Raw genomic sequence first — 115,343 nt, 5'->3', positions numbered from 1 at the left:
ACGCCGGCCAGGGACACCGCCTTGATCACCTTTGTGTCTTTCTGCCCGGCGACGTAGGCCGCGAGCTGCCCGCCGGCGGAGTGGCCGATCACCTGCACACGGCCGAGGTCGAGCCGGTCGTCCAGGCCGTCGAGCTTGTCCACGGCCGCGACGACATCGTCGAAGGTGCCGGGCCAGCCGCCGCCTTCCTCGCCGAGCCGCCGGTACTCCACGTTCCACACCGCGTAGCGGTCCGCGACCAGCGCGTCGGCCAGGGGCGTCAGCTGCCGGCGGTCGAACATCGCCGTCCAGAAGCCGCCGTGGATGAGCACCACCACCGGGAACGGGCCGTCGCCGTCGGGCACGTACAGCTCGCCGACCTGCGACGGGTGCGGGCCGTAGGCCACGGTCCGCACAGCGCCGCGCTCGTCGTCGTAGCGGACGCCGCGGTTGGAGCTCACCAGTGTGCTGATGGTGGCGAAGAAGGCCGCGATCTCCGGCTGGTTCGCCCCCTTGGCCCTGGACTCGTCCCAGGCCGTGTCGTCGGTCCACTCCACGAAGTCCAGCCAGGTGTGGTCGTCGACGCGGACCAGCCGGGCCGAGACGAAGCCCCGTCGGTCACGGCGGAACGCCGCCAGCATGCCCGGACGCGCCGCCAGCATCTCGGCCGTCCGGTCCGACTCGACGGTGAACGTGGTCAGTTCGACGACTGACATCGGGCGCCTCCTCGACTCATGTAGTCAAGATTAGTGACTATCATCCTGCTTGACCAACCCGAGGTGGCTAGGATCACCCGCATGGCACTTCCCGAGGCGCTGCTCGACCTGCTGCGCAAGCCCAGCCCGTGCTTCGTGGCCACCGTCAACCCCGACGGCTCGCCGCAGCTCACCCAGACCTGGGTCGACACCGACGGCGAGCACGTGCTCGTGAACACCGTCGAGGGCCACCAGAAGGTGCGGAACCTGCGGCGGGACCCCCGGGTCACGCTCAACATCGCCGACCCCGACGAGGTGAGCCGCTACTACCGGGTCCGCGGCCGGGTCGTCTCCATCAGCGCCGACGGCGGCGTCGAGCACATCGACGTGCTGGCCAAGCGCTACACCGGCGCTCCCTACGCCTGGTACGGCGGCCGCGACCAGGTGCGGCTCATCGTCACCATCGAGGCCGACCACGTCAGCGCCATGGGCTGAGCTCTGGTAGGCAGGACGGCGTGGATCCGGTTCGGGCGTTGGAGCAGGTCGCGTTCCAACTGGAGCGCGCCGGCGAGCCGGGCTACCGGGTACGCGCGTTCCGCAAGGCCGCGCAGGTCGTCGCCGAGGTGCCGGCCGACAAGCTCGCCCACATGGTCCGGATGGGCACGCTGACCAAGCTGCCCGGCGTCGGCAAGTCGACCGCCGCCGTCGTCGAGGACGCTGTGCACGGACGGCCCATCGCGTACCTGGAGAAGGTCCACCAGCCCGACCTCTCCGGCGGGACCGGGCTTCGGGCGCTGCTGCGCGGCGACTGCCACACCCATTCCGACTGGTCCGACGGCGGCAGCCCCATTGACGTCATGGCCCGCGCCGCCCGCGACCTCGGTCACGACTGGATCGCCCTCACCGACCACTCGCCCCGCCTGACCGTCGCCAACGGCCTCTCCGCCGACCGTCTGCGCCGGCAGCTCGACGTCGTCGTGGAGTTGAACGCCGAGCTGGCACCGTTCCGGATTCTCACCGGCATCGAGGTCGACATCCTGCTCGACGGCGGCCTCGACCAGGAGGACGAGCTGCTGGACCGGCTCGACGTCGTCGTCGCCAGCGTGCATTCCAAGCTGCGGATGCCGTCCGACGAGATGACTCCTCGCATGCTCGCCGCCATCGCCAACCCCCACGTCACCGTCCTCGGCCACTGCACCGGCCGCCTCGTCACCGGCCGCGGCCGCCCCGAGTCCGAGTTCGACGCAGAAGCCGTCTTCACCGCGTGCCGGGAGCACGGCGTCGCCGTCGAGATCAATTCACGGCCTGAGCGCCTCGACCCGCCCCGCAGGTTGCTGCGGATGGCCGTCGAGCTGGGCTGTGTGTTCGCCATCGACACGGACGCCCACGCCCCCGGCCAGCTCACCTGGCAGCCGCTCGGCTGCGCCCGGGCCGAGGAGTGCGGCATCGGCGCCGACCGCGTGATCAACTGCTGGGCCGCCGACGAGCTCCTGTCCTGGTCGCGGGACCGTCATGCGGAATGACCTCGCCGAGCCAACTGGCACGCCACGGCCGGGACCACCTGGATCAGGTGGTCCCGGCCGCCTTCAGCACACCCGGTACCGCTCCGGCCTACTCCAGGGGTTCCCGGCCGCGGCGGACTCGTGCCTGATCGCTATCGGCATGGGAACAGGTCGGGATACACCCTGCTCGTGCGCGTGCCCACGCCGGCAAGCTGGCCATCAGTGACCAGGCAGAAGTAGTAGATGGGCTCGCTCCGCGGCACGAGTGGCTGCGAGAGATACAGTTGATCAAACTTCCCCCGGTATCCAGCCTCGGACAGCACACCAGCAGCATCCTTCTGCGACATGGAAAACGGTTCCACCGGCTGAATGCCGAGCCCGCGAGTCCAGGGTTCGGTCCTCACATACTCCCCGTCCGGCGAATACACGTACTGGAAATCAAATTCATTCTCCGCTTCACGGGAGACGAACCTCATTGCCCATTCGCGCACATCGTCGGGGTCGACGGTCGGCCCTACCAGGGAGCCATTGGCGCCATAAAAGACGGCACCAGGATATTCCCGCTCAGCCCTCTCCATGGCTTTCCGCACGAGCTGGGGAAGCTCGGACACCTGAGTGGAGCCGGCCACCCGACCCGAGGCGGACGCGACTGGCACGCCGATGACGCCGGCAAGCAGTGCACACATCACAACGACAGTCAGAAAACGCGTACGGATCGTGACACACCTCCTTCGACCATGAGCACGGGCTGTGAAATCTCGAATATCTGTGTCTCTGTCAAGTCGTCCAACCCACACCGGCACAGCAAGGGCCTGGTCTCAGGATCGGGCTCGTAAGGCGCCCGACGCAAGGAGGCCATTCACATGGCCCCGCCTACCTAGACCGGGATCAGCCTCGAAACCAGGGCCCCCAACTGCCGGGCATTGCGGCATTCGTGCATCTCGATGACGGTGGCGTAGTCGTGGGCGGCGGAGTCGCCGGTGTTCCAGAGGTCGCGGCGTTCGGGGTTGAGCCAGAAGGCGCGGCGGGCGGGGCGCAGGATGTGGGCGAGGACGGCGAGGCGGGGGTCGCCGTTGTTGTTGCGGGCGTCGCCGAGGATGAGGACGGAAGTCTTGGGGCCGATGACGTCGGGGTAGCGGTCGGCGAACTCGTCAATGGAGCGGCCGTAGTCGGAGTGGCCGTCCCACCGAATGACGGAAGCCTCGCTGAGGATGCGGGCGCCGAGGGCGGCGGGGTCGGCGACGCCGGCGGTGACGAGGTGGGTGACCTCGTCCATGCCGTCGACGAAGGCGAACACGCGGACCTTGGAGAACTGGTCGCGCAGGGCCTGCACGAGAAGCATGGTGAAGTTGGCGAAGGACGCCACGGAGCCGGACATGTCGCACAGCAGCACGATCTCGGGCCGGCCGGGGCGGTGCCGGCGGAAGACGGGGGTCATCGGCACGCCGCCGGTGGACAGGGAGCGGCGCAGGGTGCGGCGAAGGTCGATCTGACCCCGGGCGGCGCGACGGCGGCGGGCGGCCAGGCGAGTGGCGAGCTTGCGGGCCAACGGTTGGACCATGCGCCGCATCTCGGCGACCTGGGTACGGCCGGCCTGAAGGAAGTCCAGCTGGTCGGGGGTGGGCGGAACGGCGGTGCGGGCCAGGCGTTCCCGGCCCCGGAGCTCGGCGACGCGGCGCAGGGCTTCGCCCCGGACGAGTTCACGGAAGCGTTCGATCCGACGACGGACCTCGTCACGGTCCAAGCGCTCGGTGAAACCGGCCTGGGCCTGCATGGCGGCCAGGATCCGAACGAGCAGGGTCTGCGGCTGCACCCGGTCCAGGGTCTGATGCGCGGAATAGCCGCTGGTGCCGGAACCGCCCTGCCCGTACTGCCCGAACGCGTCGACGGCGAGCCCGGCCAGTTGCAGCAGCTGTTCCTCGTCGTCGACGGCCAGAGCGGCGACGAGACGGTCGTTCAGCTCGTCGAGGGTGAGCTGTTCGTGGCGGGCCTGCTCGGGAATCCCCACACCCAAAGGGAAAAACAGGTCGAAGGTGGAGTCGAAGACGGCTCGCTGACCGTCCCGCCGGATCAGGCAGGCGGCCAGGCCCTCACGGGTCTGCTCGCGGTCGTCGAAACCGAGGATCTCCAAAGCGGCGGCGGCGTCCACGGTCTCCCCCGGCCCGGCCTGGATTCCCTTGGCCCGCAAGGCCTGCACGAACTCGGTGAGACGGTCGGAAACACTCACAGTTTGTCCAGCTCCAGCCGCTGCCCGGCCTTGACCATGTCCTCCTGGTGCTTGAGGATCACGCCGAGGCTGTCCCGCACCAGCTCCTCGTTCAGCGACTCGGCCCCGAGCTCCAGCAGCGTCCGGGCCCAGTCGATGGTCTCGGCCACCGACGGCGACTTGCGCAGTTCCATGGCCCGCAGGGCATTGATGACCCGAACGACCGAGGTGGCCAGCGTGGAGTCGATGCCGGGCACCCGGGCCAGCACGATCCGCTTCTCCAGGTCCTCGTCGGGGAAGTCGATGTGCAGGAACAGGCACCGCCGCCGCAATGCCTCGGACAGCTCGCGGGTGGCGTTGGAGGTGAGCACGGCGAAGGGCCGCTGGGTGGCGGTGATGGTGCCGAGTTCGGGCACGGTGACCTGGAAGTCGCCGAGCACCTCCAGCAGCAGCCCCTCCACCTCGACGTCGGCCTTGTCGGTCTCGTCGATCAGCAGCACGGTCGGCTCGTCGCCGCGGATGGCGGTGAGCAGCGGCCGGGGCAGCAGGAACTCCTCGCTGAAGATGTCGTTGCGGGTCTGGTCCCACGTCTCGTCGCGGCCGGCGGTGATGCGCAGCAACTGCTTGGCGTGGTTCCACTCGTACAGGGCCCGCGACTCGTCCACGCCCTCGTAACACTGCAACCGCACCAGCCGCGAGCCGGTGACCTGGGCGACGGCCTTGGCCAGCTCGGTCTTGCCGACGCCGGCCGGCCCCTCGACCAGCAGCGGCTTGCCGAGCCGGTCGGCCAGGAACACGGTCGTGGCGACCGCGTTCGAGGCCAGGTAGCCGGCCTCGGCCAGCCGCGCGGCCACCTCGTCGACGGACGTGAAGAACCCGGTCACGCGTGCCCTCTTCTCAGCCTTGAACAGTCCCTCCGGTAGATGAACTTAGCTGCTCCAGCTCCTCGTCGACACGGGCCTGGTGCTCGACGAGGTCGGCCCGGGCCCGGCTGGGCCGCCACCGGCCGACCATCACGAAGATCAACGGCAGGAACACGGCCTCGCCGCCGACGCACACCCACCACCAGTTCTGCCACTGGCCGGGCGTGGCCGCGGCGGCGTTCTGCACCTCGGTGGCGTGCTCCTGCAGGAACGCAAGGTCCGCCTTGGGCACGGCCGCGGCGGCCCGCAGCCGTTGCAGCGCGGTCGTCTGGTCCACGTTCTGGGCCTGCATGATCTCGGCGACGGCCTTGGTGCCGGCCTCGGGATCGGACGGGTTTCGGCCCAGCGCGGCCAGCGTCGCCGGGTCGACGACGCCGATGGTCTTGATCTCGGCGTCGTACTTGGCGGCGAGGGTGGCGACCTGCGTGCCGTACTGCACCAGCGGCGTCATCGACGTGACGACGAACGGCAGCGCGAAGACCGACAGGGCCACGCAGGCCCGCACGATCCAGCCCCACACGGCCAGGCCGGTGGCGGTCAGGGCCGGGTTGATGCGTTCGACGGTCTCGGTGAAGCTGGCCATCCACGGCGCGTAGGCCACGGCCATGAACATGGCCAGCGCGCTGATGATCCAGACGAAGGTGTAGTAGCCGGTGTCGGGGGCGGTGGCGCGGCTGAGGAACACGATGGTCATCACGATCGCGCCGAGCGCCCCGACCAGCATGAACGGCTTGCGCACGCGCAGCCGGTCGGAGACCACGCCGACCACGATCAGGGCCAGCGCGTCCACGCCCCAGAACCAGTTCCCGATGCCGTTGGCGTCGGCCAGGCTGAAGCCGTAGATGGTGGTGAAGTAGATGGTGAAGAAGCCGACCGCGGTGTAGTAGAGGATCAGGAACACCGAGATGGCGAAGGCGGAGCCGATCACCGGCAGCGTCATCATCTGCCGCCACGGGCGCTCGATCGCCTTGTCGACGTCGATGCCGGCGGCCCGGGCCTCGATCAGTTCCCGGTCGCGCATGCTGACCATCAGCTGGTCGCGGAGGTTCGGCGACAGCTCCCGCAGGCCGAACAGGGCGATCACGAAGACCACCAGGCCGACGATGCCGCAGATGACGAACTGGGACTGCCAGGCCGGCAGCGCCTCGATGGTGTTGCTGGACACCTCGGACAGCACCAGGCTGCCGACCACCGGGCCGAGCGTCCAGAAGCCCATCGCCGAGGCCCGGCCCAGCTGCGGCGAGAAGTCCCGCACCAGCGCCGGCGTGGCCACCAGGATGATGCCCTCGACGAAGCTGATCACCGCGAACAGGATGGCGAAGGTGAGCTGGTCGGGGGCGTTGGGCACGCCGAACAGGGTGAGCACGCCGGTCAGGCCCAGGCCGTAGGCGACCAGGTTGGCCCGGCCCCAGCGGTCGGCCAGGCCGGCCAGCAGCGAGGAGAAGGCGCCGACGGCGTTGCCCACCACGGAGATATAGACGTAGTAGGTGAACGACATGTGGTACTGGGCGATGATCTCGGTGGCCACCGCGCCCGGCACGTACAGCTCGTAGTAGAGCACGACGGTCGCGACGACCACGATCGCCAGGTACCAGAGGCGTTGGCGGGTCTCGGGATAGTGGTCCAGCCGGCGTTGCCACAGCACGCTCATGCCGCCTCCTTCGGACTACGGTGTCCGGGTAGCCTGTGTCACAGGTCACAGGTACGCGGCCGTACTTTAGGGGGCGCCGGGCGGTGCGACAAGAGGGATCCCTGGCCGGGCGGCATGATGACGCCCCGGGTCTGCCCCGGGGGCGGTCCAGCCTGCCGGCCGACGAGGTGCGGGCGGCGCAGCGGCAGCGGCTGATGTCGGCCACCGTCGCCGCGGTGGCGGCCGAGGGCTACCACGCCATCACCGTGGCCGACATCGTGCGTGGCGCACGGGTGTCCAAGGCCGCCTTCTACGTTCACTTCCGGGACAAGGAAGACTGCTTCCTGGCCACCACCGCCTACGGCGGCAACCTGTTGGTGGACGCCGTCATCGGCGCCACGCGGTCGCTGCCGCCGGACGCCGAGCCGGCCGAGATCCTGCGCGCGGCCTGCCGGGCATTCCTGCGGTTCCTGGCCGACGAGCCGGCCTTCGCCCGCGTCTTCTACGTCGACATGCCGGCGGCCGGATCCGGTGCGGTGAACCGGATGGACGCCGCCCAGCACCGGTTCGCGGAGCTCAACCGCAGCTGGCACCGGCATGCCCTGAGCCGCCACCCCGACTGGCCGTCCGTGCCGTACGACGCCTACCTGGCCCTGGCCGGCGCGACCACCGAGCTGGTGAGCGTCCGCGTCCGCCACAACCACGCGGCGGAGCTGCCGGAACTGGAGGACACCCTCGTGGCGCTGCACATGGCCGTGCTCGCCGCCCAACGCTGGCCCGAAATGCCCTAATTTCACACAAGCAAACGCCACATGTGCGCCACAGTCGCGCCCACACGCCACATGTGGACCACATGTGGCAGAAAAGCTCGGGTGGGAAGACGCGACGGCCGGCACGGTGATACTGGGCGGGTGACGGAAGACCACTGGCACGCGCCGCTGCGGCACATCAAGGGCGGCGGCCTGACCGGGGACACCGGCCAGACCAGCGGCATGACCCGGCTGGAGGCGATCTCCGGCAAGACGGTCGGCTCCAGCAAGGTGTGGATGGGCGAGACCCACGTCGCGCCGGCGACGAACTCGGGCGACCACCACCACGGCGAGGCGGAGACCGCCATCTACGTGAAGTCGGGCCACCCGGTGTTCGTCTTCGCCGACGGCGACGAGGAGATCCGGCTGGAGACCGGGCCCGGCGACTACGTGTTCGTGCCGCCCTACGTGCCGCACCGCGAGGAGAACCCCGGCGACGAGCCGGCGGTGGTGATCATCGCGCGCAGCAGCCAGGAGGGCGTCGTGGTCAACCTGCCCAGCCTGTGGCCGGACCGGGATCAGGAGCGCTCGTAGGGGATCTTCTCCCCCGCCTCGACGGCGAAGGCCAGGCTGTTGCCGGCCGGCGGCAGCGGGCAGGTGGCGAAGTCGGTGAAGGCGCACGGCAGGTTGACGGCCCGGTTGAAGTCGAGCGTCACGGCCCCGGCCGCCGGCTTGGCCACCGCCAGCGACCGGTTGGCCGCGTAGGTGGTGACGCCACTGGTGGCGTCGGTGAACAGGATGCTGAGCCCGCCGTCCTTGCCGTTGAAGGCGGTCAGCGTGTGCTGCACGCCGTCGCGCTGGAACTTCACGACGCCCGGCGCGGTGTAGACGTGGCTAAGGCCCTCGACGACGGCGCCGACGGTGGTCGGCCGGGGCTCGTCGAACGGCTCGTACACGCCGTCGAAGACGAACGACTCGTCCGGCTCGTAGGCCGGCACGCCGTGGAACTCACGCAGCACCGAAGCCTTGGGGTCGTGCACGCGGATGAGGTATCCGGATCGCCGCGCGACCTCGACCTCCAGGTCACCGGCCACCACCCGCACGCCAGGGCCGCTGTTGACCAACTCCAGGCGCAACAACGCGGTCACCGGCTGGCCGTCGTAGGTCGCCGACTCGCCCTGCGGGTCGAAGTAGGCGGCCTCGGAGTCCTGCCACCACAGGCCGGGCAGCCCGGGATAGGTCCGCGGGCTGTCCTCCAGCCAGTCCAGGGAGACCAGTGCCAGCCACCCGTACGGGTCGGCCAGCCCCTGCTCACGGTCGGTGTGCCATGCCTGCCACTCGCCAGCGAAAGTCATGCCGTCTTCAACGCCCGACCGGCCAGCGCCATTTCCGGTCTCACCAGGTGGACACCGGTGTCAGGTCGGGCTCGGGCATGTCCGGGTCGAACGGGAACATCGGGCGCTCGATGCCCCGGTGGCCCAGCCGCGGCAGGTCCTGGTCGACGCCGCCGGGCGTGAGGGCCAGCAGCCAGTCGGCGGCCATCGCGTACAGCTCCGGCTCCAGGTAGCCGATCTTCACGATGACCAGGTCGGCGGTCCTCGGCGACAGCCCGAGGGCCAGGAAGTCCGATTCCAGGTGGTACGGCTTGCGCCGCTCGGTGACGATCACCTTCAGACCCTGGACCCCCAGCACCACGGCCGTCCCGGCCACCGGGTCGTCTTGGTCGATGGCCTCCACCACGGCGTCCAGGGGCACCGGCCCGCACGGCCCGGAGTCGACGTGCCCGCCAACGGACACCGTCACCTTCTGTCCCACACCGGCCCGCACCGCGGCGGCGGTGGCGGCGGGGTCGACGATCTGGGCGTAGATCGTGGTGCGCTCCAGGACTTCCGGCATCTGGAGGAGCGCCTGAAGGCTCCACGAGGTGTCGCCCGCGCCACCGGCGGTCGGGTTGTCGCCGGAGTCGCTGATGAAAAACGGCCGGGCTGGGCTCGCAATCGCTTGCGCGACGCACTCGTGCAGACTTCCCGTCGGCGCGACGAAAGCGAAGTCGCGGCGGGCGTCCCAGTAGGCGCGGGCCAGCCGCTCGGCCTGGGCGGTGATCACGTCGCGGTCGTCGCCGGTGACCACAACCGCGGCCTGGCAACGGGGTTCGTCGGCCCAGGCGTAGCCGACCCAGATGGCCGCGTCGAGAACCCCGGGCAGGGCCTCGACTTCGTCGACTAGGGCGTAGACGCCATGGGCCGGCTCGATGCGGGTGCTGGTCTTCTCACCGGGCAGCAGCACCGGCACCTGCGCCCAGGCCTTCAACGGCTTCCCCCCGTGTCGCAAACGTTTCACCAGGTTGCGAACGGCCCGCTCCCGGGTGTCCCAGGCGTCGGTGTGCGGGGCCTTGCGGTAGCAGGTGATCAGGTCCAGCGCGCGGGCCAGGCGGTGGGAAACGTTGCCGTGCAGGTCCATCGACGCCGACACCAGCACGTCCGGGCCGATGATCGCGCGAATGCCCTCGATCAGGTCGGCCTCCACGTCCACCCGGCCCAGCACGCTCATCGCGCCGTGGATGTCGAAGAACAGCCCGTCCAACGGCCCGCAGGAGCGCAGCCGGGCGTAGATTTCCTCGGACAGAGCCGCATAGGTTTCCTCGGTGACCGCACCGCCGGGCAGCGACACCGCGTGCAGCAGCGGCACCCACTCGACATCGGGAATGTCCAAAAAGGAATAACGTGCCAGCAGGGAGTCGCCGCGGGTGATGCGGAAATCGTCCACAGTGGTCCGATGCGGCGAGAAGGTGCTGGACTCGATGGCGATGCCGGCGATTCCGATGCGCATTACCGCGATTCCCCTCTGATTGCCTCGTCCAGGACGGATTCCAGGGCCAGCGAGCCGGCCCCCAGCAGCCCGGCGTCGGCCCCGCCGAGCACGGTGTCGATCCGCAGCCGGCGGGTGGCCAGCGGCAGACAGCGTTCGTACAGGGCACCACGTGCGGCGGCGACGAAAGCCTCAGAACCGGCCAGTGCGCCGCCGAGCAACACTGCGTCGGGGTTGGCGAAGTTGACCACAGTGGCCAGCACCTCCCCCAGCAAGCCGCCGGCCCGCCGCACAGCAGTGATCACGGTGGCGTTCGCGTCCTCGGTGGCGGCCAGGACATCGGCGGTGCTGGCCACGCCCAACTGAGCCACCAACGCCGCGCCGCTGGCCACGGTCTCCAGGCAACCGTGATTGCCACAGCTGCACGGCCGGTCGCCGCCGGCCGGGATGCGCACATGGCTGATGTCGCCCGAAGCCCCGTCGCGGCCGCGGTGCAGGCGGCCCTCGACCACCAGCCCGGAGCCGATGCCGGTGCCGGCCTTGACCACCACCAGAGTTTCGCCGGGCGCGCCGCGGCGGGCTTGGCCCAGGGCCATCAGGTTGGCGTCGTTGTCGATGACCACCGGCACCGAGAACAGGCCGGTCAGTGCCTCAAAAGCCGGAAATCCGCGCCAGCCGGGCATTCTGGACGGCAGCGTCACCGTGCCGGCGACCACGTCGACCGGCCCGGGCAGCCCGACGCCGACGCCCAGCCACCGCCCCGGCGGCTTCTCCGCAGCGGCGAGGTCGTGCACGGCGGCGGAGATTTCACCCAGCAGCAAAGCGGGATCGGTGTCGATGCTGATCGGTAGCTCGTGGGTGCCGATCAGCGCGCCGGTCATGTCCATCGGGGCCAGGCGCACGTGCCGGGAGCCGATGTCGATGGTCCAGACGTGCCCGAAGTCCGGGTTCACGGTGAGCAGCCGCGGCCGGCGGCCGCCGTGCGATCGGCCTTCCCCCTGCTCCACCAGGACTCCGGCGGCGAGCAGGGCCTGCACGCGAAGGTTCACTGTGGACGGTGGCAGGCCGAGCCCGGCCGCCAGCTCGTTGCGGGCGGTGGCGCGGCCGGCGGCGACCAGCTCCACCACGCGGGCGGCGCTGGCCTCAAGCCCGTGCATCGTTGACACATTTCTGGCGCAAGTGTCGAGAAACCTCGATCTCCGATGGTTCACCTGATGGCCAACGTGAGTATAGTCAGCCGAAAAATCCCAGCAAGTGGACTTACAACAGTTTTGTTGGAAGTGAGGCAGGATGCGACGAAGGCTCGGCCGGCTGGCCGCCGTGCTGTGTTGTCTTGTGCTCACGGCCTGCGCCGGCGGCCAGGTGCGCCATGGAGGCGGCGCGCCGAACACGGTGAGTTTCGCGCTGCCGCCGTCGGCCACGCCGAACTGGATCCTGCCGTTGGCCATTCCCGGCTACACCGCCAGTTACAACGGCGTCATCCAGTCGGCACTTTTCCTGCCGCTCTACGCCTACGACGGTTCCTCCGGCGAGGTCGGCATGGACCAGCAGGCCAGCGCCGCCGAGCCCCCGGTCTACGCCCCGGACGGCAAGTCGGTCACCATCATGCTCAAGTCGCTGACCTGGTCCGACGGCGTGCCGGTGACCACCAAGGATGTCCAGTTCTGGCTGGACATGGTGCGCGCGGCCAAGGACGAGTGGGGCGTCTACTCCAAGGGCCTGATGCCGGACAACGTCACCGGCTTCCACATCGTCGACGAGCACACCTTCACGCTGACGCTGGACAAGACGTACAACCCGGGCTGGTTCACGGCCAACCAGCTCACGCTGATCACGCCGCTGCCGCAGCACGCGTGGGCCAAGGATCCCGATCCCCGCAAGGCGTTCGACTACCTGGTCGCGCAGTCCAAGCAGCTCGGCGCGTACAACACCAATCCACTGTGGAAGGTCGTGGACGGCCCGTTCGCGCTGGAGTCGTTCTCCAGCAGCCAGATCACGCTGGCCAAGAACCCGCGTTACACCGGGCCGGACGCCTCGCACCTGGACAAGATCACGTTCCTCACCTTCACGAGTTCCGCCGCCGAGTACAACGTGCTGCTGGCCGGCGGCGTCGACTACGGCTACGTGCCGACGACGAACCTGGGCCAGAAGTCGAAACTGGAGTCGCTGGGCTACCGGATCGAGCCGTGGAACGGCTGGTCCATCACCTACATCCCGTACAACTTCAACAATCCCGCGCTGGGCAGGGCGTTCCAGCAACTCTACCTGCGGCAGGCCATCCAACACGCGGTGGACCAGAAGGCGATCTCGCAGGTGATCTGGCGCGGCACCGCCACTCCCGGCTACGGCCCGGTGCCGCAGGACAACGACCCGACCTTCCTGTCCCAGCAGCAGAAGGACAACCCGTACCCGTTCGACCTGACCGCCTCGAAGAAGCTGCTCGCCGACCACGGCTGGCGGCCGGGCCCGGACGGCGTGCTGGAGTGCCAGGACGCGAACGCTTGCGGTCCCGGCGTGGCCAAGGGCACCCGGCTGTCGATGACGCTGCTGACCGAGTCCGGCTCCGACGAGACCGACGGCACCATGCAGGAGCTCAAGTCCGAGCTGTCCAAGGTCGGCATCGAGCTGCGGATCAACGCCCAGCCGCTGAACACCGTGCTGGCCAACGGAACCACCTGCGAGCCGAGCAGCCCGGCCTGCGCCTGGCAGCTGTCCTACTTCGGCACCCAGGGCAGCTGGTACTTCCCGGCCTATCCCAGCGGCGAGCAGCTGTTCGCCACCGACGCCGGGGTGAACTTCGGCAACTACCGGGACCAGCCGACCGACGACCTGATCAACGCCTCCACGCTGTCCACCTCGCCGCAGTCCATGGTGGACTACAGCGCGCGGCTGACCGAGCAGCTGCCGGTGATCTGGATGCCGAACCCGCCGTACCAGGTGTCGGCGATCGACAGCGCGCTGGGCGGCGTGGTCCAGGATCCCCTGGCCGGCCTGCAACCCCAGCGCTGGTACCGGACGAGGTGACCGCGATGACCCGATTCCTGGCCCGCCGCCTGCTGTTGGCGCTGATCGTCGTCTTCCTGGTCACGGTGGTGACCTTCGTGATCCTGCACCTGCTGCCGGGCGGCCCCGCGCGGGGCGTGCTCGGCGTGAAGGCGACCCAGGCGCAGATCGACGCGTTCAACCAGTCGCAGGGCTTCGACCAGCCGATTCCCGTGCAGTACTGGGACTACCTGCTCCGACTGCTGCACGGCGACCTCGGCGCCTCCTACACCCAGAACACCGATGTCAGCACACTGCTGGCCGAGCGGCTGCCGAAAACCCTGGTGCTGACGGCGACATCGACCATCCTGGGCATCATCGTGGCGCTGCCGCTGGGAGTGTGGCAGGCGACCCGGCGCGGCCGGGCGTTCGACGTGGTCACCACCGGCCTGGCCTTCGTGCTGTACGCGACGCCGGTGTTCTTCCTGTCGCTGGTGCTGATCATCCTGTTCGCCCAGGTGCTGCCCATCTTCCCGGCTCAGGCCGCACAGGGCGACACCGTGGCCGCCCTGCTGTCCCAGCCGGCCTCGCTGGTGCTGCCGGTGCTGGCCGGCACCGGCGTCACGGCGGTGGCCTACAGCCGGTACATGCGATCGTCCACAGTGGACAACCTGGCCGAGGACTACGTGCGCACCGCCCGGGCCAAGGGCACGCCGGAGCGCACCATCCTGTGGCGGCACGTCTGGCCGAACTCGCTCACCTCGGTGGTCTCGATGATCGGCTACTCGGTGCCGGTGGTGTTCAGCGGCTCGCTGGTGGTGGAGACGATGTTCAACTATCCCGGCGTCGGCCTGCTGTTCTGGTCCGCCGCCCGCGACGCCGACTTCCCGGTGCTGCTGGGCGTGGTGCTGGTCATCGCGGTGACCACCGTGCTCGGCTCGCTGCTGGCCGACGTCGTCCAACTCTTGATCGACCCGCGGGTCCGGGTGTCGGGAGCGAAGTCATGACCACGATCGCACTGCCCGCCCGCTCACGGCTGCACGGTAACGGCCTGGCCTTGGCCGGCGCGGTGATCCTCGTGCTGGTGCTGGCCTTCTGCCTGGTCGGTCCGCTGCTGTACCCGACCGACCAGGTGCACACCGCGCTGGACGCTTCCCGGCTTTCCCCGGGCCAGCAAGGACATCCGCTCGGCACCGACGACCTCGGCTACGACGTGCTGGGCCGGCTCATGGTCGCCGGCCGGACCTCGCTGACCATCGGCGTGCTGGCCGGCCTGCTGGCCACGGCCATCGGGGCGATCTGGGGCGCGCTGGCCGGATACGCCGGCGGCTGGCTGGACGCGGTGCTGATGCGCGTCGTCGACACCGGTGTGGCCATTCCGGCGCTGTTCCTGCTGTTGGTGGCGGCCACCCTGGTCACCCCGTCGGCCCTGGTGCTGTCGCTGGTGATCGGCTGCGTGTCGTGGCTGGTGCCGGCCCGGCTGATGCGCGCCGAGGCAGCGACACTGCGGGAGCGGGACTTCGTCAAGGCGATCACCGTGATGGGCGCCGGCCGGTGGCGGGTGGTGTTCCGGCACCTGCTGCCCAACGCGGTCGGCACGCTGGTGGTGGCCGGCACCTTCCAGATCGCCGACGCGATCCTGCTGGTGGCGTACGTGAGCTTTCTCGGGCTCGGCGTGCCGCCGCCGGACACCGACTGGGGCGCGATGCTGAACAAGGGCATCACGTACACCTATGACGGCGCGTGGTGGCTGATCCTGCCGCCCGGCATCGCGATCGTGCTGGTGGTGTGCGCGATCAACTTCGTCGGGGACGGGCTGCGCGACGCGCTGGCGGCGAGGGGGCGGGCATGAGCGAGCTTGCGAGCGAATCATTCAACGCAGAGCGTCCGCGAACGCGGACACCGAGCGCTAGCGAGGTGCCGCAGTGAGCGTGCTGGAGATCACCGACTTGCGGGTCAGCTACGGCTCCGCCGTCGCCGTGGACGGCCTGTCGGTTGCGGTGGACAGGGGCGAGATCGTCGCCCTGGTCGGCGAATCGGGCTCCGGCAAGAGCACGGTGGCGCTGGCGGCGCTCGGCCTGCTCCCCCGCTCCGCCCGCGTCGAGGGCGCGATCACGTTGGCCGGCCAGGACGTTCTCGGCGCGACGCCCGAGCAGCTGCGGCAGCTGCGGGGCCGGGGCGCGGGCATGGTGTTCCAGGAGCCGATGACGGCGCTGAACCCGGTGCGCACCATCGGCTTCCAGGTCGCGGAGGCGATCCGCAACCACGATCCCGAACCCCAGCGGCACAAGCGCTACCACGACCGCTGCGTGCGGCTTTTGGAGCGGGTCGGCGTGCCGGACGCACGCAGCCGGCTCGGCCAGTACCCGCACCAGCTTTCCGGCGGCCTGCGGCAGCGGGTGCTGATCGCCATCGCCATCGCCGCCGGCCCGGGGCTGATCCTGGCCGACGAGCCGACCACCGCGCTGGACGTCACCGTGCAGCAGCAGATTCTGGACCTGCTCCGGGACATCCGCGACACCGAGGGCGCCGGCACGCTGCTGATCACCCACAACCTCGGCGTGGTCGCCGACATCGCCGACCGGGTGTTGGTGCTGCGCAACGGAAAAGTGGTCGAGGAAGCGGACACCGAGACGCTGTTCGCAAGCCCCCGAGCGGCCTACACCCGGCAGCTGCTTGCCGCTGTGCCGCGGCTGGGCGACACCGCGCACGAGGAACAGCCCGAGCCCGAGCGACCGGTCCTCAAGCTTGAGGACATCGTTGTCGAGTACCACGGCCGCCGAGTTGTGGACACCGTCTCGCTGCACGTCGGTCCGGGCGAGTTCGTCGGCCTGGTCGGCGAATCCGGTTCCGGCAAGACCACGTTGGCCCAGTGCGTGCTCGGCCTCGTCACGCCGAAGTCTGGCGCCATGACAGTTTTCGGCGGCAAGCTGGACCAGAAGTCCCGCCGGCGACTCGGCGCGGTGTTCCAGGATCCGGCGTCCTCCCTGGATCCGACCATGACCGTCGAGCAGACGATCGCCGAGCCGTTGGTGATCCACACCAAGGCCGGCCGGGCCGAACGGCGGCGCAAGGTGTTGGACCTGATGGACGCCGTCGAACTGCCGCAGGCCCTGCTCGACCGCCGCGGCCACGAGCTGTCCGGCGGCCAGCGGCAGCGAGTCAGCCTGGCCCGAGCCGTGGTGCTGGGCCCGGACCTGCTCATCGCCGACGAGCCGACCAGCGCTTTGGACGTGTCCGTGCAGGCCGCGGTACTGGACGTGTTGGCCCGGTTGCACACCGAATTCGGCTTCGGCTGCCTGTTCATCAGCCACGATCTCGCGGTGGTGGACCGGGTCTGCGAACGGGTCGCGGTGCTGCGGGCCGGTCAACTGGTCGAACAAGGGCCGTGCGCGACCGTGCTGCACACGCCCTCGCATCCCTACACCCAGGCGCTGTTGCTGGCCTCACCGGTTCCGGATCCGGTGGTGCAGCGGGATCGCCGTCGATTGACTAGCGCCTGACGGGACTGTAGCCGCTAACCGTTGACCCGGCCGCGGGCCGCCCTGCATGCTCGAACGTGGGGGGTGCCGAGAGGGGAGACACGGGTGTGAGGCGGCCGTCCCCGCGCCTGGGCGCGACCTGGCTCGGCGTGAACTTCTGGTCGCGCACGGGCGGTCCGCTGATGTGGCGGAACTACGACCCGGCGGTGGTGCGCGCGGAGCTGGCCACGCTGGCCCGCCACGGGCTCACCGTGACGCGGTCGTTCTGCTACTGGCCGGACTTCCACCCGGAGCCAGACCGGATCGACGAGCGGCTGGTCGACCGGTTGGCCGACTTCCTCGACGCGCACTCGGAACTGGGGCTGCGCACGGTGCCGACCTTCCTGGTCGGCCACATGTCCGGGGAGAACTGGGATCCGCCCTGGCGGCACGGCCGAGACCTTTATGCGGACGTGGAAATGGTGAGCCGGCAGGCGTGGTTCATCGAGCGGATCAGCCGCCGCTTCCAGGACCATCCGGCCGTCGCCGCCTGGCTGGTCAGCAACGAGATGCCCATCTACGGCCGACGGCGCGGCGAGCCGCCGGCGCCGCGCGAGCACGTGACGGCGTGGGCCCGGCTGATGGTGCACGCGGTGCGGGCCGGCGGCGCGACCCAGCCGGTGTCGATCGGCGACGGCGCCTGGGGCATCGAGGTGACCGGCGTGGAGAACGGCTTCTCGGTGCGGGAACTGGCCGAGTTCACCGACTTCACCGGCCCGCACGTCTACCCCACCGACAACGACCCGGTGCGGCAGAACCTGAACGCCGCGTTCCTGTGCGAGCTGGCCGCGGTCGGCGGGAGACCGGTGGTGCTGGAGGAGTTCGGGCTGTCCGGGGACTGGGCCTCGGAGGAGAACACCGCGCTGTACTACCGGCAGGTGCTGCACACCACGCTGCTGGCCGGCGCCACCGGCTGGCTGGCCTGGAACAACACCGACTTCGACGACCTGGCCGACCAGGACCCGTACCGGCACCACCCGTTCGAGATGCACTTCGGCGTGACCGACTCGGCCGGCCGCCCCAAGGCCGCGCTGCGGGAGCTGGAAAGCTTCGCCCGGACACTGTCCGAAATGGACTTCGACCGGGTGCGCCGGGCCGACACCGAGGTGGCGCTGGTGGTGTCGTCCTATTTGGAGCGTGGCTATCCGCTCACCGTGGTCGAGGACGACCGCCGGCTGGTGTTCCAGTCGCTCAGGCAGGCCTACGTCGCCGCCCGCGAAGCCGATCTGGCCCCGGGTTTCACCCGCGAGCAGGACGGTCTCGCCGACGACGCGCGGCTGTATCTGCTGCCCTCCACTCGGCAGCTGATGGCCCCGACGTTCCGGCGGCTCGCGGAGTTCGCGCGCGCCGGGGCGACGGTGTACCTGTCGTACTGCTCGGGCACCCACGGCGGCAACCGCGGGCCGTGGTTCCCCGGGCTCGGCGATTTCTTCGGCGTGCGAACAGAACTCCGCTACGGCCTGGTCGCGCCGATCCTCGAGGACATCGTGTCCATGCGCTTCGTGCAGGACTACGGCTGCCTGCGGGCCGACCAGGTGCTCGGCTTCCAGGCCGGCGGCAACGAGCACGGCCGGGCGTTCCTCCCGGTCACGCCGACCACCGCCGAGGTGCTGGCCGTCGACGACTACGGCCGGCCGTTCCTGCTGCGCAACCGGATCGGTGCCGGCTGGGCCGTGCTGTGCACGTATCCGCTGGAGTACATGGCCTCCACCCAGCCCGACGTCAACCCGGAGGCCACCTACCGGCTGTACCAGACGCTGGCGGTGGCCGCCGGCGTGCGACGCGAGGCCACTGTGGACGATCCGATGGTGTTCGCCGACGTGCTCGTGCACGAGGACGGTCGCCGGTTCCAGGTGCTGGTCAGCCAGCACGACGGCACCGTCGAGGTGTCCCCGCTAGTTTGAGCGTCTCCAAGACCTACAAACCCCGGTCGGCGGGGTCGCTAACCGCTACAAACCCTCGGATGTTTGTAGCGGTTAGCGACCCGAATCCACAGGGTTTGGGGGTCTTGGAGACACCCAAACCTGCGGGGCGTGGTTGACCGGCTACAGTCTGGCGGCATGAACACGCTGGTGTGGCTGGCCTTCGGTCTCTTCTGGACCGCGGTGTTCGTGGTCAGCTTCCTGATCGACCGGCGGCGCCTGCGCAACGGCGTGTTCCTGGTGATGGCCCTGTTCTTCCTCGGCTTCGGCGCGCTGGGGGCGATCGGCACGCAGGCCCCGCTGGCCGCCGCCATCCCGCTGATCCTGATCGTGCTGGCCGCGCCGCTGGCCATGGTGGCGCTGACCGTGTTCCTGTTCGTCAACGGCTTCACCATGATCCGGCGCGAGGGACTGAAGCTGTCCTCGGTGCTGACCACGCTGGCCGGCCTGGTGATCGTCGGCTTCCTGGCGCTGGCGCTGCTGGCCCTGGGCACCAAGAACCGGTTCCTGCTCTCCGCGATGCTCAGCATCGGCGGCATCCTGTTCTACATCTCCTTCGTGTTCTGCTGTTTCCTGGTCTACTCGGTGTTCTACGGCCGGGTGCGGCAGCGCCGGGAGGTGGACTTCGTGGTGGTGCTGGGGGCCGGCCTCATCGACGGCAAGGTGACCCGGCTGCTCGGCGGCCGCCTGGACCGCGGCCGGCAGGTGTGGGAGCGGCTGCGCGGCGAGGCGCCGATGATGATCACCTCCGGCGGGCAGGGCGCGGACGAGCCGGTGTCCGAGGCGCGGGCGATGGCCGACTACCTCATCGACGCCGGCGTGCCCGCGGGGGCCATCCTGCTGGAGGACAAGTCCACCACCACGCTGGAGAACCTGACCTTCAGCCGGCAGATCATGCTGTCCCGCAAGCCCGACTACCGCTGCACCGTCGTCACGAGCAACTATCACGTGCTGCGGGCCGCCCTGTTCGCCCGCCGGGCCAAGGTGAACGGCCAGGTGCTGGGCGCGCCGACCGCCCGCTACTTCTGGCCCAACGCCTTCCTGCGCGAGTTCGTGGCCATCCTGGTCGAGCACCGCGTGAAGAACATCGTGCTGTGCCTGATGTTCGGCGCGGTCGGCCTGCTCGGCCTGGTGGCCTGACCCAAGATCAAGGGACCTCCCCTCTCGTTGAACGTCATGAAGGACCCCTTCATCGAACTGAGCGTCAGGATGGGGCCCTTCATGACAAAAGAGAGGTCTTCGCCGGCTGATTGACGTAGCGTTCACTATGCGAGTAGCGTCCGTTATGTGGCGAGGTTGAGCAGGGCGGAGGCCAAGGCCCGGACGCGGGAGCTGCTGCTGGACGCGGCGGCGCGGGTGTTCGCGCAGAAGGGGTACGCCGGGGCGTCGGTGGACGAGATCGCCGAGGCCGCGGGCTACTCGATCGGGGCGGTGTACTCGAACTTCGGCGGCAAGGAGCAGCTGTTCGTCGAGCTGCTCAAGGAGCGGGCCAACGACCGGGTGACGCAGGCCGCGGAGATCCTTGCCGACGCCGAGCCGGGCGAGGCGCACCGGGCGATGAGCCGGCTGGTGATCGACGTCGCCGACAAGGACACCGACTTCGCGCCGCTGCAGGCCGAGTTCTGGCTGTACGCGGTGCGCAATCCCCAGCTGATGGAGACGCTGGCCGAGCGGATGCGTGAGCCGAGGGACATGCTCACCGCGCTGGTCGGCCGGTCCGTGCCGGGCGCGGCCAAGGCCGACCAGCTGTCCACCATCATCATGGCGCTGTTCCAGGGCCTGGTGCGGCAGCGCCGCACCGACCCGGACAGCGTCCCGGAGGAGCTGTTCGGGCAGGCGCTGGAGTGGCTGTTCACCGGCGCCGAGGCAGATGAGGAGCAACCATGACCGCCCCCTCCTTGCTCGCGCTGCTCGACCCGGCCCTGCGCCAGGACCCGTACCCGACCTACCGGCAGTGGCGCGAGACCGCGCCGCTGTCCGGCGGCGGCGACCAGCCGCTGATGGCGACCCGGCAGCAGGACTGCTCGGACGTGCTGCGGGACGCCAAGTTCGGGCACCTCGAGGAGGAGCAGGCCGGGCAGCTCAACAGCACTCCGCCGGAGCAGCGCAGCTTCCTCGGCCTGAACCCGCCGGACCACACCCGGCTGCGCGGCCTGGTGTCCAAGGCGTTCACCCGCAAGGTGGTCGAGCGGCTGGCGCCGATGATCTCGCGGACCACCGACGAGCTCATCGACGCCGCCCGCGGCGCCGGGACCGTCAACCTGATGGACGCCATCGCCCGTCCGCTGCCGGTCGCGGTGATCAGCGAGCTGCTCGACGTGCCGACCGAGGACCGGGACCTGATCGTGGCCTGGTCCCACGACATGGCCCGCGGCCTCGACCCCGACTTCCTCATCCCCGAGGGCGTGCGGGAGCGGCAGGCCAAGGCCCGCGCCGAGTTCCGGGCGTACATGCTGCAACTGGCCGACAAGCGCCGCGGCAACCCGGGCGAGGACCTGCTGTCCGGGCTGGTGCAGGTGCACGACGGCGGCGACATGCTGTCCGAGGCCGAACTGCTGACCACCTGCATGCTGCTGCTCATCGCCGGCCACGAGACCACCGTCAACCTGATCGGCAACGGCACGCTGGCGCTGCTGCGTAATCCGTCGCAGCTGGCCCGGCTGCGGGCCGAGCCGGAGCTGGCCGAGCGGGCCGTCGAGGAGTTCCTGCGCTACGACTCGCCGGTGCAGTTCACCGCCCGGTTCGCCTTGCAGGACACCAAGATCGGCGAGGTCGACGTGCCGGCCGGCAGCAGCGCCATCCTGCTGCTGAGCGCGGCCAACCGGGACCCTGAGCTGTGCGAGGAGCCGGACACCCTGGACATCGGCCGCGAGCCCACCCGGCACCTGGCGTTCGGCCACGGCCCGCACTTCTGCCTCGGCGCGCCGCTGGCCCGGCTGGAGGGCCGGATCATGTTCCAGACGCTGGCCCGCCTGGACGTACTGGAGTCGGCCGGCGAGCCCAGCTACAACGACAACATCATCCTGCGGGGCATGAAGGAGCTGCCCGTGCGGCTTTAATGGGTCGTATGGCCTTCACGCTGAGCACGCCGCTGCCCGGGGACTCGACCGTCGGGCGGGTCCTGGTCACCGGGGCCGCCGGGCGGATCGGGTCTGGCTTCCTGCGGCACGTCGCCGACCGGTACGTGCTGCGGGCCACCGACCTGCCCGCTCGGGACGTCTCCGTCGAGGACTTCGTGCCCGCCGACCTCACCGACCGCGCGGCGCTGGCCCGGGCCTGCGAGGACGTGGACACCGTCGTGCACCTCGGCGCCGACCCTCGCTTGACTGCCTCCTGGGATTCGTTGCTGCCCAACAACATCGTCGGCACGCACAATCTCTTCGACGCCGCGCACAACGCCGGCGTGCGGCGGGTGGTGTTCGCCTCCTCCGTGCACGCCGTGTCCGGATATCCCGTGGGCAAACAGATTTCCGCCGACGATCCGGCCAACCCCGGCAACCTGTACGGCGTGACCAAGGCGTTCGGCGAGACCCTGGGCCGTTTCTACGCCGAGCAGCGGGGCCTGTCCGTGATCGCCCTGCGCATCGGCGCCTTCCACACCGAGGGCACACAGCCGGATCCCGAGCCCTACAACGACTTCCTGCACCTGGCCGAGGCCGACCTCTACCGGATCATCGTGCGGGCCATCGAGGTCCGGGGTGTGCGGTACGCCGTGGTGAACGCCATCAGCCCGCAGGTCGGCGGTCGCCTGGACATCACCGCCACCCAGGAACTGTTGGGATAGCTCAACCGAATCACCGGACGACTCCGGGCCCGGCGATGACCGGAGAGACGCTGCCGGCGGCGAGACCGTCCTGCCACCCCTGGTAGACGGCCGTGCCGTCCGGCAGCGGCACGGACAGGTGCGTGGACTCGTTCGGCGGGGTCACGTCGAGATGGGTCGGCGTCCACAGCGGCATGGTCGTGTAGCCGGTCGGGTCGATGTAGTGGATCGTGGTGTGCGCGGCGCCGCCCGAGCTGAGGGTGACCATGACCGGGGTGTCGGCCGTACGGGGTAGGGAGTAGATCACGCCGCCGGGCTGATCCTCGTTGGGGCTGGCGATGTCGACTCCGGGGAAGCCACGCATCGTGCAGGTGTGGTCGGAGATGTTGGTCAGCACCACGTCGGTCGAGTAGTGCTTGCCGGCGTCGCCGAGCCGGCTCTGCATGTCGGCGGGCACCTCGGTCCGCGGGCCCAGGGTCGCCGACAGGTCAGCGGTGTGGCACGGGCCCGCGGGCTGCGGGGCAGCGGGCGGCTGGCTCGAAGGGGCAGCGGCCGTGCTGGACTGGCTTTGCGTTGTCGGGGCCGGCGCATCGGCCACCGGCCTGGCGTCACTGGTCACCGCCGGACGCGCCAGCGCGAACCAGGCCACCAGCAGGGCCAACGCCAACGGCAGCAACGCCAACGGCCAGCGGGGCAGCAACGCCGTCTGCACGAGTTCGCCGTCGAGCTCCGTCGGATCCTGGCTCGTCGGCGTCGCGGTGACCTGGAAGGAGCTGGTCACCGGGCTGCCGAACCAGATCAGCCGCGACCCGCGCACCCGCAGCCGCACCTCGGCGTCCTCGCCGGGGTGCAGCGCGGTGCTCGACGGAACGCCGTTGTAGCGCAGCTCCTCCCCCGCATCGGCGGCGTCGAGGCCGACATCGATCGGCGTGTTGCCGTTGTTGGCCAACCGGACGTGAAAGCCGGCCCGCCATGCGGCACGCCGACGCCGTGGGGTCAGGGCGGCCGTCAGTTGGGCGAACGGTTCGATGGTCACCGTCGTCTCGGGCACGGTCGCCAGCTCGGGCCGTTGCGTGGGCCGAACTCGCACGGCCAGCGGCACGTCACCGGCGCGCACCTCGGGCGAACGGGGCGGGGCCAGTCTCAGCGTGACAACGCCGGAAGTGCCCGGGTACAGCGGCAGCCGCTCGGGTTCGACCGTGGTCCACGGCGCGCACGGTCCGATCACCTCGAAGGTGTAGGCCTCCACGATCTCGCTGTCGTTGCGGATGGTGAGGCTGGTCGTCGCCGTGTCGCCGGGTGCGACCACGACGGCCGCGAAGTCGGATTCCGGTGCAGTCACGCACCGACGGTAAGCGCGCGGGTCCGGCCGCCGACAGGTCGCGGCGGGCAGCCAACCGGCAGGCCCCGGCGTCCGTCCGGGCAACGGCTCTGCCCGGACGGACGCGGAACGGTCAGAGGCTGCGGGCCAGGCGGTCGGCCAGCACCTTGGTGAACTTGGCCGGGTCGGGCAGCTCGCCGCCCTCGGCCAGCAGGGCCATGCCGTAGAGCAGCTCGGCGGTCTCCCCCAGCTCGGTCTCGTGCCCGCCGGCGGCGAACGCGGTCCGCATGCCGGTGACCAGGGAGTGCTCGGGGTTGAGCTCCAGCACCCGCTTCACCGCCGGCACCGGCTGCCCCATGGCCCGGTACATCTTCTCCAGCGTGGGCGTGAGGTCGCCGGTCTCGCCGACCAGGCAGGCCGGGGAGGTGGTGAGCCGGGAGGACAGGCGGACCTGCTTGACGCTGTCGGTCAGATTCTCCGACAGCCAGGTCAGCAGCGGCCCGAACTCCTCGTCCTGCTCCTTGTTCTCCTCCTTGTCCTGGTCCAGGTCGACCTCGCCCTTGGCCACGGACTGGAAGGTCTTGCCCCGGTAGCCCTCGCCGGCGTCGACCCACATCTCGTCGATGCCGTCGGTGAGGATCAGCACCTCGAGGCCCTTGGCCCGGAACGCCTCCAGGTGCGGGGAGCTCTCCACGATGGACCGGGAGACGCCGGTCATGTAGTAGATGTGCTCCTGCCCCTCGGGCAGCCGCTCCACGTAGTCGGCCAGCGTGGTGGGCTTCTCGTCGTCGTGGGTGGAGGCGAACGAGCAGATGTCGAGAATGGTCTCGCGGTTCTCGGCGTCGGAGAGCAGGCCCTCCTTGACCGCGGGCCCGAACTCCGACCAGAAGGTCGAGTACTTCTCGGGCGCGTCGGCCTGCATCGTCTTCACCGTGGACAGCACCCGCTTGACCAGGCGGCGGCGCATCAGCTGGATCTGCCGGTCCTGCTGGAGGATCTCGCGGGACACGTTCAGCGACAGGTCCTGCGCGTCCACGACCCCCTTGACGAAGCGCAGGTACTCCGGCATCAGCTCCTCGCAGTCGTCCATGATGAACACCCGCTTGACGTAGAGCTGCACACCGCGCTTGCGCTCGCGCATGAACAGGTCGTACGGGGCCTTGGACGGCAGGAACAGCAGCGCCTGGTACTCGAAGGTGCCCTCGGCCCGGACGTGGACCGTCTCCAGCGGGTCGTTCCAGTCGCGGCTGATGTGCTTGTAGAACTCGGTGTACTCCTCGGCCGGCACCTCGTCCTTGGACCGGGCCCACAGCGCCTTGCCCGAGTTGACGGTCTCGAACTCGCGGGTGGTCTCGTCCTCGACCTTGCGCTCCACCTCCAGCTTCACCGGCCAGGTGATGAAGTCGGAGTAGCGGGTGACGATCTCCCGCAGCTTCCACTCGGCGGTGTAGTCGAACAGGTGGTCCTCGGTGTCCTCGGGCTTGAGCTTGAGGGTCACCGAGGTGCCCTGCGGGGCGTCCTCGACCGTCTCGATGGTGTACGTGCCCTCGCCCGCGGACTCCCAGCGGGTGCCGGTGGCCTCGCCGGCCTTGCGGGTCAACAACGTGACGTGGTCGGCGACCATGAAACTCGAGTAGAAGCCGACGCCGAACTGGCCGATCAGGTCCTGCGAGGCGGCCGAGTCCTTGGACTCCTTCAGCTTGCGCAGGAACTCGGCGGTGCCGGACTTGGCGATGGTGCCGATCAGCGCCACCACCTCGTCCCGGGACATGCCGATGCCGTTGTCCCGCACCGTGAGCGTGCGCTCGACGCGGTCGGCCTCCAGCTCGATGTGCAGGTCGGAGGTGTCGACCGCGAGGTCCTTGTCGCGGTAGCTCTCCAGGCGCAGCTTGTCCAGCGCGTCCGAGGCGTTGGAGATCAGCTCACGCAGGAAGGTGTCCTTGTTCGAGTAGATCGAGTGCACCATCAGTTGCAGCAGCTGGCGCGCCTCGGCCTGGAACTCGAGCGTCTCGACTGGCGTAGTCACCGGAATCCTTTCGCGCTGTGTGCACCGGCGTCGAGCACCGGGCCACCGAACAATGCAGGATACCGGGGGCGTTAGGGCGCCGTGACCTGAACGGTGGCAGTCCTGGTCACAGTGTTGGCGCCGGCGGCCACGACCGTGACGGTGACCTGGTAGCTGCCGGCGGGTGTGCCGGGCGGCGGGGTCAGCGCGACGGTCTGCTGCACCGGCAGGTGGTCGGACTTCAGCAGCAGCGCGCCGGGGCGGACGGTCCAGCCGGTGGACGCGCTGACCGCCACCGGCAGCGTGCCTGGGGCCTGCCCGAGCACGTCCACGTTCAGCCCGCGGATGGCGGCGTCCACGTGCCGGCGGGAGTCCGGGGCGGCGTGGTTGATCGACGGCGGCTCGGCCGACGGGCTGGTGGCCCAGTTCGACGGGCTGCCGCCGACGTCGACCCGGAGCGTGCCGCCGCGGCTGATGTCGTCCCAGCCCAGCCAGCTCTTCGCCACGCCGCGGCCGTTGAGCGACACGTTCTGAACGTACCGGTTCACATCCGTGACCCCGGGCGCGGTGACGGTCAGCTGCCGTTGTCCGATGTGGACGGTCGCGGTGGGGAACTGCGGACTGGACAGGGCCAGGAAGTTCCCGCCGCTGGTGGTCGGGTACAGGCCCAGCGAGGAGAACACGTACCAGGCCGACATGGTGCCCAGGTCGTCGTTGCCGGTCATGCCGTCGGGGCCGTTGGTGAACAGGGTCATCGCGGCCCGCACCACGGTGGCCGTCTTGGCCGGCGCGCCGGCCCACAGGTACATGTACGGCGCCAGCAGGTCGGGTTCGTTGTTCGGGTTGTAGGTGGCCTTGCTGTAGTAGTCGTAGGGGCTGGAGATCCAGTCGTCGTGGACCGCTTTCGCCGGATCAGCAAGCAGATGCGGGTAGGCGAAGAAGGCGTCCAGGCGCTGCTCGGCGGTCTTGCGGCCGCCCATCAGCTGCACCAGCCCGGCCGGGTCCTGCGGGACCAGCCACTGGTACTGGTACGCGCCGCCCTCGTGGAACTGGTGGTCGGCCGGCACCGGGTCGTACGGGGTGAGCCAGGTGCCGTCGGTCGTGCGGGGCCGGAACTGGCCGGTGGAGCTGTCCCACAGGTTCCGGTACCACTGGCCGCGCGCGGCGAACATCCGCGCGTCGGCGTGGTGCCCGAGGCCGTCGGCCATCAGGGCCAGGGCGGCGTCGGCCAGGGCGTACTCCTGGGTCGCCGAGGCCGGGTGGTCACAGTCGTTGTCGCCGCCCTTGTCGGCGCAGTCCTTGCCCCGCTGCAATCCGGACGGGATGTAGCCGCGGTCGGCGTAGAACGGCTGCCCGGTGCGGCCGTTGTACTGCGAGTCGGCCGGCGGCAGGCTGGTGGCGTTGGCCCGCAGCAACGCGTAGGCCTCCTGCTCGTGCCCCTTGAGCAGGCCCTTGGTCCAGGCCTCGACCAGGAACGGGGTGACCGGGTCGCCGGTCATGATGTTGGTCTCGCTGTTGGCCAGCGCCCAGCGGGGCAGCCAGCCGCCGTCCCGGCCGGCGGCCACCAGCGACAGCGCCACGTCCCGGGCCACGTCGGGGTGCAGCAGCTCCAGCAGCTGGTTCTGCGGGCGGTAGGTGTCCCACAGCGAGAAGTTCTGGTACGGCGTGTAGTCCGCCGCCTTGTGGGTCTTGGCGTCGAAGCCGGCGTAGCTGCCGTCCACGTCGCCGGCCAGGTTCGGGTGCAGTTGGGCGTGGTAGAGCGAGGTGTAGAAGGCGGTCTGCCGGTCCTGGGTGCCGCCGCCGACCTGGACGCTGTTCAGCTGGTTGACCCAGGTGGCGTGCAAGGCCGCCTTCGTGGCGTCGAAGTCGTAGGAGCCGCCGGTCTCCTGCTGGAGATTGGCCCGCGCGCCGGCCATGCCGGTGTAGGAGATGCCGACCTTGAGCACCACGTCGTGCTGGGTGGTGGCGTCGAAGGTGGCCCAGGCGCCGTTGCCGCCGGTCCCGGCCGCGTCCTTGGCGCCGGCGGTGGTCGTGCTGCCGCGCCAGGTCCCGTACGAGGCGAAGGGGCGGGAGAAGCTGGCGGTGAAGTAGACGGTGTGCTGGTCGTGTCCGGCGCAGAAGCCGCCGTCGTGCACGCGTCCCTCGACCGTGTGGTCGTCGACGATGTGGACCTCTGAGTCGAGCACCGACTGGTTGGCCTGGCCGGTGTTGAACAGCACGTTGGCCGCCGCAGTGGCCGGGAACGTGTAGCGCTGCCAACCGGTCCGCGGCGTGGCCGTCACTTCGGCGTTAACGCCGTAGGTGGACAGGCCGACCCGGTAGTAACCGGGCGTGGCCTGTTCGTTCGTGTGCGAATAGCTCGACGCGTACTTGGCCGGATCCACGGTGGTGACGGCGCCGGTGGTCGGCATGACCGGCAGCTCCCCCATCACGCCACAGCCCACCCCGGACAAATGGGTTTGGCTGAAGCCGTAAATGGCCTTCTGGTCGTAGTCGTAACCGCCCTGGCCGCCAGTGTCCGGACTGACCTGCACCATGCCGAACGGGGCGCTGGCCCCGGGAAAGGTGTTGCCGGAGTTCTCGGTGCCCACGAACGGGTTCACCAGCGTCGTCGGATCGGCTGGCGCGGCCTGCGCGCCGGGACCGACCGTGACCGTCAGAAATCCCGCCGCCAGCGCGGAAACCGCCATCGCGGAACGTAAACGCATGTCGGCCAGCCCCCTCGGTAGCCATTCGGTTACGTCATGCACTAGACCAATGCCCCACTGCGGTGTCAAACAACCCGTCTGCCCGTTGTCCGGTAGATGCGCCGTTTGAGTGAAGATCCTCTCGGGCGACTCCGCACCGGGCCGGGAGAGCGACTACGGTGGCTGACCGACCGCCGTCGAGTGGAGGCGTCATGAACACGGACGCGTGTCCCGACGGCCGGCGCTGGATGGGTGTGGGCCAATCCAGCGCCACCGAACCGAGGACCGCCGCGGCCCAGGCCGCGCACACCGCCCTGACCGGGGCGGATCCCAAGCTGCTCATCGTGTGGGCGGCGATCACCTACGACCTGGCCCAGACCCTGGCCGGCGTGCGCGACGTCGCCGGCCCGGACGTGCCGGTGATCGGATGCACCACCCGGGGCGAGATCTGCGACGGCGGCGCCAACGACGGCACCGTCGTGGTGGCCGCGATCGGCGGCCCCGGCTTCGCCGTCAGCACGGCCGCCGCCGAGAACGTGGCCGGCCGGCAGCGCGAGGCCGGCGAGGAACTGGGCCACAGCGTCACCGAGATCCCGGGCCTGCCGCACCGGGTGCTGGTGCTGCTGACCGACGGGCTGGTCCGCGACCAGGAGCAGATCCTGCGCGGCTGCTACACCGTGCTCGGAGCCAGCGTGCCGCTGTTCGGCGGCTCCGGCGCGGACGGCTGGCGGATGAAGCAGGCCTATCTGCTGGCCGGGGACCGGGTGCTGACCAACGCGGTGGTGGCGGCCACGATCCACTCGGACGCGCCGCTGTCGGTCGGGGTGCGGCACGGGTTCCGCCCGGTCGGCGAGCCGATGATCGTCACCGGCAGCCGGGACGGCCGGATCCAGACCGTGGACGACCGGCCGGCGCTGGACGTGTACCTGGACCGGCTGGGCGCGCCGGCCGAGGCCTACACCGACCGGGAAGCGCTGATGCGGTTCGCGCTGCCCCGGCCGCTGGGCCTGCAACGGCGCAACGGCGTCGACGCGCGCAACGTCAGCACCCAGATCGACCTGGAGGGCCGGTCGCTCGGCGGCGGCGGCAGCTTCGACCACGGCGGCCTGGTGTGGGCCATGACCGGTGACGAGCAGTCCATCCTGGCCGCCACCGACGCGGCCTGCCAGGAGGCGCTGGCCGGGCTGGGCGGGCGGGAACCGGTCGGGCTGCTGACGATCAGCTGCGCGGCGATCCGGGCCATCCTGGACGACGAGGCCCTGCGGCGGGACAACGCCCGGCTGGCCAAGTGGGCCGAGCAGGCCCCGTTCGCCGGCTTCTACGCGTACGGCGAGATCGCCCGGGCCCGGGGCATCCACGGCTTCCACAACCAGACGCTCGCTGTGCTGGCCCTCGGCTGAGATGACCACATTCGGTGGCGGTGCGTACCACGACGGCCAGCAACTGTTGGAGCTGCTGGCCGTCGTGTCGGAGTGCTCGGACGAGGTGTCGGCGGCCCATGCCGCGGTCGAGCGGGCCGCCACGGCCCTGGAGGCCGAGGTGGCCGCGGTGGTCATCGACGACGAGGTGACGGCGGTCGTCGGCTTCCCGGTGGGCCGGGTCCCGGCGGCCGACCTGGTCGCGGTGGCCGGACGCGAACGCGACAACGTTGACGTGCCCGGGGTCGGGCGCTGTCACGCCATCGCCGCCGACTGGGGCGGCGGCCGGCCCGGGCACCTGGTGCTGGCCCGCTGGGGCGCGCAGGGGTTCTCCGTCGAGGAGCGCAACGTGGTCCGGGGCATGGCGCGGCTGCTGGAGCTGACGCTGACCATGCTGCGGACCTTGCAGGCCGAGCACGAGATGCGGGAGCGCAGCGAGCGGCAGGCGGCCGAGAACGCCGAGCTGCTGGCGTCCCTGCAGCAGCGGCAGCGGCTGCTGGAGCACCTGTTCGACGTGCAGCGGGCGATCTCCCGGCGGCGGCCGCTGCCGCAGGTGCTGGACATGATCGCCGCCGCCGCCCGGCAGCTGCTCGGCGACGGCGCGGTCGGGCTGTGGCTGCGGGACGACTCCGATCCGCAGCAGATTTCCCTGGTCGCCGGGGCGGGGCTGGCCGTCGACGTCGAGCGCGAGACCCCGACCATGCCGCTGGCCGAGGCCGGCACCGTCGGCGCGGCGATCATGTCCGGCGGCGTCGTGGTCGGCGGCGACGACAACACCGAGGGCCTGGCGTCCATGGCCGCCCCCGTGCACGACAGCGGCACCGTCACCGGCGGCCTGGTGGTGGTCGCCGACCGGCCCGGGCGGCTCTACGCGCCGCCCGAGGTGCAGATGCTCCAGTCCTTCGCCGAGCACGTCAGCCTGGCGCTGACCGACGCCAACACCGTGGACCGCATGCACCAGGCCTTCCACGACTCCGTGACCGGCCTGGCCAGCCGCAGCCTGTTCCTGGACCGGCTGGCCCACCAGCTGGAGCTCACCGGTCACGGCGGCGGGCGGGTGGCGCTGCTGTTCATCGACCTCGACCGGTTCAAGGCCATCAACGACACCCTGGGCCACGCCGCCGGCGACACCCTGCTGACCATCACCGCCGACCGGATCGTCGCCCAGCTGCGGGACAGCGACGTCGCCGCCCGGTTCGGCGGCGACGAGTTCGCCGTGATGCTGCAGAACGTGTCGGCACCGGGCGACGCCGCGAAGGTCGCCGACCGGATCCTGCGCGGCCTGCACGAGCCGATGCGCATCGCCGGCCGGCAGCTCCAGGTCAGCGCCTCCGTCGGCATCGCGTTGAGCACGCACGGCATGACCGACCCGGCGGCGCTGGTCCGCCGGGCCGACATCGCCATGTACCGGGCCAAGCGCAACGGCCGTGGGCGCTACGACGTGTTCGCCGACGAGATGCTGCTGGCCTTCACCGACGGCGAGACTCAGCCCACCGTGTAGTGGTAGTGCAGGGCCGCCAGCTGGTCGGCGCTCGGGCTGTTCCCGTACTGGGTCAACGCGGAGCTGTCGTCCAGGAACAGCGTTCCGTCCACAATGGAGCCGACCGGCCCGGTGGGGTGAATGGTCAGGTACAGGGTGGTGGTCTGTCCGGGTTGGACGATCACCGGGTGGAAGTCGTTGCCCCACAGGCTCCCGGACGGCGACTGGGCGTCGCTGTCGAAGGCGCGGGTGGTGACGTTCATCGCCATGCTGGCGGTGAACGGTTGGATCGGGCCGGGGCCGACCGCGCTGAGGGTGGCGTACCAGAGCCCCGGCGTGACGTTGTCGGCGCTGAACGACGCGACGGCGGAGTTGCCGAAGGCGGTGGAGCCGATGTCGGGTTCACCGTTGTAGGGGCCGGCGTCGAACATGACGGGCGCGGTTCCCTGCGCGAGCAGGGACACGGAACTGGTGTTGGTCGGCACGTTCCACAGTGGCGTGTTCTCGGTCTGCGGCATCGGCACGACGATGCTGTCGGTCGGCGTGAGCGGCTTCAGGGTCATGGACACCGACTGCGCCAGCCGGGCGTCGAGGAAGTACGAACCGACGGCCGGAGAGTCGTTGTGCACGGTCACGGCGACGACCTGCGTGCTGCCGGCCTTCACGACGCCGCCGGTGGGCAGTCCGGAAACCTTGGGCGCCACCGGATCGAAGGTGACGCGCCCGGTCAGCGGGGTGTGGATGGCGTTGCCCAGCACGGGATTGGTGAACGTGATGATCACAGTCCACCGGCCGGCGGCCGGATTCACGGCGTGCAGCCGGGTTCCGTTGCCGCTGACGGTCGCGCCCTGGCCGACGGGCAGTTGGTTGCTGCCCTGGGCGGCGGTCTGGCCGTCGGGCGAGATCAGGTAGGTGTAGTAGGGATCCTTGTCCGCCAACACCGTGCTGACGTCCAGGGCCGGCTTGCCCGCCGGCACGTCGACGTTGTAGAAGAACGTCTGCGCGGGCGTGCCGGTGCGGCCGTTGCCGCCGGTCATGTCGGCAGCGAAGGTTCCGACACCGCCGCGGATCGGGACCAGGGTCCGCAGGCTGATCGGCAGCGAGCCGCCGGTGTACGTCAGTGCCGCGCTCACGTCGCCCGCCTCGGTCGGCAGCTTGACGTTCACCTTGACCTTGGCCGACTTCCCCGGCGGCAGCACAACCTTGCTCGGTGTCACCGTCCCGAATGGACGATTGCTGGCCACCCGGGCCTCGAAGTGCACAACACCCTGGTAGCCGTTGGCGCTCCGGGTGGCCGCGATGACGGCGGTCCAGTGACCGGCCACCGGCGAGCCGACGTCGCTGTGCCCGTGGTTGCCGATTCCTTCCGGCAGGCTGTAGCCGGCGACCCGTCCCTTCGGGTCCAGCAGCAGCATGTCGACGGTTGTCTTGTCAGCGCCCGGATTCGCGAACTCGGCGTCGAGCCGGTCGCTGCCGGCCGGCACGTCGAACGGCACCTTGACGTATCCCCGGGTCGCACCCCGCGCGCTGACATAGGTCGGATCCGAAGCCGAGAGCTGGACGTCGGCGTCGCGAACCGCCCGGCTGGTCCCCTGGGTCCGCCCGGCCAGGTCCACCGTCTTGGCCGTGGCACCGGTGTTGGTCAGGTTCACGGTGAACTGCTGGTCGCTGCCAGCCGTACCGACCGCGTCCAATTGGTCGGTGTCGGCGATGACATTGTCGCCGACGGACCTTGCCGCCTGCACGGCCCGGTACGCGTCGACCCGGCCGGCCCCCTGCTCGAAGGCGGCGATCCCGAGGTCGTCCGCGGTGCCGGTGATCAGGTGGCTGACCAGCGCCGGCGACGGCGTCACGCCACCGTGGGTCTCCCGGTAGGCCTGGATCACCAGCGCCGCCACCCCGGCGACCAGCGGCCCGGCCTCGCTGGTGCCGCCGGAAAGGTAGACGCCGCTGGGCTTTCCGTTGTAGTCGACGCAGTCCGGCGCGGCCTTCGGGTCGGCGGTGCAGATGGCCCAGTCCAGGTCGCCGGGCGCGACGATGTCGATGCCCCGGCCCTGCTCGGTGAACCCGCCCGAGGACAGCGAGCTGATGTTGTCGCTGACCCAGCCGGTGCCGCCGACATCGGCCAGCCCGGCCTCGTTGACCTGCGCGTACGAGCGGTAGGTGGTCGAGGCCCCGACGGAGATCACGCCCGGCTGCGAGGCCGGCGACCAGATCGTGCTGTTCAGGCCGGAGTCGTAGGAGGGCACGGTGATCGTCACGCCGGCCGCCATCGCGTTGGCGTTGGCCGTCTTGATCAGGTCGGCGCTGGTGTCCGGCATCGGGAACGAGCCGGCCTCCTCGTTGAGCACGTTCACGTGGTCGGTGTAGACCGCGTAGTCGATGGCCTGGAGAAAGGCCGACGTGGTGGTGTAGTCGTTGCTGCCGTACACCTTGTAGGCGGTCAGGTTCACCCGCGGCGCAACGCCTTCGACCCGGATCCGGCACGGGGTGGGCAGGTGCCGGGCGGTGTAGCCGGCCAGGTCGTACACGCCGTTGCCCTGCGCGGCGATCATGCCGTCGTCCAGGAAGGACTCGATGTCCTCGGACACCACCGAGCCGCCCTCGCCGGTGAAGTCCTGGTAGCTGGTGATCACGTGCGAGCCGTCGGGCCGCACCAGCTCCGGGGTGTTCACGTCGATGCTGCCGGCGATGTCGCCGACGGTCACGCCCGCGCCGGTGGCCCCCAGGCTCCGCGCGGTCTTCGCCGCCGGATCGTCGGAGACGGCGTGAATGACGCCCACCGCCTCGGGATTCAGCTGCACCCCGCCGTTGGGAGCACAGGCGCCCGGCAAGGCCTGGCCACCGGCCGCGGTGGCGGCCTTGTCCTGCCGGGGAATCCAGATCAGCGCGTCCGGAACCACCTTGGCCACCCGGGAATCCGCCCGTAACCGGGCCAGCTGCTGGGGCGACACGGTGGCCGAATATCCGTTCACGACACCGAGCCGCCGCACGTCCTGGGCCCCGGCCAGGGCCGGAATGCTGGCGTCGGCGTGCACACCGCCCCCACCGGCCAGTTCCACGACGACCGGGGAGTCAGGGCCCACGTCGGCGGCCGCGATCGCCTGGGGCGATCCGACAATCGGCCCGGAAACAATCAGCAAAGCCGCCGCGCAGCCGGCGATGATCCGCATGCCCGCGATGATGCCGGCGGCGGATCACCGCCAGTAGGCCCGATCGTCGGTCTCTGGATGAAACCGACGATCGGGCCAAGGCACTCAGCCGTCCGAGCGCTTGCGGTGCAGGCTGAACTTCTCGAACACCGACAGGTCGCCGTTCGGCTTGTTCACGTTGTAGTACGTCACGTGCATGGTCGTGGTGTCGCCGGGACGGCGGCCCGGGTCAACCGTGAACGCGGCGAAGCCGTACGGGTGGTCGAGGTCGCGGACCGCGCTCCACACCGCCTCTTCCTTCGTGTAGGTGGGCGTCCGCTTGCCGTTGGAGCCCGGCGTCGCGGAGACCGCGGTCAGCACCTTGGCGCTGCCGTCCTTGAAGAAGGAACCGTTGGTGGTGCCGGAAACACCGCCGCCGCCGAGGATCATGTGCACGGTGCCGTGGGTGGCGTCGATGTTGTCGGTGGCCGAGGACACCGGGTTCGGCGTCAGCGTCTCGCTGCCCGACACCACGCCGCGCACGGCCAGCGAACGCTCGTAGTCGTGCTCGTGCCCGCACAGCACCAGGTCCACACCGTACTTGTCGAACAGCGGGCCGTACTTCTGCCGCAGCCCCAGGTCCGCGCCGTTGGCGTCGGAGGTGCTGATCATCACCTGGTGCATGGCCACGACGACCCAGTCGATGTCCCGGGACTTGCGCGCCGCCGCCAGCTCCTTCTCCAGCCAGGCCAGCTGCCGGCCGCCGGAGTAGCCGCTGATGTAGACGTCGCCGCCGTCCTGCAGGCAGTTGTCGTCGTTCTGCAGCACGATCACCCGCACCGAGCCGGCGGTGAACGAGTACCACAGGCCGGCCAGCTCCGGGTCGGTCTCGGTGGAGGGCAGCTGGAAGTAGGCCTGGTACGCGCCGAGGCCGATCGGGCCGTTCTGCTTCTCGATCTCGTGGTTGCCGGCCGCCGGCATCCACGGCCGGAACCGGGCCGAGCGGGTGTTGTTGGTGAAGAAGTTGTTCCAGGTCCGGACCCGGTCCACGTCCAGGTTGGCGTAGCACAGGTCGCCGTTGAGCAGGTGGAACAGCGGGGCCACGGTCTCGATGCCGGTGACGATGTCCTTGGTGGCCGGCGTGGAGTTGGCGTCCAGGCCGACCGAGCCGTTGCTGGCCCAGGTGACCTGTGGCGCCGACTGGTCGCCGAAGCTGGTGAAGGTGAACGGCATGCGGCCGGACGGCGCGGTGCGGAACGTGCCGGCGTCCGGGGTCGCGCCGTCGTGCTGCGCCGCGTACATGTACTGGGTGTTGGGGCGCAGGCGGTTCAGTTCCGCGTGGTGGACGTAGACCGTGCGGCCGGAAGTGCCGTCCACATAGGTCTTGGTGTCGGCGTCGACGCAACCGCCGAAGCCGCCCTCCAGCGTGCCGTACACGACCCGCGGCTTGCGCACCGAGCTCTCGGTGATCCAGGAGACGACCATCTGGCGGGACGGGTCACGGCCAAACGTCAGATGCAGGCCCTGCACCGGGGTCGCGCCGTTGCCGACGCTGGGCACGAACGCCGGCGTCGCCGCCTCGGCGGTGGCGGAGCCCAGCAGCGGGGCCGCGGCGGCGGTCGCGCCGAGCAGGCCCAGCGCTCCTCTTCGGCTGACGGTGCGCTTGTCGGACATCGGGTCTCCTCAGCTCGGGATCGCGCAGAACCTAGGCTGGCGGAGCGACGTAGGCGTGAACATGATCTGTCCGAACGATGAATCAGCCTGACGGACCGAACCTTTCGACCCGGATGTCCTCCGTGGGCACGCCGATGTCCAGCAGCAGCATGCTGGCCGCCTCGGCGAAAGCCGCGGAACCGCAGACGTAACAGGTGGCGCCGGGCGTGTAGAGGGGCACCAGTTCCTGCGCGGTCAGCCGGCCGGCCCCGCGCCCGCGGAAGTCCTCGCGGGTCACCGCGATCAGCGCGTTCGCGGCGGTAAGTTCGTTGGCGTACGGCAGATCCTCGGCCGTACGCACCGACACCGCCACGTGAAAGTTGTCGGAACTGTGCCGCAGCATGGAGATCAGCGGCACCACGCCCGAGCCGCCGCCGACGCCCAGCGCCGGCGCGGATCCGTTCCAGGCGAACCAGCCGCCGATCGGGCCGCGCACCTCCAACTCGTCGCCCGGCACCACGACATCGGCCAGGTACGACGACACCTCGCCGTCCTCCAGCCGTTCCACGAACAGCTCCAGCAGCGGGTCGTCCGGGGCCGAGGCCACCGAGTACGACCGCTGGGCCCGATAGCCGTCCTCCGCCGTCAGCCGCACCACGTAGTGCTGGCCCGACAGATGCCGGACCCGGTCCGGCACGTCCAGGCGCAACGTCACGCTGCGCGGCGTGTCGTGTCGGACCGCCACCACCTTCGCGTACCGCCAGCCTCGCGGGTCAGTCACCCTGGTACCGCTGTTCCAGCCAGGGGTCGCCCAGGTCGTGATACCCGTTGCGCTCCCAGAAACCCTGCTCGTCGTGGTCCAGCAGGGTCAGCTTCGTGACCCACTTCGCGCTCTTCCAGAAGTACAGGTGCGGCACCAGCAGCCGGACCGGGCCGCCGTGGTCCCGGTGCAGCGGCTTGCCCTCGTGGGTCCAGACCAGCCACGCCTTGCCGTTGCGCAGATGCTCCAGCGGCAGGTTGGTCGTGTAGCCGGTCGTCGACGTCGCCAGCACGTGCGTGGCCTCCGGCAGCGGCTCCACCTGATCCAGCAGTAGGTCGATGCTCACGCCGCCGAACCTCGTGTCGAACTTCGACCACGTCGTCACGCAGTGGATGTCCCCGCGGTACTCCTCCTGCGGCAACGCGTGCAGCTCGTCCCACGTCCACCTGCCCGGCTGCCGCACCAGGCCGTCGATGCTCATCGTCCAGCGGTCGGTGTGCACGCTCGGCGTGACCTCCGCCGTCAACACCGGGAAGTCCCGCCCGATGTCGTACTGCCCCGGCGGCAGCCGCCGGTCCCTCGGCGCCCGCCGCTTGCCGACGAAGCCCCGCGTCGGTCGACTCATGGCCGAAGTATGCCCGCCCGCCCAGCCGAACGCGAGCCCCGCCTGGAGTGGCCGAGGATCGCTCACACGGCCAGGGCGTAGCCCAGGAACACCGCGCCCAGCCCGGCGATCAGGCTGATCAGCACGTTCATCACCGCGTACAGGTAGGATTTCTGCTCGACCAGCCGCAGCGTCTCGTAGCTGAACGTGCTGTACGTCGTGAGCGCACCGCAGAACCCGGTGCCCACCAGAGCTGCCACGCCACTGGGCAGTGAAGTCCCCGCGCCGGCGAGAAATCCCAGCACCAGGCAGCCGAAGACGTTCACCGTCATCGTGCCCCACGGGAAGATCGAGTCGTTGCGCGTCTGCACGGCCCGGTCGGTCAGATACCGCAGCGGCGCGCCGACGATCGCGCCGACGAACACCAGCGCCAACGTCACGCCGCAACCTCCGCCGGCTTCCGGGTCAGCGCCCGCGTCAGCGACACACCGGCCAGCACGGCCAGCATCGCCGCGGCCAGCGTGCCGAACAGGTACGCCATCGCGACAGGCACCTCGCCCGGGGCGAGCAGGGCCCGCGTCTCCACGGCGTAGGTGGAGAACGTGGTGAAGCCGCCCAACACGCCGACGCCCAGGAAGGGTCGCAGCAGCGGGCGCTGTCCCCATCGGACCATCAGCACGCCGATCAGGAAGCAGCCCAACACGTTGATGGAAAACGTCCCCCAGGGAAAGTGCCCCGGCGTGGTCGGCAGCCACAGCGAGACGCCGTAGCGGGCCAGCGCGCCGAGCCCGCCGCCGGCGGCGATCACCGCGAGCACGCCGCCGTGGGTGCGGGCCATTTCGCGCCGCTGCGCCGGAACATGGAGGTCGACGTCAGGGTCGACAGACACACAGCCTCCTACGAGAACCCGAACGGACAGGATCCAGTAGGGACTGTTGGCGGCGACGTGTGCCACGGTTTCCCCGGCCTGCGGGGCCGGCGAGCCCCACCGCCGGTCGGCCTCAGTGTACCGGCACGGCCGTGGCGCTGGTGGGTCGTCCTGGACGGAGGAGGTGTGTGTCATGCCTCAGCAGGCGTGGATCGACAAGCGAGAAACAAGAACCGTGCCCAGCAGGGTATGGGTGTCTCCAAGACCTACAAACCCCGGTCGCGGACGTCTCCAACCACCCCAAACCCCGGAGGTTTGTAGCGGTTGAAGACCGTGCCCGGGCGGGTTTGTAGGTCTTGGAGACGCACAAACGTCAGAAGTCGGCCAGGGCCGAGTCGACCGAGTCGCGGATGGCGAAACCGGCGTCGAGGCCGGTGATCTCCAGCGGGCGCAGCACCACCCGGTTGTCGGCGGCCAGCCGCAGGGTGACCGCGGCCTGCCCGGCCTTCTCGCCGACGGCGGCCAGCATGGCCAGCCCGGCCGAGGCCAGGAAGGTCAGCCCGGTCATGTCCACCACCAGGCCGCTGGGCCCGGCCTGGAGGGCCTGGTCCAGCTCCAGGGTCGCCGCCGGCACGGTCTGCATGTCCAGCTCGCCGGCCAGGTGGACGACGGCGACGCCGTCGACCAGCTCGGTGTCGGCGGCGAAGGCGCCGGGGTTCTCGGGCACGTACTCTCCCTGTCTTCGACTGACGCCGCAGCCTACGGTACGGTCAGCCCTCCCCCGGCCCCAAGACCCGGTGCATGGTGTCGAGCAGCTCGTCGGCGTCCACCGGCTTGGTCACGTAGGCGTTGGCCCCGGAGGCCAGGCTCTTCTCCCGGTCGCCCTGCATGGCCTTGGCGGTCACGGCGATGATCGGCAGCTGGGCGAACTGGGGCATCGCCCGCACCGCGGCGGTGGTGGCGTAACCGTCCATCTCCGGCATCATCACGTCCATCAGGATCAGGTCGACGCCCTCGTTGGCCAGCAGCACCTCGATCCCCTTGCGGCCGTTGGGGGCGTGCAGCACGGTCATGCCGTAGGTCTCCAGCATGCCGACGATGGCGAACACGTTGCGCACGTCGTCGTCGATCACCAGCACCTGGCGGCCGTGCATGCCCTCGTGCCCGTGTTCCTCGGAGGACAGCTCCTGCACCAGCCGTTCCCGCAGCTCTTCGACCCTGTCCACGATCTGCACGGGCCGGTTGCGCACGTGCGACTGGAGCAGCCGGTCCTGGGCCGGTGTGAGCGGCCGGGCCAGGTGCGCGAACACCGGCAGGGCCACCAGGTCGGGGTGGTTGGCCAGTCGCTTGAGGAACGTCAGCGACATCGCCTCAGGCAGGTTGAGGTCCAGGACCACGGCCTGGTGCGGGGCGGCCAGCAGCGCGGCGGCGGCCTCGTCGGGCGTGGCGGCCACGGTGACGTGCGGGTCGCCGAGGGTCACCGCGACCTGTCGGGCCAGCGTGGACAGCTCGTCGCCGCCGGACTCCAGCACCAGCACCCGTCGCCGGGTGTCCGGCACGGCCGGCTCCGGCACGGGCGCCGGCTCGGCGACCTCGGGCTCGACCGGCAGGTGCAGCGTGAACGTGCTGCCGACGCCGAGCTCGCTGTCGGCCTTGATCTCGCCGCCCAGCAGGTAGGCCACCTCGCGGCTGATGGACAGGCCCAGGCCGGTGCCGCCGTACCGCCGGCTGGTGGTGCCGTCGGCCTGCTGGAACGCGCCGAAGATGGTCTCCAGATTGTCCGGCGCGATGCCGATGCCGGTGTCCGACACGGCGAACTCCACGGTGTCCCCGGCCAGCCGCACGGCAAGGTTGACCCGGCCGGTCTCGGTGAACTTGACCGCGTTGGACAGCAGGTTGCGCAGCACCTGCCGCAGCCGCGGCTCGTCGGTGTACAGGCTGTCGGGCACGTCCGGCGCGACCTGCACGCCGAAGCCGAGGCCCTTCTCCACGGTCAGCGGCTGGAAGGTGGCCCGCACGTACTCCAGCAGTTGGGGCAGCGGGAACCGCTCCGGGTGGATGTCCATCTTGCCCGCCTCGACCTTGGACAGGTCCAGGATGTCGTCGATCAGCTGGAGCAGGTCGGTGCCGGCGGAGTGGATCACGTTGGCGAACTCGACCTGCTTGGGCGTGAGGTTGCGGGTCGGGTTCTGGGCCAGCAGCCGGGCCAGGATGAGCAGGCTGTTGAGCGGCGTGCGCAGCTCGTGGGACATGTTGGCCAGGAACTCGGACTTGTACTTGGAGGTCAGGGCCAGCTGCTGGGCCCGCTCCTCCAGCTCCTGGCGGGCCTGCTCGATCTCGAAGTTCTTGACCTCGATGTCGCGGTTCTGCCGGGCCAGCTCGGCGTTGGAGCGGCGCAGCTCGCCCTGCTGCTCCTGCAGCTGCTCGGAGCGCGCCCGCAGCTCCTGGGTGAGCCGCTGGGACTCGGCCAGCAGCGAGTCGGTGCGGGCGTTGGCGATGATCGTGTTCACGTTGACGCCGATGGTCTCCATCAGCTGCTCCAGGAAGTCCCGCTGGACCGGGGTGAACCGGCCGAACGAGGCCAGCTCGATCACGCCGAGGGCCTGGTCCTCGAACACGATCGGCAGCACGATCAGGTTGGCCGGGCCGGCCGAGCCGAGGCTGGAGGCGATGCGCACGTAGTCGGCCGGCGTCCGGTCGACCAGGATCACCTTCTTGGTGCTGGCCACCTGCCCGACCAGCGACTGGCCGAGGCGGAACTCCGTGGGCACCGAGTCGGTCCCGGACGAGTCGATGCTGTGGCCGTAGCCGGCGACCAGCCGCAGCGTGACGCCGTCCTCCCCCAGCTCGGCCAGGAAGAACGTGCCGAGCTGGGCGTCGACCAGCGGGGTCAGCTCGTTCATGATCAGCTCGGCCACGATGCGCAGCTCGCGGTGGCCCTGCATGAGGCCGGAGAAGCGGGCCAGGTTGGTGTTGGTCCAGTCCTGGTCCTCGTTGGCCCGGGTGGTCTCGCGCAGCGACCGGACCATCGAGTTGATGTTGTCCTTGAGCTCGGCGACCTCGCCCTGCGCCTCCACCGTGATGGACCGGGTCAGGTCTCCGGTGGCCACCGCGCTGGTCACCTCGGCGATGGCCCGGACCTGCCGGGTCAGGTTGAGGGCCAGCTCGTTGACGTTCTCGGTGAGCCGCTTCCAGGTGCCGGACACGCCCTCGACCTCGGCCTGCACGCCCAGCCGGCCCTCCCGGCCGACCTCGCGGGCCACTCTGGTCGACTCGGCGGCGAACGAGGACAGCGTGTCGACCATCGTGTTGATGGTCGTCTTCAGCTCCAGGATCTCGCCGCGCGCGTCGACGTCGATCTTCTTGGACATGTCGCCGCGGGCCACCGAAGTGGTCACCTGGGCGATCGACCGCACCTGGGAGGTCAGGTTGTCGGCCATCACGTTCACCGAGTCGGTGAGGTCCTTCCACGTGCCGGACACGCCGGCCACCCGGGCCTGACCGCCCAGCTGGCCCTCGGTGCCGACCTCGCGGGCCACGCGCGTGACCTCGTCGGCGAAGGCGGACAACGTGTCGACCATGGTGTTGATGGTGTCGGCCAGGCCGGCGACCTCGCCCCGGGCCTCGACCCGGATCCGCTTGGACAGGTCGCCCTCGGCGACCGCGGTCGCCACCTGGGCGATGGACCGCACCTGCCCGGTCAGGTTGGACGCCATCACGTTGACGTTGTCGGTCAGGTCCTTCCAGGTGCCCGACACGCCCCGCACGATGGCCTGGCCGCCCAGGTCGCCCTGGGTGCCGACGTCGCGGGCCACCCGGGTGACCTCGTCGGCAAAGGCCGAGAGCTGGTCGACCATGGTGTTGATGGTGTCCTTGAGCTCCAGGATCTCGCCGCGCGCGTCGACCCGGATCTTCTGCGACAGGTCGCCGCGGGCCACCGCCGTGGTCACCTGGGCGATGGACCGCACCTGGTCGGTGAGGTTGTCGGCCATCACGTTCACCGAGTCGGTGAGGTCCTTCCAGGTGCCCGACACGCCCTTGACGTCGGCCTGGCCGCCCAGCTTGCCGTCGGTGCCGACCTCGCGGGCCACCCGGGTCACCTCGTCGGCGAACGACGAGAGCTGGTCCACCATCGTGTTGATGGTGTTCTTCAACTCCAGGATCTCGCCCCGCGCGTCCACGGTGATCTTCTGCGTCAGATCGCCCTTGGCCACGGCCGTCGCGACCTGGGCGATCGAGCGCACCTGACCGGTCAGGTTGCCGGCCATGAAGTTCACCGAGGTGGTCAGCTGCCGCCACGTGCCGCCGACGCCGGGCACCTGGGCCTGGCCGCCGAGGATGCCGTCGGTGCCGACCTCCTGGGCCACCCGGGTGACCTCGTCGGCGAACGAGGACAGCTGGTCCACCATCGTGTTGATGGTGTTCTTCAACTCCAGGATCTCGCCCCGCGCGTCCACGGTGATCTTCTGCGTCAGATCGCCCTTGGCCACCGCGGTCGTCACCTGGGCGATGTTGCGGACCTGGTCGGTCAGGTTGCCGGCCATGAAGTTCACCGAGGTGGTGAGGTCACGCCACGTGCCGCCGACGCCGGGCACCTGGGCCTGGCCGCCGAGACGGCCCTCGCTGCCGACCTCGCGGGCCACCCGGGTCACCTCGTCGGCGAACGACGACAGCTGGTCCACCATCGTGTTGATGGTGTTCTTCAGCTCCAGCATCTCGCCCTTGACGTCGACCGTGATCTTCTGCGTCAGGTCGCCCCGGGCCACCGCGGTCGCCACCTCGGCGATGTCGCGGACCTGGCCGGTCAGGTTGCCGGCCATCGCGTTCACCGAGTCGGTCAGGTCCTTCCAGGTGCCCGACACGCCCGGCACCGTGGCCTGACCGCCCAGTTTGCCCTCGGTGCCGACCTCGCGGGCCACCCGCGTCACCTCGGAGGTGAACAGGGCCAGCTGGTCGACCATGCCGTTGAACACGTCGGACATCTCGTCCATCAGCACGTCGCCGACCCGGGGCAGCCGCGTGCCGAAATCGCCGTCACGCACCGCCTTGAGACCGTGGAGCAGCTGTTGGAGCCGCTCGTCCTGCACGGCCTTGCCCTCCACCACCATCAGCCGCTCCCGTAGCGCTCGTGCCCCCGGAGATCCATCCTGGCATGCGGGCATAACGGCCCGGCGACTTCTAGACTCGCCGGGTGTCGGACCTCGAACGGCTGGCCCGGCTGGTCGCCCACCAACGCGACCAGCTGGCGCAGCTACGGGCGCGAGCAGCCGCGGACGCCGTCCTGGAGCAGGCCAAAGGGCGGCTGGTGGAGCGCATCGGCGGCACCGTCGCGCACGCCACCCAGCATCTGCACACGCTGGCCGACAGCGTCGGCATCACACCGCTGGAGATGGCCGCCGAGCTGATGGAGACCGCCCCGCCGCCTTCTCCCGGCGACATCCCGGTGCTGGGCCGGCGGCTGGCCGAGACCCGGGCTTCGAGCGCCCGGGACGGGGACGCGCTGGCCGAGGCGGTGTTCACCGAGGCCCTGCTGCCGACCGGCGCCGTGGCGCTGGCCATCTGGCGGGTGGAGCCGGACGGCACGCTCCAGCTGGTCGGCTCGCGCGGCCTGGGGCCGGCCGAGGCGGCCCGGTGGCGGCAGCTGCCGCCGCAGCTGGCCTGCCACGCCCGGACCGCCGTCGGGGAGCAGCGGCAGTTGTGGCTCCATTCGGGCGACACGGCGCTGGGGCCGGGGCGGTGGACGGGCGGGGCCCGGGCCGTGCTGCCGATCCGCAACAGCCGGGCGGTGCTGGGGGCGATGGAGATCTGCTGGCCGATCCCGCGCCGTGACTTCAGCCCGGGGCAGCGGACCGAGCTGGCGGCGCTGGCCGATCTGTGCGCGAGCACCCTCACCGATCTGGACGGCGAGCAGTCCTGGCTGCTCGGTCTGCTGGACAGCCTGGTCGACGCGGTGCTGACGGCCCGGGCCGAGCTGGTCGGCGGTGAGGTGGTCGACTTCGTGGTGGACCACGTCGGCGAGGGCTGGCCGCTGCCGCCCGCGGACATGATCGGCGAGCGGCTGCTGGCCCTGTTCCCGTTCGCCGCCAAGGCCGACGGGCTGTTCGACCGGGCCGTGCGCGTGCTGGAGACCGGCGTCGGCGAGGAGTTCCTGGACGAGGAGCGGCGGATCCGGGTCGCCCGCCTGTACGACGGCGTGGCCATCAGCTGGCGGCGGGTGCCCGATTCCGAGCTGGCCGACAACGCGCTGCGGGCCGGCGGGCTCGGCGGCTGGGAGGAAAGCCTGGTCACCGGTCGGGTCTCGTGGACCCCGCAGCTGTACGAGGTCATCGGCACCCGGCAGGTGCTGCCGCTGCGGGAGCTGGCCGCCGGGCTCGGCCCGGACGGCGAGTCGACCATGGACCGGCTGCTGCACACCGTGATCAAAAGCCGGCGGCCGGCCACCGCCGTGTTCAAGATGCCCGACCGTCAGCTGCGGCTGTTCGCGGAACCGGTGCCGGACGCCGCCGGCGAAGTCGTGGCGCTGCGCGGGGCCTGGCAGGACGTGACCTCGGAGTACCACACGGAGTTCGCCCTGGAGGTAACCGCCGAGCACGCCGACAAGCAGCAGCAGCTGGCCATCCAGTTGCAGCACGCCATCATTCCGCCGACCGCCGAACTGCCCCGGCCCACCGGTCTGGACATCGCCGTCCGCTACCAGCCGGCGGCCACCCAGCACCTGGTCGGCGGCGACTGGTACGACGCCGTCACGCTGCCGTCCGGGCGGTTGCTGCTGGTGATCGGGGACATCGCCGGGCACGGGATTCCCGTGGTCACCGGCATGATCTCGATGCGGAACGCGCTGCGCGGGCTGGCCATGACCGGGGCTCCGCCGGCGCAGCTGCTGGCCTGGCTGAACACCGCCGCCGCCGGCCTGCCGGAACGGATCAGCGGGACCGTGCTGTGCGGGGTTTTCGACCCCGCGACCTCGGTGTTGGTGTGGGCGCGGGCCGGGCACCTGCCGCCGCTGCTCGTCCGGGACGGTTCGGCGTCCCTGCTGCCGCTGCCGGCCGGTCCGCTGCTCGGGGCCTTCAGCTCGCCTGTGTACGAGGAACAGGTGCTGCAACTGGCCCCCGGGGACCGGCTGGTGCTGTTCACCGACGGACTGGTCGAGCGGGCCGGGTTGGACATCGACGAATGCCTCGACGACCTCGTCGTGACCGCCGCTCGCACCGTCACCAACATCGAGCGCTACGCCGACCTGCTACTGGCGCACGTCGGTGCCAACGCGCGGGACGACACGTGCCTGCTCGCGCTGCACGTGCGCTGACCGCTTGGCCTCTTCCGGCGTCTTGAACATCGGGAACATCGTCGTCAGGCCGGTCAGCTCCAGCGGCAGCAACGTCGCCCTGCGGTTGGTCACCAGGCAGATCAGCGTGTTGCGGGCCTCCGCCGTCCGCTGCGCCTCGATCAGCACCGACAGTCCCGTCGAGCCGAGGAAGTCGACCTCCCTCAGATCCAGCACCAGCACCCGCGGCGCGGCGTTCAACGCCTTCTCGATCAGCGCCGACGTCGTCGCCTGCGTGCCGACATCGAGCTCACCGGCCAGGGCGAGCGTCAGCGTCGCCGCCTGAGTTCCTGCTTCGGTCACTGCGGCCGTCCTCCGTCGTGAGCAGCGGTCACTGCGGTGTACCCGCCGCCCGCGCCGAACAAACCGACGCGGGCGGCGGGTGGGGCTGGCCCCTTCGCCCTCTCGGGCGTGTGCTGGGCACTGCTCGCCCGTGCCCCCTGCCGACACGGGCTCTCGCCCGGCATCGCCAACCCCGGTCCCCTGCCGACGGCAGGCTGACACTGCCCGGCTCTCGCTACTTGCCCGTGACGGCGTCCTTCACCTTCTGGGCCGCGTCCTTGACCTTCTCGCCGGCCTGCTTGAGGCCACCCTTGATCTGGTCACCGCGCCCCTCAGCCTGCATCTGCTCGTCGCCGGTGGCACGGCCAACGCCCTCCTTGGCCTTGCCGATCAGCTCGTCGGCCTTACCCTCGAACTTGCGATCATTGCTCATCTGTAGTCCCTCCTGTTCGCCGGTTCCGTTGACAGGGGGATACCCGCGGTCCACCCACTCAAACCTTTCGCTTGCGCGGCAAGGACTCCTCGACCAGCTCGGCGCGACGAAGCTCACACCCGTACAGCAGCCCGTAGGTGAACGCGCTGTCACCGTCCAGATGGGACTGGATCCCCATCGCCCGCAGCTCCTGGCGTGCCACCACGGAATCCTGGTGCACACCGAGCTGCTTCTGCAGTTTCTTCAAGCGCCGGGCCAACTTCGGCTTGCGCGACGCCTCCGCCGCGTAGCGGGCGCGCTTCGCCGCCTTGCGGACGTCATGCAGCGTCCCGTTGTTCCAGACCCTGCTCTTCGTCTTGCGGAGCCGCTTCTTCTTGTTCACCGGCTTGATTCGCACCGCGTCCAGTCGGTTCAACAACGCGAAGTACCGATCGCTCTTGAGGGTTCGCAGCACCTCGTCACGGGCCTGCTGTTCCCTCGGCGCGAACGTCTCGGTGAGCCGCTGCCTCACGTTGCCCAGCGCCAGTTCACTCGGCAGCGCGGCCACTTCCGCTTGCAGGTGCTCGCGGAGCACCTCAAGGTCACGGGCCGGCGCGAGAACGCCTCCCAGCCAACGCAGTTCCTTGATCAGCCAGCGACTTCCCCGGTACGCCTGGAGAACGCTGCGAATCCGGCGACTGGCGACGCGCAGCTGGTGCACCGAGTCTTCGCCACCCTGCCGGATCCTGATGTCCTGCCGGCCCATCTCCTCGACCTGCCGCTGGACGTATGCGGCGATCGCGTTCGGCGGCTGCCCTCGCTTCAGCAGCCGATCCCCCAGCAACCGCACCAGTTTCGGCGGCGCGTCCGACGGTCGCCCCAGCCGGCGCTCCACCGCGTCGAAGACCTCTTCGTCCGCTCCGCCCGTTCTACGCCTCAGCGTCACTCCCCTGCGAGCCAGCCTCAGGTTCGCCGTGTCGTGATAGACCGCGTCCAGCAGGATCTCCTCGCCGCCGTCCAGGCCCGGCACCCCCGCCAGCCGCCCCGCGTCCACCGGCTAGTACTTACGCTCCGTCTCCTTCGCTCGCGTCGTCATACCCTCCCGGCTACCACAACGGCCCTGTCTCTATGCATCCAGCACCTCACCGCCCCCTGAGCAGCCCTCCAGCACCCGCCCCCCAAGTCGTTAAGACTTTGATCATCCGATCCCGTCCCAAGGCGCTTCTTGTTGTCCCACAAGGACTTTCCCACCCGTTCGAGTGACGAGTTCGATCTTTGGAGGCGGTAGAATCGCTGGTATGCAAGAGAAAATCGCTCGCTTGATCGAATGCGAGGGAATGATCCGTCGCTGTCAGGCCGAGCTGATCCGGCTGATCGCCGACCTCAACATCGACAAGCACGCCCCCGTCGACATCGCCCTGGCGTTGCAGCTGTCCCCTACCAACGCGGCCTACCTCGCCGAGTGGGCCAGCCATGTGGTCAAGGTCTTTCCGAATGTGGTGGAGGCGATGGAGGCCGGGGTGATCAGCGAGTGGTCCGCTCACGGGTTGGTCGACCCCACCGACGGCTACAGTGAGGAGTTGGCTCAGAAGGTCGTCGCCAAGACGTTGGAGTCGGCTGAAGGTCGCTGCTGCCAACAGATCCGACGCTCCGTGCAGGGTCGGTTGCAGCGGGCGGACCCAGCCGAGCATGCCCGACGTCGGGAGAAACGTCGTCGTGATCGTACTGTTGTCCTGTACGACCTGGAGGACGGCATGGCCGCCCTCAAGTGCGAGCAGCCGGTGGAGATCGCCAAGATGATGTACGCCAAGATCGATCGGTTGGCGCGCAAGGAAGCCAAGAACGGCCGGTCGATGGACGCGGTGCGGGCGGATGTGTTGGCGTCGTTGGTGTTGGAGGAACCGCGGAGTGCTGGTTCCAAGGCGTTGATTCAGGTCACGGTGCCGATCACCGCGTTGCTGGGGGTGGATGAGCGGCCTGGGCAGCTCGATACCGGCCAGTTGCTCCCGGCGCATGTGGTGCGGGATCTCATGTCCCACCCGGGCACGGTGTTCCACCGCCTGCTCACCGATCCGGCCGGGCAGTTGTTGGAGTACAACCCGGGGATCTACCGTCCGAAGGCGGAGGTGGACCGGTTCATCCGCACCCGGCATCGCACATGCGTCATGCCGTGTTGCTCCCACCCGTCGCGGTCCTGCGACGTCGACCATGCGGTGGCGTGGCCCGAAGGCAAGACCACCGGGACCAACCTCGGGCCGTTGGATCGCAGGCACCATCGGTACAAGCACGCCACCAACGCGAAGGTCACCATCACCGACGACGGGACTACGACGATCGAGACTCGGTGGGGTCAGACGTACACCACCAAGCCAGATCCGGTGGACGAACCACCGTTCTGAACCCAGCCCGCGCTGTCACCAGGATCGACTGGGCGAATCGGCGTTCTGGCCCACAGCCGCTCTCATCGGCACGGATCGTGGGACGAGACACCGCACCAGCCGGTCAGATCAGGTGGAAAGCCCGTTCGGGGGTTGTATGGGCATTCTCTCGCCCGACGGCCCGTATTCTCACAGACTCTTGGGCTGGTGATCCGCTGCCGCGGCCACGACGGCCGACTCCTTCGTTGACGGTTGCGGTGTGCCGTCGCGGCCTTGCCACCCGACACCGTGGTTGGGGTCCGTAGGTGCGTGCGTCAGGTGGGGGCGTTGGGTGGTCTGCCGGCGGGTGCGTCGTGGGGCGCGTTGGTGGGCGCGTTAGTCCATTTCCTGCCCCCTCCCTCACCCGTCCGTACTAGGCGGAGAGCCCACTGTGATCCAGAATGGTGGGATGGTCACGCTGGAGACTTCTCGGTTGATCCTGCGTCGCTGGCGCGAGGAAGACGTTGCGCCCATGGCTGCCGTCAACGCCGACCCGGAGGTCATGCGGTGGATCCGTGACGGCAGCGTCCGTGACGAACCGCAGACTCGCGGCGGGATCCAGGCATGGGAGAGCGAGTGGGAGTCGCAGGGCTTCGGCCTGTTCGCCGTGGAGATCCGGTCCACTGGCGAGCTGGCCGGGTTCACCGGCCTATCGGTGCCCGACTACTTTCCGGAGGTACTGCCAGCGGTTGAGATCGGCTGGCGGCTGGGACGTTCCCACTGGGGGCAGGGCTTGGCCACCGAGGCGGCTAAGGCCGCTGTACGGTTCGGGTTCGAAGAACGAGGGCTGGAACGGATCGTCAGCATCACTCAAGTGGGCAACGACGCCTCCGAACGGATCATAACCAAACTGGGGATGCGTCCGGCCCGTGAGACCGTGAATCCCACCTACGGTCGGCGGGTACGGGTGTACGAGTTGTCGTCGGACCAGTACGTCGACATACGCCCCTAGGCCAACACTTTCCGGGCCACCGATCCGACCGCCGCACGCAGCGCCGCAAGGTCGTGATCGACCATGACGCCATCACGTTTGACGACACGGCCGTCGACCAGCACGGTCCGCACGTCGGAGACGCCGGCGGTGGCGACAATGCCACCGGCCACCAGGTCAGAAGGCAGGTGACCGAACCCGTCCAGCAGCACGATATCCGCCCGCTTGCCGACAGACAGGGAACCGATCGAGCCATCGAGGCCGATGGCGCGGGCACCGTCCAGGCTGGCCGACACGAGCAGCGATGCGGCGGCCAGATCGTTGCCGCCCAACCGTTCCAGCCACAGCGCGGCGCGCATCTGCTCGAACATGTCGGCGGAGGAGTTGATCACGACGTCGACACCGAGGGCGGGCGCGCCGCCGGCGGCGGAGAAGCGGCCGTAGGCGGGAACGCCGTGGCCCATCACGGATTCGACGACCGGCGTGACGGTGAGGCCGGAGCCGGCGGCGGCGAGCAGCCGCAACTCCTCATCAGTCAACTTGTTGCCGTGCACGAAATGCAGGTCGGGGCCGAGCAGATCGGCCATCCGGGCCACGACGCCGGTGCCGTTGACGTGCATGGTGGTCAGCAAGCCGAGCGAACGGGCCAAGGCGATGTGCCGAGCACTGTCCTCAAAGGACATGCTGGGCCCGAGAGAAGAGACGGCGGCGGTGACCAGCCCAGCAGACGACGCGAAGCGGTGCACCTCGTCGGGGTAGACGCCGAAGAGGGCCCGAATGCCTGAGGCGGTCAAGGCCTCAAAGGCGACGGCCGGATCGCCCACATGCCCCCAGTCCAGCACGGTGGTCACACCGGCGTTCAAGGCCTCAACGGCCCCGAGCAGCACCGAGGCGTGCACCTCCGAACGCGACATGGACTGGTTGCGGGGCAACACATCGGACAGATAGACGTCGATGGGCAGATCGGCCCCACTCCCCCGCAGGGCGGCCTGCACCAGATGCCGATGGGTGTCCACAAAACCGGGCAGCACCACCAGACCGGACGCGTCGATCACCTCCGGCGCGGCCAACCCGACCCCGATCCGCACGATCACGCCGCCGTCGACCACCACATCGGCGATCCCCACGCCGAGCACGTGCCCACCCTTGATCACCAGCACGACAAACCTCCCGAGAAAGCTTTTCTAAAAGCTATACTGAAAGCTTTCGCCACGCAAGCTACCCTGAGTGACATGCGGGACGTGGTCGACGGCATTCTCGACGCCTGGCGCGGCCAGCTGCCCGAGGTCGCCGGCATCGAGCTGGAGCTGTCCAAGCGCACCGGCCGCCTCTACACGCTGCTGGCCGAGGCGACCAACACCCAGCTGACCCGGTTCGGCCTGACCAAGGCGGACTACGACGTGCTGGCGGTGCTGCGGTCCACCGGCGAGCCCTACCGGCTGCGCCCGACCGACCTGGCGGCCCGGCTGCTGCTGTCCTCCGGCGGCACCAGCAACGTGCTGCGGCGGCTGACCGCCGAAGGCCTGATCGCCCGCGAGGCCGACCCGGACGACGCCCGCTCCAGCTGGGTCCAGCTGACCCCGGAGGGCGTCGACACGGCCGAGGCCGCCGTCCGGGCCAGCACCGAAGCGCAGCGCAAGCTGCTCAAGAGCGTGCCGCCGGAGACCGCGCGAGCGGCCGCCGACGCGCTGCGCGAGGTGCTGCTGGCCCTCGGCGACCACCGTTGATTCGCATCCGACCCCGACGACAGGGCACGATCAAGCCATCATGACGCTCACCGACCAGCTGCCCGGCGACAACGACCCGGACGCCCTCTACGAAGCCTTCTCCGCCTGGGCGGACGGGCAGGGCCTGTCGCTCTACCCGCACCAGCAGGAGGCGCTGATCGAGGTCGTCTCCGGCTCGAACGTCATCCTCAGCACGCCGACCGGCTCCGGCAAGAGCCTCGTCGCCGCCGGCGCGCACTTCGCCGCGCTGGCCAACGGCGTGCGGACGTTCTACACCGCGCCGATCAAGGCCCTGGTGTCGGAGAAGTTCTTCGCGCTGTGCGAAACCTTCGGCGCGGACAAGGTCGGCATGCTCACCGGCGACGCCAGCGTCAACGAGACCGCGCCGATCATCTGCTGCACCGCGGAGATCCTGGCCAACATCGCGCTGCGCGACGGCGCCGAGGCCGACGTCGGCCAGGTCGTGATGGACGAGTTCCACTTCTACTCCGAGCCGGACCGCGGCTGGGCCTGGCAGGTGCCGCTGCTGGAGCTGCCCAAGGCCCAGTTCGTGCTGATGTCGGCCACCCTCGGCGACGTCACCCGGTTCGAGAAGGACCTGACCCGCCGCACCGGCCGGGCCACCGCCGTGGTCAAGAACGCCGAACGGCCGGTGCCGCTGCACTTCAGCTACGTGCTGACGCCGCTGCAGGAGACTCTGGAGGAATTGCTCCAGACCAAGCAGGCCCCGGTCTACGTCGTGCACTTCACCCAGGCCGCGGCCATCGAGCGGGCGCAGGCGCTGATGAGCATCAACGTCTCCACCCGGGCCGAGAAGGACGCGATCGCCGAGCTGATCGGCCGGTTCCGGTTCAGCTCGGGCTTCGGCAAGACGCTGTCCCGCCTGGTCCGGCACGGCATCGGCGTGCACCACGCCGGCATGCTGCCCAAGTACCGGCGGCTGGTCGAGCGGCTGGCCCAGGCCGGCCTGCTGAAGATCATCTGCGGCACGGACACCCTCGGCGTCGGCATCAACGTGCCCATCCGCACCGTGCTGTTCACGGCCCTGTCCAAGTACGACGGGGTGCGCACCCGCCACCTCAAGGCCCGCGAGTTCCACCAGATCGCCGGCCGCGCCGGCCGGGCCGGCTACGACACCGTCGGCATGGTGGTGGTGCAGGCCCCCGAGCACGTGGTGGAGAACGAGAAGGCCCTGGCCAAGGCCGGCGACGACCCGAAGAAGCGGCGCAAGGTGGTGCGCAAGAAGCCGCCGGAGGGCTTCGTGTCCTGGGGCGAGGCCACCTTCACCCGGCTGGTCGAGGCCGAGCCGGAGCCGCTGACCTCCAGCTTCCAGGTCAGCCACTCCATGCTGCTGAACGTGATCGGCCGGCCCGGCGACGCCTTCCAGGCCATGCGGCACCTGCTGGAGGACAACCACGAGGACCGCAAGTCGCAGATCCGGCTGATCCGGCGGGCCATCGCCATGTACAAGGCGCTACTGGCCGCCGGCGTGGTGGAGAAGCTGGACGAGCCCGACGAGCAGGGCCGCACCATCCGCGTCACCGTCGACCTCCAGCTGGACTTCGCGCTCAACCAGCCGCTGTCGCCGCTGGCGCTGGCCTCGGTCGACCTGCTGGACCGGGACTCGCCCACGTACGCGCTGGACGTGGTGTCGATCATCGAGGCGACCCTGGACGATCCGCGCCAGGTGTTGTCGGCACAACAGTTCAAGGCCCGTGGCGACGCCGTCAACAAGATGAAGGCCGACGGCATCGAGTACGACGAGCGGATGGCGCTGCTCGAGGACGTCACGTACCCGAAGCCGCTGGAGGAACTGCTCAACGCCGCCTACGACGCCTACCGGCGCGGGCATCCGTGGGTGCTCGACCACCACCTGTCGCCCAAGGCCGTGGTCCGCGACATGTTCGAGCGGGCCATGACCTTCACCGAGTACATCGGCTTCTACCAGCTGGCCCGGTCCGAGGGCCTGGTGCTGCGCTACCTGGCCGACGCGTTCAAGGCGCTGCGCCAGACCGTGCCGGACGAGGCCAAGACCGAGGAGCTCACCGACCTGGTGGAGTGGCTGGGCGAGCTGGTCCGGCAGGTCGACTCCAGCCTCATCGACGAGTGGGAGAAGCTGGCCAACCCCGAGGAGCAGCTCGAGAAGCCGATCGACGAGCGGCCGCCGGCGGTCACCACCAACGAGCGGGCCTTCCGGGTGCTGGTGCGCAACGCCCTGTTCCGCCGGGTCGAGCTGGCCGCGCTGCGCCGCTACTACGACCTGGGCGAGCTGGACGCCGAGTACGGCTGGGACGCGCAGGCCTGGCAGGAGGCGCTGGAGCCGTACTTCGAGGAGTACGACCGGATCGGCACCGGGCCCAACTCGCGTGGGCCGCAGCTGCTGCAGATCGAGATCGAGCCGGAGCGCTGGCTGGTCCGGCAGGTGTTCGACGACCCCGACGGCGACCACGACTGGGGCATCAGCGCCGAGGTGGACCTGCTCGGGTCCGACGAATCCGGGACGGCGGCGATCACCGTCACGGACGTCGGACCTCTCACGACCGCCTGACGCGGCCGTTCACCCCTCAAGTCCGAGTTGCTCGGACTTCCTGACGACCGCCGCGAGCTCGGCCGTCCACCTGAAGGGGACTCCGGCCCCCACCCGACGGGTCGGAATCCCCTTCAGGGCGCTCCTGACCGGCCCTCCCCGGCCAATCAGGAGATCGCGGCGTCGACCCGGCGCTCGATGAGTTCGAGCACCTGCTGCGGGTCGAGCCCCGGTTGGACGGCGGCCAATGCCTTGACCGCCTCCAGGGCGGCGGTGGCCATCGCCTCGGCCCGGCCGGCCCGCACGCTCGACCGCACCAGCCACTCCGGGAAGGAGTAGGTCTCCTGGCTGGTCGGGTCGCACGGGTCGTGCTCCGGGTTGACCAGGCGCCAGCCGTTCAGCGCGCTGATCATCGTGGCCGGCAGCGCCTGGAGCGACTCGTCGAGTCCCGCCACGGCCGTGGCCACGTCCTGCGATGCCATCCCCGTCCTCTTTCCCCTCACCCTGTGTTGCGTGCCCAGTCCCCCCGGGCACGGCAATGGTGCTGCCTGACGCGTGGTCAAGACATCCGGGAAACCCCGTACATCCACAACTACGGATACAGACTCAGTATTTGATACCCTGAATATGTGACACCCGAAACAGTCGAACCGGGCATGGTGCTGGCCCGGCTGGCCCGAGTCGCCGAGCGCGCCCTGCTCCGCGTCGAGCTGACGCTGCCCCAGTACCGGATGCTGTCGGTGCTGACGGCGGGAAATCCGTCGACGGCGTCGCGGGTGGCGTGGATGCTGTCGGTCAAGCCGGCCACCGTCACCGCGGTGATGGACGGCCTGGTCGCGGGCGGGTACGTGCGACGCGAGCCGGACCCGACCGACCGGCGCAAGGTCACGCACGAGGTCACCGACGCGGGCCGGCACCTGCTGGCCACCGCGAACGACGCGATCCGCGGGCAGCTCGCCGGGCTGGCCTCGTTCCTCGACGAGGAGCAGGCCGAGCTCGCGATGGCCGCGCTGACGCTGTGGCACCAGGCGCTGGTGAGCGCGAGACAAGCCGAATGGGCCGCCCGCGAGGGCGCGCAGAGGGGGGAATGCCGGTGAGCAAGACGTATCCGCCGCCGACCGCCGTGATCGATCCCGATCCGAGCCGGTCCTGGCTGCGGCGGGCGCTGCCGCTGCTCAAGGCGCACAAGTGGATGTTCGGCACCGCGCTGGCCTCGTCGGCGCTGAGCCTGTTGGTGTCGGTGCAGGTGCCGACCCTGATCCAGGACGCGCTGGACAACTCGATCATCACTCACAAGGTGCCGCTGGCCGACTACCTGTGGTGGCTGATCGGGCTGACCGCGGTGATGCTGATCGCCGGGTTCTTGGCCCGGCAACTGCTGTTCCGCACCGCGTACAAGATCGAGTACGACATGCGGAACCTGATGTACGAGCACCTGACCGGGCTGTCGTTCCCGTTCTACGACCGGTCCCAGACCGGGCAGCTGATCTCCCGGGCCAACTCCGACATCCGCTCGGTGCAAATGTACCTGGCCTTCGCGCCGTTCATGCTGGTGCAGTGCGGCATCGCGGTGGTCGCCTTCGGCTACATGCTGGCGATCAGCGTGCCGCTGGCCATCCTGGCCATGCTGCCGATGCCGCTGGTGTTCGTGACCAGCCGGCAGATGCAGCGCTCGATGTTCCCGGTGTCGTGGCTGATCCAGGCCCGGCTGGCCGACGTGGCGACCGTGGTCGACGAGAACGTCAACGGCGTGCGCGTGGTCAAGTCGTTCGCGGCCGAACGGCGGCAGCTGTCGCTGCTGCAACGGGCCGCCATCAAGGTGCGCTGGGCCTACGTCAAGGACGCCGACCTGCGGGCCCGGTGGACGCCGGCCGCGCAGAACCTGCCCCGCGTGGGCATGGCGATCGTGCTGCTGTACGGCGGATTCCTGGCCATCCAGGGCAGTCTGGGCGTCGGCGCCATCCTGGCCTTCAACTCCTACCTGATGATGCTGCAGATCCCGTTCACCATGCTCGGCATGCTCATCATGATGGGTCAGCGGGCCGCGGCCTCGGCCAAGCGCCTGTACGAGGTGCTGGACGAGAAGCCGGAGATCGTGGACGCCCCGGCCGCCGTCGCGCTGACCGACGCCCGAGGCGACGTGGAGTTCCACGACGTCCGGTTCGGCTACGGCGACGGACCCGATGTGCTGGACGGGTTCTCGCTGCGGATGGACAGCGGCGAGACCGTGGCGCTGGTCGGCCGGACCGGCAGCGGAAAGTCCACTGTGGCCCGACTGCTGCCGCGGTTCTACGACGTGCGCGAGGGGTCGGTCACCGTCGACGGGCACGACGTGCGGAACCTGGCCCTGCACAGCCTGCGCGACAGCGTCGGCGTCGTGCTGGACGAGCCGTTCCTGTTCTCCGCGTCGGTGCGGGACAACATCGCCTACGGGCGGCCGGACGCGGAGATCGCGGAGATCGAACTGGTGGCCCGGCTGGCCGGCGCGCACGAGTTCATCAGCGAGCTGTCCGAGGGCTACGACACCGTGGTCGGCGAGCGCGGCTACACGTTGTCCGGCGGGCAGCGCCAGCGCATCGCGATCGCCCGGACGCTGCTGGTCAACCCGCCGGTGCTGATCCTCGACGACGCCACCAGCGCCATCGACGTCCAGGTGGAGCAGGAGATCCACGCCGGGCTGCGGACCCTGTTCGCCGGCCGGACCACGTTGATCATCGCGCACCGGCTGTCCACGATCAGCCTGGCCGACCGGGTGGTGCTGATGGACGGCGGCCGGATCGTGGCCGACGGCACGCACACGGAACTGTTGGAGAGCACGCCCTTGTACGCCGAAGTGCTGGCGCAGGCGAATGTTGATGCCCTTGGCGTGGAGGAACTGGGGGGTGTGGCGCGATGACGTTTCCCGGAGGTGGCGGTCCGATGTTCGGCGGCCGGGGCGGGGCGGGCGGGCTGCCGTTCGCCGGCGTGCCGTCGGAGATGCAGGCCGGCGTGGACAAGCTGCTCAAGACCGAGCCGGAGCACCCGGAGCCGGAGGTCGTCTTCGAGCACGGCCGGCCCGATCCCGACGGCGCCAAGCTGAGCCTGCGGCGGCTGGTCCGGCCGTACTGGGCGATGGCGCTGCTGGCCGGCGTGCTGGTGGTCCTGGAGGCCTTGTCCTTGCAGGCCGCGCCGAAGCTGACCCAGATCGGCATCGACGACGGCATCATCGCCAAGGACTACACGGTGCTGTTCGTGGTCGCCGGCGTGTACCTGGCCAGCCTGCTGGTCACCGGCATCGCCCAGGCGGCGCGGGTCAAGGTCACCGGGCGGATCGCCGCGTGGGTGATGAACGACCTGCGGGTGCGGGTGTTCACCCAGTTGCAGCGGCTGTCGCTGGACTTCTACACCGGCGAGAAGGCCGGCGTGATCATGACCCGGATGACCAGCGACATCGAGAACCTGCAACAGCTTCTGCAGGACGGCCTGGTGCAGTTCGCCATCCAGGGCCTGACCATGGTCGTGGTGACCGTGGTGCTGTTCACCTACGACGTGCGGCTGGCGCTGATCACCGTCGTGCTGGTGGTGCCGATCCTGACCGTGATGTCGCTGTGGTTCCACCGCGCGTCCAGCAAGGGCTACGTGCGGGTGCGGGACAACATCGCCAACGTGCTCGCCGACCTCTCCGAGAGCCTGCAGGGTGTTCGCATCGTCACCGCGCACAACCGCCAGCGGCACAACACCGCGCACCACCGACAGGTGACCGGCAAGTACTACGACACCAACGTCCAGACCGGACGGATCAACTCGATCTACGGCCCCGGCACCCAGGTCGTCGGCGTGGCCGGTCAGCTGGCCCTGCTGGCCATCGGCGCCGGCATGGTGTCGGCCGGCCAGCTGACCATCGGCGAGCTGGTGGCGTTCCTGCTGTACATGGGCGCGTTCTTCCAGCCCATCCAGCAGCTGGTGCAGCTGTACAACATGTACCAGCAGGGGCAGTCGTCCATCACCAAGCTGAAGTCGCTGCTGGGCACCAAGCCGGACGTGCTGGAGTCGGACGAGGCCGTCGACCTGCCGCCGATCCAGGGTGAGATCACCTTCGACGACGTCACCTTCGGCTACCTCGCCGATCGTCCGGTGATCTCCGATGTCTCCCTGGACATCCGGGCCGGCGAGACCGTGGCCTTCGTCGGGCCCACCGGCGCCGGCAAGTCCACCCTGGCCAAGCTGGTGACCCGGTTCTACGACCCCACCGCCGGCCGGGTGCTCATCGACGGCCACGACCTCCGGTCCGTGCGCATCGAGTCGCTGCGCCATCAGCTCGGCGTCGTGCCGCAGGAGCCCTTCCTGTTCGCCGGGCCGCTGCGCGACAACATCCGCTTCGCCAGCCCCGACGCCTCCGACGAGCAGGTCTGGGACGCGCTGCGGGCCGTCGGCCTGGTCGAGGTGGTCGAGCGCATGCCCGAGGGGCTGGACACCATCGTCCAGGAACGCGGGCAGTCCCTGTCGTCCGGCGAACGCCAACTGGTCGCCCTGGCCCGGGCTTTCCTGGCCCAGCCCCGGGTTCTGGTGCTGGACGAGGCGACGTCCAATTTGGACCTCCAGTCCGAGACCAAGATCGAGGACGCGCTGGACGTCCTGCTGGAGCGGCGCACCGCCATCCTCATCGCGCACCGCCTGTCCACCGCGATGAAGGCCGACCGCATCGTCGTCGTCGACGAGGGCCGCATCGTCGAAGTCGGCTCCCACGACGAACTCGTGGCCGCCGGCGGCAAGTACACCCAGATGTACGCCACCTGGACCAGCCAAACCCTCGAAGTGCACTGAGAACCCCCGCGAGTCCCGCGCTCAGGCAACCATGTGTCGAGTTCCGGAACTCGACATTCAGTTGCCCGAGAGCGGGACTCGCGGGGCTAAGGCCGGCGGTAGATGGTGATGGAGTGGCCCACGTCGTCGATGGGCGTGCTGTTGGCGATCAGCGCCGTCAGCCGGGCGTCGGCCTTGGCGATGGCGGAATCCGACACGACGAGCAGCCCGTGCACCTGTTGCTGGGGAACGGCAAGCGGGTCGGCGGCGTGGATGCCGTAGTAGGACGGCAGGCCGCTACCCTTGTAGACGAGCCAGACCGGCTGGCCCGCGTAGTCCTGCTGGAGGCGGTCCGCCAGCCGGCCCAGGTCCTGGCCCCAGTCGACGTTCGAGTCGTGCAGGCGCAGATGGGTGTGCGCCGGTCCACCGAACGCCTCGTTGGAGTACGGCAGGTAGTACGGGAACGTCAGCAGTGAGCTGACCGCCGTGAAGACGACCAGGACCGCCGCCACGATGTGCGCCCACCGCCGGCGGACGACGACCACGCAGGCCGCCGCGACTGCGAGGAACATCGGCGCGAACACGACGTACCGGACGCCGAGGTCGCGGCTGCCGGTCATGGCCGAAGCCAGCAGCACGGCCGTGGGCACGAGCACGTAGAGCCCGGCCGGGCGGAGTCGGGGAACCGACAGCAGCACGCCAGCGCCGGCCAGCCAGAGCGCCAGCATGCCCAGCGGCGTCTTCACCAGCATCGCGGCCGGCAGGTAGTACCACAGCGGGCCCTGGTGGTAGTGCCCGAACAGGAAGGTGCCCCACACCTGGTCCTCGAGGCCGAACTGGAACCGCATCCCGTACCGGTAGGGCTCGGGCAGCGGCAGCCAGTAGACGATCGCGCGCAGGCCGTGCACGACCGGCGCGTCCGAAGGTGTCTGCCAGCGCAGCTGTGGATCCACCGCGAGGTAGCAGGCCCACACCACCGCGACCGCGATCACCGCCACCGCGGCCGCCGCGACCACGCCTCGTCTCAGCCGGTGCGTGGGGTTGGCGTGCCGAAAGGACAGCACGACCAGGAGCAACAGCACCGGAACCGCGGCCAGAGCGCTCATCTTCGTGGCCACGGCCGCGCCCAGGGCCAGTCCCGACAGCGGCAGGTAGAGGCCGGGGCGGCGGCGGGCCCGCCACAGCAGCCAGACCGACGTCAGCAGGAATCCGGCCACCGGCACGTCGAGCGTGGCCAGCGAGCCGTTGGCGATGACGTCGGGCGAGAACGCGTACAGGGCCAGCGCCACCAGCCCGCCGACCGGGCCGGCCAGATCCCGGGCGAACGCCAGGACGACCAACCCGAACAGCAGCGTCAGCACGATCACCGGCAGCCTGGCCAGCAGCATCAGCCGTCCCGGGTCGTTGCCCGACTCGTACAGCACCTGCCGGCCCAGCTGCGTCTCGTCGCCGGCGAACGCCCGGTCGAGGTGCGCGTCGGCGAAGGCCACCCCGGCCGCGATGATCAGCTTGCCCAGCGGGGGATGCTCCGGGTTGTAGCGCAGGCTGTGCTGGTCCAGGTACACCACGGCCGTGCCCACGTAGACCGGCTCGTCGATGGTCGGGGTCTGCCGCACCGCCGTCGTGATCATGGCGACCGCCATCTGGGCCAGCAACACGGCCACGATCAACACGAACGCCCACCGCCGGCGCAGCTCCGGGGTCGCCTCGTCCGCGCTCGGCAGCTGGCGGGTGGACGGCGACACCACGGACATCCTTCTTTCTGACGGCATGACGAAGTCGGTGACCGTCACACGGCTTGCCGGGCGGTGCGGTTCAGTGGTCGACTGCGGGCATGCCGGGTCCTAGACGACGGTCGGTGCTGATCGCGAGGTTAGCCGGGGAGCATCCGGACAGCTCGCAGGCGGCGATCCTGACCGAGCTGCGGCGGTGCCTGCTGGACGGCGGGGTGCCGCCGGGCTCGGCGATACCGCTGGAGGAGGTGGCGGCGGTGTTCGGGGTGAGCGTGATTCCGGTGCGCGAGTCGCTGAAGACGCTGATCGGCGAGGGGTTGGTGGAGCACCGGCCGAACCTGGGCTACACGGTGGCCAAGCTGACGGCGGCCGAGCTCAGGGAGATGTACCTCGTCCGGGAGGTGCTGGAGACGGCGGCGCTGACGGCGTCGGTGGCGGCCGCGGGAAAGGCCGACGACGAGGCGGTGGAGCGGGCGCATCGGGCGATGGCGCAAGCGGTTCGGGACGGCGACGCGGCGGCCTACCACCGGGAGAGCCGCCGGTTCCACCTGGCGCTGGTGACGCCGTGCGGGATGCGCAGGCTGCTGGGCATGTTCGAGTCGGCCTGGAACATCACCGAGCCGTTGCAGTCCATGACCCATCTGACCGCGGCCGAACGCGGGACGCTGCAACAGGATCACGACGAGATCCTGGCGGCGTTCCTGGCCCGGGACACGGAGGAACTGCTCAGGGCGGCTCGGGCGCACCACGGTGGGCTGCGCAAGGCGCTGGACTCGCTGCCCAGCGACACGGGTCTGTTCGCGTGACAAGCCGAAACATATATTCTCCGCCGACCCACATATATGGTTCCCGTCACAGGGCCGTAACACGGCGCTCCTAGCGTTTCGCAGCAACCGATCGCTCAGGAGCGCCCATGACCGAGATCCTGGCCCGCACCGAGGAAACCGCCACCGCGACCGAGCTCGATCCCCGACTGGCCAACGACGATCTGCGGCCGCTGGCCGAGCAGCGTTGGGGCGCCTACAACATCTTCGCCTTCTGGATGTCGGACGTGCACAGCGTCGGCGGCTACGTGACCGCCGGCAGCCTGTTCCTGCTGGGTCTGAGCAGCTGGCAGGTGCTGGTGGCGCTGCTCATCGGCATCGGCATCGTGCAGGTGTTCTGCAACCTGGTGGCCAAGCCGAGCCAGGCGGCGGCGGTGCCGTACCCGGTGATCTGCCGCAGCGCGTTCGGCGTGCTGGGCGCGAACATCCCGGCGGTGATCCGCGGCCTGATCGCGGTGGCCTGGTACGGCATCCAGACCTATCTCGCCTCGGCGGCGCTGGATGTGTTGCTGCTCAAGCTGTTCCCCGCCCTCACGCGGTACGCCGACGTGCAGCAGCACGGTTTCCTCGGGCTGTCGGCGCTGGGCTGGGGCTCGTTCATGCTGCTGTGGGTGTTGCAGGCGGCAGTGTTCTGGACGGGTATGAACACCATCCGCCGGTTCATCGACTTCTGCGGCCCGGCGGTGTACGTGGTGATGATCCTGCTCGCCGGCTACCTGGTCTTCCGGGCCGGCTGGGGTGCGATCGACCTGAACCTCGGGGCCGTGAAATACGAGGGCCTGGACGTGATTCCGGTGATGCTGGGGGCGATCGCCCTTGTGGTGTCGTACTTCTCCGGCCCGATGCTCAACTTCGGCGACTTCTCCCGCTACGGCCGGTCGTTCGCGGCGGTCCGGCGCGGCAACCTGCTCGGCCTGCCGGTGAACTTCCTGGCGTTCTCGGTGCTGGTCGTGGTGACGGCCTCGCTGACCGTGCCGGCGTTCGGGCAGCTGATCACCGATCCGGTGCAGACGGTGGCCCGCATCGACAGCACGACGGCGATCGTGTTGGGGGCCTTGACTTTCACCACGGCCACCATCGGCATCAACATCGTCGCCAACTTCATCTCGCCGGCCTTCGACTTCTCCAACCTGAGCCCGCAGCGGATCAGCTGGCGCACCGGCGGCATGATCGCCGCGGTCGGCTCGGTGCTGATCACGCCGTGGAACCTGTACGACAACCCGGAGGTCATCCACTACACCCTGGAGACGCTGGGCGCGTTCATCGGCCCGCTGTTCGGGGTGCTGATCGCCGACTACTACCTGGTCCGCCGCCAGGTGATCAACGTGGGCGACCTGTTCAGCATGTCCCCGACCGGAACCTATTGGTACCGCAAGGGTTTCAACCCGCGGGCGATCATCGCCACGGTGATCGGCGCCGCCGTGGCCGTGACGCCCGTGCTGTGGAGCACCGGCCCCGGCATGGCCACCGCCGCCCAGTACAGCTGGTTCATCGGCATGGGACTGAGCCTGGTCGTCTACCGGGCGGTGTCGCCCAAGTGCTGATCAAGGTCGTCAACCCCAACACCAGCCCGGACATGACGGCGGTGATCGAGCAGGCGGCGCTCGACGTCGCCGCCCCCGGCACCACGGTCAAGGCCGTGACCTCGCGGATGGGGCCGGCGTCCATCGAGAGCCACTACGACGAGGCGCTGAGCGTCCCCGGCGTGCTGGCCGAGATCACCGGCGCCGACGGCTACGTCATCGCCTGCTTCGGCGACCCCGGCCTGGACGCCGCCCGCGAGCTCGCCGACGGCCCGGTCGTCGGCATCGCCGAGGCCGCCATGCACGCCGCGTCCTTCCTGGGCCGGGGCTTCACCGTCGTCACCACCCTGGCCCGGACCGCCGGCCGCGCCTGGGATCTCGCCGACCGCTACGGCCTGGCCCGCCAGTGCCGCCGGGTCCGGGCCTGCGAGGTCCCGGTGCTGGAGGTCGCCCTCGCCGAGAAGGCCGTCACCGAGGAGTGCCGCACCGCCGCCGCCCAGGACGGCTGCGACGCCATCGTGCTGGGCTGCGCCGGCATGGCCGACCTGGCCGCCCGCCTCACCGTCGAGATCGGACTGCCGGTCATCGACGGCGTCGCCGCCGCCACCCTCCAGGTGCAGTCCCTGGTCACCATGGGCCTGCGCACCGGCTCCCGCCACGAGTACGCCCCTCCCCCGCCCAAGCCCTACACCGGTCGGCTGGCGGACTTCGCCGTGCAACCCTGACCCTGCGCGTTCGGCGGAGTCGACCCGGCCTGTTCGGACGTAGCCTGGACGTTTCCAGGCGAAGGCATGTGATGCCCGATGACAAGGCGTACGGGTCAGAACCTGCTGGGACCGTTGCGGCATGTCACGACCTTCTACCGCGGTCCGGCGACGCCCGGTCCGGCCGCCGGCCACATCGAGCTCGGCTTCCACGGGCCGTGGCTGGGCGAGCTGGCCGGCGAGCTACGCGATGCCCAGAGGCTGGACGCGGTGCTGCCCAAGGTCCTCGACGGCGCGTTGACGCTGATGGGGGCCGAGGCCGGCAACATCCAGCTGCTGGACCGCGACGACGACTCGCTGGTGCTGGTCACCGAGTTCGGCTTCGGCGCCGAGTTCCTGGACCACTTCGCGGTCGTCCGCGGCCCGGGTTCGGTGTGCGGGCGGGCGGCGGCGCGGGGCGAGCAGGTGGTCGTCGAGGACGTCCGGCAGGATCCGGCGTCCTTGCCGCACCGGGGTGTGTTCCACGCCGCCGGCGTCCGCGCGGTCCAGTCCACGCCGTTGCTCGACCGGCGCGGCCGGATGATCGGCATGGTCTCGACCCACCGGCCCGAGCCGGGCCGCCCGGCCGAGCTGGACCTGGGCAGCATGCGGCTCTACAGCCAGCTCGCCGGCGAGGTCGTCGCCCGCCATCTGGCCGGGATGTCCCCCGACGTCCAGCGCGCGACCGGCTGACCTGTGGTGCTGCCCGGACCGCGCGTTCGGTGTGTCTGTGAACGGGACTCGCCGGGGTGGCTAGGGTGTCCGGCGTGACGAGCATGTCCCGGTGGTCGGACGAGAACGGTGGGCTGGACTTCGGGTTGCTGGCGCTGCGGCTGATGCTGGCGGCGGCGATGGGGGCGCACGGGCTGATGCAGGTGTTCGGCCTGTTCGGCGGCCCGGGCATGGCGAAGTTCGGCACGCTGCTGCAGGGGTACGGGTTCAGCCGCAACATCGAGTTCCTGACCTGGCTGACCGGGATCACCGAGGTGGCCGGGTCGGTGCTGATGGTGCTGGGCCTGTTCACGCCGCTGGCCGCGGCCGGCCTGCTGGGGGTGGGCATCAGCGCGGTGAAGGCGAAGTGGACCGGTGGGTTCAGTTCGGGCGAGGGCTACGAGCTGGAGCTGGTCCTGGCGGTGATGGCCTTCGCGCTGCTGCTGACCGGCCCGGGCTGGTACGCGCTGGACCGGCACACGGCCTGGCGGCGCAAGCCCCTGGGTTTCGCGGTCGGTGGCCTGGTGCTGGCGGCCGGCGGGGCGGCGGCGGTGGGCTCCCTGTTCTGATCCGGCCAGAATGGGCCCCATGGATGATCAGCTGGTGAAGCTGGCCGAGGCCCACGGGGTGGCCACCTGGTACGAGGGCAGCGAGCGCCGCCGGATCGAGGTGGACGCCGACGTCGTGGTGGAGGTGCTGGCCAAGCTCGGCGTGGACGCGAGCGGGCCGGACGCCATCAGCGAGGCGTTGGCCCAGGTCACGGCGGACGACCTGCCCCCGACCATCGTGCTGCGCGAGGGTGAGACCCGGCGGCTCCCGGCCCCCGCCAACGCTGGGAAGGGGGCTGTGGTGCGGACCGAGGCCGGCGACACCGTCGAGATCGGCGACCGCATCCCCGGCGATCTCCCCCTCGGCTGGCACACGCTGACCAGTGGAAACCGTGAGATCACGCTGGTGATCGCGCCGAAGAGCCTGCCCGAGCCGCCCCGGACCTGGGGCTGGATGCTCCAGCTGTACGCGATGCACGCCAAGGGCTCGTGGGGCGTTGGCGACCTCCGGGACCTCGGCGACTTCGTCACCTGGTCGAGGGAGAACGGCGCCGGCGTGGTGCTGCTGAACCCGATGCACGCGGTGGCCCCGGTGCACCCGATTCAGCCCTCCCCCTACTCCCCCTCCAGCCGCCGGCACACCAACCCGATCTATCTCCGCGTCACCGACACGACCGAGTACCAGCAGGCCGACGACGCCACCAAGGCGGCCGTGGACGCGCTCAGGCCGGATCGCGAGCCGGAGCTGATCGACTACGACCAGGTCTGGGACGCCAAGATCAAGGCCCTGGAACTGCTGAAGCCGGCCCAGACCGGCGTGGGCGACGACTTCGCGGTCTACTGCGCCCTGGCCGAGGTGCACGGCGCGGACTACCGGGAATGGCCCGAGGAGCTGCGGCATCCGGACAGCCCGGCGGTCCAGGCCCAGGCCGACCCGGAGCGCGTCGGTTTCCACGCCTGGCTCCAGGAACTGTGCGACCAGCAGTTGGAGACGGCCCGCCAGGCGGCGGAAGGCATGGCGATCGGCATCGTGCACGACCTGCCGGTGGGCGTGGACCCGGGCGGCGCGGACGCCTGGGCGCTGCAGGACGTGCTCGCCACCGGCGTGACGGTCGGCGCCCCGCCGGACGCGTTCAACCAGCAGGGCCAGAACTGGTCGCTGCCGCCCTGGCACCCCCGCAAGCTGGCCGAGGCCGGCTACCAGCCGTACCGGGACCTGCTCCGGGCGGTGTTCCGGCACTCGCAGGGCCTGCGCATCGACCACATCGCCGGCCTGTGGCGGCTGTGGTGGATCCCCGGCGGCGACGCCCGCCGCGGCACGTACGTCCGCTACGACGCCGACGCGATGACCGGCATCCTGGCCCTGGAGGCCCACCGCGCCGGCGCGGCGGTGATCGGCGAGGACCTGGGCACGGTCGAGCCGGTCGTCACGGAAACCTTGCACGCCAACAACATGCTGTCCTCGGCTGTGCTGTGGTTCGAGCGGGACGAGGACGGGAACCTGCTGCCACAGCAGGACTGGCCGCAGGAGGCGACGGCCAGCATCAGCACCCACGACCTGCCGACGGCGGCCGGCTTCCTGCGCAGCGAGCACGTCCGGGTCCGGGCCGAGCTGGGGGTGCTCGCCGGCGACGTGGACGCCGAATACGCCGGCGCCGCCCGGGAACGCCGGGAGCTGCTGGGGGTTCTCGGCCTGGACGAGAGCGCCGCCGAGGAGGACGTGATCGTCGCGATGCACGCCCTGCTGGCCGCCACCCCGTGCCGCCTGGTGCTGGCCTCCCCGTACGACGTGATCGGCGAGACCCGCCAGCCCAACCTGCCCGGCACCATCAACGAGTACCCGAACTGGCGCATCCCGTTCCCGGTCGACCTGGCGGCGTTCATGGCCGACCCGCGAGTGTCACGCGCCGTGAGCACCATGCGTGATCGGTGACGGCACATCTGCCCGAAGATCCCCCGAAGATCCCTGGGCTCATTGCCTCCAGCAGGGCGGGCTTCCTACCATGCGGAGATAACGCAATGTGAACAACGGTGAAACGCCCCGCCGAGACGAGAGGGGCAGCCATGTCCGGTGCCCGACGTGCAACGACGCACCGTCCGTCCCTGCACTGGTTCCTGACCGAGCCGGTCAGAGGCGCGATGACCTTCGGCGCGCTGCCGTTCGCGGCGCCGCTGCTGTCCCGCGCACCCAGGGGCGATGGCCACGGCGTGTTGCTGTTACCCGGCCTGCTGGCCGACGACATGAGCAACGAGGCGTTGCGCTGGTACCTCTCCCGTCTCGGCTACACGACGCGGGGCTGGGGCCTCGGCCGCAACATCGGGCCGACCGACGCGGTGCTGGACGGCCTGCCGGTGCTGCTGCGGGACCTGGCCGCCGCGACTGGCGGCCCGGTCTCGCTCATCGGCTGGAGCCTCGGCGGCATCTACGCCCGTGAGCTGGCCCGCGACCACCCGGACCTGGTCCGCCAGGTGATCACCATGGGCAGTCCGTTCGCGCTGGTCGACCCCAGGCAGAGCCGGGCCGAGTACGCCTTCCGGCGCGGGGCCCGGCGGCACGCGCACGCCGACCGGGTGCCCAAGCGCGACCAGCTCGGGCGGCCGATCCCGGTGCCGTCCACGGCGCTGTACTCCCGTTCCGACGGCATCGTCGACTGGCGGGCCTGTGTGCAGGAGCCGGCGGCGGACCGGGAGAACGTCGAGGTCACCTGCGGTCACCTGGGCTTCGGCGTGGATCCGGCCACGCTGTGGGTCATCGCCGACCGCCTCGCCCAACCGGCCGGCAGCTGGCGGCCGTTCCGCGCGACCGGCTGGTCCCGGGCCTTCTACCCGGCGGCGGCGGCGTGAGCGCGGCCGAACCGGCCCCGTGGAACTTCGCCGAACCGTGGGGCGCGCGCGGCTGGATCACCGACCTCGACGGCCCGGTGCACTGGATCGACTTCGGCGGTGCAGGCGACGGCCCACCGATCGTCTTCGTGCACGGGCTCGGCGGCTCGCACCTGAACTGGTCGCTGATCGGCAGGGCGCTGGCCCAGGGCCGCCGCGCGGTCGCCCTCGACCTGCGAGGCTTCGGACTCACCCCCGGCGCACCGCGCAGCACGTCGATCCGGGCCAACGTGCGCCTGGTCAACAACTTCGTCAACGAGGTCGTCGGCTCGCCGGCCGTGCTGGTCGGCAATTCGATGGGCGGCGTGATCTCCGTGCTGCAAACGCACAACAACCCGGAGACCGTCGCCGGCCTGGTGCTGCTCGACCCGGCGCTGCCGCCGACCAATGTCCGCCCGGACCTGCGGGTCGCGGCGATGTTCTCCACGTATCTGATGCCCGGTCTCGGCGAGCTGTCCATGCGCCTGATGCAGTCGCGGCTGTCGTCACGACAACTGGTGCACCGCATGCACAATCTGGTGCTCGCCGACCCACGCCGGGCCGATCCGCAGCTGACCGAGGCGTCGGTGGCGATGGCCGACCAGCGCCGCGAGATTCCGCGCAAGGAGGAGTCGTTCCTCGGCGCGACCCGTTCGCTGCTGCGGTTCCTGGCCCGGGCGGACCGCTACCGGCAGATCATGGCCGGTATCGCCGCGCCGGTGCTGCTGATCAGCGGCACCGAGGACCGGCTGGTGCCGATCGCCGCCGCCCGCCGGGTCGCGGCCGCCAATCCGAAGTGGGACTCGCTGTTCCTGCCCGGCGTCGGCCACACGCCCCAGCTGGAGACCCCCGCGGTAGTGATCGACGCCGTGTCGAACTGGCTCGCACGCACCACCACCACTGCCGGAAAGTGAAGGGCGCCATGCAGCAACTCACCGGACTGGACGCCGCGTTCCTCGCCCTGGAGACCACCAATTCCACCGGCCACGTCGGCGGGGTCTGCCTGCTCGACCCGAGCGACGCACCCCGACCGCTGGATTTGGCGCTGCTCACCGAGGTGCTGGGCCAACGGCTGCCGCTGGTGCCGGTGATGCGGCGCAAGCTGCTGGAGGTGCCGCTGGGGCTGGACCAGCCGTACTGGGTGGACGATCCCGAGTTCGACATCGAGTACCACATCCGCGAGGTGGCACTGCCCAGCCCGGGATCGCAGGCCCAGCTCACCGAGCAGCTGGCCCGCCTGCACGCCCGGCCGCTGGACCGCCGCCGGCCGCTGTGGGAGACCTACCTGATCACCGGCCTGGCCGACGGGCTGGTCGCGGTCTACACCAAGGTGCACCACGCGGCGATCGACGGCGTGTCCGGCGCCGAACTGCTGACCGTGCTGCTGGACCTGAAGCCGGAGGGCCGGAAACTGCCGCCGGCCAAGGAGTTCGTGCCGGCCAAGCCGCCCAACCCGCTGGCCCTGGTGGCCCGGGCGGCGGCCCGGCTGGCGTGGCGGCCGGTGCAGACCGTGCAGTTGGCCGGCGAGTTCGTGCGCAAGGTGCCGACGCTGGCCCCGCTGGTCAGCCCGCTGGTCGGCGAGATGCTGGGCCTCAACCGCGGCGACGGCAGCGTCATCCCGACGACGCTGGGCATCGCGCCGAGCACGCCGTTCAACAAGAAGATCACCCCGCACCGCCGGGTGGCGTTCCGCAGCGTGAGCCTGGCGGACGTGAAGACGGTGAAGAACGCCTTCGGCACGTCGGTCAACGACGTGGTGATGGGGATGTGCGCGGGGGCGCTGCGGCACTGGCTGTCCGACCACGACGCGTTGCCGGCCAGCCCGCTGAACGCGATGATCCCGGTGTCGGTGCGCGACCAGGCGGCCAAGGGCGCGATGGGCAACCGGGTGTCGGCGATGCTGGCCGCGCTGCCCACCCACCTGGACGACCCTGAGCAGCGGCTGGCCGTGGTGCACGAGGCGACCAAGATCGCCAAGGCCCAGCAGGCGACCATCCCGCAGGGCCTGGTCGACGACATCTCCGACTTCGCGCCGCCGGCGCTGACCGCCCGCGTGGCCCGGGTCGCCTTCGCCACCGGCATGATGCACCGCCTGCCGCCGTTCAACATTTGCATCTCCAACGTGCCCGGGCCGAATGTGCCGGTGTACCTGGCCGGGGCGCGAATGCTGGCCCAGTACCCGATGTCGGTGATCCTGGACGGGCAGGGCCTGAACATCACTTTGGTCGGCTACCTCGGCGAGCTGCACTTCGGGCTGGTGGCCTGCCGGGAGCTGGTGCCGGACATCGACACCCTCGCGACGTATTTGGTGGACGAGTTGAATCTGTTGCTCAAGGCGGCCGCGGCCCGGTAGGGGTTGGGACTGGGTTGGGCGGGCGGCTGGGTTTGGTTGTTCGGCGCGGGTTGGGCGGGGGTTGGGTTTAAAGCGGGCTTTGGACGGACGGAGGGACTGGGGAACGTCAATACCTGAGCTGGCTCATTTAGTGCGCGCGGCGATCCGGCGGCGCGCTACTACGGTGACCCTGCGCGCCACATCGCGAGTTAAATGTGTAGCTGATCCCGACTTGCACCAGCTAGTCTCACGGCGCTGACTATCGAGAACACACCCGAGCTGGGATTCGCAGCTCCCGACCCAGTACGCGATCAAGTAGTGGGCGATCCTGGCCAGCACCAGGGCGGAGGAGGCGCTTAATGAGTGAAGCGTTCTACTCGCACGCGAGGCTGTACGACCTGATGTTCCCGGGCGGCGAGCCCGCAGTCGACTTCTACCGGACCGGCGCCGATCGGCAGGGCGGGCGCGTACTAGAACTCGGGTGCGGCACCGGGCACAAGCTGATCCCCATCGCGTCCGACGGGCATCCGTGCGTCGGCCTGGACTTCTCGTCAGACATGCTGGCCGCGGCTCAGCGTAAGGCGAACGAGCGCGCTGTAGCGGTGGAATGGATGCAGGGCGACATGCGGGCCTTCGACCTGGGCCGCACATTCGACTTCGTGTTCATCGCAGCCAATTCCCTCCTGCATCTGCATGAGGCCGAGGACCTGGTGAGCTGCTTCCGGTCGGTTCGAAGGCACCTGGCACCTGGAGCACGGTTCGTCTTCGATGTGTTCAACCCGAGCGTGCGCCTGCTTGCCGAAGCCGATGGCATGCGGCGCACCCGGGAATCGTTGGCGTTCATGGATCCTGACCGTGGCGACGTCAGCGTCGATGTCGCTGAGATCTACGATGCGTCCGCGCAGGTCACACGCGGGACGTGGCACCTCTCGACCAACTCCGAGCCCGACTTCGTCGTCGCACCGCTCGAAATCAGGAGCATCTTCCCGCAGGAGCTGCCGCTGCTCGTCTCGCTCGGCGGCCTTCGGCTCGTCGAGCGCTTCGGCGACTGGTCCGGTCGACCATTTGCCGGGGACGCGCCGCTTCAACTCTGTATCTGCGAGTCCGCGTGATTGACCTGAGTTGCCTCAGGTTGGTGCGCACCTGCGCGGTGGATGCGGTCGAGTGCTTGGCGGAGGTCGTCGGGGAGGGGTCGGCAGCGGTGATGGTGTGGGTGGTGGGGTTGCAGCGGAGCCCTTCGCTGTGGAGTTGTCAAAGAACCGGCGGTCAGTATTGGTGGGGCGTGGTGGTGTAGTGGCGGCCTTGTGGGGTGACCCAGTGGAGGGTGCCGTCGGGGTCGAGAGTCACTGAGTGGTTGGCGTGCTTCTGATGGTGGTGCCAGGTGCAGTAGCCCTTGAGTCGGGTGGCCGAGGTTTCGCCTTTGGGCCAGGGGATGGTGTGGTCGAGTTCCTGGATGGGGCTGGCGCAGCCGGGGGCGGAGCAGACGCCGCCGGCGTTGAGTTCGGCGAACTCCTTGATTTTGGCGGTGGGGCGGTAGAGCTCTCGGCTGAGTTCTGAGGCCCGGTGGTATTCGTCGAGCAGAAGGCCGCGCCAGGGGCCGTGCATGGCGAGTTCACGGGCGGAGTCGGCGGCGATGGGTCCGTAGCCATCCAGGAGAGCGGGCTCCTCGGTGAGTCCCATCAGGGTCTCCATGGAGATGGTGACGTGGACCTTGACCTTGCGGTCGATGCCGTAGCCGAGGAAGCGGTCGAGGAAGGCGTCGGCTCGTTTCTGGTCGGTGGTGCGGTCGTCTTTGACCAGGGCCCGGGCGTCCTGGGTGAGAACGTCGTAGGCCTCGCGGGCGTCGAGAGCGTTCAGGGTGATCCGCAGCTGCGCCATGCCATCCGGCAACGGCACGAACACCACTCGACGATCTTCGCGGGCCTTCTGGCGGCGCTGGTCATAGCCGAGAGGGTCGGCCTCAGCGACGGCCTTGGTGGCCCGGCGGGCCAGCTGGGTCCGGGTCAGTCCAGGTGCGACATCCGCCATCGCCTGATCCACCCGGGCGACCAGTTCGGGGTTGGTCAGATGGATCACCCGGTCGTCGATCGTCTTGAGCCGGCGAGCGTCGATCTCCCCGCGCCGCAGCAGCTCCGCACACAGCGGCAGGCGGCCCAGGACATCGCTGTACTCCTTCAGACGGACAACGGATTGCTCCGGCTCATGAACCGCCATGGCGATCTCAGTCGTGTCCTCGATCTCGTGAACAAGATTGAGCTCCACATAATGAAGAGCCGCCATCACCTTACGAGTCACAACAAGCAGGGTAAGCCTCTCCTCATCGGAGAGACTGGAGACATCAACACCCAGAACCAGATCAACCACAGCCCCCGAAGGGTCCATGGACTCCAACTCTCGGACGATTTCCTCCACACCTCCAGAATACGCCCCTCAAAGATCAAACTCGAATCACCAACGGGTGAATCCCCGCTTCACCCACAATCGCAAGCCGCAACACCAAACGCAACAACAACCAACCCTAACCCCGGAGGGCGGATTTTGCGTGGAGGGGGGCGATGGCATAAGCTCGTCCGCGATTCGAGGCAGGCACAGCCTGCCCTCGTTTTGCCTCGAATGCCATCGCCCAGAGGCTCCACGCAAAATCCACCCGGAGCCAACCCAGCGATCCACCCCAAGACCCACCAGCAATGCCCCATCGACAACCCCAAGAAGCCCTCCACCCCCACGTTGCGTAGGCCACTTCGCAGGTGCTTGACGGACCACGCACCCCGTGCTCTACTGGAGTCACACCAGAGCGAGGGAGGTCGGAGATGCCGGATCAGCACAGCGAAGCGCTTTCCGACCTCGGCAAGTACATCCGGGCGCAGCGCGAGGTGGCTCGTCTCTCGCTGCGTCACCTCGCCCGGGTGACCAACGTGTCCGACTCGTACCTGAGCCAGGTCGAGCGGGGCCTGTACCGCCCGTCAGCCGAGGTGCTCAAGTCGATCGCCGCAGGCCTGGGCATCTCCGCGGACGACCTGTTCCGCCGGCTCGGCTGGCTCGACCAGGACGGCGACGAGACCCCCACCGAGACCAGCGTGCTGGCGGCCATCGCCGCCGACGATCGGCTGAGCCCGGCCCAGAAGTCCGCGCTCGCCCAGACCTACAAGGCGATGGTCGGCGACAGCTGACCCGTCTTTCGCCCGCACCACCCGACATGGCCCCGCCATGCCCTCATCACGTCACACAATTCTGAGGAGAAGACTGCCATGACCACGTACAGCGAGATGACCCAGCAGTTCGGCGACCAGTACGTCGCCGCCGTCAAGAGGACCGGCGACGCGGTCGCCGACGGCGTCACCCGCCTGACCTCGCTCGTCGACCCGAGCAAGGTGCCCTTCGTCGACGACATCGCCAAGACCGTCACCGCGTTCGGCGCCGCCCTGCCGCAGCCGGCCGAGATCGTCGAGGCCAACTTCGCCCTGGCCGAGCGGGTCCTGGTGGCCCAGCGCGACTTCACCGCCCGCCTGCTGGGCAAGGCCGAGGAGAAGACCGAGGAGAAGGTCGCCGGCTGACACCCGAGCGACGACGCCGCAAGGCCACCCCTCCGCCGACGCCGCGGAGACCACCACCAGCCGGTTCCGCATGCGGGTGGTCCTTGTTGACACCCCCGCACCCACCTCCTAATCTCGCCGATAGAAAGGCTTTTCTATCCGGCTCTCGGAGGTGTCGCAGTGGCGCGAAGGACCGTCGGCCTGGCCATGAACGGCGTGACCGGGCGGATGGGCTACAACCAGCACCTGCTCCGGTCCGTGCTGGCCATCCGCGAACAGGGCGGCCTGGCCGTCGCCGACGGCACCGTGATCTGGCCGGAGCCGGTGCTGATCGGCCGCAACGAGGACCGGATCCGGGCCATCGCCGAGCGCCACGGCATCGAGCGCTGGACCACGGACGTGGCCAAGGCCCTGGCCGAGCCGGACGTGGAGATCTACTTCGACGCCCAGGTGACCTCGGCCCGCCGCGAGGGTGTGCTGGCGGCCATCGACGCCGGCAAGCACGTCTACTGCGAGAAGCCGACCGCCGAATCCCTCGACGACGCGCTGGAACTGGCCCGGGTGGCCGCCGAGCGGGGCGTGAAGACTGGTGTGGTGCAGGACAAGCTGTTCCTGCCCGGCCTGCGCAAGCTGAAGCGGCTGGTGGACGGCGGCTTCTTCGGCCGGATCCTGTCGGTGCGCGGCGAGTTCGGCTACTGGGTGTTCGAGGGCGACTGGCAGCCGGCCCAGCGCCCGTCCTGGAACTACCGGGCCGAGCAGGGCGGCGGCATCGTGCTCGACATGTTCTGCCACTGGCAGTACGTGTTACGCGAGACCTTCGGCCCGGTCCGCAGCGTGCAAGCGCTTACCACGACCCACATCCCGCAGCGGTTCGACGAGCGGGGCAACGCCTACGAGGCCACCGCCGACGACGCAGCCTACGGGATTTTCGAGCTGGACAACGGAATCGTGGCCCAGATCAACTCTTCCTGGGCCACCCGGGTGAACCGCGATGAGCTGGTCGAGTTCCATGTGGACGGAACCGAGGGCAGCGCGGTCGCCGGCCTGCGGCACTGCCGCGTGCAGCACCGTTCCGCCACCCCGAAGGCGGTGTGGAACCCCGACCTGCCGTCCCCGGTGGACTTTCGCGCGCAGTGGCAGGAAGTGCCGGACAACACCGAGTTCGACAACGGCTTCAAGGAGCAGTGGGAGCTGTTCCTGCGGCACGTGGTGCTGGATGAGCCGTGGCACTGGGACCTGCTGGCCGGCGCGCGGGGCGTGCAGCTGGCCGAGCTGGGCCTGCGGTCCGCGGCCGAGGGCCGTCGGATCGAGATCCCGGAGCTGACGCTGTGATGTCCCGGACGATCTTCGCCGCCGCCCACGTCGTCGCCGACGCGGACGACGCCAGCAAGCTGGACTGGGACGCCACGCTGGCCTTCCGCCGCCACCTGTGGCAGCAGGGTCTGGGTGTGGCCGAGGCGATGGACACCGCGCAGCGCGGCATGGGCCTGGACTGGCCGATCGCGGCCGAGCTGATCCGTCGCAGCGCCGCCGACGCGCAGGCCGACGGCGGCCTGATCGCCTGCGGCGCCGGCACCGACCAGCTGACCGTGCCGCCGACCGGTCTGGACGAGGTGATCGCCGCCTACACCGAGCAGCTGTCGGTGGTGGAAGGTGTTGGCGCGCAACCGATCCTGATGGCCAGCCGGCAGCTGGCGGCCATCGCCCGGGACGCCGACGACTACCACGAGGTGTACGGCTGGCTGCTGGGCCAGCTGTCGGGCAAGGCGATCCTGCACTGGCTGGGCCCGATGTTCGACCCGGCGCTGGCCGGCTACTGGGGCAGCGAGGACCTGGACGCGGCCACCGAGACGTTCCTGTCGGTGATCGAGGCCAACGCCGACCACGTGGACGGCGTGAAGATCTCGCTGCTCGACGCCGACCGGGAGATCGCGCTGCGCCGCCGGCTGCCCGAGGGCGTGCGCTGCTACACCGGCGACGACTTCAACTACCCGCGGCTGATCGCCGGCGACGAGCACGGCCACAGCGACGCCCTGCTGGGCGTCTTCGACCCGCTCGCGACCGTGGCCGGCCGGGCTATGTCCTTTTTGGACGCCGGGGACACCGAGGGTTTCCTGGCTGAGCTGGAGCCGACGGTTCCCTTGGCCCGGCACGTGTTCGAGGCGCCGACCCGGTTCTACAAGACGGGCGTGGTGTTCCTGGCCTGGCTGGCCGGCTACCAGGACCACTTCACCATGCTCGGCGGGCTGGAGACCGCGCGGTCCCACGAACATCTGCTGCGCTGTCATGAGCTGGCGGCCGAGCTGGACCTGTTCGCCGATCCGGAGCTGGCCGCGAAGCGGGCGGCGCTGCTGTGAACGATCTCCAGCGGCTGAGCATCAACGGCGAGACGATCAAGCAGTGGTCGGTCGAGGAACTGGTCGCCGGCTGCGTCGATCTCGGTGTGCCGGGGGTGGCGCTGTGGCGTGCACCCGTTGCCGAGTACGGACTTGAGCGCACGGCCCGGCTGGTCCGCGACGCCGGGCTCAAGGTGACGAGCCTGTGCCGGGGCGGCTTCTACACCGTGGCCGAGCCGTCGGAACGGGCCAAGGCCCTCGACGACAACCGGCGGGCCGTCGACGAGGCAGCTGAACTGAACTGTCCAGTACTGGTCCTCGTCTCCGGCGGCCTGCGCGCCCACGACCGGGACCTCGTCGGCGCCCGGCAGCGGGTCGCCGACGCGCTGGCGGTGCTCGCGCCGTATGCCGGCGACCGAGGCGTCACGCTGGCGATCGAGCCGCTGCACCCGATGTTCTGCTCGGACCGCTGCGTGGTGTCGACCCTGGGCCAGGCCATCGACCTGGCGCTGCCGTTCCCGGCCGAGCAGGTGGGCGTGGTCGTGGACACCTACCACTCGTGGTGGGATCCCGAACTGGACGCACAGGTGCGGCGGGCCGGTGCGACCGGCCGGCTGGCCCTGTTCCAGGTGGCCGACTGGATCACCCCGCTGCCCGAGGGCGTGCTGCTGGGCCGGGGCCAGCTCGGCGACGGGCACGTGCCGCTGCGGGAGATCCGCGAGCTGGTCGACGCCACCGGGCACGACGGCCCGGTCGAGGTGGAGATCTTCAATCCCGGGCTGTGGGCGCGCGACGGGGCCGAGGTGCTGGCCGAGGTCGTGCAACGCTACCGTGATCACCTGCTCTGACAGGACGAACCCGGGGGTAGCCGAATGCCCGTCACGCTGGTCGAGGTGGCCGCCAGAGCCGGCGTGTCGCCGGCCACGGTGTCCCGCGTGCTCAACGGCAACTACCCGGTCGCCGAGAGCACACGCCAGCGGGTCGAGCAGGCCGTGCGCGAGCTCGACTACGTGGTCAACGCGCACGCCCGGGCCCTGCTGCACAGCACCAGCGGCATCGTCGGCGTGGTGCTCAACGACGCCTCCGACCCGTTCTTCGCCGGCATCGCCCGGGGCATCCAGGGCGCGGCCGCGGAGACCAGCCGGCTGTCGGTGATCTGCAACTCCGAGGGCGATCCCACCCAGGAGTTCGCGTTCCTGGAGCTGATGCGCGGGCACCGGGCCGACGCCGTGATCCTGGTCGGCGCGGCCCCGGAGGACGAGGAGTACCTGGCCGAGGCGACCATTCGGGCCAAGGGGCTGCGCAGCACCGGCACCCGGCTCGTGCTGTGCGGGCGGCCCTCCCCCGGCGACGACGCGCCCGGCGACGTGGTGCAGATCGACAACGAGGGCGGCTCGGCGGCGATCACCCGGCACCTGTTGGAGCTGGGCCACCGGCGCATCGCCTACATCACCGGCCCGGACCACCGGACCACCACCACGGCCCGGCTGGCCGGTTTCCGCACGACGCTGGCCAATGCCGGCGTGGAGCCGGTCGAGAACCTGATCGTGCACGGCGACTTCAGCCGGCAGGCAGGCCGGGAGGCGGTGACCCGGCTGTTGGCCGAGGGCCGCGAGTTCACCGCCGTGCTGGCGGCCAACGACCTGGTCGCGGCCGGCGCCGCGCACGCGCTGCGGACAGCTGGGCTCCGGGTGCCGGACGACGTGTCGCTGGCCGGCTACGACAATCTGCCGACCGCGGTGGACCTGTGGCCGAACTTGACGACCGTGCACGTGCCGCTGGAGGAGATCGGGCGCAAGGCGATCGAGCTGGCCTTCGGCCCGGCCGAGCCGCGGACCGTGGTCACAGTGCCGACCGCTCTGGTCGTTCGAGAATCGACCGCTGCCCCAGCACCACGCTGACCACCACCAGCACGACCACCACCACGGCAGTGGCCGGCACCGGCCACGGCGTCAGCGGTGTGAGCAGGATCAGCACGACCGCCGCCAGGTGGGTGGCGTCGACCAGGTACTCCTTGCGGGGCCGCACCTGGAGGACCCAGAGGCTGAGCACGTAGACCGCCACCGGCGCGGCGATGGCCCAGCCGATGTGGTCGTGCGCCTGCACAGCCTCCGCCAGACCGGCGCCGACGGCCGCAGCCGCGGCGAACACGGCGTAGTGGCCGTAGCCCCAGAAGATCGAGGTACGCAGCGAGGTCAGCAGGTAGTGGGCGGGGCGGTCGAAGTACAGCCACCACATGCCGAAGACGATGACCAGGCCGCCGGCCGCGAGGGCGACCAGGTCTCCGACGCCGTGGCCGGAGTCCAGCGCCGCCTGGGTGGCGGTGGTGGCGGCCAGCACCGACTCGCCCAGCACGATCAGCGTGAACAGGCCGTAGCGCTCGGTGATGTGGTGCGGGTGCCAGGTGGTCTGCGCGACCCGCTCGGCCCACACCGGGATGGCCACCTCCAGCAGGCCGAAGGGCACGAACAGCCACATCGGCAGCAACGGCCAGAGCACCCACAGGATCTGCACGGCGAAGATGCCGCCGGCGTAGCGCAGGGCGCACCGGCGGCGCTCCGGGTCGGACTGGGCGGCGCGCAGCCACTGGGCCACCATGGCCAGCCGCATCACCACGTAACCGGCGATCATGATCCGCCAGTCGTCGTCGGTGAACACCCGGGGGATGCCGGCGGCCAGGATCAGCACGCCGGTGATCTGCACCAGCGTGGTCACCCGGTAGACGCCGTCGTCGGTGTCGTAGGCCGAGGCGAACCAGCTGAAGTTCATCCACGCCCACCACACCGCGAAGAACACCATCACGTAGTGCAGGACGCCGACGCCCAGGTGATCGCCGCCGAGCGCGTGGTGCAGTTGCCCCGCCGCCTGCGAGACAGCCACGACGAAGCACAGGTCGAAGAACAGCTCCAACGGCGTCGACACCCGATGTGTCTCGTGCATGGCCCGGGGAGCCATCCGGCGGTACCACGTAGTCACGCCGCATACTCTCAAACTCGCGAGTCCCGCGCTCGGGCAACCATGTGTCGAGTTTCGGAACTCGACATTCAGTTGCCTGAGAGCGGGACTCGCGGGGGCAGCTTAGTGGGTGAGTCCGGTGGGCGCAGCTGGAAGGAGGATTCCGGGCAGACCTGGTTGGGTAGACGGTCGACGTGGCCCCACCCGGCGTTAACGTGCAGGACATGTCGGTGCTGTGGGGAATCTCGTTCGACGCGACCCCGATCTCCGGACTCGTCGTCGAGTTCGTGAAGACGGCATCGGTGTTGCGCGACCGGGGTTTCCGGGTGCGCCTGGATCTTGGCTACGACATCAAGGCCGACAAGAACGCCTTCTTCCGGCCGTATCGGGAGGAGTCCTCGGCGCTGCCGGAGTGGGTGCGGCTGGACCGGGTGGACCTGACCGGCCTGGACGGCTACGACGCGGAGTTCGTGTCGGCGGTGCTGCGCGAGGTGGTCGGCGCGGGGCGGACCGAGCTGCTGCCCCGGGTGACGGCGCTGGCCGAGCGGATCGCCGACCGGATCGTGGCCGCCTGGCAGCGGGCCGAGGTGACGTTCGTGGTGGTGGAGAACGGCACGCTGCCGGAGAACATCACCTACACCCGGGCGCTGTGCCTGGCCATCGAGCGCTACGGGCGGGCGGCCGGGCTGGGCCGGTTCGTGCTGTGGCGCGACCACGACCTGATGTGGCAGAGCGAGCCCGGCACCGGAAAGTACGGCCGCTACCCGTATCCGCACGCCACGCGGCCGGCCGACTCGCCGCACATCCAGTACGTCGCCCTGCACGACGAGGCCAAGCGGAAAACGCTCTCCTGGGCCCCCGGGCTGCGCGAGATCGCCGTGCTGCCCAACACCTTCGACCACACGCCGACTACCCCGAACCCCGGGTTCCGCCGGCACTTCGGGATTCCGGAGGGCGTGCCGCTGATCGCCCGCTGCACCCGGGTGATCCCGCAGAAGCGCATCGACCGTGACCTGCACCTGATCGCCCAGCTGCCGGGCGCCCACCTGTTCGTGGCCGGCGATCCCGCGGAGGATCCGGTCGAGCACGAGAACCTGCTGCGGCTGGCCGATCGCCTGGGCGTCACCGACCGGATGATCTTCGGCGGCCGGCTGGCGCCACGGGAGGTGCGCAGCGGCCGGTCGTACTCGATCCGGGACCTGTTGGCCGAGGCGACGCTGGTGTCGTTCCTGACCTCCTACGACTACGAGAGCTACGGCAACCCGATCGGCGAGGCGATCGCCTCCGGGGTGCCCTACCTGACCAGCGACTACGAGCTGTACCACACGGTGTACGGCCACCTCGGGTTCCAGGCCCCGGTGCTGACCGCCGACCTGCCCGATGACTCCTTTGTGGACAGTGTCGCCGAACTGCTGCTGGACGAAGGGAAGCGTGCGCGCATGGCGGAACACAACCACCGGATCGGCCGGCAGCACTTCGGCCGGGACCGGACCGAGCAGCTGGTCGACGACATGCTGGCCACCCGGACCCGGCTGTCGGTAGTGCTGCCGGTGTTCAACGAGGCGCGCAACCTGCCGACCGTGCTGGCCAGCCTGTACGAGCAGGAGCTCGACAAGGACCTGTACGACGTGGTGCTGGTGGACAACAACTCCACCGACGACACGGTGGCCGTGGCCCAGGCCTTCGCGGCCGAGCACCCGGATCTGATGATCCACCTGCTCGACGAGCCGGAGCAGGGCGTGGCCTGCGCCCGCAAGGCCGGCATGGACTTCGCGGCCAAGCGTCTGGGCCGCGCCGCCGGCACCCGCTACTACCTGGTCTCGGCCGACGCCGACTGCCGGGTGGACCGGCGCTGGCTGCCGGAGCTGTTCCGCACCATGGAGGCCAACAAGGCGGCCATCGGTGTCTGCGACTACTACTACAACCACGAGCACTTCACCGAGCGGCCGCGGCTGTGGGACGCCATCCAGCGCACCCTGCGCTGCCGGGCGGTGACCTTCGCGCTGTTCGGCGGTTTCCCGGACGGCAAGGGTTTCGCGGTCGACCGGGACGTGTACGAGAAGGTCGGCGGCGTCGAGATCTTCTACCAGCTGCACAACGGGCGGTTCGTCAACCACCTGTCCGACGACTGGGACTTCGGCATCCGGGTGCGCGGCACCGGCGAGGACATCGTGTACGCGCCGACGGCCCGGGTGGAGATCAACCCGCGCCGGGTGGATCACGCCATCGACGAGGTGATCACCGGCCGGGCCTACGGCAACGACGGCATCATCGTGATGCGGGACATCCGCCCGGAGCGGGCCAGCACCCGCGATATCGATCTGACCGAGGCCGAAGCCCTGCAGGCGCACGAGTTCTCCATCAAGGACTTCACGCCGAAGAACACCATCCTGCCGCTGCTGCTCACACCGTCCCTTGTGGACTCCGAGGACGTGGTCGAGTTCTTCGGCGCGGATCTGGCCCGGCGGCTGCGGGCCCGGATCGAGGAGATCGCCGACGAGATGCGGGTCGTCGACTTCACCCCGATCCACGTCTACAAGACGCCGTCCTACCGGCTGTACTTCGAGTTCCGCGACGAGCTCTTCGCCCGGCTGCGGGCCACCGTCGGCGAGGACATCGGTTATCCGCCGCCGCTGCCCGAGTGCTTCGACGAGGTGCCGCCGGAGCGGTTCAAGGAGTTCGTGCGCTACTACTGCGAGGACCGGGAGTCCGGCGAGGCCCACAACTACTTCGGCAACGGCGGGGTGTTCTGATGCTGGATGCCTTGCTGGAGAAGGAGAATGCCCACCTGCTGGAGTACGTCACGCGGGATCCGTTCGGCGCCCACGTGTTCCCGGGCGACACCCCGGACTACTCCCCCGACGCTTTCCTGGCCGACCTGGACGAACAGCTGCGCGACACCGCGCCCATCCACCTGTGGTCGTACATCCCGACCTGCGCCTACCGCTGCCGGTTCTGCCAGTACCCGGTGGTGCTGGTCAAGGGCGACCCAGGCAAGCTGACCCAGTGGGCCGAGTGGAACATGCGGGAAGCCCAGCTGTGGCTGGAGAAGGTGCCGTCGCTGTCGTCCGCGCCGATCGGCGAGTTCAACGTTTTCGGTGGCACGCCGTCACTGCTGCCGCCGGCGGACATCGCACGGCTGCTGGACTTCTACCGGTCGAACTTCAACTTCGGGCCGGAGACCACGGTCCGGTTCGAGGGCGACCCGAGCACCTTCACCACCGAGAAGCTGGCGTTGTTGGCCTCCTTGGGCTGCACCAAGCTGTCCTGCGGTGTGCAGTCGTTCGACGACCCGGTGCTGAAGCTGTGCGGCCGGGAGCACACATCGCAGATGTGCGTGGACTTCATCCGGGAGGCGCAGCGCGTCGGGTTCGAGCGGATCAGCATCGACCTGATGTACGGGCTGCTGGACCAGACCGTGGACAGCGTGCGGCGGGATCTCGATGTCGTGCTGGAGACCGGCGTGAACTCGGTGGTGTGCACCAAGTTGCACCTCAAGTCGTACGCCGAGACGCGGACCGGCGTCGCCGGCGAGAAGCCGGCCGCCTGGCAGGTCGACAGCTACCGGGCGAAGTTGGCGCGGGACGGGCATTTCTGGCCCACTCTCGACGAGCAGTACGAGATGCGGGCCGTGCTGACCGAAGGCCTGCGGGCCGCCGGCTACGTCGAGCATCCGACGATGTACTTCGCCGCCGGCGGGATCGGGCCGGAGAAGTGGAAGTCCATCATGGTCGACCAGGACCGGCAGGACGCCGAGGTGGCCATCGGGCTGGGCGGCAGTTCGAGCTGCCGCCGGTCGGAGGCGATCACCGACGTCAACTGGCAGACCTACGCCGCCGCCGTGGAGGCCGGCCGGGTGCCGCTCGGCTCGGCGGCGTCGTTCTCGCCGGAGGGCCAGGAGACCCGGGCCGTGAAGATGGCGCTGACGTCGTTGCAGCCGTTGCGGGATTCCTTGCATCGCAACCGTTTCGGTCACTCCCTGCGCGACGAGCCGTGGGCCTCGCGGTTCCGGTCGCTGGCCGACCGCGGCCTGGCCGTGCTGTCCGAGGACGCCGTCACGCTGACCCCGGTCGGCGAGACGCTGGTGGAAGCGATCATCAACACGGAGTTCTGAGCAGCGCCTGCCGGGCCTGGGCCGACAGCCACACCTCGGCCCGGTCGAAGTCCCAGCCCCGGTCGCCGACCATGATGTGCCAGCCGGGGCGGCCGAGGTAGAACCAGAGCACGTCCACGGCCTCGTCGCGGTCCAGCTTCAGCGCGTCCAGGGCCACCAACCGGTCCACGACCGCCGCCAGCGCGGCCAGGTAGGACTCCCTGGCCTCGTTGTTCAGGGCCACCGCGCACGGCTCGGCCAGGGCGTGGCGGTACAGGGCCCAGACCAGATCCCAGTGCCGCTCATGGTTCTGTCGCGTGCCGGCCGCGACGGCCGCGATAATCTCGGCCGGGTCGTCGGTCGCCGCGACCGCGGCCAGCGTCTGCCCGACGACGGGGTCCTCGACCGCCGGCTTGAGCACCGCCTCCAGGATCGCCGCCTTGCCGCCGGTGCTGCCGTAGACGGTGGGCACGGCCACCCGCGCCGCCTTCGCGATGTCCGCGACGGTCACCTTCTCGTAGCCCTCACTCACGAACAGCCGGCGCGACGCCTCCAGGATCGCCGCGCGGGTGGCCTCCGCGGCGTCCTTGCGCCGGGGCGAGTTGTAGGTGCGCACATCGTGGATCCTACATCGGCCGTAGGTGTATATATTGACGATAGTTACCTATGTTGAATCGAGGGAGCAGACGTGAGGATCGGCTTCAACCTGCCGCAGTTCGGCTCGCACTCGCACCGCCCGGAGGGCATCGCGCGGTTCGCCCGGGAGGCCGAGAAGCTGGGGGCGGACAGCCTCTGGGTCGGTGACCGGCTGCTCGCCCCGGTGCACCCCGAGATCAACTACCCCGGCGAGGACGGCATCCCCGACGAGTTCCGGGCCGGGCTCGACCCGTTCGCCACGCTGACGATCGCCGCCGCGGTGACCAGCCGGCCACTGCTGGGCACCAGCGTGCTGATCGCGCCCTGGTACGCCCCGGCGCTGCTGGCCCGGTCGCTGACCACCGTCGACCGGTTCAGCGGCGGGCGGCTGATCGCCGGGCTCGGGGCCGGCTGGATGCCCGAGGAGTTCCAGAGTGTCGGCGTGCCGTACGGGGAGCGCGGGGCCCGGCTCGACGAATGCCTCGACGCGCTGGAGGCGTACTGGACCACCAATCCCGTGGCGCACAAGGGCCGGTTCACCGCCACGCCGGCCAGCTACGTCGACGTCAAGCCGGTGCGGCGGCGGATCCCGATCTACCTGCCGTCGTTCACCCCGGCCGGCATCAAGCGGGCCGCCCGCCGCGCCGACGGCATCATCCCGGCCGCGTTCCCCGGCCACTTCGACCCGGCCGTGTACACCGGCATGCTGGCCCAGGTCCGGGCCGGCACCGCGCAGGCCGGCCGCCGGCCCGAGGACGTCGACTTCATCCTGCGGATCAACACCAAGGCCGGCGACTCCGTGGACAGCATCGCCGACGTGCTGCTGCGGTCCCGCGACGCGGCCATCGACCACGCCTTCGTGGACCTGACCTTCCGCGACCGGGCCCGCGACGTCGAGCACGCCATCGACCTGGCCGGCCGGATCCTGGACCGGGTCAGGTAGCCGCGGCCCGAACCCCCAGCGCCACCAGAACCACCGCCGTGACGCGTTTTGTCCAGCGGCGGAACGCTTCCTTGCGAGGCAGCTTGCCCAAGAAGAAGGCCCACAGGGACAGCCAGACCACGGCCAGCACGGCGTGGGCGGTGACGAGAACGTAGATCTGGACGGCCAGATTCTCCTGCGGGGTCACGAATTGCGGCACCAGGGTGAGGTAGATGGAGGCGGCCTTGGGGTTGAGCACGTTGGCCAGCAAGGCTCTGACGTAGGTCGGCTCCGACTTCGGTTTCGGTTTCGCTGTGCCGGTGGAGAACCAGGTCCACAGGCCGAGACCGACGAGGTAGACGGCGCCGACGATGCGGACCACGGCGAAGGCTTCGCTGGACTGCAAAACGATGGCCGACAACCCAAGCACGGCAAGGGTTGCGTGCACGTACAGACCGGTGATGGTGCCGCAGATGACCGGCAGGGCCCGGCGCCGGCCGCCCTGGATGAGCAGGGCGACGCTGGCGCCGGGGGTGGCGGTGATCGGGAAGACCGCCGCCAGGAAGCCGGCCACGGCGTACGGCTGGATCACGCCACTCGGAAGTGCGTGGTGATGCGATTGCCGTCGACCACATGGAAGGCCACGCCCGGCGGCTGATCCCAGTTGTCGTGCGTGCCGCCCTCCCACTCCAGCCGCACCGCGAAGGTGACCGCCGGCGCGACGATCAGCGGCCGGCCGGCGAAAGTCGTGGCGCAGGCGGTGTGGGCGTGACCAGTGAGCACGGCGATCACCTGGGGATAGGCCTCGACGACGGCGGCCAGGCGGTCGGGTTCGTGCAGGAGAATGGTGTCCAGGACCGGTTCGTACATCCGGGCCGGCGGGTGGTGCAGGGCGATCAGGGTCGGCGTGTCGTCGTCGCGCAGTTGGTCGCGGATCCAGTCGACGGTCTCGTCGTCGACATAGCCGTGCCCCTGCTCCGGCACGGTTCCGTCCACCATCAGGATGTTCACGCCGGCCACGTGATGGCGGCGGTTGATCGGGCCGCCGGTGGGCTCGTCGCCGAGCAGCGCCTTGCGGTACGGGCCGCGCACGTCGTGGTTGCCCGGGCAGGGCAGCACCGGAACCTTGACGGTGGCCAGGAGTTCCCGGACCTCCTCGTACTCGGCCTCGGTGCCGTGGTCGGCGATGTCGCCGGTGACCAGCAGGGCGTCGACCGGACGGGCCAGGCCGTTCAGGTAGTCGACCGTGCGCCGCGCGCGCTCCGCAGCGCGCTCGGTGCCGTCCAGGTGCAGGTCGCTGATCTGCGCGAACAGTGCCACTCCAGGTCCCCCCAACGGTATTTCACATGTTTACCGTTAGGCACGCTAGGGTGTCGGCGAGGAGGCGGTCAAGCGGGATGGAAGCGCTGGAGCTGGCGAGCACGATCCGCCACGACGGTCACGGCGGCGTGGCCGACGATCTTGAGACCGCCGAGGCGGCGCGGCGGTGGCGGGCCGACATCGACGAGGAACTACGGTCGGAGTTGATCACCCTACGGCGGGCGATCCGGGCGTTGTTCGCCCGCGCGGTCCGGCCGGGCCCGCCCAGCCCGGCCGACGCCCGCCGCCTGATGCCGGTGGACGAGGCGTTGTCCGTCGTGAACAACGCGGCCGCGCTGGATCCGGTCGCGCCACAACTTTCCTGGTCGGACAAGCCCCTGGCCAGCCTTCGCTCCGTGCGCGAGGACGCCCGGGCCCGGCTGCTCGCCGGATACGCCCGATCGGCCATCGAGTTCCTGGCCGGGCCCGACCGGGACAAGCTCACCGCCTGCACCGCGCCGCGCTGCGTCCGGTATTTCGTGAAAACCCACGGCCGCCAGGAGTTCTGCAAGACCTCGTGTGCCAACCGGGCCCGAGCGGCCCGTTTTTACGACCGTCGGCGCGCTGACAACGGAGGTTGATCGCCGCTACGCTGCGGCCCATGACCGCTTCCTCCCTGCCGGAGACGGATCCTGTCGCCGCGCGGCGACCCCAGTACCAGGCCGACATCGCGGCCGGGCTGGACCGCTTCTTCGAGCCCCGCCGCGACGACTGCCCGTGGTGCGGCGGCACGCGGCTGACCACTCGGCTGCGCACCGTGGACCTGTTGCAGCACAAGCCCGGCCGGTTCGAGCTGTCCCAGTGCGCCGACTGCCGGCACATCTTCCAGAACCCGCGGCTGAGCCTGGCCGGCCTGGAGTTCTACTACCGTGACTGCTACGACGGTCTCGGCGAGAAGCAGATGGCGGACATGTTCGAGGGCAACTCCGCCAACCTCAAGGACCGGGCCTCGCTGCTCACCAAGCACCACGCGGCCAAGCGCTGGCTGGACGTCGGCACCGGGCACGGCCACTTCTGCCGGGCCGCCGCCGAGGCGCTGCCCGACACCGAGTTCCACGGTCTGGACATGAGCGCCGGCGTCGAGCTGGCCGCCGAGCACGGCTGGATCACCCGCGGCTTTCGGGGCAACTTCCCGGAAATGACCGCCGAACTCGCCGGAAACTACGACGTGCTCAGCATGTTCCACTATCTGGAGCACACCCTCGACCCCAAGGCCGAGCTGGCCGCCGCCGCCGAGGTGCTGGCTCCCGGCGGGTATCTGGTCATCGAGCTGCCCGACCCCGAGTGCAAGTGGGGCCGCGTGCTGGGCAAGTACTGGATGCCGTGGTTGCAGCCCCAGCACCTCAACCTCATGCCCATCGCCAATCTGCGGGCGGCGGCCGAGGAAGTCGGGTTCACGGTGGTGGACGAGCAGCGGGGCGAGCCGCACTCCGCGATGGACATGGCCGCCGCGGCGATGCTGTGGTCCAACCGGTTCATCGGCGGGGACGACGTGCCGTGGCAGCCGAAGCCGCCCAGCGGCCTGCGCAAGCTACTCCGCAAGGCCAGCATGGTGCTCACCGTGCCGATGATGGTGCTGGCGTTCATCGGCGACCAACTGATCGCGCCGTGGGGACGAAAGCACGGCTGGTCCAACGCCTATCGGGTGCTACTGACGCGGAACTAGTCCAACAGGCCGGTGCGCACGGCATGGAGCGCCGCCTGCGTGCGGTCCTGCACGCCGAGCTTCGACAATATGGCGCTGACATGGGTCTTGACGGTTTTCTCCGACAGGACAAGGGACTTGGCGATCTCCCGGTTGGAACGACCCCGGGCCAGCTCGCCGAGAACCTCACGCTCGCGGCCGGTGAGGTGCACGCCTGAGGGCTGGGCCTCACCGGCGGCGAGCAGCCGGGCGACGTCGGGGTGCAGGAGCACATGCCCGGCATGCACGGCCCGAATGGCCGCGGCCAGCGCCGGCGGGTCGACGTCCTTGTACACATAGCCGGCGGCGCCGGCGCGTACGGCCGGCAGCACCGCCACCGGATCGGTGAAGCTGGTGATCACCAGGACCCGGGCGGGGTTGCCGGCGGCGCGAAGCCCGTGCAGGGCCTCGACTCCGCCGCTGCCGGGCATCTTCAGGTCCAGCAGCACGACATCCGGCCGCAGGGCATCGGCAGCGTCCACACAGGACTGCCCGTCGGCCGCCTCGCCCACGACGGTGATGTCGTCCTGGAGGTCGAGGAAGGTGCGCAGCCCCTGCCGGACCACCGGATGATCGTCCACCACCAACACCTTGATCAGCTCAGCCACCGGTCGCCACCTCCACCCGCACGGTCGTGCCGCCGCCGGGCGTCGACGTCACGGCCATCCGGCCGCCGACGCTCCGGGCCCGTTCCCGCATCGAGGACAGCCCGAGCTTGCGGGCCGCCTGCTCGGACCGCGCCGGATCGAAGCCGACGCCGTCGTCCCTGACCTGCAACACTACCTGCCCGTCGGACGACGCCAGGTCGATCTCAACCCGCCCCGGCCGGCCGTGCCGCAGCGCGTTGTGCAGGGCCTCCTGGGCGATCCGGTACAGCGCCTCCCGCCGCGCGGACGTCAGCTTCGGCACCGGGCAGCCGACGAACGCCACATCGGCCTCGTGCACCCGGTCCAGCAGCTCGGCCTGCTTGCGCAGGGCGGTGTCCAAGCCGTCACCGGACAGGTCGACCGGCAACAGCCCGACCACCACGGCCCGGAGCTCGTCGCTGACCTCGCCGGCCAGCCGTCGCACGGTGCCGAGCTCGACGGCCGCCCGCGCCGGATCACGGTCGACCAGGGCCGCCGCCGCGTCGGCGGTCAGCCGCAGGGAGAACAGCTTCTGCGTCACGGCGTCGTGCAGCTCGCGGGCGATCCGGTTGCGTTCGGCCACAATGGACAGTTCCCGGCTGCGCTCGTACAGCCGCGCGTTGACGATGGCGATGGCGGCGTGCGCGGCCAGCAGCCGCAGCAGCTCCTCGTCCTCGGCGCTGAAGCCGCCGGGCGTGTTCTTGTTGGCCAGGAACAGCTCGCCGAGGATCTCGTCCCCGTCGGTGATCGGCATGCCAAGGAAGTCGGTGAGCACCGGATGCGCCGCCGGCCACCAGTCGAACTGCGGATGTTCCCGGATGTCCCGCAGCCGCACCGGATTCGGGTCGCGCAGCAGCACGCCGAGCAGTCCGTGCTGGCGCGGCACCGGCCCGATCTCCCGCCACTGCTCGTCGCTGATGCCGTCGGCCAGGAACTCGGCGAACGAGCCGTTCTCGTCCGGCACGCCCAGCGCCGCGTAGCGGGCGTCCAGCAGCCGCCGCGCCGAGGTGAGGATCGTCTGCAGCACCTCGCGGACCGACCGCCGCGCGGTCACGGCCAGCACGGCCGCGCTCAGCTCACGCAGCTCTTCCCGGTCGCAGGTGCCCATGCGCCAACCGTACCCACTGCGGCGCACCGGCGGATCGGGCGGCGGTCCTAGGTCCAAGGTCGTAGACCGCTCGGACCGGCAGCCCGATGGCGACGCGCCCACGGCTGCCTAGCGTCGAAACCGAGCACAAACGACACCGAGGAGGTGACGGGGATGCCCGTCGCGATCATCACCGGCGCGTCCCGCGGACTGGGGCTCGCCCTGGCCCACGGCCTGTCCGACGCCGGCTGGAGCCTGGTCCTCGACGCCAGGGGGGCCGAGGACCTGCGCACCGCCGCCGACCAACTGGACGGACCGGTCCGGGCGATCCCCGGCGACATCACCGACGCCGGCCACCGGGCCGAACTGGTCGCCGCGGCCGAGGAGCTGGGCGGGCTGGACCTCCTGGTCAACAACGCCGGCGTGCTGGGGCCGAGCCCGCTGCCGCCGCTGTCGGACTTCCCGCTGGACCGGCTGCGCGAGGTGTACGAGGTGAACGTGCTGGCCCAGCTGGCCCTGACCCAGCAGGCGCTGCCGACGCTGCTGGCCCGGGACGGCGCGGTCGTTCTTGTCACGTCCGACGCCGCCGTCGAACCGTATCCCGGGTGGGGTGGGTACGGCTCGGCGAAGGCGGCCCTGGAGCAGATCGGCAAGGTGCTGGCGGTGGAGGCGCCGGCGCTGCGGGTGTGGGTGGTCGACCCGGGCGACCTGCGCACGCAGATGCACCAGGACGCCTTTCCCGGCGAGGACATCAGCGATCGGCAGCTGCCGGAGGCCGTGGTCCCGGCCTACGTCAAGCTGCTGACCGAACGCCCGGAGTCCGGGCGGGTCCGGCTGTGAAGCCGGTCGCCCTGTGGCTGCCGTACGAGGTGGACGACCTCGACGCGGCCAGGGCGTTCTACACAGTCCGACTTGGACTGTCCGAGGTGGATCGCTTCGAGGACGGGGTCGTGCTGCGGGCCGCCGACGGCGCCTACGTGGAGTTGGCCCAGGCGGCGGACAAGGTCGCGCCGTTGGCACTGCAGCTGGGGACTGACGCCGAGGTCGATGAGGCCTACGCCGCCCTGCGATCCGAGGATTTGGTGCGCGGTCCGGGTCGCTATCCCCGTGGCCACTACGGCTTCGAGGTGCGCGGCCCGGCCGGGGCGACCGTGATGATCTGGAGTGAGCGATGACAGCGACAGTGGACTTCACACTGCCCGCGGAGCTGGAGGCGCACGAGCCGCCCGAGGCTCGGGGGCTGACCCGCGACGGCGTGCGGTTGATGGTCGGCAGGCGGGCGTCCGGCGAGATCAGCCATCACCGGTTCGACGAGCTGCCGACCCTGTTGACGCCGGGCGACGTGCTGGTGGTCAACACCTCGGCCACGATGCCGGCGGCGCTCCCGGTGCTGAACGCCGACCTGCGCCTGCACGTGTCGACACAACAACCCGACGGCAGCTGGCTGATCGAACTGCGCTCCGCCGACGGCCCGTTCCCGGACGGCGTCTCCGGGCAGCGCTACGACCTCCTCGGCGGCGCGACGGTCACCTTGCTGGAGCCGTACTCGCGGGGTCGCCTGTGGACGGCCGTGTTCGATGTTCCTTCCGTGCCAAGGTATCTGCTCGACCACGGCACACCCATCCGCTACGGCTACGTGCCGCGCTCCTGGCCGCTCCCCTACTACCAGACGGTTTTCGCCGAGCATCCGGGCAGCGCCGAGATGCCCAGCGCGTCCCGGCCGTTCACCGACCGCATCGTCACCCGGCTGGTGAACGCGGGAGTACAGTTCGCGCCGATCCTGCTGCACACCGGCGTCGCCTCCCCCGAGGCGCACGAACGTCCTTACCCGGAGCGGTTCTCCGTGTCGGCGACCACCGCCCGCCTGGTCAACCAGGCCCGGCACGCCGGCAACCGGATCGTCGGCGTCGGCACCACCGCCGTGCGGGCCCTGGAGAGCGCCGTGGACGGCGACCGGGTGGTGGCGGCCAAGGGTTGGACCGACCTCGTCATCACGCCGGAACGGGGCGTGCGGGTGGTGGACGGGCTGCTCACCGGCTTCCACGAGCCGATGGCCTCGCACCTGGACATGCTGGCCGCGATCGCCGCCGAGCCGCTGCTGCTGGCCTGCTACACCGAAGCTGTGCGGGCGGGCTACCTGTGGCACGAGTTCGGTGATGTGAACCTGCTGCTGCCGTAGCAGACTGGGGTGCATGGAGACGTTCGTGTTCAGCACGACCTTCCCCTACCCGGTGGAGGAGGTGTACGGCTGGCACGAGCGCCCCGGCGCGATGCGGCGGCTGACCCCGCCGTGGGAGCCGGTGCGCATCGTGACCGAGGCGCCGGCCCTCACCGAGGGGTCACGCGCCGTGATGGAGCTGGCCGTGCCGGGGCCGCTGCGACCACGATGGGTGGCCCGACACACCGGCTACCAGCCGCCGCACGAGTTCATCGACGTCCAGGAGCACGGACCGTTCCGATCGTGGACGCACCGTCACCGGTTCTTCGAGGTGCCGCTGGGCACCGAACTGGTGGACGAGATCAGTTACGACCTGCCGCTCGCCGCCTTCGCGGCCCCGTTCGTCGATGTCAGGCTGTACCGGATGTTCCGCTACCGGCATCGGCAGCTGGCCGGCGACCTCGCCCTGCACCACCGCCTGAACGGTCCGCGGCTCGCCGTCTCGGTCACCGGCGGTGATCCGGCGGTCGCGGAGACGCTCAAGGCGCTGCTCACCACCGGCGGCCATCGCCTCGTCACCCACGGCGACGCCAGCGTCGACCTCACCACCGGCAAGGTGACGGTTGGTGACCGCACGGCTCGGGTCAGCTACCCCGCCGGCGGCCTGGTCCGTCCCCGGGTGCCGCTGCTGGCCTCCGGCGACCGTCTGGTGAACTGGATCTCACTGGACGATCTGGCCGGCGTTTTCCTGTTCGCGCTGCTTGCCGACATCCGCGGCGACATCGACGCCGTGTCGCCGAATCCCCTGCCGCGCAAGGACTTCACCGCACACCTGCCGGCGGCCTACACCCCCGACCGGATCGCTACGCCACCTGCCGGAGTCGTGTTCCGACACCCGGACCTGGACACGGCGCTGCGTCACCTGTTCGGACGCAAGTAGGGTTGCCGGGTGCGAATCAGCAGCGAAGGAACGGAGACCGTGGTCCTCGCCGTGTCCGGCGAAGTGGACCTGGGCACCGCGCCGAGCCTGGAGGAGGCGGTCACCACGGCCGTGTCCACCGCCGGCGCGCACGCCGTGAGAATCGATCTCACCGCGGTCTCCTTCATGGACTCCACCGGCCTGCGCGTCCTGCTCTCCGGCCGCCAGGCCGCCGAACAGCGCGGCATCGCGTTCAGCGTGGCCAACCCCCAGCCCCATCTGCTCAAGGTCATGCGGGTCACCGGCATCGACGGCCTGCTCGGCCTCTAGTCGGACTCGTACCGCCAGCTCACGCCGTAGCTGAAACCCTGCTCCGGATCGTCGAAGACGGCCTCGACCTCGTGCGCGCCGTCCAGCGGCAGCAGCGGCCCGTCCGGCACGCCCCGGTGCGGCAGCGTGCGCGGCACGGCCCGGTCGGTCCGCCACACCGCGACCGGCCGGCGGGCGGCGTCGAAGCGGACCCTCGTCTCGAACAGCGAGCAGCTGACCAGCGGGTTGAACACGTAGTGGTCGGCGATCGGCTCCCCGTCCCGGACCTGGAACACGATGGTGTAGGTGTGCGCCTCGTTCCAGGCCAGCGGCCGCGGCAGCGCCAGCAGGTACCAGAAGTGGTTGGCCCCGAAGCGTTTCGACTCGACGATGCGGACCCCGTGCTGGATGTCGGCGTCCACCTCGCGGTCGATGTCGGCCCCGTCCCGCCGGCGCGGCACGCTGAACCGGGCGACGATGTGGTCCAGCCCGTCGCGGGTGGCCACGACGGTGCGCTCCTCGATCACCTCGGGCGCCGGGCGGTCCAGCCGGACCAGCACCCGTAATCGGCGCACCGCCCAGCCGCGCTCCGGGTCCTGCTGGTCGACGTGCTTGGCGATCACCTGCGCCAGCTTGACGAACGCGTCGTCGACGCGGCGGCGGGCGGTGCGCTCGGACAGCCGCTGGTCGGCGGCCAGCAGCGAGGTGCGCCTTGACAGTGTCGCGGCGTGCAACTCGCGGTCCAACCCGAGTGCCACCAGCACGATTCGGCGGTCCTCCGGCAGCAGGTCCACCTCCGCCAGCCGGCCGATGGCCTGGTTGACCAGCCGCCGCACGTCAGCGCCGCCGCAGTCGGCCGGGATGTCGGCCCAGCGCGCCACCGCCCGGCCGATGCGCCGATGCACGTCCGCCCGGTGCAGCCCGCGGCCGCGGCGCAGAGTGATGAACTCGCGGACCAGGTCGACCTCGGTCATGCCCATCCCCTTCGGCCAGAACCGCCGCCAACACGGCCAGGATCCGGCCAGTTCCGGCGTCGCGGCCACGCGACCATCCATCCGATGCTAGGAGTGACCGGCCCGATTTGGTGGGGCATTCACTCGGAAGGAGGCGCAGTCTGTGTTCTGGCAACGACGTGCACGGCCCGTCCGGGTGTGTTTCGCGGCCGTGCTGCGGATCCGCCCCGAGCAGACCGAGGGCGACGACCGGATCGTGCTGGTCGAGTCGCACAGCCGCCCGGGAGCGTTCGCGCCGCCCGGCGGCGTGTTCCGGCACGACGGGCCGGAGGCGCTCAGGCGGCTGGGCTTCGCCGGCGATCACGACCACCATCTGCGCGGCTTCCTGCCGGCGCGGTCGATCGACGGCTTCGTGCGGTGGTTCGACAGCGGCGCCGGCCGGGAGGACGGGGCGGCGTGCCTGCGGCGGTCGATGGCCGAGGTGTTGGCCGAGTTCGGGGTGCCCGGCCAGAACCTGAGCTTCGATCGGATGAGCACCGAGATCGAGTGCTCCGGCCAGGAACTGCGAGGGTTCGAGTTCCACGACCTCGTGGGCACGTCCCCCGCGCGGGATCGGATCCTGGCGCTGGCCGAGGATTCCCGCGTGCACACCGTGCTGTCCGCCACCGCCGAGGACGTGGCGAACGGGCACGTCGGCGCGGCGGTCATCGCGCCACACACGGCGTATCTCACCAGCCGCGCCCCATCGCTGCGCTGACCCGCGGCGACGGGGCGCGGTCCCCCCGGTCAGCTGCGGGCGATGCCCGCGATCAGGACAATCAGGTGACTCTCCATGGTTCCCCCTCCCCGGTAGGACGCATTCAGCATGCGGCGGAAGGGGATTCGGCTCAGCGCCACATGGCACGGAGCGAATGTGCCATGTGGCACTCACCGTCGGGCCAGGGCTTTGAGGACGTCGGGGCGGCTGACCACGATGCGGCGGCGGCCGGTGGTGAGGACGCCGCGGGAGCGGAGCATGGCAATGGCGCGGGCGACGGCACGGCGGGAGGCGCCGAGCTGGTTGGCGATCTCCTCCTGGGTGAACGGGGTGGCGATGACGATGCCCTCGGGGGTGGGCCGGCCGCGCTCGGCCATCAGGGTGGCGAGGTGACGCGCCAGGCGGTGGCTGATGTCCAGGGACACGGTGCCGACACGGGCCAGCTCGGCCTCGCGCAGGCGGAAGGCGAGGGTCTTGATCAGCGCGATCCCGATCTCTGGTCGGGACCGCAGGCCGGCCTGGAACTGGGCGGCGGTCAGCTGGGCCACGGTGGTCGGCTCCAGGCTGCGCACGGAGGCGGTGCGCTCCCAGCCGTGCAGGGCGGCCAGCTCCCCCAGCACGTCGCCGGGCCCGCGCAGGGCGTAGACCAGTTCACGGCCGTCGGGCAGCAGGGTGGACACCCGAACCCAGCCGGCGACGATCACGTGCACGAAGTCGGCCGGATCGCCCTCGCGGATCAGCACCTCGTCGGCCGCGTAGGCCCGCCGCACGCCGCCGGCGAGCAGGTGCTCCCGGTCGGCGGCGGCGAGATAGGCGACCAGACTGCCGGTAACCGGATCATCCATCCGGTTACCGTAGCGCAGGGGCCGCCATTCACCGACAAATCGCTGGGCGTGTGGCGCGTCAGCGATCTGTGAACACCGAACCGCCCTGCAAGCCGATGGACTTGAGCTCGGTGAAGGCCGAGATGCCGGCTTCGCCGTATTCACGGCCGATGCCGCTGCTCTTGAAGCCGCCGAACGGGGCGTGCATGTCCGGGCCGGCGCCGTTGACGAAGAACTGGCCGGTGCGCACCGCCCGGGCCACTTCGACGCCGTGGTCGAAGTCGCTGGTCCACACACCGCCGCTGAGGCCGTAGGCCGAGTCGTTGGCGATGCGGATGGCGTCGGCCTCGTCCTCGTAGGGGATCACGGCGACGACCGGGCCGAAGATCTCCTCCTGGGCGATGCGCATCGAGTTGTCGACGTCGGCGAACACGGTGGGCCGCACGTAGAAGCCGTTGTCGCGGCCCTCGCCGTCGAACCGGCCGGGGCCGCCGGCGACCACCCGCGCGCCTTCCTCGATGCCGAGGTCGATGTAGCCGAGGACCCGCTCGTGCTGCCCCTGGCGGACCATCGGCCCGATGAACGTGGTCGGGTCGGCCGGGTCGCCGACCTTCAGGCCGTCGACCATCTTTCCCAGCGCTGCCACCACTTCGTCGTAGCGGCTGACCGGCGCGAGCACCCGGGTGTGGGCGACGCAGGCCTCGCCGTTGTTGCCGAAGCCGGCGAACCGCAGGCCCGCCACCGTCAGATCCAGGTCGGCGTCCTCGAGAATGATCGACGCCGACTTGCCGCCCAGTTCCAGGGTGACCCGCTTGAGCTGTTCCCCGGCCGCCGAGGCGATCCGGCGGCCGGCGGCGGTCGAGCCGGTGAACGCGATCTTGTCCACGCCGGGGTGGGTCACCAGGTGCTCGCCGACCTCGCGGCCGGCCGGCAGGACGCTGACCACACCGGCCGGGAAGCCGGCCTCGTCGAGGATCTCGGCCAGCAGCAGGGCGTCCAGCGGGGTCTCCGGGGACGGCTTGAGGATCACCGCGCAGCCGGCCAGCAGCGCCGGGATCAGCTTGGTCAGCGCCGAGTGCTGCGGGGCGTTCCAGGGCACGATCGCCGCCACCACGCCCACCGGCTCGCGCCGGACCAGGGTCCGCCGGCCGTCCTCGGTGACCCGCTCGGCCTCCCACGGGTAGGTCCTGGCGATCGCGGTGAATCCGTCCACAAAGGACGTGAGGCGGTGCTGGATGGTCCGGGTGAACCAGCTCGCCGAGCCGTTCTGGGCGGTGGTCAGATCGGCGATCTCGTCGGCCCGCGGGGCGTACAGGCGGCTGAAGCGCTCGATGGCCTGACGACGCTCGTCCGGCGTCAGCCGCGGCCACGGCCCGTGGTCGAACGCCTCGCGGGCCGCTTCGACCGCCCGGTCGACGTCCTCGTTCGAGGCCTCGGGGGCGCGGCCGACCAGCCGCTGGTCGTGCGGCGACCGCACCTCGTACACCCCGTCGCCGGCCGGCGCGACCCAGGCCCCGCCGATGTACAGCTTGTCGTACGTGATCACTTCGACTCCTAAGAGAACGGCGTTGCACTAACTCGAACATAGCGCAACGCCGTTGCGTTAACAAGCCGTAACCCGGCGACCTATCCCCCGCCGGGATCGCTCGCCGGCGCGCTGCCCGCTCTCCCCAACGGGCAGGTTCCGCCGCGAACCTCCCGGGACGCCGCGGTCACGGGAGATAATCGCGCCGGCTGCTCGGCGACGAGGAGGAGACGTGGGCGAGGCGACCAAGGTCGTCAAATGCGTGGTGTGGGACCTGGACAACACGCTCTGGCGCGGCACCCTGCTCGAGGACGGCGACGTCGAACTGGCCGAGGGGCTGCGGGAGGTGCTGGCCGAGCTGGACGGGCGCGGCATCCTGCACTCGGTGGCCAGCAAGAACGACCACGACCTGGCCTGGGCCCGGCTGGAGAGCCTGGGCGTGGCCGAGTACTTCCTGGCCCCGCGGATCGGCTGGGGCGCGAAGTCGGTGTCGGTGCGGGAGATCGCCGAGGAGCTGAACTTCGCCCCGGACACCCTGGCCTTCGTCGACGACCAGCCGGCCGAACGGGCCGAGGTGGCCTACGTCCTGCCCGAGGTGCGCTGCTACCCGGCCGAGCAGGCACTGTCCCTTGTGGACCTTCCCGACTTCACCCCGGTCAGCGTCACGGTGGATTCCCGGCGACGGCGGCAGATGTACCAGGCCGGGCTGCGCCGCACCACCGCCCGCACCGAGTTCACCGGGCCGGACGAGGAGTTCCTGCGGTCGCTGGAACTGCGCATGACCATCGACCGGGCCGGCGAGGAAGCGTTGACCCGGCTGGAAGAGCTGACGCTGCGCACCAGCCAGATGAACGCCACCGGCGTGCACTACCCGGACCACGTGCTACGCGGGCTGTTGACCGATCCCCGGCACGAGGTCCTCGTGGTCACCATGTCCGACCGGTTCGGCGACCACGGCGCGGTCGGCATCGTGCTGCTGGAGAAGCTGGCGGCCGCCTGGCATCTCAAGCTGCTGGCCACCTCGTGCCGGGTGGTCACCTGGGGCGCCGGGTCGACCATCCTGACCTGGCTGGCCGACCAGGCCGCCCGGGCCGGCGTGCATCTCCTCGCCGATTTCCGCCGCACGGACCGGAACCGGATGATGGAGATCGCCTACCGGTTCGCCGGCTTCGACGGCAAGGACTGCGCCTGCCGCGCCGGGGTCGCCGGCGGCGACGGGGAAATCCAGCGCCTGCACCTGATCCCGACGCGCCAGCCGGCTTCGCCCACGGTGACCGTGGCGGCCACCGACATCGAGGCGCTGGCCCCACAAACCTGAGCTACCAAGCCGAACCCATCGACCACACCGTGGTGCCGGTCAGCACGGCGTTCCCGCCGACGGCGAACGCGCTCACGGTGTTGGACTGCGTGTAGCGTGGATAGACGCGGGCGGTCAGCGCGACGCCGGTGGAGGTGAACACCTCGATCGACGAACGGTCGGTCAGCACGCGCAGGCCGAGCTGCCCGGTAGCGTCAGGCGACACCGCCGCCGTGGACACGGAGCCGCCGCCGTAGCCGGAATTCCTGGTGTCCAGGGTGAGTTGGTGGCTCGCCGGGTCGTAGGTGAGGACAACGCCCTCCGCACTGCTGGAGAACAGCCGTAGCCCCAGGCTGGTTCCGGTCGACCGCGTGAGGTCGAAGCCGGTGTTGATGTCCAGCGAGTCGCCGGCAGCGATCGGGGTGTCCTGTCGAATAACCCTTACCCCGTTGTGTGCAGCCAAACTCGTGTGCAGGCGCGAAAGCTCGGGGACCGGGGCGGTGCCCAGGGTGCCGTCGGACTCGACCGACAACACCCGGGTGACGGTCTCCGACTGCGACCAGCCGTCCAGCCGGTTGGGGTCGAACGCGCCGCCGTTGTTCATCCACCCCATCACCAGCGGCCGGCCCGAAGCGTCGACGAACGCCTGCGCGGCATAGAAGTTCGGGCCGGCGTCGAGCTGGCCGGAGGTTCGCGGCGTGAACGTCGAACCGTCGAAGTCGCCGAGGAAGTAGTGCTCCGTCCCGTTCTCCGACACCAACAGCGCCCACTGGCCGCCCACCGGGATCAGGTTCGGGCACTCCCACATGCCGCCGGTCGAGCCGTCACCGGCGAGCAGGACCCCGCGATAGGTCCAGGTCCGAAGATCGGGCGACGAATACAGGTGCACCTCGCCGTGCCCGTTGTGCCCGGAGCCGACGACCATCTTCCACAGGCCGTCGTGCGGGTCACGGAACACCTTGGGGTCGCGGAAACCCGCCTCGGAGTCGGCCGGCGGCGCGGCGATCACCGGATTGGCCGGGCTGGGCGTGAACGTGACGCCGTCGGCGCTGGTCGCCGTGAACACCTGCTCGGGCGTGGCGCCCGGATGCGCGCCGGTGTCGGTGAAATGCGTGTAGAACAGGCGTAGCACACCGTTGTCGTCGACCGCGCTGCCGGACCACTCGCCGGTGGTGTCCGAGGGCGTGGCCGGCGGCGGTGGCGTCAGCGCGACGGGCAAGTTGGTCCAGTGCACGCCGTCGGCCGATCGCGCGTGGGCCCAGTGCATCGGGCCCCAGAACGGGGCGTCCGGGTAGTACTGGGCGAACAGGTTGTACTGGCCGTTGAACTGGATCAGCCCGATCGGATCGTTGATCCAGCCCTGGTACGGCGTGTAGTGGTACTGCGGGCGCAGCGGGTCGGCGGCGTAGCGGGCCGGCGCCGGGCCGGTCGCCGGCTGCCGCGCGGAGCCCAGTTTCCGTGCGGTCAGGCCGTTTCCGGCGTCGTCGACGTTGGTCGTGCGGACGTCGTCAAGGTTCAGATGGCCCCAGCCGCCGGTGGCGGTGTCCACTGCCTCCAGGTACACCGACTGCCCGCGCACCGCACTGGTGTCCCAGGTGATCCGGGCCAGCTGCTCGCTGTTCCACCCGGTCTGGCGGTCCAGCACCTGGCCGTCGGCGGCGCGAACCAGTTCCACGTAGAGGTTCTGCGGATCGTAGCCGCCGCCGATCAGGAAACTCAGCTCGTCGGTGGCGGGGAAGGTCGAGGACCGGGCGGTGCCGGTCGCCTTGTCCTGATTCGCGAGATAACCGGACAAGAAGCAGACACCGTGCTGGTCAAAGGTTCCTCCCCACCACGTCGTCTCCCGGGTCACGCTGAACGCGTCCCCGGTGACCGCCCATCCGGCGGTGTCACAGGATTCGAAGTCGAGATTGGGCGGTGTGGCGGTCGGCGTGACCGGTAGGACGGACAGTGCCAGCGCAGCGGCGATGCGGCGGGACATGGGCACTCCTCGACCATAATTCCGTTGAGGGACAAGGGTCTCTCACCGGAGGTGCGATGGCGGTCGACCGTCCGACCGCTCCATGGTAGCCGCCGCGCGCAAGGCCGAGGGTCAGGCGTCGGCCCCGCTGGCGATCACGTTGGTGGGCTTGGCCGGCGCCACCCGGCCGGGCTCCAGCGAGATCGCGAACCGGGTGAGCCCGTCGGCCGAGGCCGGCCAGTCCACCACGATCGGCCCCGCGCTGCCGACCGGGACGTCGAACGCCGCCAACGCCGTCGGGCCGCTGGAACCCAGTCCCCAGGCCACGTACCGCTGGTTCGGGGAGTTCGCCGCCAGTCCCAGCGGGAACACCACTGCCCCGGCCGGACCGGTCACCAGCATCGCGGCCGGCTTGCCGGCGGCGTTGGTCAACACGGCCCGGGCTGCCGACGGGGACCCGACGATGGACTGCACCATCGACTCGCCCGCGGCCTGTGCCTGCTGCTGACTGGTCAGCCGACTGACCTGCACGCCCAGCACAGTCGTCACGCCGCCGAGCACGATCACCACTGCGGCGGCCGCGGCCAGCAGCCCGCGACTGCGGCGCTCCCGCTTTCGCCGAGCCGTGTCGATCGACACCACCGGCGAAGCCGTCAGCGGGGACGCCTGATCGATCGCCGCCAGCAGGCGTGCCCGCAGCTCCGGCGGCGGCTCGTGCTGATCCACGGACTCCCCCAGCCTGGCGCCGACCTGCTCGATCTCCCGCACCGTCTGCCGGCACTCCGGGCAGGCCGGGAGGTGCGTGCGGACTATCCGCTCCGCCGCGGGCTCCAGGGCGTACAGCGCCCAGCCCACTGCGTTCTCCAGCTGCGGGCAGTGCCCGTCGTCGCGGACCGCGTCCATCACTGCACCTCCATTCCGCCGTCGTTGTAGTGGCCGCCGTTGTGGTGGCCGCGCGCCAGCGAGGCCAACAGGTCCCGCAGCCGCTTGATCCCGGCGAACGTCCGCGACTTGACCGTGCCCAGCGGCAGGCCGGTCATCGAGGCCACCTCGGCCTGGGTGTAACCGCCGAGATAGGCCAGCGCGATGACCTGCCGCTGGTCCACGGACAGCTGCCGCAGCGCCTGCCGCACCAGCCCGCCCACGACCCCGGTCAGCGCCTGCTCGTCCGCCCCGGCCGCCGCCGGTGACGCCCGGTCGATGACCTCGTCGCCGCCGAGCAGGTTGCGCTTGCGGTGGCTGGCCTGCCGCCGCACGACGTCGACCGAGCGGTGGTGCACCAGCGTGAGCAGCCAGGAGGCGAACCCGCCGCGGTCGGGGTCGAACCGGCCCGGGTCCTTCCACACCGCCAGGAACGCCTCCTGGACGGCCTCCTCGGCGAACTCCGGGTCCACGCACACCCGCAGGGCCAGCGAGTAGGCCTGGCGGCTGTAGCGGTCGTACAGCGCGGCGAAGGCCTGCTGGTCGCCGGCGGCCACGGCCGCGACCAGCTCCGCGTCGGCGGAGCGGCGTTCAGCTCTCGGCTCGGTGTCCACGCAGATCGTCACCTCGGTTGTTCGGCCGCGGCCGGCGGTTCGGTTCGACTGCGCGCCGGATCGGACGCCTCTTTTTTGCAAACCCGTTCGCTGGAAGGCGAAAGCGCCCCGACGCCGGTGGCGCCGAGGGCTTCCGCCGATCATGTGAGTGATGCTCAGCTGCCTGGGGTGAGAACCCTGTCGATGACGAAGACGGTGGCGTTGCCGGTGGGGATGTTGCCGCACAGCACCTTCGCACCGTTGACCATCATGCCCGAGGTCTTGTCACCGGCGATCTTCACGGTGCCGCCCTGCAGCGTCTTCTCCGAGCCGGCGGCGATCAGGCCGTCAGCGTCGAAACGCTGCGGCAGCACGTGGTACTGCAGGATCGGCGCGAGGGTGGCCGGATCCTTGGCCAGGGCGGCGAACTTGTCCGCGCCCAGGGCGTCGAAGGCCGGGTCGTACGGGGCGAACACGGTGATCGCCTTCTGCGAGTTCAGGGTGTCGCCCAGGTTCGCCGCGCCGACCGCGGCGACCAGCTTGGTCAGCAGCGGGTTGTTGCTGGCCGCGGTGGCCACCGGGTCGCTGGCCATGCCGTTGAGGGATCCCTTGCCGCTGCTGGGGATCTGGCCGCAGGCCGGGCCGAAGGTGTCGCTGGTCTTGGTCACTCCGTCCGAAGTGGACATCGTGGTGGTGGGGGCGGCCATCGAGGTGGTGGTGCCGCCCGTGGCGGCCGAGTTCGAGCCGTTGCCGCACGCGGCAAGGGAAACAGCGGCCGCACCGATCACGGCGACGGCGGCGACACGGTGGAAAGTGCGCATGCGAAATCAACTCCAGCATTGAAGGGGAGAGCGATGCCCAGCGGATCGGGAGCATCTGCGGTATCTGCTCAGTGTTCGGGCCACCCCGCAGGAGCGGTTCGACCCAGTCGGTAACGCTTAGGTCACGGCGCGGTGGTGAACACAATCGTGTGCCAGCCGGTGGCGCCGTCCGGGATCGGACCGACCCGATCCCGGGTCTGGGTGTAGCCGGTAGTGTCCGTGGCCCGGCACATCACCGTGTGGGTGCCGGGCTTGAGGTCGTAGACCTTGCGCCACATGCGCCACGTCTCGTTGTTGACGCTCACCGCGAGGTCGGCCTCCTGCCAGGGGCCGCCGTCCATCCGCAGCTCGACCTTGGCGATGCCCTTGGTCTGGGCCCACGCGATGCCCGCCACCACGACCTTTCCCGTGGGCAGCGACTGGAGGCCCTGCGGCATGTCGATGCGCGACTCCGTCTTGATCGGCGCCCGCTCGGCGTAGCCGCGGGGAACCCAGTACTGCTTCTTCACGGCGAACGTGGTGAGCTCGATGTCCTTGAGCCACTTGGTCGCCGAGGCGTAGCCGTAGACGCCCGGAACCACCAGCCGGGCCGGAAAACCGTGTTCGGGCGGCAGTGCCTGGCCGTTCATGCCGATCGCCAGCATCGCGTCCCGGCGCGGGTCCAGCACCGAGGACACCGGGCTGCCAGCGCTGTATCCGTCCACACTGGACGAGAGGACCTGGTCCGCTTCCGGTCTGACACCGGCCTTGGCCAGCAGGTCCCGCAGCAACACACCGGTGAAGTTCGCGGTGGAGACGTACGGGCCACCGACCTCATTGGACACACAGGTCATGGTGATGGTCCGGGTAACCAGATCCATGGCCATGATGTCGGCGAAGGTGAGGTTCAGCTCCCGCTCGACCAGGCCATGCACGCGCAACGTCCAGTCCTCGGCCCGCAACTGCGGCACCGACAGCGCGGTGTCCACCCGGTAGAACTGGGCGTTGGGGGTCAAGAACGTGGGCGTGCCATCGCTGGCGAAGTCCGCGCCACCGGGGATGGCCGGCAGCGTGTGCTTGGCCAGCATCTGGGTGACCTTCGCTCGGGAGCCCTCCACATCCACCTTGCCGACCAGCAGCCGACCGCCCACACCGGCCAGTCCGATGCCGGCGACCGCGCCGAGGGAGCCGAGCAGGAATCTCCGCCGCCCCGGCACGTCGCTGTCCGTGCCTCGCGCCAGCCGGTGCAGCCAGCGGAACACCGCCACTCCGGTGATCAGGCTGGCCAGCGGAGCGATCACCCCTATCGCCGCGATGTTCGGCCTGGCCAGCACCGCCACCGCCCCGAGGCCGCCCAATGCCACCGCGAGCACCGTCCCCGGCCACGGCGTTCGCCGGGACAGCACACCGGCCGTGGCCGCCACTGCCAGCAGGAACACGCCCATGCCGGCCAGCAGCGCGAGTTTGTCGTACGTGCCGAAGGTCCGGACCGCGAAGTCCTTGAGCGGCAAGGGAGTCAGGTCGATCGCACTGTTGCCGACAGCCAGGAAGGGCGAGGCGTCCGGATCGACGAACGCCGCCACCAGGTCGCCGACCGCCAGCGCCGCGCCGACGGCGAGGACGCCGACCACGATGGCGACCATTGTCGACAGCGGGCGGGAACGGTGATCCATGCCCCGTGTTCGCCTCTCGTTGGCGCACCGGTTCACCCAACCTTCGCCCTCGCCTCCAGCTGAAACGCGCCCGGGATCGCTATCGTCACCGCGTGACCGACTTCGCGCAGATCCAGCAGCGTGAGCTTGCCGCGCTCGCCGACGACCTCAGCGGGCTCGACCCCCAGCAGTGGCGCTCGACCACCCTGTGCGCCGACTGGGATGTCGAGGAAGTCGTGGCCCATCTCGGTGCCGCCACCCGGTTCACCCGGTGGCGCTGGATCCGCAGCATGATCGGCGCACGCTTCGACCCCGACCTGCACAACCGCCGCCGCCTTGAGGAGTTCCGCGGCGCCACCCCTCAGGACACCCTCGACCGCTTCCGCCACGTCGGCCCCATCGTCCTGCCGACCAAGTCCTCCCCCTTCGGCCTCAGCGAAGTGATCATCCACGCCGAGGACATCCGCCGGCCGCTCGGCCTGCGCCACTCCCCCGACCCCACCGGCCTGCTCGCCGTCGCCCACTTCCTGGCCGCCAAGGACTTCGCCGTCAAGAGCAGGACCCTGGCCAAGGACCTCTCCCTGCAAGCCACCGACGCCGACTTCCACTCCGGCACCGGCCCCGAAATCCGCGGGCCGCTGCTGTCCCTGGTCATGACACTGGCCGGCCGCCCCGCCTTCCTGTCCGACCTCAGCGGCGACGGCACTCCCGAACTGAGCCGACGACTGGCGTCCTGAACGCTCGCCGCCGGACTGGCAAACTGGGGGTATGCGAGCGAGCAGGTTGGTCTCGGCCCTGTTGCTGCTCCAGTCCCGGGGGCGTATGACGGCCCGGCAGCTGGCCGAGGAACTCGACGTGTCCGTGCGCACCGTCTACCGGGACATGGAATCCCTTGGCGCGGCTGGCATCCCGCTGTACAGCGAGGCCGGCCACGACGGCGGCTACCAGCTGCTGGCGGGCTATCGGACCAAGCTGACCGGCCTGACCGAACCGGAGGCCGAGGCGCTGTTCCTGGCCGGGCTGCCCGGCCCGGCCGCCGACCTCGGTCTCGGCCCGGTGCTGGCCACCGCCCAGCTCAAGCTGATGGCCGCGCTGCCCGAGGAGCTGCGTGACCGGGCCGGCCGCATCCAGCAGCGTTTCCACCTCGACACCTCCAGCTGGTACGCCGACCAGGAGCCGGTGCCGCAGCTGGCCGGTGTGGTGCACGCGGCGTGGAACCAGGTGCGGGTGGAGCTGACGTATCTGCGGTGGGCGGAGCCCTGTGAGGTGACCAGGACGCTCGATCCGTACGGCGTGGTGCTCAAGGCGGGGCGCTGGTACCTGGTGGCTCGCGGCTCCGAGTCGGTGCGGACGTACCGAATCTCGCAGATCCGCCGGCTGCGGATGCTGGCGGAGCGGTTCGAGCGGCCGGCGGACTTCGATCTCGGCCAGCACTGGGACAGCTACCTCCAGGAGTTCGACACCCGCCGGCACGTCGGCGAGGCGACGGTGCGGATGTCGCCGTCGCTGTTCGACCGGCTGCCCCACCTGCTGGAGCCGGCCCTGGTGCGCGCCGCCCGGCTCAGCGCGCGGCGGGAGCCCGACGGCTGGATCCGGTCGGTGATCCCGATCGAGACCATGGACCACACCGTGGGGCTGCTGCTGCGGCTGGGTGCGGAGGCTGAGGTGCTCGATCCGGAGCCGTTGCGGCGGCGGATGGCCGACACCGCGGCCGAGCTGGCCCGCGTCTACGCCGAGCGGCGGCCGGCGCTGGTGTGAGCCGACTTCGCTGACACAAGATGTCAGTGAACCCCGGATAGCTTCCGGACACGGGCGCGGAGGGACTGTGCCTCCAGACCACCCGATCGTTCCGCCGTCCCGGAGGTTCGCCATGTCCACCCGCGCCCGGCTGCTGCTGTTGGCCCTGGGCCTGTTCGCGATAGGAACCGACGGCTACGTCATCACCGGCCTGCTGCCCCAGATCGGCCACGACCTTCGCGTCACCGACAGCGCGGCCGGGCTGCTGGTCACCGTGTTCGCGCTCGCCTACGCCATCGGCGCGCCGGTGCTCGGAGTGCTCACGAGCCACCTGCCCCGCAAGCCGCTGCTGATCACCGGCCTCGCGGTCTTCGCGGTGATGAACTTCGCGATGGCGGCGGTCGACTCCTACCCGCTGATGATGATCGTGCGGGTGCTGGCCGCGCTGGCCGCCGCCGTGTTCACCCCAGCGTCCTCGGCGACCGCCGCCGCGATCGCCGAGGACGGCAAGCGTGGGCAGGCGCTGGCCACGGTGTCCGCCGGCATCAGCCTCGCCACCGCCCTCGGCGTGCCGATCGGGGCGCTGGTCGGCGGCGCGTTCGGCTGGCGCGTCACGTTCATCGCCGTCGCCGTGCTCGGTGTCGCCGCCACCGTCGGCCTGCTCGTGCTGCTGCCGTCCGTGCGGACGCCGCCTCCGGCCGGCCTCCGCGCGCGGATCTCGGTGGCCCGCTACCGAGGCGTGCCCGCCGCGCTCGGCCTGACCACCCTGTGGATCACCGGCGCGTTCACCGTGCTCACCTACATCGGCGTTGTCCTCGACGGCCTCGGCGGCGTCCACGGCCCGGCGCTGAGCCTGTGGCTGCTGATCTTCGGGGTCGCCGCCGTCGCCGGCAACGCCGTCGGTGGACGGGCCGCCGACCGCTACAACACCACCAAGCTCGTCGTGATCAGCACCGCCGGGCTCACCGCCGTACTGGCCGGCTTCGGTCTGCTCGGCTCGCTCGGCGTCAACGGTGCCACCGGCGCCGTGGCAACTGCGGTGATGCTGGCGCTGTGGGGCGTGTTCGGCTGGTCCTTCCTGCCAATCCAGCAACACCGCCTGGTCGAGCTCGCCCCGAACGACGCGGGCGTGGTGCTGTCGCTCAGCGCCAGCGCCACCTACATCGGCATCTCCCTCGGCGGCCTGCTGGGCTCGATCGCGCTCGGCACCTCCGGCATCACCGCCGTCGGCTGGACCGCCGGCGGTGTCGAGTCACTGGCCGTACTCGCCGCCGCGGCCATCGCACTGAGCCGGCTCCGGGAACCGACCGGCATCGCCAAGGAGGAGTCGTGGTCACCGTCGAGGACATCCGGGCACTGACGAAATCGTTGCCGCGCAGCGAGGAACACCTCGTGCGGGACCAGGTGAAGTTCCGGGTCGGACGGCTGGTCTACCTCGCGCTGTCGCCGGACGAGACGACCATGGGCTTCGCCTACCCGAAGGAACACCGCGAAGCCCTCGTCACCGCCGAACCCCACAAGTTCCACCTGCCGAGGCCGTCCGACATGCGCTACAACTGGGTCGACGCCACGCTCACCCACCTCGGCACCGAGGAACTGACCGAACTGGTGATCAACGCCTGGACCATGTGCGTGCCCAAGTCGGTCGCCGCCGCATTCCTCGACACCGTCAGTCAGCGGCGCCGTCCAGGCCCAGGGACTCGCCGTTGAAGACGCCGAGCTGTTCGTTGTAGAACTCCAGGCCGACGCCGTTGGGGTCGCGGACGTAGAGGCTGTCGTCGACGCCGCGGTCGGGGCCGAGGTAGTCGATGCCCTCGGCGTCCAGCTTGGCCTTGATGGCGGCGAAGTGGGCGGCGTCGACGGACAGGGCGAGGTGCTGGACGGCGCCGATGGTCTCGGTGAAGTCGGGGTGGGGGTGGCCGGGGAAGTCGAAGAAGCCGAGCAGGTTGCGGTTGCCGAGGTCGAAGAAGAAGTGGCTGGAGCCGGCGTAGTCGCGGTTCTCGACCAGCTCGACCAGGGGGAAGCCGAGGAACTCCTGGTAGAAGCGGATGGTGGCCTCGACGTCCTTGGCGATCAGGGCGATGTGGTGCACGCCCCGGACTGGGGTGGCGGGGCGCTGACCGACGGGACGCAGGTACTGGGCCTTGAGCTCGGCACGGCGGGTGCGCACGGCCTCAAGCTCGGCGCCTTCCGGTTGCGGCATGGTGGCCTCCTTCTCGGGTAAGGCCGAGTGTAGTTGAAGGCTCAACAACTCGCCACCGCTGTGACGAACGCCCTGATCCGGGCCGGGTCCTTGATGCCCTTGGACGCCTCGACGCCGGAACTGACGTCGACGGAGAGCGTGCGGCACAGCGGCCGCAGGGCGGCGATGCCGGCGGCGACGTTGTCGGGGGTCAGCCCGCCGGACAGCACGAGGTGCGCGTCCGGCGCGGGCGGCAGCAGCGACCAGTCGAAGGGGCGGCCACCGCCGCCGTAGCCGGGAACGTGAGCGTCCACCAGAATCGCCCGCGCCCGGTCGAAACGCTTCGAGAAGCCGGCCAGGTCGAACGGCGGCGTGTCGGGGTCGAGGGGAATGCGGGCGGCACGGAGGAAGGCCAACTGGCCCCGCTGGGAGGCAGCCCAGCAGTCCTCGGGCGTCTCGTCACCGTGGAACTGCAGCAGCGCACCGGGAACGGCCGCCACGGCGGCGGCCACGTCCTCGACGGACGCGTTCACGAACAGCAGCACCGGCGTGACGAAGGCCGGCAGCCGGGCCGCCAGCTCGGCAGCCCGTTGCGGCGTCACATATCTGGGGCTGGGCGGGTAGAGCACGAAGCCGATCGCGTCGGCCCCCGCGTCGACCGCCGCGTCGACGTCCTCGGTCCTGGTCAGACCACAGATCTTCACGGCCGTTCTGCTCGCCATGAGCCGCACCGTACACGCACCGCCGGCCTTCCCCCATTCGAGTTCACCCCCCTAACGGCGCCGGCCGGGTTGCGAACTAACTGTCATGAGCGTGTGCACGACGTGCGAACAGGAACTCCGCCCCAACGCGCGGTTCTGTGGATCGTGCGGGACGCCCGTCGCGCAGCAGCAACAGCAACAGCCGTCAACCCAGCAGCCGAACACCGAGCCGCCGCCGGCCCTGAGGTCGCCGGACTCGCAGCCGCTGGCCGAGCCGCCGACGGTCCCGCAGCCGTACCCGGCGCCGCCGCAGCCCCGGCACGGCGCGCCCCGAAGCGTGCTGCTGCCGGTCGCCGCCGGGGCGGCCGTGGTGGCGCTGGCGGCGACCGCGGTGGTGGTTTTTGTGTTGCCACGCTTCACGAACCCCGCGCAGTCGGGACCGTCGTCGGTGACCGCCAGCCTGCCGCTGTCCTCCCCACCGCTGTCCACGACGCCCGTCGAGATCACCACGACCACGACGGAGCCAACCACCACCACGCCGACCGCGGCGACCGAGGCGGATCTGGCCCAGCAGGTGGCCACCGACCACGCGACCGCGGAAACCCTTGTCGGGCAGTGGGTTCCGCAGGTCTCGTCGAAGAAGATCGGGCTCGTGGTCAACGGCGTCACGTTCGGCTACCCGGAGATCATGGCCGACTTCCAGACGCTGAAGGCCCGCATCCCGCAGGCAGTCATGGTGAACTCCAACGACTACACCAACTTCTCCGGCAAGGACTTCTGGGTCACCGTGGCCGCCACCCCGTTCGGCACCGCCGACCAGGCCAACCAGTGGTGCGACCAGCAGGGCTTCGCCGAGCAGGACTGCTACGCCAGCCGCCTCATGCACACCGGCGGCCCGGCCGGCAACTCCAAGACCCGCTGACCGTATGTGCGTCTCCAAGACCCACAAACCACGCCCCTGAAGGTCTTCAACGGCTACAAACCCCCGACCGGTTTGTAGCCGTTGAAGACCTCTGTGGACAGGGTTTGCGGGTCTTGGAGACACTTATACCCTGTCAGGACAGGAACTTGGCGATCAGTTTGGTGATCTCCATGACCGGCTCGCTGAGCACGCCGACGATGCCGGCGATCCGCTGCCAGCCGGAGCGCACCGCGTCCCGGTTCGGCACGCCGCTGCGCAGCTGCGCCTCGATCTCGTCCAGCCGGGCCCGGACGTCGTCCCGGCCGTCGGCGGGCGCGTCGCGCAGCAGGTCCGCCCGCTGCGCCACCAACGCCGCCAGCAAGGCGTCGGCCGGGGCGCCGTAGTTGTTGTTGACGGTGGACCGGGACCCGATCGCGCTGCCGCTGATGTGCGCCTTGCTGAGGTCGAACTTGTCGCCCATCGCCTTGTCAGCCCTTCTTGTTGTTGACGGAGCTGCGGGTGCCGACCGCGGAGTCGATGAGCGTGCTGCCGCTCAGGTCGTAGTTGTTCACCTGGGGATCGGCCAGCTTCATGAACTCCACCACGGAATAGCCGCGGTCCTGGAGGTACTCGCCGACCGCGCGGAACAGCGTGGAGTCCAGGATCCGCACGTACCGTTCGACGTCCACGTCCTGGAAGTAGCTCTGCACCCGGTCGGCCTGGGCCGCCTCCCGCAGGCTGCGGTCGGCGCCGTACTTGGCCGGCATCACCTCGTTCACGCCCTGCTTCAACGGCGTGAACCGGCGGAACACCGACGCCACCCGGCGCACGATCGTGGCCGGCAGCACCATCAGCTCGACGGCGGTGGACTTCAGCGGGGCCAGCAGCGGATCGCGGTACTGGTCGATGGCCCGGAACACCGGCATGATCGGCAGCAGCGCGAAGAACCGCCACTCCAGGAACAGCATCTTCTGGTCGGTGCCGGCGTGCACGTAGCAGGACGTGGTGAGGTCCCGGTCCCAGGCCTCGACCCGGTAGCAGCTGTAGTAGCGCGCCCACTCGACGGCCGCGTCGGCCAGCGCGCGAGCCTCGTCCACCGACACCCGCGACACCGGCGCGTGGTCCAGGTCGGCCAGGATCTCCGGCACGATCCGGTGGTCGATCACCAGCCGGTCGGCGGGAATCAGCACCTGCTCGCGGCGCACCAGGTCCTCCAGCCGGCGGCCGGGGCCGAGGGTGGAGGTGGTGCGCAACCGGTTGATGGCCTTGGTGACATGGTCGTGCAGACCGGTGACGCTGATGGGCTGCGGCTCCTCGTCCTCGTCGGACGGTTCGAGCGGCAGGGCGATCAGCTGGTCGTGCACGGGCACGCCGGCCCCGATGAACGGCGAGAATCCCCGGTGCACCACCACGTCCGCGGCATCGGCGCGTTGGTCGGCGTGCTCGGTGGCGGCGACCCGTTGCAGCGGCAGGTGGAACGTGGGCAGCCCGAGGCTGCGCAGCCGGCGCTCCCACTCGTGCTGACTGGTCCGGCCGTCGGCGAGGAAGTCGGTGCGGCTGAACCGGTTGTACACCAGGTACTGCACCGCGAACTGGTCCACCGCGACCACGGCGACGATCGACAGCAGCACGATCACCGTGAGCAGCAGGGACACGCTGAAACCGCCGCCGGCGTCCGAGGTAGTAGGCGTCGAGTCGTAGGTTCCGCCGCTGTCGTACGAACCCGAACGGCTGCCCAGTGAGGAGAAGATCGACAGCGCCGCGAAACCGACACTGCCGACCACCGCGATCAGCGCCACCACCAGCAGCAGGACGATGCCCAGGATGGCCGCGCCGCGCCGGCTCATCGCGAAGCGCCCCAGCACCAACGCCAGCAGCAGCGCGAACACCAGCCACGGCAGGAAGACGATCGGGCCGGCGAACAGCAGCACGGCCAGCAGCCCCAGCAGCACGCCGTCCCGGATCCGCCGACGGGCCCGGGAGGCGACTGCCTCGCGCAGCACCGCGGTCGTGTCCACGCCGGGCGCGGGCGGGATCGCCCGCAACGGCTCCACCAGGAACTCGCGGATAGCCGAGTTGGCGTAACCCTCGCTGAGCTGTGCGGCCGCACACAGGTATCGGGTCGTGTTGTCCCGCTGCACCAGTGACGCCCCGCAGGCCTGGCAGTACTTGTCGCCGCCGGGGTTCACCTCCTTGCAGCGCCAACAGTGCTGGTTGCGTTCGGTGCCGCCGGCAGCCATAGCCGCTCCCCTCCGAGGGCGCTTTCTCGTCCAGAGATCGCCCGTTCGGCCGGGACTCGTTAGCTCATGTCACTCGTTCGCGGCAACGGTGGCGCGCCACCCACTGCGTCCCCGGCCGGCCGCCCACCTAAGATCCCCCGCAGCGAGGACTTTCCGGAAAGGGCGCGACGTTGCGGGTGCTGCTGGTCGAGGACGACGACGGTGACGCCTTGCTGGTCACCGCGCTGCTCGACGAGGTCGGGGCGGCGTTCGAGGTGACCCGCGCGCGGACCGCGCGGGACGCGGTGGCGCTGCTGCCCGGCTTCGACTGCGTGCTGGTGGATCTGGGGCTGCCCGACGCCAGCGGGCTGGACGGCCTGCGCCGCATCCTGGACCACGCGGGCCAGGCGGCGGTGCTCGTGCTCACCGGCCACGACGACGAGGAGCGCGGCATCCAGTCGCTGGCCGTCGGCGCGCAGGACTACCTGGTCAAGGGCCAGGTCGACGGTTCGCTGCTGCTGCGCGGGATCCGGTACGCGGTGGAGCGCCGCCGGGCCGAGGACACCCACCGCCAGCTGCGTGAGGAGCGGCTGCTGGCCCAGGAGACCGCCCGGTTGGAGCGGGGCCTGCTGCCGTCGCCGCTGCTGACCGAGCGCTCCCCCAGGCTGACCTCCCGCTACCGCCCCGGCCGGCGGCGGATGCAGCTGGGCGGCGACTTCTTCGACGCCGTCACCGGCGCCGACGGCGCGCTGCACGTGGTGATCGGCGACGTCTGCGGGCACGGCCCCGACGAGGCGGCGCTGGGCGTGTGCCTGCGGATCGCCTGGCGGACGCTGGTGCTGGCCGGCCAGGCCGACGACCAGGTGCTGAACACGTTGCAGGAGCTGCTGATCCACGAGCGGCACCGCGAGGGGATCTTCACCACCCTGTGCATGGCCACCGTCGCACCGGACCAGTCGGCGGCCGCGGTGTACCTGGCCGGGCACCCGTCGCCGATCCTGCTGGACGCCACCGGGCCGCGGCCGCTGCCCCGGGAGCGGGCCGGCCTGCCGCTGGGCGTGGTGTCCGACGCGAAGTGGCCGGCGCTGGAGCTGCCGCTGCCGCCGGGCTGGTCGCTGCTGCTGTACACGGACGGGCTGATCGAGGGCCGGATCGGGGCCGGGTCGGAGCGCCTGGACACCGAGGGCCTGGTGGAGCTGATCGGCCGCTGCGACCGGACCAGCCTGGTGCGGGACCTGGTGGCGGCCGTGGACCGGGCCACCGTCGGCGAGCCGGACGACGACCTGGCGGTGGTGTTGCTGGAGGACAGCAGGTAGGGCTGTTCGCCCCGCCCGTCGGGCCCGTTCGCACTGCGTGCTCACCCCCGCTGGCCGATGCTGGAGAGATCATGGACGAGCGGATGGGGTCGGGCTGGCCGCTGCGGCGCTGGTATCTGGCCGTTGTCGTGGTGATGGTGCTGGTGGTGGCCGCGGCGGTGGGGGTCGGCGCGTGGGCGCTGCACAGCCTCACCGAGGCCCGGTCGCTGATGGTGGACCAGGTCGATCCGGCGTCACGGCAGGCGTTGGCGTTGTCGAACGCCCTGGTCGACGAGGAAACCGGGGTGCGGGGCTATGTGCTGACCGGGCGGGCGGACTTTCTCCAGCCGTACCAACAGGGTCAGCAGCAGGAGGCGCAGGCCGTGCAGGCCCTGCGCGGACTCCAGACCGGTGACCTGGCCTCGGCCAACGCCGCCCTGGACGCCGTGCAGCGGGCCGCCGACGCGTGGCGGTCCCAGTACGCGACGCTGGCGCTGCAACACGTCAACGCCGGCGACATCGACCGTGGCAAGACGTTGTTCGACCAGGTCAGGGCGGCGTTGACGGCCCAGGAGGCACAGTTGACGTCGGCCCGCGCCGCCGGTCGGACGGTGCTGGACTCGGCCAGCACCAACCTGATCGTCGTCGGCATCGTGGTCGCGGTGATGCTGCTGGTGCTGATCGTCGTGCTGGCCCTGCTCGCCCACTACGGCGTGGTGCGGCCGGTGTCGAAGCTGGCGGCGGAGGTCCGGCTGGTGGCCGACGGGCAGTTCCAGCGGCCGGTGGCCGGCAGCGGGCCGCGGGAGATCGTCAGCCTGGCCGCCGACGTGGACCAGATGCGGCTGCACATCATGGACGAGCTCGAGACCCACATGCGGATGCACGACGAGCTGGCGCGGTCCAACCGCGAGCTGGAGCAGTTCGCCTACGTGGCCTCGCACGACCTACAGGAACCGCTGCGCAAGGTGGCCAGCTTCTGCCAGCTGCTGGAGCGGCGGTACCAGGGGCAGCTGGACGACCGGGCCGACCAGTACATCCACTTCGCCGTGGACGGGGCCAAGCGGATGCAGGTGCTGATCAACGACCTGCTGGCGTTCTCCCGGGTCGGACGGCTGACCCGGGAGCAACTGGTGGTCGACTGCGGGGCGCTCGTCGCGCAGGCCACCGCCAACCTGGCCACCATCGTCGAGGAGACCGGGGCGGAGATCACCGCCGGTCCGCTGCCGTCGGTGCGGGGCGAGCCGGCGCTGCTCACCGCCGTGTTCCAGAACCTGATCGGCAACGCCGTCAAGTTCCACGGCGACGAGCCGCCCCGGGTGGCGCTGTCGGCCGAGCGGGACGGCGAGCTGTGGACGTTCACCTGCGCCGACAACGGCATCGGGATCGAGCCGGAGTACTCTGAGCGGGTCTTCGTGATCTTCCAGCGGCTGCATCCGAAGGACGCCTACCCGGGCACCGGCATCGGCCTGGCGATGTGCCGCAAGATCATCGAGTACCACGGCGGCCGGATCTGGCTGGACACGGACGCCGGCCGGGGCACCACGTTCCGGTTCACCCTGCCGGTCGTCGAGGAGGAACCGTGACCGAGTCGTTCGTGGACGTCGTGGACGTGCTGCTGGTCGAGGACGACCCCGGCGACGTGCTGATGACCCGCGAGGCCTTCGAGCACCACAAGATCCGCAACAAGCTGCACGTGGTGGCCGACGGCGTCGAGGCGCTGCAGTTCCTGCGCCGCGAGGGCCCGCACGCCGGCGCCCCGCGCCCCGGGCTGGTGCTGCTGGACCTCAACCTGCCCCGCAAGGACGGCCGGGAGGTCCTGGCCGAGATCAAGTCCGACGAGGCGCTGCGCAGCATTCCGGTGGTCGTGCTGACCACGTCGGAGGCCGAGGAGGACATCCTGCGCAGCTACGACCTGCACGCCAACGCCTACGTCACCAAGCCGGTCGACTTCGACCGCTTCATCGACGTCATCCGCCAGATCGACGACTTCTTCGTCACGGTGGTCAAACTCCCCCGCTGACCCGCGGCCCACCCCGGCGTTGCCATCCGGAGAGCTCTCCGCTAATCTCGAACTCAAGCGGAGAGCTCTCCGGATCATGCTGTCAGGAGCAACACCCATGGAGT

104 protein-coding genes (2 of these 104 cut by a window edge) are annotated in these 115,343 nt (G+C 70.2%); 60 read left to right on the top strand and 44 right to left on the bottom strand.

Features of this window, described 5'->3' with window-relative positions; all coding sequences use genetic code 11:
* A protein-coding gene (locus JJ691_RS03180) for an alpha/beta hydrolase family protein (RefSeq protein WP_211767296.1) crosses the window boundary here: on the bottom strand, nt 1–695 show its 5' portion. Its footprint begins 361 nt before the window's first position; only the first 695 of its 1,056 coding nucleotides appear in the window; it begins with the start codon at nt 693–695; the stop codon falls past the left edge of the window.
* 81 nt (nt 696–776) lie between these two features.
* On the opposite strand from JJ691_RS03180, the gene JJ691_RS03175 reads away from it, so the two are divergent.
* Nucleotides 777–1,169, top strand: coding sequence for a PPOX class F420-dependent oxidoreductase (locus JJ691_RS03175; protein WP_211767295.1), 393 nt, complete (start codon nt 777–779; stop codon nt 1,167–1,169).
* Between the two features lie 20 nt (nt 1,170–1,189).
* Nucleotides 1,190–2,197 carry a PHP domain-containing protein gene (locus JJ691_RS03170; protein ID WP_211767294.1) on the top strand — a complete coding sequence of 336 codons (1,008 nt, stop codon included), beginning with the start codon at nt 1,190–1,192 and terminating at the stop codon, nt 2,195–2,197.
* A gap of 131 nt (nt 2,198–2,328) precedes the next feature.
* Here the strand turns inward: JJ691_RS03170 and JJ691_RS03165 are convergent, their stop codons facing one another.
* The 4 genes from JJ691_RS03165 to JJ691_RS03150 form a co-directional block, all read right to left on the bottom strand.
* Nucleotides 2,329–2,862 (bottom strand): hypothetical protein, encoded by a 534-nt coding sequence (locus JJ691_RS03165; protein ID WP_211767293.1) that lies wholly within the window; start codon nt 2,860–2,862, stop codon nt 2,329–2,331.
* Nucleotides 2,863–3,053: 191 nt separating this feature from the next.
* On the bottom strand, nt 3,054–4,403 hold the full coding sequence (locus tag JJ691_RS03160) for a vWA domain-containing protein (protein ID WP_211767292.1): 1,350 nt from the start codon (nt 4,401–4,403) through the stop codon (nt 3,054–3,056).
* The gene (locus JJ691_RS03155; protein ID WP_211767291.1) at nt 4,400–5,266 is read right to left on the bottom strand and encodes an AAA family ATPase; all 867 of its coding nucleotides are present in this window, start codon (nt 5,264–5,266) and stop codon (nt 4,400–4,402) included. Before JJ691_RS03155 ends, JJ691_RS03160 begins: the two co-directional genes overlap by 4 nt.
* Nucleotides 5,267–5,279: 13 nt before the next feature.
* A complete protein-coding gene (locus JJ691_RS03150; RefSeq protein ID WP_211767290.1) occupies nt 5,280–6,956 on the bottom strand; it encodes an MFS transporter in 1,677 nt (558 codons plus the stop codon).
* 83 nt (nt 6,957–7,039) lie between these two features.
* On the opposite strand from JJ691_RS03150, the gene JJ691_RS03145 reads away from it, so the two are divergent.
* Nucleotides 7,040–7,726 carry a TetR/AcrR family transcriptional regulator gene (locus tag JJ691_RS03145; RefSeq protein WP_211767289.1) on the top strand — a complete coding sequence of 229 codons (687 nt, stop codon included), beginning with the start codon at nt 7,040–7,042 and terminating at the stop codon, nt 7,724–7,726.
* 120 nt (nt 7,727–7,846) lie between these two features.
* Complete coding sequence (locus JJ691_RS03140; RefSeq protein ID WP_249227647.1) at nt 7,847–8,278, top strand: cupin domain-containing protein; 432 nt, start codon at nt 7,847–7,849, stop codon at nt 8,276–8,278.
* Here JJ691_RS03140 and JJ691_RS03135 read toward each other — a convergent pair.
* Genes JJ691_RS03135 through JJ691_RS03125 form a run of 3 tightly spaced genes read right to left on the bottom strand, consistent with a single transcriptional unit; the run spans nt 8,263 to nt 11,649 of the window.
* Nucleotides 8,263–9,039 (bottom strand): DUF1684 domain-containing protein, encoded by a 777-nt coding sequence (locus JJ691_RS03135; protein ID WP_211767287.1) that lies wholly within the window; start codon nt 9,037–9,039, stop codon nt 8,263–8,265. The genes JJ691_RS03140 and JJ691_RS03135 overlap by 16 nt on opposite strands.
* A 40-nt stretch (nt 9,040–9,079) precedes the next feature.
* Nucleotides 9,080–10,513: a M81 family metallopeptidase gene (locus tag JJ691_RS03130; RefSeq protein WP_249227646.1), complete on the bottom strand. Its 1,434-nt coding sequence runs from the start codon at nt 10,511–10,513 to the stop codon at nt 9,080–9,082.
* Nucleotides 10,513–11,649, bottom strand: a complete 1,137-nt coding sequence (locus JJ691_RS03125) for an ROK family transcriptional regulator (protein ID WP_211767286.1) — start codon at nt 11,647–11,649, stop codon at nt 10,513–10,515. Before JJ691_RS03125 ends, JJ691_RS03130 begins: the two co-directional genes overlap by 1 nt.
* Nucleotides 11,650–11,782: 133 nt before the next feature.
* Between JJ691_RS03125 and JJ691_RS03120 the strand changes: the two genes are divergently transcribed.
* From JJ691_RS03120 to JJ691_RS03080, 9 genes are all read left to right on the top strand, one after another.
* Nucleotides 11,783–13,516 (top strand): peptide ABC transporter substrate-binding protein, encoded by a 1,734-nt coding sequence (locus JJ691_RS03120; protein WP_211767285.1) that lies wholly within the window; start codon nt 11,783–11,785, stop codon nt 13,514–13,516.
* Nucleotides 13,517–13,521: 5 nt separating this feature from the next.
* Entirely contained in the window at nt 13,522–14,481 is a 960-nt protein-coding gene (locus JJ691_RS03115) for an ABC transporter permease (RefSeq protein ID WP_211767284.1), read from the top strand.
* Nucleotides 14,478–15,326 (top strand): ABC transporter permease, encoded by an 849-nt coding sequence (locus JJ691_RS03110; RefSeq protein WP_211767283.1) that lies wholly within the window; start codon nt 14,478–14,480, stop codon nt 15,324–15,326. Before JJ691_RS03115 ends, JJ691_RS03110 begins: the two co-directional genes overlap by 4 nt.
* 73 nt (nt 15,327–15,399) lie before the next feature.
* A complete protein-coding gene (locus tag JJ691_RS03105) occupies nt 15,400–16,977 on the top strand; it encodes a dipeptide ABC transporter ATP-binding protein (RefSeq protein ID WP_306291349.1) in 1,578 nt (525 codons plus the stop codon).
* 86 nt (nt 16,978–17,063) lie between these two features.
* Complete coding sequence (locus tag JJ691_RS03100; protein WP_249227645.1) at nt 17,064–18,899, top strand: cellulase family glycosylhydrolase; 1,836 nt, start codon at nt 17,064–17,066, stop codon at nt 18,897–18,899.
* Between the two features lie 156 nt (nt 18,900–19,055).
* On the top strand, nt 19,056–20,057 hold the full coding sequence (locus JJ691_RS03095; RefSeq protein WP_211767282.1) for a YdcF family protein: 1,002 nt from the start codon (nt 19,056–19,058) through the stop codon (nt 20,055–20,057).
* 147 nt (nt 20,058–20,204) lie between these two features.
* Entirely contained in the window at nt 20,205–20,804 is a 600-nt protein-coding gene (locus tag JJ691_RS03090; RefSeq protein ID WP_249227644.1) for a TetR/AcrR family transcriptional regulator, read from the top strand.
* Complete coding sequence (locus tag JJ691_RS03085; protein WP_211767281.1) at nt 20,801–21,976, top strand: cytochrome P450; 1,176 nt, start codon at nt 20,801–20,803, stop codon at nt 21,974–21,976. The genes JJ691_RS03090 and JJ691_RS03085 overlap by 4 nt, the downstream gene beginning before the upstream one ends.
* Before the next feature lie 8 nt (nt 21,977–21,984).
* On the top strand, nt 21,985–22,701 hold the full coding sequence (locus JJ691_RS03080) for an NAD-dependent epimerase/dehydratase family protein (RefSeq protein WP_211767280.1): 717 nt from the start codon (nt 21,985–21,987) through the stop codon (nt 22,699–22,701).
* Nucleotides 22,702–22,711: 10 nt separating this feature from the next.
* Here JJ691_RS03080 and JJ691_RS03075 read toward each other — a convergent pair whose 3' ends face one another.
* From JJ691_RS03075 to JJ691_RS03065, 3 genes are all read right to left on the bottom strand, one after another.
* Nucleotides 22,712–24,022 (bottom strand): DUF4232 domain-containing protein, encoded by a 1,311-nt coding sequence (locus JJ691_RS03075; RefSeq protein ID WP_211767279.1) that lies wholly within the window; start codon nt 24,020–24,022, stop codon nt 22,712–22,714.
* A gap of 112 nt (nt 24,023–24,134) precedes the next feature.
* Entirely contained in the window at nt 24,135–26,027 is a 1,893-nt protein-coding gene (htpG, locus tag JJ691_RS03070; protein WP_211767278.1) for a molecular chaperone HtpG, read from the bottom strand.
* Nucleotides 26,028–26,098: 71 nt separating this feature from the next.
* Nucleotides 26,099–28,714 carry a GH92 family glycosyl hydrolase gene (locus JJ691_RS03065; protein ID WP_211767277.1) on the bottom strand — a complete coding sequence of 872 codons (2,616 nt, stop codon included), beginning with the start codon at nt 28,712–28,714 and terminating at the stop codon, nt 26,099–26,101.
* Between the two features lie 191 nt (nt 28,715–28,905).
* Here JJ691_RS03065 and JJ691_RS03060 point away from each other — a divergent pair, with 191 nt between their 5' ends.
* Together JJ691_RS03060 and JJ691_RS03055 are read left to right on the top strand one after the other, a co-directional pair.
* Entirely contained in the window at nt 28,906–30,093 is a 1,188-nt protein-coding gene (locus JJ691_RS03060) for an FIST signal transduction protein (protein WP_211767276.1), read from the top strand.
* Nucleotide 30,094: 1 nt separating this feature from the next.
* Complete coding sequence (locus JJ691_RS03055) at nt 30,095–31,612, top strand: sensor domain-containing diguanylate cyclase (protein WP_211767275.1); 1,518 nt, start codon at nt 30,095–30,097, stop codon at nt 31,610–31,612.
* Here JJ691_RS03055 and JJ691_RS03050 read toward each other — a convergent pair.
* The 8 genes from JJ691_RS03050 to JJ691_RS03015 form a co-directional block, all read right to left on the bottom strand.
* Nucleotides 31,597–34,764, bottom strand: a complete 3,168-nt coding sequence (locus JJ691_RS03050; RefSeq protein ID WP_211767274.1) for a S8 family serine peptidase — start codon at nt 34,762–34,764, stop codon at nt 31,597–31,599. The two genes, JJ691_RS03055 and JJ691_RS03050, sit on opposite strands and share 16 nt — an antisense overlap.
* Nucleotides 34,765–34,848: 84 nt before the next feature.
* Nucleotides 34,849–36,396 (bottom strand): purple acid phosphatase family protein, encoded by a 1,548-nt coding sequence (locus tag JJ691_RS03045; RefSeq protein WP_211767273.1) that lies wholly within the window; start codon nt 36,394–36,396, stop codon nt 34,849–34,851.
* 82 nt (nt 36,397–36,478) lie between these two features.
* Nucleotides 36,479–37,156, bottom strand: coding sequence for an FAD-binding oxidoreductase (locus JJ691_RS03040; RefSeq protein ID WP_249227643.1), 678 nt, complete (start codon nt 37,154–37,156; stop codon nt 36,479–36,481).
* Nucleotides 37,149–37,760 carry a sulfite oxidase-like oxidoreductase gene (locus tag JJ691_RS03035; protein WP_211767272.1) on the bottom strand — a complete coding sequence of 204 codons (612 nt, stop codon included), beginning with the start codon at nt 37,758–37,760 and terminating at the stop codon, nt 37,149–37,151. Before JJ691_RS03035 ends, JJ691_RS03040 begins: the two co-directional genes overlap by 8 nt.
* 62 nt (nt 37,761–37,822) lie before the next feature.
* A complete protein-coding gene (crcB, locus tag JJ691_RS03030) occupies nt 37,823–38,179 on the bottom strand; it encodes a fluoride efflux transporter CrcB (protein WP_211767271.1) in 357 nt (118 codons plus the stop codon).
* Nucleotides 38,176–38,628: a fluoride efflux transporter CrcB gene (gene crcB, locus JJ691_RS03025; RefSeq protein WP_306291348.1), complete on the bottom strand. Its 453-nt coding sequence runs from the start codon at nt 38,626–38,628 to the stop codon at nt 38,176–38,178. The genes crcB (JJ691_RS03030) and crcB (JJ691_RS03025) overlap by 4 nt, the downstream gene beginning before the upstream one ends.
* Before the next feature lie 352 nt (nt 38,629–38,980).
* Nucleotides 38,981–39,334 (bottom strand): STAS domain-containing protein, encoded by a 354-nt coding sequence (locus JJ691_RS03020; protein ID WP_211767270.1) that lies wholly within the window; start codon nt 39,332–39,334, stop codon nt 38,981–38,983.
* Between the two features lie 43 nt (nt 39,335–39,377).
* Nucleotides 39,378–43,715, bottom strand: coding sequence for a HAMP domain-containing protein (locus tag JJ691_RS03015; RefSeq protein WP_211767269.1), 4,338 nt, complete (start codon nt 43,713–43,715; stop codon nt 39,378–39,380).
* Between the two features lie 83 nt (nt 43,716–43,798).
* Here JJ691_RS03015 and JJ691_RS03010 point away from each other — a divergent pair, with 83 nt between their 5' ends.
* Nucleotides 43,799–45,913 (top strand): PP2C family protein-serine/threonine phosphatase, encoded by a 2,115-nt coding sequence (locus JJ691_RS03010; RefSeq protein ID WP_211767268.1) that lies wholly within the window; start codon nt 43,799–43,801, stop codon nt 45,911–45,913.
* Here JJ691_RS03010 and JJ691_RS03005 read toward each other — a convergent pair.
* The 3 genes from JJ691_RS03005 to JJ691_RS02995 form a co-directional block, all read right to left on the bottom strand.
* Nucleotides 45,848–46,234, bottom strand: coding sequence for an STAS domain-containing protein (locus tag JJ691_RS03005; RefSeq protein ID WP_211767267.1), 387 nt, complete (start codon nt 46,232–46,234; stop codon nt 45,848–45,850). The genes JJ691_RS03010 and JJ691_RS03005 overlap by 66 nt on opposite strands.
* A 214-nt stretch (nt 46,235–46,448) precedes the next feature.
* Nucleotides 46,449–46,646, bottom strand: a complete 198-nt coding sequence (locus JJ691_RS03000) for a CsbD family protein (protein ID WP_211767266.1) — start codon at nt 46,644–46,646, stop codon at nt 46,449–46,451.
* Nucleotides 46,647–46,704: 58 nt separating this feature from the next.
* Entirely contained in the window at nt 46,705–47,679 is a 975-nt protein-coding gene (locus JJ691_RS02995) for a CYTH and CHAD domain-containing protein (RefSeq protein WP_211767265.1), read from the bottom strand.
* 244 nt (nt 47,680–47,923) lie between these two features.
* Here JJ691_RS02995 and JJ691_RS02990 point away from each other — a divergent pair, with 244 nt between their 5' ends.
* Entirely contained in the window at nt 47,924–49,024 is a 1,101-nt protein-coding gene (locus JJ691_RS02990) for an HNH endonuclease signature motif containing protein (RefSeq protein ID WP_211767264.1), read from the top strand.
* 427 nt (nt 49,025–49,451) lie between these two features.
* Complete coding sequence (locus JJ691_RS02985; RefSeq protein WP_211767263.1) at nt 49,452–49,994, top strand: GNAT family N-acetyltransferase; 543 nt, start codon at nt 49,452–49,454, stop codon at nt 49,992–49,994.
* On the opposite strand, the gene JJ691_RS02980 is transcribed toward JJ691_RS02985, so the two are convergent.
* Nucleotides 49,991–51,133 (bottom strand): amidohydrolase family protein, encoded by a 1,143-nt coding sequence (locus JJ691_RS02980; RefSeq protein ID WP_211767262.1) that lies wholly within the window; start codon nt 51,131–51,133, stop codon nt 49,991–49,993. The two genes, JJ691_RS02985 and JJ691_RS02980, sit on opposite strands and share 4 nt — an antisense overlap.
* A 72-nt stretch (nt 51,134–51,205) precedes the next feature.
* On the opposite strand from JJ691_RS02980, the gene JJ691_RS02975 reads away from it, so the two are divergent.
* Nucleotides 51,206–51,700 carry a MarR family winged helix-turn-helix transcriptional regulator gene (locus tag JJ691_RS02975; protein ID WP_211767261.1) on the top strand — a complete coding sequence of 165 codons (495 nt, stop codon included), beginning with the start codon at nt 51,206–51,208 and terminating at the stop codon, nt 51,698–51,700.
* Between the two features lie 40 nt (nt 51,701–51,740).
* Complete coding sequence (locus tag JJ691_RS02970; protein WP_211767260.1) at nt 51,741–54,248, top strand: DEAD/DEAH box helicase; 2,508 nt, start codon at nt 51,741–51,743, stop codon at nt 54,246–54,248.
* 146 nt (nt 54,249–54,394) lie between these two features.
* On the opposite strand, the gene JJ691_RS02965 is transcribed toward JJ691_RS02970, so the two are convergent.
* Nucleotides 54,395–54,709 (bottom strand): hypothetical protein, encoded by a 315-nt coding sequence (locus JJ691_RS02965; protein WP_211767259.1) that lies wholly within the window; start codon nt 54,707–54,709, stop codon nt 54,395–54,397.
* Between the two features lie 147 nt (nt 54,710–54,856).
* On the opposite strand from JJ691_RS02965, the gene JJ691_RS02960 reads away from it, so the two are divergent.
* Genes JJ691_RS02960 through JJ691_RS02950 form a run of 3 tightly spaced genes read left to right on the top strand, consistent with a single transcriptional unit; the run spans nt 54,857 to nt 59,030 of the window.
* Nucleotides 54,857–55,324, top strand: a complete 468-nt coding sequence (locus tag JJ691_RS02960; protein ID WP_211767258.1) for a MarR family winged helix-turn-helix transcriptional regulator — start codon at nt 54,857–54,859, stop codon at nt 55,322–55,324.
* The gene (locus JJ691_RS02955; RefSeq protein WP_211767257.1) at nt 55,321–57,123 is read left to right on the top strand and encodes an ABC transporter ATP-binding protein; all 1,803 of its coding nucleotides are present in this window, start codon (nt 55,321–55,323) and stop codon (nt 57,121–57,123) included. Before JJ691_RS02960 ends, JJ691_RS02955 begins: the two co-directional genes overlap by 4 nt.
* Entirely contained in the window at nt 57,120–59,030 is a 1,911-nt protein-coding gene (locus JJ691_RS02950) for an ABC transporter ATP-binding protein (RefSeq protein WP_211767256.1), read from the top strand. Before JJ691_RS02955 ends, JJ691_RS02950 begins: the two co-directional genes overlap by 4 nt.
* A gap of 86 nt (nt 59,031–59,116) precedes the next feature.
* Here JJ691_RS02950 and JJ691_RS02945 read toward each other — a convergent pair whose 3' ends face one another.
* Nucleotides 59,117–60,757 (bottom strand): phospholipid carrier-dependent glycosyltransferase, encoded by a 1,641-nt coding sequence (locus JJ691_RS02945; RefSeq protein ID WP_442912617.1) that lies wholly within the window; start codon nt 60,755–60,757, stop codon nt 59,117–59,119.
* Nucleotides 60,758–60,867: 110 nt separating this feature from the next.
* Between JJ691_RS02945 and JJ691_RS02940 the strand changes: the two genes are divergently transcribed.
* From JJ691_RS02940 to JJ691_RS02895, 10 genes are all read left to right on the top strand, one after another.
* On the top strand, nt 60,868–61,548 hold the full coding sequence (locus JJ691_RS02940; RefSeq protein ID WP_211767254.1) for a GntR family transcriptional regulator: 681 nt from the start codon (nt 60,868–60,870) through the stop codon (nt 61,546–61,548).
* Nucleotides 61,549–61,655: 107 nt separating this feature from the next.
* Nucleotides 61,656–63,110 carry an NCS1 family nucleobase:cation symporter-1 gene (locus tag JJ691_RS02935; RefSeq protein WP_211767253.1) on the top strand — a complete coding sequence of 485 codons (1,455 nt, stop codon included), beginning with the start codon at nt 61,656–61,658 and terminating at the stop codon, nt 63,108–63,110.
* The gene (locus tag JJ691_RS02930; RefSeq protein WP_211767252.1) at nt 63,104–63,814 is read left to right on the top strand and encodes an aspartate/glutamate racemase family protein; all 711 of its coding nucleotides are present in this window, start codon (nt 63,104–63,106) and stop codon (nt 63,812–63,814) included. The genes JJ691_RS02935 and JJ691_RS02930 overlap by 7 nt, the downstream gene beginning before the upstream one ends.
* Nucleotides 63,815–63,892: 78 nt before the next feature.
* Entirely contained in the window at nt 63,893–64,525 is a 633-nt protein-coding gene (locus JJ691_RS02925; protein ID WP_211767251.1) for a GAF domain-containing protein, read from the top strand.
* A gap of 83 nt (nt 64,526–64,608) precedes the next feature.
* On the top strand, nt 64,609–65,112 hold the full coding sequence (locus JJ691_RS02920; RefSeq protein ID WP_249228181.1) for a DoxX family protein: 504 nt from the start codon (nt 64,609–64,611) through the stop codon (nt 65,110–65,112).
* 19 nt (nt 65,113–65,131) lie between these two features.
* Nucleotides 65,132–67,024 carry a 4-alpha-glucanotransferase gene (locus JJ691_RS02915; protein ID WP_211767250.1) on the top strand — a complete coding sequence of 631 codons (1,893 nt, stop codon included), beginning with the start codon at nt 65,132–65,134 and terminating at the stop codon, nt 67,022–67,024.
* 131 nt (nt 67,025–67,155) lie between these two features.
* A complete protein-coding gene (locus JJ691_RS02910) occupies nt 67,156–67,935 on the top strand; it encodes an esterase/lipase family protein (RefSeq protein ID WP_211767249.1) in 780 nt (259 codons plus the stop codon).
* Nucleotides 67,932–68,867 carry an alpha/beta fold hydrolase gene (locus JJ691_RS02905; RefSeq protein ID WP_211767248.1) on the top strand — a complete coding sequence of 312 codons (936 nt, stop codon included), beginning with the start codon at nt 67,932–67,934 and terminating at the stop codon, nt 68,865–68,867. The genes JJ691_RS02910 and JJ691_RS02905 overlap by 4 nt, the downstream gene beginning before the upstream one ends.
* A gap of 8 nt (nt 68,868–68,875) precedes the next feature.
* Complete coding sequence (locus JJ691_RS02900) at nt 68,876–70,306, top strand: WS/DGAT/MGAT family O-acyltransferase (RefSeq protein WP_211767247.1); 1,431 nt, start codon at nt 68,876–68,878, stop codon at nt 70,304–70,306.
* 338 nt (nt 70,307–70,644) lie between these two features.
* Nucleotides 70,645–71,397: a class I SAM-dependent methyltransferase gene (locus JJ691_RS02895; RefSeq protein ID WP_211767246.1), complete on the top strand. Its 753-nt coding sequence runs from the start codon at nt 70,645–70,647 to the stop codon at nt 71,395–71,397.
* Nucleotides 71,398–71,551: 154 nt separating this feature from the next.
* Here JJ691_RS02895 and JJ691_RS02890 read toward each other — a convergent pair whose 3' ends face one another.
* Nucleotides 71,552–72,697, bottom strand: coding sequence for a DUF222 domain-containing protein (locus JJ691_RS02890; RefSeq protein WP_211767245.1), 1,146 nt, complete (start codon nt 72,695–72,697; stop codon nt 71,552–71,554).
* Between the two features lie 398 nt (nt 72,698–73,095).
* Between JJ691_RS02890 and JJ691_RS02885 the strand changes: the two genes are divergently transcribed.
* The 6 genes from JJ691_RS02885 (at nt 73,096) to JJ691_RS02860 (ending at nt 78,055) form a co-directional block, all read left to right on the top strand.
* Nucleotides 73,096–73,455 carry a helix-turn-helix domain-containing protein gene (locus tag JJ691_RS02885; protein WP_211767244.1) on the top strand — a complete coding sequence of 120 codons (360 nt, stop codon included), beginning with the start codon at nt 73,096–73,098 and terminating at the stop codon, nt 73,453–73,455.
* Nucleotides 73,456–73,533: 78 nt separating this feature from the next.
* On the top strand, nt 73,534–73,839 hold the full coding sequence (locus JJ691_RS02880) for a hypothetical protein (protein WP_211767243.1): 306 nt from the start codon (nt 73,534–73,536) through the stop codon (nt 73,837–73,839).
* 159 nt (nt 73,840–73,998) lie between these two features.
* A complete protein-coding gene (locus JJ691_RS02875) occupies nt 73,999–75,150 on the top strand; it encodes a Gfo/Idh/MocA family protein (protein ID WP_211767242.1) in 1,152 nt (383 codons plus the stop codon).
* Nucleotides 75,150–76,175 carry a dihydrodipicolinate synthase family protein gene (locus JJ691_RS02870; protein WP_211767241.1) on the top strand — a complete coding sequence of 342 codons (1,026 nt, stop codon included), beginning with the start codon at nt 75,150–75,152 and terminating at the stop codon, nt 76,173–76,175. Before JJ691_RS02875 ends, JJ691_RS02870 begins: the two co-directional genes overlap by 1 nt.
* The gene (locus JJ691_RS02865) at nt 76,172–77,002 is read left to right on the top strand and encodes a sugar phosphate isomerase/epimerase family protein (RefSeq protein WP_211767240.1); all 831 of its coding nucleotides are present in this window, start codon (nt 76,172–76,174) and stop codon (nt 77,000–77,002) included. The genes JJ691_RS02870 and JJ691_RS02865 overlap by 4 nt, the downstream gene beginning before the upstream one ends.
* A 24-nt stretch (nt 77,003–77,026) precedes the next feature.
* Entirely contained in the window at nt 77,027–78,055 is a 1,029-nt protein-coding gene (locus JJ691_RS02860) for a LacI family DNA-binding transcriptional regulator (protein ID WP_211767239.1), read from the top strand.
* Here JJ691_RS02860 and JJ691_RS02855 read toward each other — a convergent pair.
* The gene (locus tag JJ691_RS02855; protein WP_249227642.1) at nt 77,997–79,130 is read right to left on the bottom strand and encodes a low temperature requirement protein A; all 1,134 of its coding nucleotides are present in this window, start codon (nt 79,128–79,130) and stop codon (nt 77,997–77,999) included. The two genes, JJ691_RS02860 and JJ691_RS02855, sit on opposite strands and share 59 nt — an antisense overlap.
* A gap of 203 nt (nt 79,131–79,333) precedes the next feature.
* Here JJ691_RS02855 and JJ691_RS02850 point away from each other — a divergent pair, with 203 nt between their 5' ends.
* Entirely contained in the window at nt 79,334–81,862 is a 2,529-nt protein-coding gene (locus JJ691_RS02850) for a glycosyltransferase (RefSeq protein ID WP_249227641.1), read from the top strand.
* The gene (locus JJ691_RS02845; RefSeq protein WP_211767238.1) at nt 81,862–83,223 is read left to right on the top strand and encodes a radical SAM protein; all 1,362 of its coding nucleotides are present in this window, start codon (nt 81,862–81,864) and stop codon (nt 83,221–83,223) included. The genes JJ691_RS02850 and JJ691_RS02845 overlap by 1 nt, the downstream gene beginning before the upstream one ends.
* Here JJ691_RS02845 and JJ691_RS02840 read toward each other — a convergent pair.
* Nucleotides 83,207–83,818, bottom strand: coding sequence for a TetR/AcrR family transcriptional regulator (locus JJ691_RS02840; protein WP_211767237.1), 612 nt, complete (start codon nt 83,816–83,818; stop codon nt 83,207–83,209). The two genes, JJ691_RS02845 and JJ691_RS02840, sit on opposite strands and share 17 nt — an antisense overlap.
* Before the next feature lie 72 nt (nt 83,819–83,890).
* On the opposite strand from JJ691_RS02840, the gene JJ691_RS02835 reads away from it, so the two are divergent.
* Entirely contained in the window at nt 83,891–84,781 is an 891-nt protein-coding gene (locus JJ691_RS02835; protein WP_211767236.1) for a TIGR03619 family F420-dependent LLM class oxidoreductase, read from the top strand.
* On the opposite strand, the gene JJ691_RS02830 is transcribed toward JJ691_RS02835, so the two are convergent.
* Together JJ691_RS02830 and JJ691_RS02825 are read right to left on the bottom strand one after the other, a co-directional pair.
* Nucleotides 84,774–85,352: a LysE family translocator gene (locus tag JJ691_RS02830; RefSeq protein ID WP_211767235.1), complete on the bottom strand. Its 579-nt coding sequence runs from the start codon at nt 85,350–85,352 to the stop codon at nt 84,774–84,776. The genes JJ691_RS02835 and JJ691_RS02830 overlap by 8 nt on opposite strands.
* A complete protein-coding gene (locus JJ691_RS02825) occupies nt 85,349–86,080 on the bottom strand; it encodes a metallophosphoesterase (protein ID WP_211767234.1) in 732 nt (243 codons plus the stop codon). The genes JJ691_RS02830 and JJ691_RS02825 overlap by 4 nt, the downstream gene beginning before the upstream one ends.
* 77 nt (nt 86,081–86,157) lie before the next feature.
* Between JJ691_RS02825 and JJ691_RS02820 the strand changes: the two genes are divergently transcribed.
* Together JJ691_RS02820 and JJ691_RS02815 are read left to right on the top strand one after the other, a co-directional pair.
* Nucleotides 86,158–86,700 carry a CGNR zinc finger domain-containing protein gene (locus JJ691_RS02820; RefSeq protein WP_211767233.1) on the top strand — a complete coding sequence of 181 codons (543 nt, stop codon included), beginning with the start codon at nt 86,158–86,160 and terminating at the stop codon, nt 86,698–86,700.
* Nucleotides 86,701–86,720: 20 nt separating this feature from the next.
* On the top strand, nt 86,721–87,785 hold the full coding sequence (locus tag JJ691_RS02815) for a class I SAM-dependent methyltransferase (protein ID WP_211767232.1): 1,065 nt from the start codon (nt 86,721–86,723) through the stop codon (nt 87,783–87,785).
* On the opposite strand, the gene JJ691_RS02810 is transcribed toward JJ691_RS02815, so the two are convergent.
* A complete protein-coding gene (locus JJ691_RS02810) occupies nt 87,782–88,411 on the bottom strand; it encodes a response regulator (protein ID WP_306291347.1) in 630 nt (209 codons plus the stop codon). The genes JJ691_RS02815 and JJ691_RS02810 overlap by 4 nt on opposite strands.
* Nucleotides 88,404–89,537, bottom strand: coding sequence for a GAF domain-containing sensor histidine kinase (locus tag JJ691_RS02805; protein WP_211767231.1), 1,134 nt, complete (start codon nt 89,535–89,537; stop codon nt 88,404–88,406). Before JJ691_RS02805 ends, JJ691_RS02810 begins: the two co-directional genes overlap by 8 nt.
* Nucleotides 89,538–89,690: 153 nt before the next feature.
* Between JJ691_RS02805 and JJ691_RS02800 the strand changes: the two genes are divergently transcribed.
* Genes JJ691_RS02800 through JJ691_RS02780 form a run of 5 tightly spaced genes read left to right on the top strand, consistent with a single transcriptional unit; the run spans nt 89,691 to nt 92,923 of the window.
* Nucleotides 89,691–90,356: an SDR family NAD(P)-dependent oxidoreductase gene (locus JJ691_RS02800; protein ID WP_211767230.1), complete on the top strand. Its 666-nt coding sequence runs from the start codon at nt 89,691–89,693 to the stop codon at nt 90,354–90,356.
* Entirely contained in the window at nt 90,353–90,691 is a 339-nt protein-coding gene (locus JJ691_RS02795; RefSeq protein WP_211767229.1) for a VOC family protein, read from the top strand. Before JJ691_RS02800 ends, JJ691_RS02795 begins: the two co-directional genes overlap by 4 nt.
* The gene (locus JJ691_RS02790; RefSeq protein WP_211767228.1) at nt 90,688–91,695 is read left to right on the top strand and encodes an S-adenosylmethionine:tRNA ribosyltransferase-isomerase; all 1,008 of its coding nucleotides are present in this window, start codon (nt 90,688–90,690) and stop codon (nt 91,693–91,695) included. Before JJ691_RS02795 ends, JJ691_RS02790 begins: the two co-directional genes overlap by 4 nt.
* A gap of 13 nt (nt 91,696–91,708) precedes the next feature.
* Nucleotides 91,709–92,614 carry an SRPBCC family protein gene (locus JJ691_RS02785; RefSeq protein ID WP_211767227.1) on the top strand — a complete coding sequence of 302 codons (906 nt, stop codon included), beginning with the start codon at nt 91,709–91,711 and terminating at the stop codon, nt 92,612–92,614.
* Nucleotides 92,615–92,623: 9 nt separating this feature from the next.
* Nucleotides 92,624–92,923 (top strand): STAS domain-containing protein, encoded by a 300-nt coding sequence (locus tag JJ691_RS02780; protein WP_211767226.1) that lies wholly within the window; start codon nt 92,624–92,626, stop codon nt 92,921–92,923.
* On the opposite strand, the gene JJ691_RS02775 is transcribed toward JJ691_RS02780, so the two are convergent.
* A complete protein-coding gene (locus JJ691_RS02775; RefSeq protein ID WP_211767225.1) occupies nt 92,920–93,876 on the bottom strand; it encodes a hypothetical protein in 957 nt (318 codons plus the stop codon). The genes JJ691_RS02780 and JJ691_RS02775 overlap by 4 nt on opposite strands.
* Nucleotides 93,877–94,018: 142 nt before the next feature.
* On the opposite strand from JJ691_RS02775, the gene JJ691_RS02770 reads away from it, so the two are divergent.
* The gene (locus tag JJ691_RS02770; RefSeq protein WP_211767224.1) at nt 94,019–94,612 is read left to right on the top strand and encodes an SMODS-associated NUDIX domain-containing protein; all 594 of its coding nucleotides are present in this window, start codon (nt 94,019–94,021) and stop codon (nt 94,610–94,612) included.
* Nucleotides 94,613–94,782: 170 nt separating this feature from the next.
* Here the strand turns inward: JJ691_RS02770 and JJ691_RS02765 are convergent, their stop codons facing one another.
* A complete protein-coding gene (locus JJ691_RS02765; RefSeq protein WP_211767223.1) occupies nt 94,783–95,457 on the bottom strand; it encodes a Crp/Fnr family transcriptional regulator in 675 nt (224 codons plus the stop codon).
* A gap of 58 nt (nt 95,458–95,515) precedes the next feature.
* Nucleotides 95,516–96,982 carry an aldehyde dehydrogenase gene (locus tag JJ691_RS02760; RefSeq protein ID WP_211767222.1) on the bottom strand — a complete coding sequence of 489 codons (1,467 nt, stop codon included), beginning with the start codon at nt 96,980–96,982 and terminating at the stop codon, nt 95,516–95,518.
* A gap of 211 nt (nt 96,983–97,193) precedes the next feature.
* Here JJ691_RS02760 and JJ691_RS02755 point away from each other — a divergent pair, with 211 nt between their 5' ends.
* Nucleotides 97,194–98,279: an HAD-IIIC family phosphatase gene (locus JJ691_RS02755; protein ID WP_211767221.1), complete on the top strand. Its 1,086-nt coding sequence runs from the start codon at nt 97,194–97,196 to the stop codon at nt 98,277–98,279.
* A gap of 1 nt (nt 98,280) precedes the next feature.
* Here the strand turns inward: JJ691_RS02755 and JJ691_RS02750 are convergent, their stop codons facing one another.
* The 5 genes from JJ691_RS02750 to JJ691_RS02730 all read right to left on the bottom strand — a co-directional run bounded on the left by JJ691_RS02750 (nt 98,281) and on the right by JJ691_RS02730 (nt 104,205).
* A complete protein-coding gene (locus JJ691_RS02750; RefSeq protein ID WP_211767220.1) occupies nt 98,281–100,239 on the bottom strand; it encodes a glycoside hydrolase family 32 protein in 1,959 nt (652 codons plus the stop codon).
* A 111-nt stretch (nt 100,240–100,350) separates the two neighbouring features.
* Nucleotides 100,351–101,121, bottom strand: a complete 771-nt coding sequence (locus JJ691_RS02745) for an anti-sigma factor domain-containing protein (RefSeq protein WP_211767219.1) — start codon at nt 101,119–101,121, stop codon at nt 100,351–100,353.
* A complete protein-coding gene (locus JJ691_RS02740; RefSeq protein ID WP_249227640.1) occupies nt 101,121–101,753 on the bottom strand; it encodes a sigma-70 family RNA polymerase sigma factor in 633 nt (210 codons plus the stop codon). Before JJ691_RS02740 ends, JJ691_RS02745 begins: the two co-directional genes overlap by 1 nt.
* 155 nt (nt 101,754–101,908) lie before the next feature.
* Nucleotides 101,909–102,553, bottom strand: a complete 645-nt coding sequence (locus JJ691_RS02735) for a fasciclin domain-containing protein (RefSeq protein ID WP_211767217.1) — start codon at nt 102,551–102,553, stop codon at nt 101,909–101,911.
* 122 nt (nt 102,554–102,675) lie between these two features.
* Nucleotides 102,676–104,205, bottom strand: a complete 1,530-nt coding sequence (locus JJ691_RS02730) for a molybdopterin-dependent oxidoreductase (RefSeq protein ID WP_211767216.1) — start codon at nt 104,203–104,205, stop codon at nt 102,676–102,678.
* A gap of 92 nt (nt 104,206–104,297) precedes the next feature.
* Here JJ691_RS02730 and JJ691_RS02725 point away from each other — a divergent pair, with 92 nt between their 5' ends.
* The 4 genes from JJ691_RS02725 to JJ691_RS02710 all read left to right on the top strand — a co-directional run bounded on the left by JJ691_RS02725 (nt 104,298) and on the right by JJ691_RS02710 (nt 107,631).
* Nucleotides 104,298–104,921 carry a maleylpyruvate isomerase family mycothiol-dependent enzyme gene (locus tag JJ691_RS02725; RefSeq protein ID WP_211767215.1) on the top strand — a complete coding sequence of 208 codons (624 nt, stop codon included), beginning with the start codon at nt 104,298–104,300 and terminating at the stop codon, nt 104,919–104,921.
* 31 nt (nt 104,922–104,952) lie between these two features.
* Nucleotides 104,953–105,942, top strand: a complete 990-nt coding sequence (locus JJ691_RS02720; RefSeq protein WP_211767214.1) for a helix-turn-helix transcriptional regulator — start codon at nt 104,953–104,955, stop codon at nt 105,940–105,942.
* Between the two features lie 112 nt (nt 105,943–106,054).
* A complete protein-coding gene (locus JJ691_RS02715; protein WP_211767213.1) occupies nt 106,055–107,281 on the top strand; it encodes an MFS transporter in 1,227 nt (408 codons plus the stop codon).
* Nucleotides 107,251–107,631 carry an MmcQ/YjbR family DNA-binding protein gene (locus JJ691_RS02710; RefSeq protein ID WP_211767212.1) on the top strand — a complete coding sequence of 127 codons (381 nt, stop codon included), beginning with the start codon at nt 107,251–107,253 and terminating at the stop codon, nt 107,629–107,631. The genes JJ691_RS02715 and JJ691_RS02710 overlap by 31 nt, the downstream gene beginning before the upstream one ends.
* Here JJ691_RS02710 and JJ691_RS02705 read toward each other — a convergent pair.
* Both JJ691_RS02705 and JJ691_RS02700 read right to left on the bottom strand, forming a co-directional pair.
* Nucleotides 107,591–108,124 carry a VOC family protein gene (locus JJ691_RS02705; RefSeq protein ID WP_211767211.1) on the bottom strand — a complete coding sequence of 178 codons (534 nt, stop codon included), beginning with the start codon at nt 108,122–108,124 and terminating at the stop codon, nt 107,591–107,593. The two genes, JJ691_RS02710 and JJ691_RS02705, sit on opposite strands and share 41 nt — an antisense overlap.
* Nucleotides 108,125–108,165: 41 nt before the next feature.
* Entirely contained in the window at nt 108,166–108,825 is a 660-nt protein-coding gene (locus JJ691_RS02700; RefSeq protein WP_211767210.1) for a phosphoribosylanthranilate isomerase, read from the bottom strand.
* 85 nt (nt 108,826–108,910) lie between these two features.
* Between JJ691_RS02700 and JJ691_RS02695 the strand changes: the two genes are divergently transcribed.
* Complete coding sequence (locus JJ691_RS02695) at nt 108,911–109,726, top strand: zinc ribbon domain-containing protein (RefSeq protein ID WP_211767209.1); 816 nt, start codon at nt 108,911–108,913, stop codon at nt 109,724–109,726.
* 133 nt (nt 109,727–109,859) lie between these two features.
* On the opposite strand, the gene JJ691_RS02690 is transcribed toward JJ691_RS02695, so the two are convergent.
* Together JJ691_RS02690 and JJ691_RS02685 are read right to left on the bottom strand one after the other, a co-directional pair.
* A complete protein-coding gene (locus JJ691_RS02690; protein WP_211767208.1) occupies nt 109,860–110,186 on the bottom strand; it encodes a hypothetical protein in 327 nt (108 codons plus the stop codon).
* A 7-nt stretch (nt 110,187–110,193) separates the two neighbouring features.
* On the bottom strand, nt 110,194–111,945 hold the full coding sequence (locus JJ691_RS02685) for a zinc ribbon domain-containing protein (protein WP_211767207.1): 1,752 nt from the start codon (nt 111,943–111,945) through the stop codon (nt 110,194–110,196).
* 176 nt (nt 111,946–112,121) lie between these two features.
* On the opposite strand from JJ691_RS02685, the gene JJ691_RS02680 reads away from it, so the two are divergent.
* From JJ691_RS02680 to JJ691_RS02665, 4 genes are all read left to right on the top strand, one after another.
* Complete coding sequence (locus JJ691_RS02680) at nt 112,122–113,240, top strand: PP2C family protein-serine/threonine phosphatase (RefSeq protein WP_249228180.1); 1,119 nt, start codon at nt 112,122–112,124, stop codon at nt 113,238–113,240.
* 71 nt (nt 113,241–113,311) lie between these two features.
* Complete coding sequence (locus JJ691_RS02675) at nt 113,312–114,802, top strand: sensor histidine kinase (protein WP_249227639.1); 1,491 nt, start codon at nt 113,312–113,314, stop codon at nt 114,800–114,802.
* Nucleotides 114,799–115,239: a response regulator gene (locus JJ691_RS02670; RefSeq protein ID WP_211767205.1), complete on the top strand. Its 441-nt coding sequence runs from the start codon at nt 114,799–114,801 to the stop codon at nt 115,237–115,239. The genes JJ691_RS02675 and JJ691_RS02670 overlap by 4 nt, the downstream gene beginning before the upstream one ends.
* A 97-nt stretch (nt 115,240–115,336) precedes the next feature.
* A protein-coding gene (locus JJ691_RS02665) for an aldo/keto reductase (protein WP_211767204.1) crosses the window boundary here: on the top strand, nt 115,337–115,343 show its 5' portion. It continues 1,037 nt past the right edge of the window; the window shows 7 of its 1,044 coding nt (coding positions 1–7); the start codon lies at nt 115,337–115,339; its stop codon lies off the right edge, out of view.

Origin of the sequence: Kutzneria sp. CA-103260, assembly GCF_018263855.1 — a bacterium.
In the GTDB taxonomy this organism is placed as follows: Bacteria; Actinomycetota; Actinomycetes; order Mycobacteriales; family Pseudonocardiaceae; genus Kutzneria.
This window is presented reverse-complemented; position numbering and strand designations above follow the sequence as displayed.

Excerpts from the sequence above, each read along its gene's own strand:
- JJ691_RS03175 (WP_211767295.1), top strand. The coding sequence starts at position 777 with ATGGCACTTCCCGAGGCGCTGCTCGACCTGCTGCGCAAGCCCAGCCCG.
- JJ691_RS03165 (WP_211767293.1), bottom strand. The coding sequence starts at position 2,862 with ATGTGTGCACTGCTTGCCGGCGTCATCGGCGTGCCAGTCGCGTCCGCC.
- JJ691_RS03150 (WP_211767290.1), bottom strand. The coding sequence starts at position 6,956 with ATGAGCGTGCTGTGGCAACGCCGGCTGGACCACTATCCCGAGACCCGC.
- JJ691_RS03135 (WP_211767287.1), bottom strand. The coding sequence starts at position 9,039 with ATGACTTTCGCTGGCGAGTGGCAGGCATGGCACACCGACCGTGAGCAG.
- JJ691_RS03130 (WP_249227646.1), bottom strand. The coding sequence starts at position 10,513 with ATGCGCATCGGAATCGCCGGCATCGCCATCGAGTCCAGCACCTTCTCG.
- JJ691_RS03125 (WP_211767286.1), bottom strand. The coding sequence starts at position 11,649 with ATGCACGGGCTTGAGGCCAGCGCCGCCCGCGTGGTGGAGCTGGTCGCC.
- JJ691_RS03120 (WP_211767285.1), top strand. The coding sequence starts at position 11,783 with ATGCGACGAAGGCTCGGCCGGCTGGCCGCCGTGCTGTGTTGTCTTGTG.
- JJ691_RS03115 (WP_211767284.1), top strand. The coding sequence starts at position 13,522 with ATGACCCGATTCCTGGCCCGCCGCCTGCTGTTGGCGCTGATCGTCGTC.
- JJ691_RS03110 (WP_211767283.1), top strand. The coding sequence starts at position 14,478 with ATGACCACGATCGCACTGCCCGCCCGCTCACGGCTGCACGGTAACGGC.
- JJ691_RS03095 (WP_211767282.1), top strand. The coding sequence starts at position 19,056 with ATGAACACGCTGGTGTGGCTGGCCTTCGGTCTCTTCTGGACCGCGGTG.
- JJ691_RS03085 (WP_211767281.1), top strand. The coding sequence starts at position 20,801 with ATGACCGCCCCCTCCTTGCTCGCGCTGCTCGACCCGGCCCTGCGCCAG.
- JJ691_RS03080 (WP_211767280.1), top strand. The coding sequence starts at position 21,985 with ATGGCCTTCACGCTGAGCACGCCGCTGCCCGGGGACTCGACCGTCGGG.
- JJ691_RS03065 (WP_211767277.1), bottom strand. The coding sequence starts at position 28,714 with ATGCGTTTACGTTCCGCGATGGCGGTTTCCGCGCTGGCGGCGGGATTT.
- JJ691_RS03060 (WP_211767276.1), top strand. The coding sequence starts at position 28,906 with ATGAACACGGACGCGTGTCCCGACGGCCGGCGCTGGATGGGTGTGGGC.
- JJ691_RS03055 (WP_211767275.1), top strand. The coding sequence starts at position 30,095 with ATGACCACATTCGGTGGCGGTGCGTACCACGACGGCCAGCAACTGTTG.
- JJ691_RS03050 (WP_211767274.1), bottom strand. The coding sequence starts at position 34,764 with ATGCGGATCATCGCCGGCTGCGCGGCGGCTTTGCTGATTGTTTCCGGG.
- JJ691_RS03045 (WP_211767273.1), bottom strand. The coding sequence starts at position 36,396 with ATGTCCGACAAGCGCACCGTCAGCCGAAGAGGAGCGCTGGGCCTGCTC.
- JJ691_RS03035 (WP_211767272.1), bottom strand. The coding sequence starts at position 37,760 with ATGAGTCGACCGACGCGGGGCTTCGTCGGCAAGCGGCGGGCGCCGAGG.
- JJ691_RS03015 (WP_211767269.1), bottom strand. The coding sequence starts at position 43,715 with ATGGTGGTGGAGGGCAAGGCCGTGCAGGACGAGCGGCTCCAACAGCTG.
- JJ691_RS03000 (WP_211767266.1), bottom strand. The coding sequence starts at position 46,646 with ATGAGCAATGATCGCAAGTTCGAGGGTAAGGCCGACGAGCTGATCGGC.
- JJ691_RS02990 (WP_211767264.1), top strand. The coding sequence starts at position 47,924 with ATGCAAGAGAAAATCGCTCGCTTGATCGAATGCGAGGGAATGATCCGT.
- JJ691_RS02985 (WP_211767263.1), top strand. The coding sequence starts at position 49,452 with ATGGTCACGCTGGAGACTTCTCGGTTGATCCTGCGTCGCTGGCGCGAG.
- JJ691_RS02975 (WP_211767261.1), top strand. The coding sequence starts at position 51,206 with ATGCGGGACGTGGTCGACGGCATTCTCGACGCCTGGCGCGGCCAGCTG.
- JJ691_RS02970 (WP_211767260.1), top strand. The coding sequence starts at position 51,741 with ATGACGCTCACCGACCAGCTGCCCGGCGACAACGACCCGGACGCCCTC.
- JJ691_RS02965 (WP_211767259.1), bottom strand. The coding sequence starts at position 54,709 with ATGGCATCGCAGGACGTGGCCACGGCCGTGGCGGGACTCGACGAGTCG.
- JJ691_RS02950 (WP_211767256.1), top strand. The coding sequence starts at position 57,120 with ATGACGTTTCCCGGAGGTGGCGGTCCGATGTTCGGCGGCCGGGGCGGG.
- JJ691_RS02935 (WP_211767253.1), top strand. The coding sequence starts at position 61,656 with ATGACCGAGATCCTGGCCCGCACCGAGGAAACCGCCACCGCGACCGAG.
- JJ691_RS02925 (WP_211767251.1), top strand. The coding sequence starts at position 63,893 with ATGACAAGGCGTACGGGTCAGAACCTGCTGGGACCGTTGCGGCATGTC.
- JJ691_RS02920 (WP_249228181.1), top strand. The coding sequence starts at position 64,609 with ATGTCCCGGTGGTCGGACGAGAACGGTGGGCTGGACTTCGGGTTGCTG.
- JJ691_RS02915 (WP_211767250.1), top strand. The coding sequence starts at position 65,132 with ATGGATGATCAGCTGGTGAAGCTGGCCGAGGCCCACGGGGTGGCCACC.
- JJ691_RS02910 (WP_211767249.1), top strand. The coding sequence starts at position 67,156 with ATGTCCGGTGCCCGACGTGCAACGACGCACCGTCCGTCCCTGCACTGG.
- JJ691_RS02900 (WP_211767247.1), top strand. The coding sequence starts at position 68,876 with ATGCAGCAACTCACCGGACTGGACGCCGCGTTCCTCGCCCTGGAGACC.
- JJ691_RS02895 (WP_211767246.1), top strand. The coding sequence starts at position 70,645 with ATGAGTGAAGCGTTCTACTCGCACGCGAGGCTGTACGACCTGATGTTC.
- JJ691_RS02885 (WP_211767244.1), top strand. The coding sequence starts at position 73,096 with ATGCCGGATCAGCACAGCGAAGCGCTTTCCGACCTCGGCAAGTACATC.
- JJ691_RS02880 (WP_211767243.1), top strand. The coding sequence starts at position 73,534 with ATGACCACGTACAGCGAGATGACCCAGCAGTTCGGCGACCAGTACGTC.
- JJ691_RS02870 (WP_211767241.1), top strand. The coding sequence starts at position 75,150 with ATGTCCCGGACGATCTTCGCCGCCGCCCACGTCGTCGCCGACGCGGAC.
- JJ691_RS02860 (WP_211767239.1), top strand. The coding sequence starts at position 77,027 with ATGCCCGTCACGCTGGTCGAGGTGGCCGCCAGAGCCGGCGTGTCGCCG.
- JJ691_RS02850 (WP_249227641.1), top strand. The coding sequence starts at position 79,334 with ATGTCGGTGCTGTGGGGAATCTCGTTCGACGCGACCCCGATCTCCGGA.
- JJ691_RS02845 (WP_211767238.1), top strand. The coding sequence starts at position 81,862 with ATGCTGGATGCCTTGCTGGAGAAGGAGAATGCCCACCTGCTGGAGTAC.
- JJ691_RS02820 (WP_211767233.1), top strand. The coding sequence starts at position 86,158 with ATGGAAGCGCTGGAGCTGGCGAGCACGATCCGCCACGACGGTCACGGC.
- JJ691_RS02815 (WP_211767232.1), top strand. The coding sequence starts at position 86,721 with ATGACCGCTTCCTCCCTGCCGGAGACGGATCCTGTCGCCGCGCGGCGA.
- JJ691_RS02805 (WP_211767231.1), bottom strand. The coding sequence starts at position 89,537 with ATGGGCACCTGCGACCGGGAAGAGCTGCGTGAGCTGAGCGCGGCCGTG.
- JJ691_RS02800 (WP_211767230.1), top strand. The coding sequence starts at position 89,691 with ATGCCCGTCGCGATCATCACCGGCGCGTCCCGCGGACTGGGGCTCGCC.
- JJ691_RS02790 (WP_211767228.1), top strand. The coding sequence starts at position 90,688 with ATGACAGCGACAGTGGACTTCACACTGCCCGCGGAGCTGGAGGCGCAC.
- JJ691_RS02785 (WP_211767227.1), top strand. The coding sequence starts at position 91,709 with ATGGAGACGTTCGTGTTCAGCACGACCTTCCCCTACCCGGTGGAGGAG.
- JJ691_RS02775 (WP_211767225.1), bottom strand. The coding sequence starts at position 93,876 with ATGACCGAGGTCGACCTGGTCCGCGAGTTCATCACTCTGCGCCGCGGC.
- JJ691_RS02765 (WP_211767223.1), bottom strand. The coding sequence starts at position 95,457 with ATGGATGATCCGGTTACCGGCAGTCTGGTCGCCTATCTCGCCGCCGCC.
- JJ691_RS02750 (WP_211767220.1), bottom strand. The coding sequence starts at position 100,239 with ATGTCCCGCCGCATCGCCGCTGCGCTGGCACTGTCCGTCCTACCGGTC.
- JJ691_RS02745 (WP_211767219.1), bottom strand. The coding sequence starts at position 101,121 with ATGGACGCGGTCCGCGACGACGGGCACTGCCCGCAGCTGGAGAACGCA.
- JJ691_RS02735 (WP_211767217.1), bottom strand. The coding sequence starts at position 102,553 with ATGCGCACTTTCCACCGTGTCGCCGCCGTCGCCGTGATCGGTGCGGCC.
- JJ691_RS02730 (WP_211767216.1), bottom strand. The coding sequence starts at position 104,205 with ATGGATCACCGTTCCCGCCCGCTGTCGACAATGGTCGCCATCGTGGTC.
- JJ691_RS02720 (WP_211767214.1), top strand. The coding sequence starts at position 104,953 with ATGCGAGCGAGCAGGTTGGTCTCGGCCCTGTTGCTGCTCCAGTCCCGG.
- JJ691_RS02715 (WP_211767213.1), top strand. The coding sequence starts at position 106,055 with ATGTCCACCCGCGCCCGGCTGCTGCTGTTGGCCCTGGGCCTGTTCGCG.
- JJ691_RS02705 (WP_211767211.1), bottom strand. The coding sequence starts at position 108,124 with ATGCCGCAACCGGAAGGCGCCGAGCTTGAGGCCGTGCGCACCCGCCGT.
- JJ691_RS02700 (WP_211767210.1), bottom strand. The coding sequence starts at position 108,825 with ATGGCGAGCAGAACGGCCGTGAAGATCTGTGGTCTGACCAGGACCGAG.
- JJ691_RS02695 (WP_211767209.1), top strand. The coding sequence starts at position 108,911 with ATGAGCGTGTGCACGACGTGCGAACAGGAACTCCGCCCCAACGCGCGG.
- JJ691_RS02690 (WP_211767208.1), bottom strand. The coding sequence starts at position 110,186 with ATGGGCGACAAGTTCGACCTCAGCAAGGCGCACATCAGCGGCAGCGCG.
- JJ691_RS02685 (WP_211767207.1), bottom strand. The coding sequence starts at position 111,945 with ATGGCTGCCGGCGGCACCGAACGCAACCAGCACTGTTGGCGCTGCAAG.
- JJ691_RS02675 (WP_249227639.1), top strand. The coding sequence starts at position 113,312 with ATGGACGAGCGGATGGGGTCGGGCTGGCCGCTGCGGCGCTGGTATCTG.